This window comes from Blautia sp. Marseille-P2398 (assembly GCF_964240315.1).
Classification (GTDB): Bacteria; Bacillota; Clostridia; order Lachnospirales; family Lachnospiraceae; genus Blautia_A; species Blautia_A wexlerae.
The window spans coordinates 173,014-288,356 of sequence record NZ_CAXSTD010000001.1 but is presented as its reverse complement, the minus strand read 5'-3'; the positions used below and the strand labels follow the sequence as shown (position 1 = coordinate 288,356).

At 41.4% G+C, this 115,343-nt stretch carries 117 protein-coding genes and 5 pseudogenes (2 of these 122 only partly in view); 100 read left to right on the top strand and 22 right to left on the bottom strand.

Features of this window, described 5'->3' with window-relative positions; genetic code table 11:
- Window positions 1-257 carry the 5' end (the start) of a BlaR1 family beta-lactam sensor/signal transducer gene (locus ACESZG_RS01395; protein ID WP_373217400.1) on the bottom strand. 1,540 nt of this gene lie to the left of the window's left edge, so the window shows 257 of its 1,797 coding nt (coding positions 1-257); the start codon lies at window positions 255-257; its stop codon lies off the left edge, out of view.
- Between the two features lie 10 nt (window positions 258-267).
- Window positions 268-642 (bottom strand): BlaI/MecI/CopY family transcriptional regulator, encoded by a 375-nt coding sequence (locus tag ACESZG_RS01390; protein ID WP_092073165.1) that lies wholly within the window; start codon window positions 640-642, stop codon window positions 268-270.
- 118 nt (window positions 643-760) lie between these two features.
- Here ACESZG_RS01390 and ACESZG_RS01385 point away from each other — a divergent pair, with 118 nt between their 5' ends.
- Window positions 761-1,174 carry a response regulator transcription factor gene (locus ACESZG_RS01385; protein ID WP_005426519.1) on the top strand — a complete coding sequence of 138 codons (414 nt, stop codon included), beginning with the start codon at window positions 761-763 and terminating at the stop codon, window positions 1,172-1,174.
- A gap of 23 nt (window positions 1,175-1,197) precedes the next feature.
- On the opposite strand, the gene ACESZG_RS01380 is transcribed toward ACESZG_RS01385, so the two are convergent.
- On the bottom strand, window positions 1,198-1,677 hold the full coding sequence (locus ACESZG_RS01380) for a hypothetical protein (protein WP_226839781.1): 480 nt from the start codon (window positions 1,675-1,677) through the stop codon (window positions 1,198-1,200).
- Window positions 1,678-1,863: 186 nt separating this feature from the next.
- On the opposite strand from ACESZG_RS01380, the gene ACESZG_RS01375 reads away from it, so the two are divergent.
- From ACESZG_RS01375 to ACESZG_RS01295, 17 genes and pseudogenes are all read left to right on the top strand, one after another.
- Window positions 1,864-2,436 (top strand): hypothetical protein, encoded by a 573-nt coding sequence (locus ACESZG_RS01375; protein WP_173684671.1) that lies wholly within the window; start codon window positions 1,864-1,866, stop codon window positions 2,434-2,436.
- Window positions 2,437-2,546: 110 nt separating this feature from the next.
- Window positions 2,547-2,747, top strand: a pseudogene (locus ACESZG_RS01370) (hypothetical protein); the annotation flags it as partial.
- A 497-nt stretch (window positions 2,748-3,244) separates the two neighbouring features.
- Complete coding sequence (locus tag ACESZG_RS01365) at window positions 3,245-4,030, top strand: ParA family protein (protein WP_373217398.1); 786 nt, start codon at window positions 3,245-3,247, stop codon at window positions 4,028-4,030.
- 37 nt (window positions 4,031-4,067) lie between these two features.
- A pseudogene (locus ACESZG_RS01360) lies at window positions 4,068-5,969 on the top strand (LPD16 domain-containing protein); the annotation flags it as partial.
- Between the two features lie 299 nt (window positions 5,970-6,268).
- Entirely contained in the window at window positions 6,269-6,475 is a 207-nt protein-coding gene (locus ACESZG_RS01355) for a hypothetical protein (RefSeq protein ID WP_012744284.1), read from the top strand.
- Window positions 6,453-7,643 carry a CHAP domain-containing protein gene (locus tag ACESZG_RS01350; protein ID WP_008703824.1) on the top strand — a complete coding sequence of 397 codons (1,191 nt, stop codon included), beginning with the start codon at window positions 6,453-6,455 and terminating at the stop codon, window positions 7,641-7,643. Before ACESZG_RS01355 ends, ACESZG_RS01350 begins: the two co-directional genes overlap by 23 nt.
- A gap of 158 nt (window positions 7,644-7,801) precedes the next feature.
- A complete protein-coding gene (locus tag ACESZG_RS01345; protein ID WP_008703822.1) occupies window positions 7,802-8,014 on the top strand; it encodes a helix-turn-helix transcriptional regulator in 213 nt (70 codons plus the stop codon).
- A 5-nt stretch (window positions 8,015-8,019) separates the two neighbouring features.
- The gene (gene vanR, locus ACESZG_RS01340; protein ID WP_004853366.1) at window positions 8,020-8,721 is read left to right on the top strand and encodes a VanR-ABDEGLN family response regulator transcription factor; all 702 of its coding nucleotides are present in this window, start codon (window positions 8,020-8,022) and stop codon (window positions 8,719-8,721) included.
- Window positions 8,708-9,793, top strand: a complete 1,086-nt coding sequence (locus tag ACESZG_RS01335) for a cell wall metabolism sensor histidine kinase WalK (RefSeq protein WP_008703821.1) — start codon at window positions 8,708-8,710, stop codon at window positions 9,791-9,793. The genes vanR and ACESZG_RS01335 overlap by 14 nt, the downstream gene beginning before the upstream one ends.
- A 137-nt stretch (window positions 9,794-9,930) precedes the next feature.
- The gene (locus ACESZG_RS01330) at window positions 9,931-10,785 is read left to right on the top strand and encodes a hypothetical protein (protein ID WP_020994032.1); all 855 of its coding nucleotides are present in this window, start codon (window positions 9,931-9,933) and stop codon (window positions 10,783-10,785) included.
- A gap of 4 nt (window positions 10,786-10,789) precedes the next feature.
- A complete protein-coding gene (locus ACESZG_RS01325; RefSeq protein WP_004853372.1) occupies window positions 10,790-11,503 on the top strand; it encodes an ABC transporter ATP-binding protein in 714 nt (237 codons plus the stop codon).
- A complete protein-coding gene (locus ACESZG_RS01320; RefSeq protein WP_117456454.1) occupies window positions 11,493-12,677 on the top strand; it encodes an ABC transporter permease in 1,185 nt (394 codons plus the stop codon). Before ACESZG_RS01325 ends, ACESZG_RS01320 begins: the two co-directional genes overlap by 11 nt.
- 27 nt (window positions 12,678-12,704) lie before the next feature.
- Window positions 12,705-13,208: a hypothetical protein gene (locus ACESZG_RS01315; protein WP_008703815.1), complete on the top strand. Its 504-nt coding sequence runs from the start codon at window positions 12,705-12,707 to the stop codon at window positions 13,206-13,208.
- 43 nt (window positions 13,209-13,251) lie between these two features.
- The gene (locus ACESZG_RS01310) at window positions 13,252-14,292 is read left to right on the top strand and encodes a peptidase S11 (RefSeq protein ID WP_368253960.1); all 1,041 of its coding nucleotides are present in this window, start codon (window positions 13,252-13,254) and stop codon (window positions 14,290-14,292) included.
- Window positions 14,208-15,023 (top strand): recombinase family protein, encoded by an 816-nt coding sequence (locus tag ACESZG_RS01305; RefSeq protein ID WP_242832812.1) that lies wholly within the window; start codon window positions 14,208-14,210, stop codon window positions 15,021-15,023. The genes ACESZG_RS01310 and ACESZG_RS01305 overlap by 85 nt, the downstream gene beginning before the upstream one ends.
- A gap of 121 nt (window positions 15,024-15,144) precedes the next feature.
- Window positions 15,145-15,312 (top strand): annotated as a pseudogene (locus ACESZG_RS01300) (tyrosine-type recombinase/integrase); the annotation flags it as partial.
- 208 nt (window positions 15,313-15,520) lie between these two features.
- On the top strand, window positions 15,521-15,934 hold the full coding sequence (locus ACESZG_RS01295; RefSeq protein WP_025580539.1) for a response regulator transcription factor: 414 nt from the start codon (window positions 15,521-15,523) through the stop codon (window positions 15,932-15,934).
- Window positions 15,935-15,957: 23 nt separating this feature from the next.
- Here ACESZG_RS01295 and ACESZG_RS01290 read toward each other — a convergent pair whose 3' ends face one another.
- The 3 genes and pseudogenes from ACESZG_RS01290 to mobC form a co-directional block, all read right to left on the bottom strand.
- Window positions 15,958-16,854 carry a hypothetical protein gene (locus ACESZG_RS01290; protein WP_373217491.1) on the bottom strand — a complete coding sequence of 299 codons (897 nt, stop codon included), beginning with the start codon at window positions 16,852-16,854 and terminating at the stop codon, window positions 15,958-15,960.
- A gap of 42 nt (window positions 16,855-16,896) precedes the next feature.
- Window positions 16,897-17,337, bottom strand: a pseudogene (locus ACESZG_RS01285) (relaxase/mobilization nuclease domain-containing protein); the annotation flags it as partial.
- A complete protein-coding gene (gene mobC / locus ACESZG_RS01280; protein ID WP_008703806.1) occupies window positions 17,286-17,627 on the bottom strand; it encodes a plasmid mobilization relaxosome protein MobC in 342 nt (113 codons plus the stop codon). The gene mobC and the pseudogene ACESZG_RS01285, both read right to left, overlap by 52 nt.
- 400 nt (window positions 17,628-18,027) lie before the next feature.
- Between mobC and ACESZG_RS01275 the strand changes: the two genes are divergently transcribed.
- A complete protein-coding gene (locus tag ACESZG_RS01275; protein WP_373217396.1) occupies window positions 18,028-18,387 on the top strand; it encodes an MmcQ/YjbR family DNA-binding protein in 360 nt (119 codons plus the stop codon).
- A 53-nt stretch (window positions 18,388-18,440) separates the two neighbouring features.
- Here the strand turns inward: ACESZG_RS01275 and ACESZG_RS01270 are convergent, their stop codons facing one another.
- The 3 genes and pseudogenes from ACESZG_RS01270 to ACESZG_RS01260 form a co-directional block, all read right to left on the bottom strand.
- Window positions 18,441-18,779: a type II toxin-antitoxin system RelE/ParE family toxin gene (locus ACESZG_RS01270; RefSeq protein WP_055059021.1), complete on the bottom strand. Its 339-nt coding sequence runs from the start codon at window positions 18,777-18,779 to the stop codon at window positions 18,441-18,443.
- The gene (locus tag ACESZG_RS01265) at window positions 18,766-18,939 is read right to left on the bottom strand and encodes a hypothetical protein (RefSeq protein WP_005426514.1); all 174 of its coding nucleotides are present in this window, start codon (window positions 18,937-18,939) and stop codon (window positions 18,766-18,768) included. Before ACESZG_RS01265 ends, ACESZG_RS01270 begins: the two co-directional genes overlap by 14 nt.
- Before the next feature lie 421 nt (window positions 18,940-19,360).
- Window positions 19,361-19,693: pseudogene (locus ACESZG_RS01260) on the bottom strand (transposase); the annotation flags it as partial.
- Window positions 19,694-20,109: 416 nt separating this feature from the next.
- Between ACESZG_RS01260 and ACESZG_RS01255 the strand changes: the two are divergent.
- Window positions 20,110-21,438: an IS200/IS605 family accessory protein TnpB-related protein gene (locus tag ACESZG_RS01255; RefSeq protein ID WP_373217394.1), complete on the top strand. Its 1,329-nt coding sequence runs from the start codon at window positions 20,110-20,112 to the stop codon at window positions 21,436-21,438.
- 489 nt (window positions 21,439-21,927) lie between these two features.
- Here ACESZG_RS01255 and ACESZG_RS01250 read toward each other — a convergent pair whose 3' ends face one another.
- Entirely contained in the window at window positions 21,928-22,155 is a 228-nt protein-coding gene (locus ACESZG_RS01250; RefSeq protein ID WP_009266066.1) for a hypothetical protein, read from the bottom strand.
- Between the two features lie 118 nt (window positions 22,156-22,273).
- Between ACESZG_RS01250 and ACESZG_RS01245 the strand changes: the two genes are divergently transcribed.
- The 4 genes from ACESZG_RS01245 to ACESZG_RS01230 are packed head-to-tail and all read left to right on the top strand — an operon-like array spanning window position 22,274 to window position 24,599.
- Complete coding sequence (locus ACESZG_RS01245; RefSeq protein ID WP_368211188.1) at window positions 22,274-22,597, top strand: SymE family type I addiction module toxin; 324 nt, start codon at window positions 22,274-22,276, stop codon at window positions 22,595-22,597.
- 2 nt (window positions 22,598-22,599) lie between these two features.
- Window positions 22,600-23,385 (top strand): ParA family protein, encoded by a 786-nt coding sequence (locus ACESZG_RS01240; RefSeq protein ID WP_368211187.1) that lies wholly within the window; start codon window positions 22,600-22,602, stop codon window positions 23,383-23,385.
- A complete protein-coding gene (locus ACESZG_RS01235; protein WP_368211186.1) occupies window positions 23,375-24,346 on the top strand; it encodes a ParB N-terminal domain-containing protein in 972 nt (323 codons plus the stop codon). Before ACESZG_RS01240 ends, ACESZG_RS01235 begins: the two co-directional genes overlap by 11 nt.
- Window positions 24,324-24,599 (top strand): hypothetical protein, encoded by a 276-nt coding sequence (locus tag ACESZG_RS01230; RefSeq protein ID WP_368211185.1) that lies wholly within the window; start codon window positions 24,324-24,326, stop codon window positions 24,597-24,599. The genes ACESZG_RS01235 and ACESZG_RS01230 overlap by 23 nt, the downstream gene beginning before the upstream one ends.
- 58 nt (window positions 24,600-24,657) lie before the next feature.
- Here the strand turns inward: ACESZG_RS01230 and ACESZG_RS01225 are convergent, their stop codons facing one another.
- Complete coding sequence (locus ACESZG_RS01225) at window positions 24,658-25,260, bottom strand: hypothetical protein (protein ID WP_368211184.1); 603 nt, start codon at window positions 25,258-25,260, stop codon at window positions 24,658-24,660.
- A gap of 360 nt (window positions 25,261-25,620) precedes the next feature.
- Here ACESZG_RS01225 and ACESZG_RS01220 point away from each other — a divergent pair, with 360 nt between their 5' ends.
- Genes ACESZG_RS01220 through ACESZG_RS01175 form a run of 10 tightly spaced genes read left to right on the top strand, consistent with a single transcriptional unit; the run spans window position 25,621 to window position 39,364 of the window.
- Window positions 25,621-26,646 carry an ABC-three component system protein gene (locus tag ACESZG_RS01220; RefSeq protein WP_368211183.1) on the top strand — a complete coding sequence of 342 codons (1,026 nt, stop codon included), beginning with the start codon at window positions 25,621-25,623 and terminating at the stop codon, window positions 26,644-26,646.
- Window positions 26,627-27,064, top strand: a complete 438-nt coding sequence (locus tag ACESZG_RS01215) for an ABC-three component system middle component 2 (protein ID WP_368211182.1) — start codon at window positions 26,627-26,629, stop codon at window positions 27,062-27,064. The genes ACESZG_RS01220 and ACESZG_RS01215 overlap by 20 nt, the downstream gene beginning before the upstream one ends.
- Window positions 27,065-27,078: 14 nt before the next feature.
- Window positions 27,079-28,914: an AAA family ATPase gene (locus ACESZG_RS01210; RefSeq protein WP_368211181.1), complete on the top strand. Its 1,836-nt coding sequence runs from the start codon at window positions 27,079-27,081 to the stop codon at window positions 28,912-28,914.
- A gap of 31 nt (window positions 28,915-28,945) precedes the next feature.
- Entirely contained in the window at window positions 28,946-29,182 is a 237-nt protein-coding gene (locus tag ACESZG_RS01205; RefSeq protein ID WP_306529333.1) for a helix-turn-helix transcriptional regulator, read from the top strand.
- A gap of 54 nt (window positions 29,183-29,236) precedes the next feature.
- On the top strand, window positions 29,237-32,152 hold the full coding sequence (locus tag ACESZG_RS01200; protein WP_368211180.1) for an ATP-dependent helicase: 2,916 nt from the start codon (window positions 29,237-29,239) through the stop codon (window positions 32,150-32,152).
- A gap of 9 nt (window positions 32,153-32,161) precedes the next feature.
- A complete protein-coding gene (locus tag ACESZG_RS01195; RefSeq protein ID WP_368211179.1) occupies window positions 32,162-33,241 on the top strand; it encodes a hypothetical protein in 1,080 nt (359 codons plus the stop codon).
- Window positions 33,242-33,254: 13 nt separating this feature from the next.
- The gene (locus ACESZG_RS01190) at window positions 33,255-34,991 is read left to right on the top strand and encodes a site-specific DNA-methyltransferase (RefSeq protein ID WP_368211178.1); all 1,737 of its coding nucleotides are present in this window, start codon (window positions 33,255-33,257) and stop codon (window positions 34,989-34,991) included.
- Window positions 34,985-37,195, top strand: coding sequence for a DEAD/DEAH box helicase (locus ACESZG_RS01185; RefSeq protein WP_368211177.1), 2,211 nt, complete (start codon window positions 34,985-34,987; stop codon window positions 37,193-37,195). Before ACESZG_RS01190 ends, ACESZG_RS01185 begins: the two co-directional genes overlap by 7 nt.
- Before the next feature lie 42 nt (window positions 37,196-37,237).
- A complete protein-coding gene (locus tag ACESZG_RS01180; protein WP_055052388.1) occupies window positions 37,238-38,194 on the top strand; it encodes a bacteriophage abortive infection AbiH family protein in 957 nt (318 codons plus the stop codon).
- 6 nt (window positions 38,195-38,200) lie between these two features.
- A complete protein-coding gene (locus tag ACESZG_RS01175; RefSeq protein WP_368211176.1) occupies window positions 38,201-39,364 on the top strand; it encodes a helix-turn-helix domain-containing protein in 1,164 nt (387 codons plus the stop codon).
- Between the two features lie 41 nt (window positions 39,365-39,405).
- Here the strand turns inward: ACESZG_RS01175 and ACESZG_RS01170 are convergent, their stop codons facing one another.
- The 6 genes from ACESZG_RS01170 to ACESZG_RS01145 form a co-directional block, all read right to left on the bottom strand.
- Complete coding sequence (locus ACESZG_RS01170) at window positions 39,406-41,391, bottom strand: DNA polymerase (RefSeq protein ID WP_368211175.1); 1,986 nt, start codon at window positions 41,389-41,391, stop codon at window positions 39,406-39,408.
- 56 nt (window positions 41,392-41,447) lie between these two features.
- The gene (locus ACESZG_RS01165; protein ID WP_368211174.1) at window positions 41,448-41,645 is read right to left on the bottom strand and encodes a hypothetical protein; all 198 of its coding nucleotides are present in this window, start codon (window positions 41,643-41,645) and stop codon (window positions 41,448-41,450) included.
- A gap of 82 nt (window positions 41,646-41,727) precedes the next feature.
- Window positions 41,728-42,291 carry a DUF2815 family protein gene (locus tag ACESZG_RS01160; RefSeq protein ID WP_373217387.1) on the bottom strand — a complete coding sequence of 188 codons (564 nt, stop codon included), beginning with the start codon at window positions 42,289-42,291 and terminating at the stop codon, window positions 41,728-41,730.
- A gap of 190 nt (window positions 42,292-42,481) precedes the next feature.
- A complete protein-coding gene (locus ACESZG_RS01155; protein WP_368210695.1) occupies window positions 42,482-43,615 on the bottom strand; it encodes a DUF2800 domain-containing protein in 1,134 nt (377 codons plus the stop codon).
- The gene (locus ACESZG_RS01150; protein ID WP_368210697.1) at window positions 43,608-43,973 is read right to left on the bottom strand and encodes a DNA ligase; all 366 of its coding nucleotides are present in this window, start codon (window positions 43,971-43,973) and stop codon (window positions 43,608-43,610) included. Before ACESZG_RS01150 ends, ACESZG_RS01155 begins: the two co-directional genes overlap by 8 nt.
- Window positions 43,957-44,121 (bottom strand): hypothetical protein, encoded by a 165-nt coding sequence (locus ACESZG_RS01145; protein WP_368210699.1) that lies wholly within the window; start codon window positions 44,119-44,121, stop codon window positions 43,957-43,959. The genes ACESZG_RS01150 and ACESZG_RS01145 overlap by 17 nt, the downstream gene beginning before the upstream one ends.
- 264 nt (window positions 44,122-44,385) lie before the next feature.
- Here ACESZG_RS01145 and ACESZG_RS01140 point away from each other — a divergent pair, with 264 nt between their 5' ends.
- The 37 genes from ACESZG_RS01140 (at window position 44,386) to ACESZG_RS00960 (ending at window position 74,612) form a co-directional block, all read left to right on the top strand.
- Window positions 44,386-46,677: a phage/plasmid primase, P4 family gene (locus tag ACESZG_RS01140; protein ID WP_368210700.1), complete on the top strand. Its 2,292-nt coding sequence runs from the start codon at window positions 44,386-44,388 to the stop codon at window positions 46,675-46,677.
- 141 nt (window positions 46,678-46,818) lie between these two features.
- On the top strand, window positions 46,819-47,097 hold the full coding sequence (locus ACESZG_RS01135; protein WP_055052380.1) for a VRR-NUC domain-containing protein: 279 nt from the start codon (window positions 46,819-46,821) through the stop codon (window positions 47,095-47,097).
- Window positions 47,078-48,448, top strand: coding sequence for an SNF2-related protein (locus ACESZG_RS01130; RefSeq protein WP_368210703.1), 1,371 nt, complete (start codon window positions 47,078-47,080; stop codon window positions 48,446-48,448). The genes ACESZG_RS01135 and ACESZG_RS01130 overlap by 20 nt, the downstream gene beginning before the upstream one ends.
- Window positions 48,438-48,683 carry a hypothetical protein gene (locus tag ACESZG_RS01125; RefSeq protein ID WP_021738968.1) on the top strand — a complete coding sequence of 82 codons (246 nt, stop codon included), beginning with the start codon at window positions 48,438-48,440 and terminating at the stop codon, window positions 48,681-48,683. Before ACESZG_RS01130 ends, ACESZG_RS01125 begins: the two co-directional genes overlap by 11 nt.
- Before the next feature lie 32 nt (window positions 48,684-48,715).
- A complete protein-coding gene (locus ACESZG_RS01120) occupies window positions 48,716-49,132 on the top strand; it encodes a DUF1492 domain-containing protein (protein WP_288836823.1) in 417 nt (138 codons plus the stop codon).
- 44 nt (window positions 49,133-49,176) lie between these two features.
- Entirely contained in the window at window positions 49,177-49,620 is a 444-nt protein-coding gene (locus ACESZG_RS01115) for an HNH endonuclease (protein ID WP_330649878.1), read from the top strand.
- Between the two features lie 168 nt (window positions 49,621-49,788).
- On the top strand, window positions 49,789-50,229 hold the full coding sequence (locus ACESZG_RS01110; protein WP_288836822.1) for a hypothetical protein: 441 nt from the start codon (window positions 49,789-49,791) through the stop codon (window positions 50,227-50,229).
- 11 nt (window positions 50,230-50,240) lie between these two features.
- Window positions 50,241-51,269, top strand: coding sequence for a type II TA system antitoxin MqsA family protein (locus ACESZG_RS01105; RefSeq protein WP_288836821.1), 1,029 nt, complete (start codon window positions 50,241-50,243; stop codon window positions 51,267-51,269).
- 76 nt (window positions 51,270-51,345) lie between these two features.
- Window positions 51,346-51,822 (top strand): phage terminase small subunit P27 family, encoded by a 477-nt coding sequence (locus ACESZG_RS01100; RefSeq protein WP_288836819.1) that lies wholly within the window; start codon window positions 51,346-51,348, stop codon window positions 51,820-51,822.
- Window positions 51,822-53,447 (top strand): terminase large subunit, encoded by a 1,626-nt coding sequence (locus ACESZG_RS01095; protein WP_368210708.1) that lies wholly within the window; start codon window positions 51,822-51,824, stop codon window positions 53,445-53,447. The genes ACESZG_RS01100 and ACESZG_RS01095 overlap by 1 nt, the downstream gene beginning before the upstream one ends.
- Before the next feature lie 9 nt (window positions 53,448-53,456).
- Entirely contained in the window at window positions 53,457-54,791 is a 1,335-nt protein-coding gene (locus ACESZG_RS01090) for a phage portal protein (protein WP_368210711.1), read from the top strand.
- Window positions 54,730-55,551 carry a head maturation protease, ClpP-related gene (locus tag ACESZG_RS01085; RefSeq protein ID WP_368210713.1) on the top strand — a complete coding sequence of 274 codons (822 nt, stop codon included), beginning with the start codon at window positions 54,730-54,732 and terminating at the stop codon, window positions 55,549-55,551. The genes ACESZG_RS01090 and ACESZG_RS01085 overlap by 62 nt, the downstream gene beginning before the upstream one ends.
- A gap of 14 nt (window positions 55,552-55,565) precedes the next feature.
- Entirely contained in the window at window positions 55,566-56,738 is a 1,173-nt protein-coding gene (locus ACESZG_RS01080; protein ID WP_368210716.1) for a phage major capsid protein, read from the top strand.
- A 65-nt stretch (window positions 56,739-56,803) separates the two neighbouring features.
- Window positions 56,804-57,079: a head-tail connector protein gene (locus ACESZG_RS01075; RefSeq protein WP_368210717.1), complete on the top strand. Its 276-nt coding sequence runs from the start codon at window positions 56,804-56,806 to the stop codon at window positions 57,077-57,079.
- A gap of 1 nt (window position 57,080) precedes the next feature.
- Window positions 57,081-57,431, top strand: coding sequence for a phage head closure protein (locus ACESZG_RS01070; protein ID WP_368210719.1), 351 nt, complete (start codon window positions 57,081-57,083; stop codon window positions 57,429-57,431).
- Window positions 57,432-57,435: 4 nt separating this feature from the next.
- Window positions 57,436-57,816 carry an HK97 gp10 family phage protein gene (locus ACESZG_RS01065; RefSeq protein ID WP_368210721.1) on the top strand — a complete coding sequence of 127 codons (381 nt, stop codon included), beginning with the start codon at window positions 57,436-57,438 and terminating at the stop codon, window positions 57,814-57,816.
- A gap of 17 nt (window positions 57,817-57,833) precedes the next feature.
- Window positions 57,834-58,151: a hypothetical protein gene (locus tag ACESZG_RS01060; RefSeq protein ID WP_368210724.1), complete on the top strand. Its 318-nt coding sequence runs from the start codon at window positions 57,834-57,836 to the stop codon at window positions 58,149-58,151.
- Window positions 58,152-58,178: 27 nt separating this feature from the next.
- Window positions 58,179-58,820 (top strand): major tail protein, encoded by a 642-nt coding sequence (locus ACESZG_RS01055; RefSeq protein WP_368210726.1) that lies wholly within the window; start codon window positions 58,179-58,181, stop codon window positions 58,818-58,820.
- A gap of 13 nt (window positions 58,821-58,833) precedes the next feature.
- A complete protein-coding gene (locus ACESZG_RS01050; protein ID WP_368210728.1) occupies window positions 58,834-59,211 on the top strand; it encodes a hypothetical protein in 378 nt (125 codons plus the stop codon).
- Window positions 59,208-59,375, top strand: coding sequence for a hypothetical protein (locus tag ACESZG_RS01045; protein WP_368210730.1), 168 nt, complete (start codon window positions 59,208-59,210; stop codon window positions 59,373-59,375). Before ACESZG_RS01050 ends, ACESZG_RS01045 begins: the two co-directional genes overlap by 4 nt.
- Before the next feature lie 98 nt (window positions 59,376-59,473).
- On the top strand, window positions 59,474-62,311 hold the full coding sequence (locus ACESZG_RS01040; protein ID WP_368210732.1) for a phage tail tape measure protein: 2,838 nt from the start codon (window positions 59,474-59,476) through the stop codon (window positions 62,309-62,311).
- Between the two features lies 1 nt (window position 62,312).
- On the top strand, window positions 62,313-62,675 hold the full coding sequence (locus ACESZG_RS01035) for a hypothetical protein (protein WP_368210734.1): 363 nt from the start codon (window positions 62,313-62,315) through the stop codon (window positions 62,673-62,675).
- A 50-nt stretch (window positions 62,676-62,725) separates the two neighbouring features.
- Entirely contained in the window at window positions 62,726-62,944 is a 219-nt protein-coding gene (locus tag ACESZG_RS01030) for a hypothetical protein (protein ID WP_176921951.1), read from the top strand.
- Between the two features lie 280 nt (window positions 62,945-63,224).
- Window positions 63,225-63,428 (top strand): hypothetical protein, encoded by a 204-nt coding sequence (locus tag ACESZG_RS01025; protein ID WP_368210736.1) that lies wholly within the window; start codon window positions 63,225-63,227, stop codon window positions 63,426-63,428.
- A 51-nt stretch (window positions 63,429-63,479) separates the two neighbouring features.
- Window positions 63,480-63,818, top strand: coding sequence for a hypothetical protein (locus tag ACESZG_RS01020; protein ID WP_217212500.1), 339 nt, complete (start codon window positions 63,480-63,482; stop codon window positions 63,816-63,818).
- Window positions 63,819-63,997: 179 nt separating this feature from the next.
- Entirely contained in the window at window positions 63,998-64,216 is a 219-nt protein-coding gene (locus tag ACESZG_RS01015) for a hypothetical protein (protein WP_368210738.1), read from the top strand.
- Window positions 64,217-64,261: 45 nt separating this feature from the next.
- Window positions 64,262-64,549: a hypothetical protein gene (locus tag ACESZG_RS01010; RefSeq protein WP_368210740.1), complete on the top strand. Its 288-nt coding sequence runs from the start codon at window positions 64,262-64,264 to the stop codon at window positions 64,547-64,549.
- Window positions 64,506-66,503, top strand: a complete 1,998-nt coding sequence (locus ACESZG_RS01005; protein ID WP_368210742.1) for a hypothetical protein — start codon at window positions 64,506-64,508, stop codon at window positions 66,501-66,503. The genes ACESZG_RS01010 and ACESZG_RS01005 overlap by 44 nt, the downstream gene beginning before the upstream one ends.
- Window positions 66,503-67,903, top strand: coding sequence for a hypothetical protein (locus tag ACESZG_RS01000; protein ID WP_368210744.1), 1,401 nt, complete (start codon window positions 66,503-66,505; stop codon window positions 67,901-67,903). The genes ACESZG_RS01005 and ACESZG_RS01000 overlap by 1 nt, the downstream gene beginning before the upstream one ends.
- A gap of 92 nt (window positions 67,904-67,995) precedes the next feature.
- Entirely contained in the window at window positions 67,996-68,439 is a 444-nt protein-coding gene (locus ACESZG_RS00995) for a holin family protein (protein ID WP_368210745.1), read from the top strand.
- A 2-nt stretch (window positions 68,440-68,441) separates the two neighbouring features.
- Window positions 68,442-69,959, top strand: a complete 1,518-nt coding sequence (locus ACESZG_RS00990) for a glucosaminidase domain-containing protein (protein ID WP_368210746.1) — start codon at window positions 68,442-68,444, stop codon at window positions 69,957-69,959.
- Window positions 69,960-70,106: 147 nt separating this feature from the next.
- A complete protein-coding gene (locus ACESZG_RS00985) occupies window positions 70,107-70,628 on the top strand; it encodes a hypothetical protein (RefSeq protein WP_368210748.1) in 522 nt (173 codons plus the stop codon).
- Between the two features lie 20 nt (window positions 70,629-70,648).
- A complete protein-coding gene (locus ACESZG_RS00980; protein ID WP_368210750.1) occupies window positions 70,649-70,894 on the top strand; it encodes a hypothetical protein in 246 nt (81 codons plus the stop codon).
- A gap of 147 nt (window positions 70,895-71,041) precedes the next feature.
- Window positions 71,042-71,251: an excisionase gene (locus ACESZG_RS00975; RefSeq protein WP_009266091.1), complete on the top strand. Its 210-nt coding sequence runs from the start codon at window positions 71,042-71,044 to the stop codon at window positions 71,249-71,251.
- Between the two features lie 137 nt (window positions 71,252-71,388).
- Window positions 71,389-72,657, top strand: coding sequence for a tyrosine-type recombinase/integrase (locus ACESZG_RS00970; RefSeq protein WP_368210752.1), 1,269 nt, complete (start codon window positions 71,389-71,391; stop codon window positions 72,655-72,657).
- 351 nt (window positions 72,658-73,008) lie between these two features.
- The gene (locus ACESZG_RS00965; protein WP_055054002.1) at window positions 73,009-73,485 is read left to right on the top strand and encodes a low molecular weight protein-tyrosine-phosphatase; all 477 of its coding nucleotides are present in this window, start codon (window positions 73,009-73,011) and stop codon (window positions 73,483-73,485) included.
- A gap of 176 nt (window positions 73,486-73,661) precedes the next feature.
- Window positions 73,662-74,612 (top strand): DUF5688 family protein, encoded by a 951-nt coding sequence (locus ACESZG_RS00960; protein ID WP_055054001.1) that lies wholly within the window; start codon window positions 73,662-73,664, stop codon window positions 74,610-74,612.
- 74 nt (window positions 74,613-74,686) lie between these two features.
- Here ACESZG_RS00960 and ACESZG_RS00955 read toward each other — a convergent pair whose 3' ends face one another.
- The 3 genes from ACESZG_RS00955 to ACESZG_RS00945 all read right to left on the bottom strand — a co-directional run bounded on the left by ACESZG_RS00955 (window position 74,687) and on the right by ACESZG_RS00945 (window position 77,537).
- Window positions 74,687-75,481, bottom strand: a complete 795-nt coding sequence (locus ACESZG_RS00955) for an ABC transporter ATP-binding protein (protein ID WP_008703743.1) — start codon at window positions 75,479-75,481, stop codon at window positions 74,687-74,689.
- A gap of 2 nt (window positions 75,482-75,483) precedes the next feature.
- Window positions 75,484-76,401 (bottom strand): ABC transporter permease, encoded by a 918-nt coding sequence (locus tag ACESZG_RS00950; RefSeq protein ID WP_118617698.1) that lies wholly within the window; start codon window positions 76,399-76,401, stop codon window positions 75,484-75,486.
- Between the two features lie 149 nt (window positions 76,402-76,550).
- Entirely contained in the window at window positions 76,551-77,537 is a 987-nt protein-coding gene (locus ACESZG_RS00945) for an ABC transporter substrate-binding protein (protein ID WP_373217377.1), read from the bottom strand.
- Window positions 77,538-77,800: 263 nt separating this feature from the next.
- On the opposite strand from ACESZG_RS00945, the gene ACESZG_RS00940 reads away from it, so the two are divergent.
- Window positions 77,801-78,565 carry an N-acetylmuramoyl-L-alanine amidase gene (locus ACESZG_RS00940; RefSeq protein ID WP_008703740.1) on the top strand — a complete coding sequence of 255 codons (765 nt, stop codon included), beginning with the start codon at window positions 77,801-77,803 and terminating at the stop codon, window positions 78,563-78,565.
- Between the two features lie 267 nt (window positions 78,566-78,832).
- Window positions 78,833-79,435, top strand: a complete 603-nt coding sequence (locus tag ACESZG_RS00935; RefSeq protein ID WP_330366472.1) for a YdcF family protein — start codon at window positions 78,833-78,835, stop codon at window positions 79,433-79,435.
- 3 nt (window positions 79,436-79,438) lie between these two features.
- On the opposite strand, the gene ACESZG_RS00930 is transcribed toward ACESZG_RS00935, so the two are convergent.
- Window positions 79,439-80,722 (bottom strand): HlyC/CorC family transporter, encoded by a 1,284-nt coding sequence (locus tag ACESZG_RS00930; RefSeq protein ID WP_022380371.1) that lies wholly within the window; start codon window positions 80,720-80,722, stop codon window positions 79,439-79,441.
- A gap of 344 nt (window positions 80,723-81,066) precedes the next feature.
- Here ACESZG_RS00930 and ACESZG_RS00925 point away from each other — a divergent pair, with 344 nt between their 5' ends.
- From ACESZG_RS00925 to ACESZG_RS00860, 14 genes are all read left to right on the top strand, one after another.
- Window positions 81,067-82,572: a hypothetical protein gene (locus tag ACESZG_RS00925; RefSeq protein WP_368261935.1), complete on the top strand. Its 1,506-nt coding sequence runs from the start codon at window positions 81,067-81,069 to the stop codon at window positions 82,570-82,572.
- 49 nt (window positions 82,573-82,621) lie between these two features.
- Window positions 82,622-82,972 carry a TIGR04086 family membrane protein gene (locus tag ACESZG_RS00920; protein ID WP_368255626.1) on the top strand — a complete coding sequence of 117 codons (351 nt, stop codon included), beginning with the start codon at window positions 82,622-82,624 and terminating at the stop codon, window positions 82,970-82,972.
- 73 nt (window positions 82,973-83,045) lie between these two features.
- On the top strand, window positions 83,046-83,186 hold the full coding sequence (scfA, locus tag ACESZG_RS00915) for a six-cysteine ranthipeptide SCIFF (RefSeq protein ID WP_008703734.1): 141 nt from the start codon (window positions 83,046-83,048) through the stop codon (window positions 83,184-83,186).
- A gap of 80 nt (window positions 83,187-83,266) precedes the next feature.
- Entirely contained in the window at window positions 83,267-84,634 is a 1,368-nt protein-coding gene (scfB, locus tag ACESZG_RS00910) for a thioether cross-link-forming SCIFF peptide maturase (protein ID WP_008703733.1), read from the top strand.
- Window positions 84,635-84,745: 111 nt separating this feature from the next.
- The gene (locus tag ACESZG_RS00905; protein ID WP_008703732.1) at window positions 84,746-87,154 is read left to right on the top strand and encodes a protein translocase subunit SecDF; all 2,409 of its coding nucleotides are present in this window, start codon (window positions 84,746-84,748) and stop codon (window positions 87,152-87,154) included.
- Window positions 87,155-87,235: 81 nt separating this feature from the next.
- Window positions 87,236-88,948 (top strand): single-stranded-DNA-specific exonuclease RecJ, encoded by a 1,713-nt coding sequence (recJ, locus tag ACESZG_RS00900; RefSeq protein ID WP_008703731.1) that lies wholly within the window; start codon window positions 87,236-87,238, stop codon window positions 88,946-88,948.
- Between the two features lie 147 nt (window positions 88,949-89,095).
- Complete coding sequence (locus ACESZG_RS00895; RefSeq protein WP_008703730.1) at window positions 89,096-89,620, top strand: adenine phosphoribosyltransferase; 525 nt, start codon at window positions 89,096-89,098, stop codon at window positions 89,618-89,620.
- Between the two features lie 37 nt (window positions 89,621-89,657).
- Entirely contained in the window at window positions 89,658-91,988 is a 2,331-nt protein-coding gene (locus tag ACESZG_RS00890; protein WP_008703728.1) for a bifunctional (p)ppGpp synthetase/guanosine-3',5'-bis(diphosphate) 3'-pyrophosphohydrolase, read from the top strand.
- 64 nt (window positions 91,989-92,052) lie between these two features.
- Entirely contained in the window at window positions 92,053-92,682 is a 630-nt protein-coding gene (locus tag ACESZG_RS00885; RefSeq protein ID WP_022380375.1) for an MBL fold metallo-hydrolase, read from the top strand.
- Window positions 92,654-94,189 carry a coproporphyrinogen dehydrogenase HemZ gene (gene hemZ, locus ACESZG_RS00880; RefSeq protein ID WP_029676987.1) on the top strand — a complete coding sequence of 512 codons (1,536 nt, stop codon included), beginning with the start codon at window positions 92,654-92,656 and terminating at the stop codon, window positions 94,187-94,189. The genes ACESZG_RS00885 and hemZ overlap by 29 nt, the downstream gene beginning before the upstream one ends.
- A gap of 17 nt (window positions 94,190-94,206) precedes the next feature.
- Window positions 94,207-94,869, top strand: coding sequence for an HD-GYP domain-containing protein (locus tag ACESZG_RS00875; protein WP_022380377.1), 663 nt, complete (start codon window positions 94,207-94,209; stop codon window positions 94,867-94,869).
- Entirely contained in the window at window positions 94,802-96,058 is a 1,257-nt protein-coding gene (gene hisS / locus ACESZG_RS00870; protein ID WP_008703721.1) for a histidine--tRNA ligase, read from the top strand. The genes ACESZG_RS00875 and hisS overlap by 68 nt, the downstream gene beginning before the upstream one ends.
- 96 nt (window positions 96,059-96,154) lie before the next feature.
- Complete coding sequence (gene aspS, locus ACESZG_RS00865) at window positions 96,155-97,951, top strand: aspartate--tRNA ligase (RefSeq protein ID WP_022380379.1); 1,797 nt, start codon at window positions 96,155-96,157, stop codon at window positions 97,949-97,951.
- 2 nt (window positions 97,952-97,953) lie between these two features.
- On the top strand, window positions 97,954-98,712 hold the full coding sequence (locus ACESZG_RS00860; RefSeq protein ID WP_008703716.1) for a TSUP family transporter: 759 nt from the start codon (window positions 97,954-97,956) through the stop codon (window positions 98,710-98,712).
- A 167-nt stretch (window positions 98,713-98,879) separates the two neighbouring features.
- Here ACESZG_RS00860 and ACESZG_RS00855 read toward each other — a convergent pair whose 3' ends face one another.
- A complete protein-coding gene (locus tag ACESZG_RS00855) occupies window positions 98,880-100,091 on the bottom strand; it encodes a hypothetical protein (RefSeq protein WP_173704532.1) in 1,212 nt (403 codons plus the stop codon).
- Between the two features lie 283 nt (window positions 100,092-100,374).
- Between ACESZG_RS00855 and ACESZG_RS00850 the strand changes: the two genes are divergently transcribed.
- From ACESZG_RS00850 to ACESZG_RS00790, 13 genes are all read left to right on the top strand, one after another.
- Window positions 100,375-101,853 carry an efflux RND transporter periplasmic adaptor subunit gene (locus tag ACESZG_RS00850; protein WP_020994015.1) on the top strand — a complete coding sequence of 493 codons (1,479 nt, stop codon included), beginning with the start codon at window positions 100,375-100,377 and terminating at the stop codon, window positions 101,851-101,853.
- Window positions 101,850-102,521, top strand: a complete 672-nt coding sequence (locus ACESZG_RS00845; RefSeq protein ID WP_008703710.1) for an ABC transporter ATP-binding protein — start codon at window positions 101,850-101,852, stop codon at window positions 102,519-102,521. The genes ACESZG_RS00850 and ACESZG_RS00845 overlap by 4 nt, the downstream gene beginning before the upstream one ends.
- Window positions 102,522-102,526: 5 nt before the next feature.
- Window positions 102,527-104,548 carry a hypothetical protein gene (locus ACESZG_RS00840; protein ID WP_173704533.1) on the top strand — a complete coding sequence of 674 codons (2,022 nt, stop codon included), beginning with the start codon at window positions 102,527-102,529 and terminating at the stop codon, window positions 104,546-104,548.
- Window positions 104,549-104,567: 19 nt separating this feature from the next.
- Window positions 104,568-105,827 (top strand): ABC transporter permease, encoded by a 1,260-nt coding sequence (locus ACESZG_RS00835; protein WP_055053991.1) that lies wholly within the window; start codon window positions 104,568-104,570, stop codon window positions 105,825-105,827.
- A gap of 297 nt (window positions 105,828-106,124) precedes the next feature.
- Window positions 106,125-106,382 (top strand): HPr family phosphocarrier protein, encoded by a 258-nt coding sequence (locus ACESZG_RS00830; protein ID WP_008703704.1) that lies wholly within the window; start codon window positions 106,125-106,127, stop codon window positions 106,380-106,382.
- 54 nt (window positions 106,383-106,436) lie between these two features.
- Window positions 106,437-108,053 (top strand): phosphoenolpyruvate--protein phosphotransferase, encoded by a 1,617-nt coding sequence (gene ptsP / locus ACESZG_RS00825; protein WP_368261937.1) that lies wholly within the window; start codon window positions 106,437-106,439, stop codon window positions 108,051-108,053.
- 208 nt (window positions 108,054-108,261) lie between these two features.
- Window positions 108,262-109,134: a DegV family protein gene (locus ACESZG_RS00820; protein ID WP_055053989.1), complete on the top strand. Its 873-nt coding sequence runs from the start codon at window positions 108,262-108,264 to the stop codon at window positions 109,132-109,134.
- A gap of 24 nt (window positions 109,135-109,158) precedes the next feature.
- Window positions 109,159-110,925 (top strand): arginine--tRNA ligase, encoded by a 1,767-nt coding sequence (gene argS, locus ACESZG_RS00815; RefSeq protein ID WP_026648788.1) that lies wholly within the window; start codon window positions 109,159-109,161, stop codon window positions 110,923-110,925.
- A gap of 423 nt (window positions 110,926-111,348) precedes the next feature.
- Window positions 111,349-112,605: a serine/threonine protein kinase gene (locus tag ACESZG_RS00810; protein ID WP_368261938.1), complete on the top strand. Its 1,257-nt coding sequence runs from the start codon at window positions 111,349-111,351 to the stop codon at window positions 112,603-112,605.
- Window positions 112,589-113,617, top strand: a complete 1,029-nt coding sequence (locus ACESZG_RS00805) for a hypothetical protein (protein ID WP_173704538.1) — start codon at window positions 112,589-112,591, stop codon at window positions 113,615-113,617. Before ACESZG_RS00810 ends, ACESZG_RS00805 begins: the two co-directional genes overlap by 17 nt.
- A gap of 66 nt (window positions 113,618-113,683) precedes the next feature.
- Window positions 113,684-114,331 (top strand): HAD-IA family hydrolase, encoded by a 648-nt coding sequence (locus ACESZG_RS00800; protein WP_008703695.1) that lies wholly within the window; start codon window positions 113,684-113,686, stop codon window positions 114,329-114,331.
- 68 nt (window positions 114,332-114,399) lie between these two features.
- On the top strand, window positions 114,400-115,170 hold the full coding sequence (locus ACESZG_RS00795) for a lysostaphin resistance A-like protein (RefSeq protein WP_368261939.1): 771 nt from the start codon (window positions 114,400-114,402) through the stop codon (window positions 115,168-115,170).
- A gap of 45 nt (window positions 115,171-115,215) precedes the next feature.
- Window positions 115,216-115,343, top strand: the 5' portion of a protein-coding gene (locus ACESZG_RS00790; protein WP_118575549.1) for a pseudouridine synthase. The gene runs 640 nt beyond the window's last position; only the first 128 of its 768 coding nucleotides appear in the window; the start codon lies at window positions 115,216-115,218; its stop codon lies beyond the right edge, outside the window.

The following is a 115,343-nucleotide window of genomic DNA, read 5'->3' as shown; positions in this document are numbered from 1 at the left end:
AGTTCGGATAGCGTGTCGGTACCAGAGTTAAGTCCTGTGTCAGTTTGAAAAAAATGTAACCATGAAAAAAGTTGTGAGCCATGAATCTGTACAGGAAAAAATGGCACGGCAAGTAGTAAAAATAAAAGAAAACAGAGATGGTACTGTGTAGCCGCAGATAAATATTTTTTCAGAAGTTTTTTTGTTCCGATTATTACAAGTGTAAAAATACATATGAAGATATTACTGATTAAAAAGTGGATAATCCAGTTGCTCATTCAAAACCTCCTATTTCTGATGTTTTGATAATAAATGGCGTAAGTTATCAATTTCTGTTGAAGAGAGCTTATCGTCTTCAAGGTAAGAAGCCAGCATAGAAGAAAGATTTCCATTATAATATCGCTTTAAAAAAGAATTGCTTTCCTGGCGTATATATTCATCTTCTTGGACTAATGGAGTATAGACAAATACCCGGCTTTGTTTTTCGTAGGAAAGAGCTTTTTTGGAAACAAGTCTCTTGATAAGAGTTTGAATTGTTTTTGGACTCCAGCTGGTAGTTAGAGTAAGTTTTTCTGTAATTTCATTTGTATTGATGGGAGCATATTTCCATACAATTTTCATAACTTCAAATTCGGCTTCTGAAATTTGGGGTAGTGACATAATAAAATCCTCCTGCTAAATCCTACATATGTAATAAATATATTATATTACTTGTAGAAGAAAAAAGTCAAATGGCAGATGATATATAGAATATAAAATTAATAATGTAGAGGCAATAAAGGTGAAAAAGATAGAAATTATTGAGAGAATCACAGATGCTAATGGAAGCATAAGTGAAAACATATTGACTAGCTGGGAACATAAAAACCAATTCATACCGGAAATTATAAGGTTTGGAGAATTAAAAATATATCTACAGGAACGAATTGTTAAAAAGAATGATAGTGATGTTCATCTTTCAAAATATGAATATGATATTTTACTTCTTTTAGCGAAAAGTCCAGGTAGAATATTTGGAAAAGAAATGGTTTATGATCTGGTATGGAATGAACCTTATTCCGGTGATTATAATGTGGTTATGCGACATATCTGCAATATCAGAGAAAAAATAGAAGATGATCCTGGACAACCATTATATATACAAACAGTACGAGGTGTGGGATATCGGTTTAACGGGAATTTAGGCAGCGAGTGAAATCGCTGCCTATTATTATGGTTTTACAAAGAAGGGAGTTGGTTATGAGAAGATCTTTGTATTTCAGGAGCATCCTGTTTGAGATATTTGGACAGGTTTTGATGTATCAATTCCAACTCTTTTATTTCTTGCTTAAAAGAAACGTATTGAGTATTTAGTGATTCCTTTCTGGAAATAAGATCTGCAATTTGCTCTTGTAACTTATTGGAATTAAGATGCTTCAGATCCATGCCATTTTCCTGTAAAATATGTTCAGCACCCGCGAAAAGAATAATTTGAGATTCATATTTACGGAAATAACGATCTGGATCTTTGGAGCTTTTATAATGGTCGTCGTAAATTTTATTTTTCTGATATTGTTCGGCATATTTTAGCATTTCTCGAAGATGGCGTATCTGAGACTCGAGAGAAACAACAGAGGTATTTACCTCTTTTTGCTGCATATGTAACAAGGCTATGCGGTCTTCAAGTCCTGAAAAATTATGTAGATTATGTGTGAACATCTTGTTATATTCAGCAGAGACAATTTTTAAATTTTCCTTATTTGCCCATTTCTGAAGTCCAATGTTTCCTGCTATATTGGGAGTGTTGGTGTCTATTAACTTATTACGAACAGAAGGAACAGTATCTCTTTAGTGATTTTGGGATTTTTATACACATTTGCCTTAATTGCTTATGCAGGCGGTGAAGTGGACGCTATCGAATTTTCAACATATGAAAATATTTGGACTTTAATAAATGCTTTGCAAACCGTAGCTTACGCTGTTTTAATTTCTGTTATGTTTTCAACATTTATCATCAAAGAGTATGCTGGAAAACTTAATTTACTTTTGTTTACTTATCCTGTTGATAAATCTACCCTTTTGAAAGCGAAAGTATTATTAGTAGCTTTTAGTGGAATTGGTGGTATGCTTCTCGGAAGTGCTTTGATTTTTTTAATTTTCTTTATTACTGAACGCATATTCCCTCTAGTTCCCGATACTTTTTCTTTTGGAAATATCATTAAAATATGGAGTGAGTTATTATTATGTTCTGTGTACGCTTTATGCGTTGGCATAGTAGCTACAAAAATAGGATTTATAAAAATGTCTGTGCAGACAACGATTGTCAGTGCAATTATTATAGCTAGTTGTTCAGCAAATGTTATTTCTACTATGAGTTATACTAATTTTCCTTTTCTCTTTTTGTGGGGGATTATGGCTATAATTTCCATAATAAGTTATTGTAATATTGTACACAAAACAATTCGTATGGATATTTAATAAAAACAAAGTTTATTATGTCTTGAATAATGATTTTAGTAGCGTATTTGAATTTCAGTTTTAATACTGATGAATTTATAAATTTGCAATTATGATAAGAAAGGTTAAATATGATAAGTCTAAGAAAACGAGATATAAAAAAGGCATTAAAAGCTGGTGCAAAGGCTGGCGGTGTATCATTGGCTGATGTTCGGGCTGATATTGAAGCAACGATTGATGAAGCTATGGATAGTGCCGACCCAGAGGTGCAGACAAATTTCAAAAAGTATTTTGGAAATAAACGCCCTACACCAGAAGAATATATTTACAAGACAATGAGCGACGAAGTGTATCAAGCCTTTCAAAACATACTGAAACACCGCAGGAAACAGAAGAACCTTGTGATTGACGGATATAGTGTTTTTTTATTCATCAACCGCAATGGCAATCCACAAGTGGCAGTAAATTATGAAGCTGTATTCCGAAAACTTGTAGACAAGTACAACAGCAAGCATGAAGAACCGTTACCGAAGATTACACCTCATGGTCGAGTTATAATAAGGACAAGTTAGAAAACTCCAGTAAATACAAGGGGTTGCACTAATTTAGTCCTTATTTTTAATTTCCTGAAAAGGGAAAAATAAAGCAGCGCTGTCATTCCAGAATATGAATTATTACAGATTCAGACTGGAAATGGATTTGTGTAAGACAAGAGTAAAAACAACAGAATTATTGTAATTATAGGACTGAATTAGCTCGCACGGAATATAGATTCCGGATGTCTAATTCAGTCCTCTTTTTGATTGATGACGATGAAAGGTGATGAAAAATGGCTAGAATTATTTCTATTGTAAACCAAAAAGGGGAAACGGGAAAATCCGCATGTACAGCTAATTTAGCAGTAGGATTAGCACAAAAGAATATGAAAGTGTTGATTGTAGATGCCGATCCACAGTCTGATGTATCCGCAGGATTTGGATATCGTGATTGTGATGACAGTAATGAAACACTTACTGCTCTTATGGATGCTGTAATGAAAGATGAAGATATTCCTTCCGAATGTTTTATCAGACATCAGGCAGAGGGGATAGACATTATCTGTTCTAACATTGGACTGGCAGGTACGGAAGTACAGTTGGTAAATGCAATGAGTAGAGAATATGTATTGAAACAGATTTTATATGGTATCAAAGATCAATATGATGTAGTCATCATTGATTGTATGCCATCATTGGGAATGATTACGATTAATGCGCTGGCTGCATCAGATGAAGTCCTCATTCCAGTTGAAGCATCCTACCTGCCAATCAAAGGATTGCAGCAGTTGTTAAAAACAATCGGTAAGGTCCGTAAGCAGATTAATCCGAAGCTGCAAGTCGGAGGTATTTTGTTTACGATGGTCGATGCTCATACGAATGATGCCAGAAATAACATGGAACTTCTCAGAAATGTATATGGAAGTCAAATTCATATCTTTGATAATTATATTCCATTTTCTGTAAGAATGAAGGAAGCAGTCAGAGAAGGACAGAGTATTTTCTCTTATGATCCGAAAGGCAAAGCTACAGAAGCTTATCGGAGAGTGACGGAGGAGGTGCTGAAAGATGCCATCTAAAAAAAGAGCAACTCCCATTTCCTTACAGCCACTTGATGGTATGCAGATAAAAAAAGAAGATTATAAGCTGGTCTATGTTGGGGAATTATCGGGAAATATGTCACTGGATGATATTTTTGAAAGGTTCAACATTGATAGACCGGAAGATTTCCGTGGGCATTCCCTGTCTGTCAGTGATATCATAGTTCTGAATGACGGGGAAAAAGTAACCGCTCATTTTGTAGACAGTATCAGTTTTGAACAGCTGGATTCTTTCCTGAATCTGGAAGAACAGGTTCTTAGTGAACTGGCATATGAGGTAGGAGAACGTTACTTTGCTATTCAGAGAACAGAAGAAGGATATGATTATTCGTTTTACGATGAAGATTTTCGTCTGATGGATGGTGGCGTCTATGAAAATGATCAAATTTCTATTGAAGAAGCGGCAGAGGAACTTCTGGAAGACGAAGGCTGGACTGGAGAACGCATCCGTGGAGATTATGATCAGTTGATGGAAAAAGTAGAAGAAATGGATGAAGTTGTAATGGCAGAGATTCAGAAAAGCCAGGGCGAATATAAGCCTTTGGCAAAGGTGGAGGAACTGGAAGAGGCGAATTATAACATGATTGATAACGTCCTTAATAATATGCCACCGAAGAAAGAGCCTTATCTGGAATATTTCGCCACAGAATGTGATGAGTTCCATGATATGGGAGCTTATGAAAAAAGTACCGATGTTAATCAGATTGCTGCGGTCTATGAAAAATATAGGGAGAATCCTAAAACTGCGTATCTGGGATGCTCAATGGGAATTATTTATCGTGATCCGGAAGACAGTTACTATGATGAAGCCGAATTTGCGATCGTTAAAGGGAATACCGTATTCGGAAATCTGATGGATGATGTTCGATTTTATGGAGAACTTGCACTGGTACGGGAAGGGATCGAGAAAATTCATGAAGCATTGCCGGACTACAAGTATGTACCGATGAGGGATGTTCGAGAAGCAATGTATCCTGAGAAAATGACCACAGAACAGCTGGCAGAGGCACTGGATGAGATTGCAGAAGCTTTTGATCCGTATGAGTATCGAGATAATGTGGAGAGGGGAGAAAATACGGTGCAGGAAGTAATGCTGGATTTGAGAAGTGGAAATATTCATTCCTATATTTCATATCTGAAGGATATTGTAGACGAAGAATGCGATCTGTCTGTTCGTGCAGGAGTATTGATTGAAAGACTGAAAGCCTATGAACCTGAACTTCCAAAGGATATGGAACCAATGGTGTATGTAAACTATTGTGAAGAAAGTGATCTCATGAATCCAAGATGTCAGAAGCTGTCTGAGCTGGATGCAAAAACAGCAGAAATGGATAAAGAATGGTATGCAAAACGTGATCCGAAGACAGAGGAACCTACAAAAATTGCAAAGATATATGTGACTGTATATTATGCGGAAAAAGGTGAACAGATGCTGCATCATTTTAAGAAGTCAATGGATATTGGAAATGGACATGGCGGTATTGTGAGTCAGTTGAAGTATGATAATGAAATGAAGCTTACAGATGAGTATTGGATCAATTACCAGAAAGGCAAAGGAAGTGAAGAGTTCCAAAAGTATATGGAAGATCTGACAGACATGCAGAATCATGTGCTTCCGTATCTGCAGAGTTTTTGCAATCTGGAGGAAAAAGGTGTGAAGGAGAGACGAGAACAGCAGATAGCAGAAAGATATGAAGGAAGAGCAGATGAGAGGGTAACAAGTACCGAAGCGAATGAAGTTGTTAAGGATGTAGGAAAAACAGATAGAAAACCGGCACAGCAGAAGCAGGCGGTAGATGGAAAAGATAAGAAATTATCCATTCATGAACGGCTTGAGATCAATAAGAGGATTATTCAAGAAAAGCAGGGAAAAGATAAAACGGAGAGAGGAGTTGATTTGGGTGTAAGGACAGTGTAGAATAAGCAGAACGAGTCGGAGGTCGTGGATGATAACGTGGCTTCCGGCTTTATTGCGTATTGTCGGAAGAATTATAAATGGTATAATGAATGTAAATGCGATAAAAGAATGTCGCCTGTTATGCGACTTCCAAATGAGAAAAGTGTGTTATTCTGAGATCAAACAAGAGGCTAATAGAGTCAGGAGGGTGACATTATGAGTAAAAAAGGATATAGCAGACCAGGATTCTTTGGATCCATAAACCATTATGATGCAAACGGAAAAAAGTAGGCGAGAGCAGACCAGGATTCTTTGGTGGTATGAACGACTATGATGCAAATGGAAAGAAAATCGGACATAGTTCGCCTTCCTTTTTTGGTGGTATGAATCATTATGACAATAACGGGCATAAAGTAGGTGAGAGTCGACCAGGATTCTTTGGCGGTTTAAACCATTATGATGACAAGGGGCATAAGCGGGGGCATAGCAATCCAGGATTTTTAGGTGGATTCAATCATTACGGTTAAAACTGCACAGAGAGCAGCACAAGCGGCAAGGGCTGCGGCAAAAGCCGCCGTGGTTACGGTAAAGGCGATTGCCAAAGCGACCGCACTTGCCATTAAAGCGATTATTGCCGGAACGAAAGCCTTGATTGCCGCTATCGCCGCAGGCGGCTGGGTGGCGGTTTTGGTTATTATCGTGATTTGCCTGATTGGTATGATCCTCGGCTCAGTATTTGGCATTTTCTTCTCAGACGAAGATTCCGGCACTGGAATGAGTATGCAGACCGTTGTGCAGGAAATCAATACCGAATACGATACCAAGCTGCAAGAGGAAAAGAACTCGGTATCCTATGATGTTCTTGAAATGAGTGGCAGCAGAGCCGTTTGGAAAGAGGTGCTTGCCGTTTACTCTGTAAAAACGAATACGGATCAAGATAACCCCCAAGAGGTTGCCACAATGGACGATGGCAAAAAGCAACTCTTAAAAGACATCTTTTGGGAGATGAATCAAATATCTTCCCGAACAGAGAGCAAGACCGAAACAGTTATTACCGAAACCGATGACGGACACGGTAATATCGTGGAAACTGAAAGCACGGTCACACAAACCTATCTGTATATTACCGTCAGCCACAAGACTGCCGAGGAAATGGCGGCGCAATATGGTTTTAACGAAGAACAGAAAGGCTACCTCGCTGAACTGCTTGCAGATGAAAACAATTACCTTTGGTCACAGGTGCTTTACGGCATTACAGGCGGCGACGGACAGATCGTGACCGTTGCACTCTCTCTGGTTGGCAATGTGGGCGGTCAGCCGTATTGGTCGTGGTACGGTTTTAACTCCCGTGTAGAATGGTGTGCTTGCTTTGTATCTTGGTGTGCCAACGAGTGCGGCTATATCGACGCTGGAGTTATCCCAAAATATGCAGGCTGTGTCAACGGAGTACAATGGTTTAAGGATCGTGGACAATGGCTGGATGGCAGCGCCGAGCCTGCCCCCGGAATGATTATTTTCTTCGATTGGGCAGACGAAAGTGGTCAGGATGGATTATCCGACCATACGGGTATTGTTCAAAAGGTCGAAAACGGCAAGGTTTATACGGTCGAGGGCAACTCCGGCGACAGTTGCCGAGTCAATGAGTATTCTATCGGTTATTACGAGATTCTTGGCTACGGCGCACCTGCCTATTAAAATACACAAGCCGCCTGCATTTTGCAGGCGGTTGGATTACATATCAGAAAGATATTGTGCCGGTTTGAAAACTAAAAGTCTCAAAATACAGACTTAATAATTGCGATTTCACTCTCAAAGTGCTATAATACAAACTATATTTGGGTGGAGGTGCGGAAATGAAAGTACGGTACAACAAACTTTGGAAACTTCTGATTGACAAGGGAATGAAAAAGAGTCAATTACGAGAAGCGGTCGGGGCAAGCAAAAGTACATTTGCGAAACTCGGAAAAAATGAAAATGTTACCCTTCCCGTGCTGTTGAATATATGCGAATACTTAGAGTGTGATTTTGGCGACATAATGGAAGCCGTACCCGAAAATGAGGTGTAGGATCAATGAACAAGAAGATTTTAATTGTGGATGACGAAAAAGAAATCGTTGATCTGCTTGAAGTGTATTTGAGTAACGATGGTTATTCAGTATATAAATGTTATAATGGGTTAGAGGCGATGAAATGTATCAAACAGTCGCAGATTGATTTAGCGATACTTGATATTATGCTGCCGGATATTGATGGTTTTCGACTTTGCCAAAAAATTCGGGAAAAGTTTTACTTCCCTATTATTATGCTTACCGCCAAAATTGAGGATAGCGACAAGATTATGGGGCTTACGATTGGTGCGGATGATTATATAACGAAACCGTTTAATCCTTTAGAGGTTGTGGCAAGAGTAAAGACGCAATTAAGGCGTTATCAGAGCTATAACAGTCCTAATTTGAGCCAATCCGAAGAAAAAGACGAGTATGACATCAGAGGTCTACTGATAAACAGAGTCAGCCACAAGTGCTACTTGTATGGCAAAGAAATAGCCTTGACTCCGTTGGAGTTTTCTATTCTGTGGTATCTGTGCGAACATCAGGGTAAAGTTGTCGCCTCGGAGGAATTATTTGAAGCCGTGTGGAAAGAAAAGTATCTTCGCAACAGTAACAATACGGTAATGGCGCACATTGGGCGGCTTCGGGAAAAATTGAATGAACCTTCAAAAAATCCGAAGTTCATTAAAACTGTTTGGGGGGTAGGGTATGAAATTGAATAAAAAAGAAAAAAACTATCTGCTCTCTACCTTGTTCAAAGGGTATGTAATTCAATGTGCGATTTGCTCTGTGCTTATTTTTGGCGGTACTTTTCTTTTAGGAATTATGGCAGAGGAAATTCTCCGCAAGTATGTTTTGTATTATTACTTGTATTACAGAACAGTATATCTTTATATAGTGGCTGTAATCGTGTGGGGTGGCTGTATTATATACATGACATACCTACTTTTGAAAAAAGTAGTCGCCTATGTGTACGAGGTACAGGCTGCGACAGGAAAAATGTTCGATCAGAATGTCAGTTACATTGAAATGTCCCCGGAGTTGAGTGAAATCGCCGCTAACATCAATCAGTTAAAACAAGAGGCTGAAAGTAATGCAAGGCTTGCAAAAGAAAATGAGCAGCGAAAAAATGACCTGATTATGTATCTTGCACACGATTTGAAAACACCGCTTTCTTCTGTAATCGGGTATCTTACTTTACTGCGTGATGAGTCGCAAATCTCAAAGGAACTTCGAGAAAAGTACCTTTCAATCACTCTTGGTAAGGCAGAACGGTTAGAGGATCTGATTAACGAGTTTTTCGAGATAACACGATTCAATATATACGATATTACATTACAATACACGAAAATCAATTTAACTCGCCTGCTGGAGCAACTTGTATATGAATTTAAGCCTATGCTCAAATCAAAGAATTTGCAATGTAATCTTTGTGTTGATGATGATATAATGCTTCGATGTGACGCAGACAAAATTCAGCGTGTTTTTGATAACCTTTTGAGAAATGCGGTTATCTACAGTTTTGAAAATACGGATATCACGATCAGCGCACAATGTCAGGAAGATACGGTCAGCATTATTTTTTGTAACCACGGCGATACTCTGCCGGAAGAAAAGTTAAACAGGATTTTCGAGCAGTTTTATCGGCTTGACGCAGCGAGAAGTACAAGCAGTGGAGGAGCTGGATTAGGTTTGGCGATTGCAAAGCAGATTGTTGAACTACACAATGGTACAATCGTTGCAGAGAGCCAAGAGGATCAAAACAAGTTTTCAATTACTTTGCCGTTGGCGTAGGAAAATTGTAAGAATTTGCATAGAAAAAAAGAGGAATACCTTACGAGCAATCAAGAAAATACGGGCTTCTGTTTTGGTACAATAAAAGTATCAAGATAGAGGCTCGTATTTTTTGTGATACAGCATAAGGAGGAATGATGAAGTTGCTAAGAAAACAAATGCTGCTATGTTCTATTTTGTTTCTTGTATTTACGCTATCTGCCTGCTCTGCAATTGGGCAGACAGACGAAAACAATCTTACAGATAGCGCAACATCCGCAGAAAAAACGGTATCAGTTGTACGAGGGACAATTACTCCAACCGTTTCAACGCAAACGACTATTGTTCCGGCAGTACCGTTTATTATTTCCTCACCCGAAAATGGCATATTTAATACAGCGGTAGAATTAGAAGAAAAAATCACTGCCGGGCAAATTATTGGAACTGTGAACGGCAAAGAATTGAAATCTCCGGTGGATGGTACAATTACCTCTATTGCCCCATCCAATGAAAGCGTACCGAGTAATTATCCCGTAGCGATAGTGCATTATACAGGATTTGCCCTCAATGTAGAGGCAGATAATTTTTTGAGTACCTTACCGGAGTATGCAGAGTTGAAAGCAAAATTTCAAGTATATGATGGTGTAGGACCAACCGATATGATTGCCGTGGTGTCGCCTGCCGCAGATGAAAATGCGTTTACGGGAATCGTGCCGCAAGAGGGCATTCTGCAATGCTTGATCAGTCAAACAGTCGATGTGAAATCGGGGCAAAGTGCAACGGTAGTCATAACGGCGACAACGAGAAATGATGTCCTTATATTGCCGCTGTCGGTAATAGCGGGTAGACAAGGGACGGGATTGGTTACTGTAATTACTCCGAATGGAGAAAGAGTGGAAACAAAAGTGACATTGGGTGTGACAGACGGAGCCAATATAGAAATACTGTCCGGCTTAGAGGAGGGCGATGTAGTTTCTGCTACTCCGCCAAACCTTGATCCGAGGGGGATTTGATAAAATGAAAGGAATTTCCGAAAAGACTTTAATCAAAATAAAGGATTTGAAAGCAAGCGTCAAATTGAATAATGGCGATATGCTGACAACAGTAACCAACGCTAATATGGAATTGCAACGAGGGCGCAGTTATGCCATTGTCGGAAAGTCCGGCTCAGGCAAAACAAGCCTTATATCCATTATTGGCTTGTTAAATCGGGAATATGAGGGCGAGTACCTTTATGATGGTATATCTATTTCTGCTTTGAAAGACCGTGATCTGTCTATACTGCGAGCCAATAATATCGGATTTGTATTTCAGAACTACTCTCTGATTAAGCACTTGCGGGTATGGGAAAATATCGAATTACCCCTACTCTATGCCAAAAAGTCGTTTACCGCCAAACAGCGTCACGAGATAATTACAGGCTTGCTAAAAAGTGTCGGCTTAGAAAGCAAGGAAAATGATTACCCAATCAATTTGTCCGGCGGTGAACAACAAAGAGTTGCAATCGCAAGGGCGCTTGCAGTATCTCCGGAAGCCATTTTATGTGATGAGCCTACGGGAGCGTTGGATAAAAAGACGGGAACGCAGATTATGGAACTGTTGCACAGCGTCGTAAAAGAAAATGGAATTATGCTGCTGTTGGTTACGCACGATCCTGATATTGCAGATACCTGTGATACGATTTTTGAAATGGATGGAGGGAGGATAACTTGTGCTAAAAATGATACTTAAAGACCTTCGTCTGTCTCCACTTAGAAGTATTCTGACAAGTGTTTCAATGCTTGTAGGCATTATCGCAATGCTTGGATCGGTATTAGTTGGTACGCTTGGACGGGAGTATTTGATTTCCGTAAACGCACAGGTATATGGCTGGTCACCTACTTACTCATTCGTGATAACGGAATCCGATTTTCACGATAGAAATAAAATGGAACAATTATTCCAGAGATTTGAAGCCATTGATGATGTAGCCGCTGTTACTTTTTCTATGGGAGAAGATATTCGATTTGCACCAATGAAAGATTTAACGCCAATACCGCCGAATGATGTTTACCAAAACCTGATGGCTTTTGATTTAGTTTGCACCACGGAGGCATATAGTCAAGTCTATAATCTTCCAATGACATCCGGTAGATGGTTAGAGCCTTCGAGTGAGGGCGGATCGCTTGAAGTGGTCATAAACAAAGAAGCTAAAAACTATTTTAATGATTCGCCCTATGCTGCAGGAAATGTAAAAAGCACACTTTCGTTAACCCCATTCAATATTGTCGGAGTAGTAAACGATGGCAGGGATTTTCCGACTATCTATGCGGATTCTGCGGCGATCCTCAATTTCGCACCAGCAATGTGGCAAGTACAAAATGCAAATGTGTATTGGCATCCCACAACAGGACTGACAATCGAACAGATACATTCTGCCCTTGGCGACATTTTGACTGATACCATTGGCGGTTACTGGGAAAGTGCTGGGCGGAGTGATATTGGAGATACCTATGATTCGGTATTGTCCATACTGCAATTAGGGCTTTTGGTTACTTCGCTTTTGTTGCTGTTTGTTTCCGTATTAGGGCAGATCAATATCGGACTATCTTCATTGGAACAGCGCACACATGAGTTGCTGATCCGCAGAGCGATAGGTGCTTCACGAACAAATATTGTGGCATTGGTTTTAGGCTCACAGTTGATTTTATCAATATTCGTTTGCTTTGCAGCTATTTTGATTTCGCTGATTTTGGTGCATTGTATTGGAGCGTTGCTCCCTGTGGATTCCCCGGTGGGAACACCGAGTTATCCAATCAGCGTTGCTGTTGTTGCAGTTGCTGTGTCTGTGCTTACAGCATTATTGGGCGGATTATTACCAGCATTGAAAGCAGCAAAATTAGAGCCTGCATTGGCTCTTAGATAATAAAACTCAATTCAAGGAGGAAACAAAATGAAACGAACAATCTCAAAATCCGAAAGACCGTACAGACTGTTATTGTGTGTTATGATTTCTTTGCTGGTGATTATGCTGGCAGGCTGCTCCACTTCTTCGGACTCCGACACAAACACAAGAGGTTTCACGGACTTTGCTACCATTGAAGAAGAATACCTAACGACCATTGAGAGTTTGAATTGGCCGGAGGGCTTTACGCCGCCTGATGCTTTGGAAGGCGAAGATACGGGAGCGTCTTTTCAGATAGGATATGGCGATACAAGAGCATCTAACCTTTGGGAATATTCTTGGATGCAGGAATGGCTTGATACTTACAATACGAATTCGGAAAGGGCGGCAAAAGCCTTAGCTGAACTCGAAAAAGCCTTTGATATGCCTTATATGGGAACAGATCGCTGTGATGACGCCACACGCAAATATCTTCGTGATAATATTGATAAAGCTAAGTTGGGAGATCCGTCTGGATTTACAGAGTGTATTCAGGCAAATTATGCCGATTAAAAATGGCACATAGGAGTTTTGGTGTTGGGAGGTGAGCACATATATGCAGAGAAAACGCCGTAAGAAAAAACGATTTGGAGTATTTTTGTTTTTGCTTGTAGTTTGTATCGGCATAGGTATAATGTTTGTGCCGTGGGCAATGCAGCCGGAAAATTTCAGAGAGGTAAAGAATAAAATAAATGGTTTTCTCTACAAAGAAGATTTTCCTGACTCTTATAATGCAAAATCGCTGATTTTGGTGGATTGTTCTGATGATGAAATATTTGTTTCAAAAAACGAGAACGAGCCACAAATTCCTGCAAGTTTAGCCAAGCTGTTTGTTATTGAGTATGCGTCAACTTTAGCAGACCTTGATAGTATCGTTGTTGCAGACTATGGTGCTATTTCACTCACGAAACCTGGCTCGTCTGTTGCTCAAATCAAGGAAAAAGAATACTTTTTACACAATCTATTTGCGGCAATGTTAGTACCGTCAGGGAATGACGCAGCTTATGTGGTTGCTGATTATTGTGGAGGATTACTTTCGCCGCAAGCAGAAAGCTGTCAAGAGCGTGTGAGGATTTTCATGGAGAACTTAAACCTGCATTTGCAACAGCAGGGGTACTTAGACACAGTTTTATATGATCCGAGTGGTTTTGATATGGAGGCACTTACCACCACTTTAGATTTGAAAGAAGTAGTATATCGGTTGTTGGAATACTCGTGGTTTAGAGAAATTGTATCTCAAAACACTTATACGGCAACACTGCCTGATGGCAGTACACAAATATGGCAGAATACAAACGCCTTCCTTGATCCGACATCCGAATATTACAACGAAAATGTATGCGGAATTAAGACTAGCTCTCTGTCTGACGACTATAACTTGATTGTGCTTTATCAGCAGCACAGGCGATTGCTACTTGTGATGAGCAGAAATTATCAAGAGGGGATCAGGTGCAGTTCCAGAGGTTTGACACGATCAAAAAGAAACACTGGAGCCCTACGACAGTATCGGCAATCGTCCGGGATGAGATTTATATTGGAACCAGAATCTGGGGCAAAACACGTTGCAGTATGCATACGGGCCATAAAGCAGTTCTGAATGATGAAACAGAATGGGTTCGCCTGGAAAATCATCATACGGCAATTATAGACAGGGAATTGTTTGAAAAAGCAAATGAAATGCATCCGAAAAAGAAGAGAAGTGTTGCAGAATCACGCACCAATTTTACTCTGGAAAGACGTAAAAAACAGCCGGCCTTGCTGATATGTGCCAACTGTGGGCATTCTCTGTTAAAAGAAACAGAGCATCTGCTGAAATGTTCAGATGCCAGAACCAATGGTGATCCTGTGTGCCGAAGTCTGGTGATTCGTAGGGAACCGATGGAGGAGAATATCCTTGGGCTTGTCCGTCAGTATGCAGCGTCAATGTTGAAAAAAGGAAAGAAAGTATCTTCCAAAAGACAATGTGAATACAAAGAGATCAATACTACAGAATTGCAAAAACAGAGCCGACAGTTGACCTCGGAAAAGATGAAACTCTATGATGATTACAAAGATGGTCGTATAGATCGTGATTCGTATAAGCAGAGAGCTGAAAAGATAAGTGTACAGCTGGATGAAATAAAACGAAAGATAGAAGATGCGAAGAATAGTAAAAAGCTTCTTGAACAAAATGAACTTTCTGATAAAATAAAACTAAAAGATTTCTTGGGAATTCAGAAGTTCGATACAGAGAAGCTGCGTGAGGTTATCAAGGTGATCCGTGTTCATAGTCAGGATGAAATTGAAATCGAATGGAATTTTGACGATATTTTTTCAGAACAGAGATAACTTGAGCAGGACAAGAATGACTTATCAAAAGATAATAAAGGTGCTGGGACTACCTGATGGAAGCGTCAGATAGTCTTCGGCAGAAAAAAATAAAATTTTTTTTGTCCTATACTTGACACATCCACATGTCATGCGTCATACATTCTGCACAAGGTTAGCCAACGCAGGAATGAACCCAAAAGCACTGCAATATGTCATGGGACATTCCAATATCACAATCACATTGAACCTCTACACTCACGCTTCACTTGAAACGGTAAAATCAGAATTACAGCGATTTGTAGCTTAGTAGTAAAAGGCTGGATTACTACCGATTTACTACTTTTGAAAGCAGAATGAAGCGGAAATATGCGGAGTTAAGTATGGTATCGACCTATTGAAAAGTGAAAAAAAGTCCGTAAATACGGGATATTCCAGCATTCGCGGACTTATGGATAGATAAAGAAAAAAGATTTAGATAAATAGAATCTAAAATTAATAATGTAGAGGCAATAAAGGTGAAAAAGATAGAAATTATTGAGAGAATCACAGATGCTAATGGAAGCATAAGTGAAAACATATTGACTAGCTGGGAACATAAAAACCAATTCATACCGGAAATTATAAGGTTTGGAGAATTAAAAATATATCTACAGGAACAAATTGTTAAAAAGAATGATAGTGATGTTCATCTTTCAAAATATGAATATGATATTTTACTTCTTTTAGCGAAAAGTCCAGGTAGAATATTTGGAAAAGAAATGGTTTATGATCTGGTATGGAATGAACCTTATTCCGGTGATTATAATGTGGTTATGCGACATATCTGCAATATCAGAGAAAAAATAGAAGATGATCCTGGACAACCATTATATATACAAACAGTACGAGGTGTAGGATATCGGTTTAACGGGAATTTAGGCAGCAAGTGAAATCGCTGCCTATTATTATGGTTTTACAAAGAAGGGAGTTTGTTATGAGAAGATCTTTGTATTTCAGGAGCATCCTGTTTGAGATATTTGGACAGATTTTGATGTATCAATTCCAACTCTTTTATTTCTTGCTTAAAAGAAACATATTGAGTATTTAGTGATTTTTTTTGGGAAATAAGATCTGAAAGTTGCTCCTGTAACTTATTGGTATTAAGATGCTTCAGGTCCATGCCATTTTCCTGTAAAATATGTTCAGCACCAGCGAAAAGAATAATTTGAGATTCATATTTACGGAAATAACGATCCGGATCTTTGGAACTTTTATAATGGTCATCGTAAATTTTATTTTTCTGATATTGTTTGGCATATTTTAGCATTTCTCGAAGATGACGTATCTGAGACTCGAGAGAAACAACAGAGGTATTTACCTCTTTTTGCTGCATATGTAACAAGGCTATGCGGTCTTCAAGTTCTGAAAAATTATGTAGATTATGTGTGAGCATCTTGTTATATTCAGCAGAGACAATTTTTAAATTTTCCTTATTTGCCCATTTCTGAAGTCCAATGTTTCCTGCTATATTGGGAGTGTTGGTGTCTATTAACTTATTACGAACAGAAGGAACAGTAGTTCTGTGAAGCTTATTATTAATGCGTTCTTTGATACGTTCCTTAGTAAAGTTTTTTCCTAAAGATTTAGCACTTCCACGCACTGGACGGGACATATCGGGAGAACGAAAGGTAATGTATTTTCTGCTGTTTTCGCCAAATTCTGCGTTTTTTATTTCATATCCTTTAGCTTCCATAAATGTAAGAAATTCTGAATAAGTGGAAACGATTCGGATTGTCTGGTTTATATCTTTTCGCAGCTGCGTTTTTTTACTGGATTCAGATTTATTTGCAGCCCATTCATTGTATTTCATTCCCTTTTTACCATTTGGCATAATTGTGGACAGGTTATGTTCCTGGCATAAAGTGTCGCTGAGATTTCGTATTTTCCAGTAATTCTTTTTACAGTCATGGTAATGAGAAAAAGTGATGTTATCTGCAGAACAGAAAATTAAATGGTTATGTACATGACCTTTATCAGTGTGTGTTGTCAGAACATAGGAGTATTTTCCCTCCAGCAAGCGATCCGCAAGTTCTCTGCCGATTTGATGGGCTTCTTCATAGGAAACTTCACCAGGGGAAAATGCCTGAATCAGATGAAATGCCTTATTTGTATTGTGCGGATCTCTGCAGTCATGTGTATGATCCAAAGTGTATTTAAAGTCAAGAGCGGCTGTTTCGGGAGAGCAGGCAAAGGAAGAAATATATAGATTCTGGTCAGTTTTATCTGGATTGCAGATGTATTCTATTGCTTTATCAACGGTTGTTTTGATACCATGGATTTTTGTAACTGCCATATTTTTTCCATTAACTCCTTTATATCGTCCAGGTCCTTTTGGTAAACTGTATTGCTACTGTTTATACGATGGGTGATCTGATTCAAATTGCTGCTGATATTGCCCAGCAGGGTATTCATTTTTCGGATATGAGAGTAGTCTACTTCATATACAAATCCATATAAGATCATTTTCCGTAGAAAGGCAGATTTGCTTTTCATCCTGGAAAGACGATATTTTTCTTCTAAAATGTATTGTTCGTCATCATTCAAATAAAATTGTACGGGATGAATTCTGGTACGTTTGCTCATTGAAATCCTCCAATTCGTTTTTTTCTATAAAAAAGAGTACAAAAAAACTGTCTAACCAGTTCGGCTATGACAGTTATATTACTTGGCTGTATGATGTTTTGGACAGATGTGTCTACAGTTTATTTTAACAGGAGTAGGCAGAAGCGTCAAATTAAGAAATTATAAAATATGAGAGGGCCAGGGATACTCCCTGATACATTTTTACAAAATAAACCGAAGGGGAAATTTTGTAAAATGAGCCAGGTGTCATGACACTGGCAGTGCTTGCTTCTTTTGGGGTGTAGCCTGCAAAGCAGGCTATGCAAAAGCTATAAAACATAAATAGAACTGTGAGAAGTGGTTGAGAATATAATCCTGATAGCGTATAATCAGAGCAAGAAATCGTAAGTGAGGGATAAATTTGGAACGTGAAGAAATTTTTCAATATGTGAAAGAGCAATATGGAACGGAACCGGAATATTTATGGAAAAAAGATTCTGATTCTGCGGTGCTTCGACATAAAAATGGAAAATGGTATGCTATAATTATGGCAGTGGAAAAGAAAACACTGGGATTAGAAGAAGATGGAAAAATTAATATCCTAGATGTAAAATGTGATCCTGATCTGGTTGGGATGATTATTCAAACGTATGGATTTTTACCGGGGTATCATATGAATAAGCGGCACTGGATTACGATTCTTCTGGATGATTCTGTCAGTGAAGCTAAGACACTGGATTTTCTGGATATGAGTTATGATTTAATTGACAGTGGGAAGTAATTAAAATTAAAAAGGAAGCCTTTCAGAAAAATCTCTGATCGGCTCCCAGGTATTTATTCTGGATATGTATAAGTTGATCTTTGCAATAGGATATTTTCCCAATCTCGTTCATGGCGCAGCACTCGGAGAATATGAATCTCTTTTGTTTCTTCCATTATAATATAAAAAATAATAGATGGCGGAAAAGATCTTTTATGTATGGAATATCCTCTGTACAGAATTTGAGTTCGGGGAAAGGCAGTACTGAACTGACTTAAATTCTGCATTTGTTCTTTCAGATCAGATTGAAAACGGTCAGCACGTTGCTGGCCGAATTCTTCTTCAATATAATCTGCAATGTCTGTGACATCGTAAATTGCTTCCCAGGTTAAAATAATTTTATATTCTTGCATTTCTTCGTGCATCCCTTAATTCTGTGATTTTGCGAAAAGCATCTTCCAGTGGCAATTCACGACCAGCTTCCATATCATCAATTCCCCGGTCTAACATGCGGAGAAGATGATTGTTTTCCTGGTTTTTATCGGTTGTAGGGACTTTTTTTGTTAATTCCATAAAATCACTCCAATCATACGGTTTATAAATAGTGTATGTTGTTCGGAAGTATCTATCCATAGTTTAGCATATAATTGGAGGCAATACAATTAAATTATTTTGCAGGAGCGTCCGTCAGACCGAGAAGATATTCGCAGGATTGCCAGATCATTAAAATCATATCCTGCAAGTTGTAATTTGGCAGCGAGCGTTTTCTGAGTAAGATTATGAGCCTTTCGTAATTCTTTTACCCGTTGTCCTATTCTGTTTTTACTGTTCGTTTTTTTATCCCAATAAATAATCATTCTGATCCTCGAAAATTTCTAAAGATGAAGTATTATTATTGATTTTAAGGAAAAATATTGTTACTATACTTCTAAAGATGAAGTTTTGGAAAGTCTATTTGATTTTTGAATAATTGCGCGTCGCATTCTCGTTACTTTAGAGCGTAGCGGGCAATCTTGACAGAATCAGCTTTGTCGGACTTGATTTTGCGAAGAGAATCGTTATTAAAATCTTTGACCAACTTGGGATTAACAGCACTGACAAAGAGATCTGCTGCTGAAAGCTGGTGAGCAAGTGCTTCGTAGTAGCGGCCGGTATGTTCCATTACAACCCGGGATTCACCTTCGATAGAATGAATAAGTTTAATAAGTGAATGGATATCACTGGATGTGTGCTTAATCTCAAAAGGAGAGGATACAATCTCCCCAAATGGTCTCAGAATTGTAACCATACTTTTACCTTTTGAAACATCGATACCTACTGCGTTCATAAATTTATCACTCCTTAAAAAATATTACAATGGATAAATACCAGTTTTACTCATTACCTGTTCAAACTACTGTGTGTGACACGAATGCACCTAATGTGATTCAACCTGCATAAAACGAGCACTGTGAATGAGGAGCCGGTTATCAGTCTAAAGTACGGACGCGAGGTCCAAGTGATGAAGTCGATATACCATTGCATCCTACATTCTAACAGTTTAAGTAATGAGATGGATAAATCCTTACTGGAAGTAAGGGGATTACCCATAAATATATTGTAGTAGTGATGAGTTAGACGCGCAAATTTTTTACCCAAAGGAAAACATATGTTTATTTTTAGCGCTATATGTGCTAAAATATAGCTATGGGTAGTAGAAAAAACAACAGAATCTGAGAAAACAGTTATCAGGGAAAAATAAAAATGCAGATAATATCCAGTTATGGTGTAGAATTACGAAAACAGAATATCCCGATCCGACAGACACTGGAGATCTATCGTTCTGCTGTCAGCTATCTGATTGGGATTTATGTGCAGGTATGGGAAGAATTAGCAGAAATCCCGGATACAAAGAGGCGTTTTAATGCTGCAGAACATCTGGTACATACTACGAAGAAAAACCATGCCTGTTTTGATTTTGATATCCGGTTCCCAAAGATGCCTTCCTATCTGCGCAGATCTGCCATCCAGCATGCACTGGGGACAGTATCCTCTTATAAAACACGGCTGGATCTATGGGAAAAGACCGACGGAAAGAGCGGGAAACCAAAGCTTGTATATGAAAACCACGCCATGCCGGTCTTCTACCGTGATGTCATGTATCGTGAAGGCGCGGAAGGGAAAGACGAAGCATACCTGAAACTCTATGACGGTCATGACTGGAAATGGTCCTGCGTACGTCTGGATCATACGGATATGGAATATCTGAGAAAATGCTGGTCAGGGAAAAAGGCATCTGCCCCGATTCTGGAAAAGAGACACCAGAAGTATTTTTTGCGTTTTTCCTATAAAGAGGAAGTAACACTTACCAAAACACCTGTGAAAGAACAGATCATCTGCAGCGTGGACTTAGGGATCAATACCGATGCAGTCTGTACCATCATGCGGGCAGACGGAACTGTCCTGGGAAGAAGATTCATAGATCATCCCAGTGAAAAAGACCGGATGTACCGCACACTGGGACGGATCCGCAGATCCCAGAGGGAACATGGCTCTGCGCAGACACAGGGAAGATGGGCATATACGAAACGTCTGAACACAGAACTGGGTAAAAAGATTGCAGGTGCGATTGTAAGATATGCGGAAGAAAACCATGCAGATGTGATCGTGTTCGAGTATCTGGAGATGCAGGGGAAGATATCGGGAAAGAAAAAACAGAAACTGCACCTGTGGAGAAAAAGAGATATCCAGAAGTGTTGTGAACATCAGGCACACAGGAAAGGGATGCGGGTATCCAGGATCTGCGCATGGAATACCAGCAGATTGGCTTATGATGGTTCCGGGGCGGTAACACGTGACTGGAAAAACCACAGCCTCTGTACTTTCCAGACAGGAAAACGATATAATTGTGACCTGTCAGCATCCTATAATATAGGAGCGAGATATTTTATAAGGGAACTTTTAAAACCCCTTCCGGCAACGGAAAGGTCTTTACTGGAGGCAAAAGTCCCTCCTGTAAAGCGTAGAACCTCATGTGTTTATGCTGACTTAAGAGAACTTCATCTGCAAATGGAGATCTTAAAAGTAGCATAAACACAGGCAGATATACAGCGGATTACCTGTAATGTGGGAACCTGCCGTATCCGGCATGGAAAAAGCACATAACTGTGCAGACCTAAGTTACAGGCGTATCCGCCGATATTCAGTCTGACGCCTAAAGCGTCTGGAAGCACGTGACTTTAGCCATGTGAGGTTCACGATTATCGGAAAATACCTGTAAACAGCGTAAATACAGCATTTCAAGGAGTTTTAAGCAATGATAAGAGTGTTATTTGTCTGCCACGGCAATATACTGGCAACTCTCTAAAAAGTCTTGATTTATCGGGGAAAGGGAAGCTTCACAGTTCTGTTTTAGACCAGGTTTAGACCATTTGAAATGTGTAGAAAATAACGAAAAAAACATGCAGATGGGGAGCCTTGTTGCAAATATACTCATATAGAAAATTACACAACGGAGATAATTTTTGAGCGGAAAAATCATCCGGTGATGTGTGGAAATGTATCCATACGTCACCGGATGTTTTACGTTTCGGGATTTGATTCCTGATCGCGTTTCATGGCTTCATCGATTGCTCGATTGATAAAGGCAGTAGCACTTTCACCCATCTTTTCTGCGTGGTCTTTTATGATGGCACGCTTCTCTGGGGTGACACGAACCTTAATTTCAACGAAACGGTCATTATATTTTTTGTTCGCTCTTCTGCGAGCTTCGGTTAAGCCCTTATAGGAACCATTTTTCTCTTCACTCATGACAGCCTCCAGGATGTGTATTGGCAGATATGCCTGTAAAGAGTATAGCACAGATTGATACATAAGACTATGTAAGATTTTCAAAAAATAACATTTGATTGGAAAAGGAGACAAGCTTATGAAAAATCAGAAGATTAGAAGCATGAAGGTTCATGAACAGAGCGGATATAACTACAAGGCAACACCTACCATCATTCTTAAAGGGCAGTGGCTTAAGGAAATGGGATTTGAGATTGGTGATTACATCAGTGTCAGCTGTGAGGATGGGAAGCTGATTATTACTCCGGATGCAGAAAAGGCTGCAATGGCAAAGGCAGAAACGGAATTCATGGAGAAGGAAATGAAGAAGCTCCAGAAGCGTTTCCAGGCAGAGAAGGAACAGCTCCATGCTCAGTTTGTGGCTGAAAGTAGCACTGAATATAACGGAAGAGAGGTGCAGTAATTATGGGAAAGATTATTGTTATCGGTTCACAAAAAGGTGGCGTGGGTAAAACCACGACCACACTTAACCTGGCTTATTCTCTGAAGGAACTGGGCAAGAAGGTGCTGACGGTAGATTTTGATAGTCAGGCAAATCTGACTACCTGTTACGGAGTAGAGGATACCGGAGCCTTGGAATATACGATTGGCCATCTGATGATGGCTCAGATGGAAGAAGAGGTGCCAGAGAGCTTTGAGGATTATATCCAGAGTAGAGAGGGCGTAGACTATATTCCATCATCCATTTATCTGTCTGTGGTGGATGCAAAGCTTAGAACAGAAATGGGTGCAGAGAGGATGCTGGCAGAGGTCCTGGAAGCGTTGAAGAGCAGATATGATTACATACTGATTGATACCTGCCCATCCTTGGGAATGCTTACCATCAATGCATTGGCTGCGGCAGATGAGGTGATTATTACGGTAAATCCTCAGCTTCTTGCGATGATGGGATTGGAGGATTTCCTAAGAACTGTGGCAAAGATTAAAAAGCGAATCAATCCGAAGGTGGAGATTGCAGGCATTCTCTTAACTATGTGTGAGAGTAGAACCACTCTTTGTAAGGTTCTGACAGAGGAAGTGACCGGAAGCTTCCAGGGAAAAATCAAAGTATTTGATACAAGGATACCGACAACAGTCAAGGTGGGAGAGAGCATTTACTACAATATGCCGATTGCTCAGTATAGCAAAAAAGCATCTGCAGGAATCGCATATAGAAAATTTGCAAAGGAGATAATTGCATATGAAGGCTAATTCAAAGAGAAAAGTATTTGGTGATGCAGTAGATTTGCTGATGGGAGATATGGAAGAAGTAACAATGCCAAGAGGTGTTCAGATGTTACCAGTGAAGGGTATTCAGCCTTTTCACGATCATCCGTTTCATCTGTATGAGGGAGAACGCTTAGAAGATATGATTGCCAGTGTGAAGGAGCACGGAGTGCTCAATCCGGTTATTGTACAGAAGCTTGATAGCGGTTATGAAATGCTTTCCGGGCATAACCGTTGGAATGCAGCTAAGCTGGCAGGGCTTAAAGAAATACCAGCAATAGTGAAGACCGATTTATCTGAGGAAGAGGCCTATGTGTATGTAATCGAAACGAATCTGATGCAAAGGTCATTTTCGGATTTGGCAATATCGGAGAAGGCAGCGGTGTTGAAGGCAAGGTATGAGAAGGAAGCTTGTCAAGGAAAAAGAAATGATATTCTGGAAGAAATTGCTCGTCTAGAAGGCAAAGAAATTTCGATCACTCGTGGTCACGATGACCACAGGCTGAAAACCAGAGATATGATTGGCAAGGAATATGAGTTGTCCGGTAGCTCTGTGGGGAGATTACTTAAGCTGAATGACCTGATTAAACCCTTCAAGGATATGGTGGATAGAGGTGCCCTCTATACGAAGGTGGCATTACAGCTGGCTTTCCTTCCGGAGAATGAGCAGACGATGGTATATGAGATTATGAGGGAGAAGAAAACTAAAATTACCATAGAGATGGTTATGAAGATTAGAAGTCATTCTGGTGCTCTGACAGAGGCAATGGTAAAAAGATATTTAAGTACAGAACCTATCAAAAAGAAATGCTATAAGGTTCCAAGCAGAATTGTGGAGAAATATTTTAAGGGAATGGACCCGAACCAGGTGGATGCAATAGTGGAACAGGCATTGGAAGCCTGGTTTAGTAAGGAGGCTGCGAATGTTCGAACAGAAGAGCCTTGATAGGATTGATGGAGATTACTTCAATATCATAATTGCGGATAGTCAGGATGTGACGATACAGAGCAGGAATACCGGTCATTACTGGTACCTGCACTGTGCCGGATATCCTACAGAGGAAGCTTTGGTCATATTCCATAAGCATCGTTTTAAGGACGGGTATCATCAGCACGGACACGCAAGAAGTCTGAGACAGGCGATTAAGAGTATTGTGAGACACGATGATTACCAATTGAATGTAAGAAAATGCGTATAACATAAAAGACAGCGGTATCTTCGAAGTGAGGATACCGCTGTTTTCAAATTAAGGAAGCTTATTCACCGAAATAGAGTTTCTTTGCCAGAGCCTGTGCTGCTTTGATGTCAGTATATCCCTGAGATTTTCCAAGACCTAATTCATCAAGAATCTGTCCTTTGGTGTAATCCTCGCAGATAAGGTCGAGAATACGACCATACTTCGGATTGATTTCATGAATCTTTTTTAAGAGATCCTGAATAATCATACGGAGCATAACGGTTTCTTCAAGATTTTCCGGTGATGCAGGTTCAAAGCCTTTGCCATCTTCTGATGTGGCTTCGTCCATAAACTGGTTAAGAGAGAGAACATCATCTGATTTAAAAGATGCAAAGTGTGCTCTGACATCAGTATTGAACTGTTTAAGGGCAGCAGGCTTGTCCTCAATTTTTACAGGTGCAAATGCTACCAGAACCTTATTAGGTCCGATATGCCAGGTCTCAAGGTTGTCCTGGCACATATTGAAGTGTTTCACCATTTCCCAGTCCACACGGATTGGTACGAGGCATTCTCCCAGATGAAGTGGGAGATTGTTGTAACTGCGACGGTTGTCGTAGTTGTGGTTGTCATTGGTTGACTGCTGATTTTCAGTACTTGTCTGTACATTTACATTGATTTCCATATCGTGCGGCCTCCTGTGTCCGCTGAATGCGGAACGAAGGCTTCGATATGAAATTCAGATAAGCATCGATTGTCTTATTCATGGCACGTCTCCGTTCCGTAAAATAAGCAATCAGGCTTCTTAGCCCCTGATGCGGTTAATTGGGTTCATCACGCCACAACTCTAAGAAGATGCTGGCCAAGCAGTTGTTTTGTGATGTTCTTACAGAGAAAAGAAAATGTTCATGTACGTAAAGAAAATATCGATTTTTCTCCTAATGTGTGATATAATGAAATATCATGGTGAAATTCTCTTCTTTTCTCATTTGGAACACTTTTATTGTAGAAAAAAATAAGGGAAAAATCGTTTGGGACGAGTTGGTTGAAAGTTGAGGATGAGTTGCAAATTTGGGAGGTGAAAGCATTGTCAGAATTGGTTTTTGCAACCTATTTAAAAGAACTGAAAAATGCATGGGCAGAAGAAATAGCAGATCCGGATTTGATTAATCTACTATATGATGCTGTTTCTGAACCTATGGAGTTGGTGAACAAAGAAAATGGCACTATCACGACCGAAAAATCTGCAGCTAGTAAGATTGTGAATCGTCAAAAAGGTGGAAATGCGCTAAAAGTTATACGAACTAATGCCAATAAGGATAAAGTGCGCTCCTCCATTGAACAATATTTCGAGAAAAATGTGGTAAAGAGATTACACAGTGACTGTATAGATGATTTGATTTCTAATCTGAAGAAGATAATCGAGGGAGATTCGTCGATATCGGAAACAAAAAAGGAAGAATTATTAAAGAATGCTTCTAGGAATAAACTTGCAGCGTTTTTGGGATTTACTTATCTGTATTCGTTGACAAGAGATAATGTTTTGAAAGAAATAAGAATAAAAACAACACAGGAAATTGAAGATTATAAAAGACATCCATTAAGAGAAATACCTACTCCGCCAGAAGTAATAGAAGAAGAACGGAAATATGCAGATGCCTTGATGACTGTATATGGTCAGGCAGAGGGCATTCCGAATTTTGATGAGTCAATGCTTGCAGGATTTCCGAAGCATCAGCAGCATTTTTCAGACCAACGAGGTTACTATTTTGCGGCAGAAGCTGTAAGACGAGGAACGCGCGACATATACAGTGATGAAAGTCAGTTCGATGTATTGAAGAATGAGACTTATGAAGGTGTAAAGGAAGTTTGGGAAGAAGAATACAAAAGTGGATATGCACGATTGCGCAAAGTGATGTCGCAGGCATCTGCTACGAGAGTTGATAAGTGTTGGTTAAGCAGAGATACTGATTGGGTAGGAAATCCACAGAAGAAAGGTGTGTGCCATTTCCTTGTTAAAGAAGGGAAATTGGACGGATGGGTACGAGACGATGATGAACAGACTATTTAATACTGTGTTTGAAAACTCGCTAAGAATGCTTCTTCTTTTGAATTTATACGAGATGCCTCAAACATTGGATATGTTATATGCAGTTGATTTTATGACACAGTACGGAAAAACCTTTGGTATTACAAATGAAGAGTTGAATGGAAGCAATCCATTCAAATTCAGTGAGTTTACCGGTCGAAGAGATTTGGTGAAGGAGAGTCTACGGCAGTTAGTGTTAAAAGGATTAGTACAACCAGTCGAAACAAGTAAGGGAATGTCGTACGTGATTTCATCTGAGGGAGAAGAGTATTGTGCTATGTTGGATAGCGAGTTTGCAATGAAATATAAAGAATATGCAAGCAAAACAATTGCGATGATTGGAAATAAATCTGAAAGGCAAATTATAAGTCAGATAAATAAGTTGTCGACATCACTGTGAAAGGAGATTGGCTGATGAGCAGATTTTTTATAAAGCAAATATCCGTTACTGGAGAAAAGGTTTTATTTTCTGAAGTGTCATTCAATGATGGAGTGAATATTATTTACGGACCTTCAAATGCAGGTAAATCATATATAATCAATTGCATAAATTTTATGTTTGCTGGAGACCCACCTTTCACTAAGTCATCGACTGGGTATGATACGGTTACGATGACAATGGAGTCGGATGATGGATATGCAATATTTATGACCAGAAAGATTATCGATGGAAAAAACGGTGAAGTGGGTGAAAACTCCGTAGAAGTGATCAGTAATTATCCAAATGTAGAGAGCGGGCCATATAGCATTAGTAAAAATGAGTACAGTGATCTTTTATTGAAATTGATGGGAATTAATGAACATCACAAGATTATTTCAACAGAAGGATTTGATTCTCAAAGCTTAGGAATACGTACTTTGATACATTTCTTTTTTATAGATGAAGAACATATTTTTGGAAAAAGAACTGTTCTAGATTCACCAAGCTACAGCAAGATTAATGCATACCTGTGTGCATTGAATTTCTTGTTGACCGGTGATGATTCTATGCATTTGATGCCGGAAGAAACTAAGGAAGAACGTGAGCGGAGAATCACTGAGCGTACAGGAGTTATTGCCTATTTGAATCAGAAAATAGAAGAATTATCTCAAAGAAAAGCGGAGCTCGAGGCTAGGGAAGCAGTTGGGGAAACTGATGCAGAAGGAAGAATAGAAGAGTTACTTTCAGCGATTGAAGAGATAGAAAATGAAATAGGAACAGCTTCATCAGAAAATAGAGAATTAATGAGAGAGAGATACGAAATTAGTACGAAAATTGAGGAAGCATTGTTCCTTAAAGATAGGTATCGTGTATTAAAATCTCAATATGAAGCGGACATATTGCGCTTACAATTTATATGTGATGGAGAAAGAAAAGAAGATACTATTGATGAGGCAGTTGCGTGTCCATTTTGTAATCATGAAATAGAAAAAGGAACTGTAGCGCATGAATCATACATAGAGTCTGCAACAATAGAGATTCAAAGGATTCAGCTACAAATCAGTGATTTGATTTCTGCTGAATCAGATGTTTGCGAAGGCATTGATAAGTACGAAAGAAAATTGCAAGAGATAGATGATCAGATTGCTGAAATTACAAATTCGATTAATGGAGAATTAAAACCAAGGGCTGCAGAACTCAGGCAGTCTGTTGAAGCTTATAAAGAAATTTTAAGAGCTAAGCAAGAGATATATGCAATTGATGCTATGGCAACAGAGCTTAATACAGATGTATTTGAAAAAGAAAATGAAGAAGATGGTGAAAGTGCAAAGTTTAAAGGAAGAGAACTTATCAATAAAGATACCTGGAAGGTTTTGAGTGATAACCTAAATTCAATGATAAAAGAGTGTGGATATCCAAATTCACCGGAATCCAGATTGAATATAGATACATTAGATGTGGTAGTTGGTGGAAAATTTAAGAAGGATCAAGGAAAGGGATATAGAGCCTATCTGAATACAATTATGTTATTTAACCTTATGAAGTATTTGGAAGAAAACGCAATTTATGCACCACATCTTTTGATTTTAGATTCACCAATACTGTCCTTAAAGGAGAAAAAACACAAAATTACAGAGAAAGAAAAAGCCACGCCTGGAATGCGGGAATCCCTGTTCAAATATATTGTAAATCATTACGGAAAGAATCAGGTGATTATTGCGGAAAATGAGATTCCGGAAGGCGTAGATTACTCATTTGTTAATTTAATTGAATATACAACAGACGAAAGAGAAGGCACTTATGGGTTCCTTAAAAGCGTAAAAAATTAATAGTTGTTGAAGAACTAAGAGGAGAACTTATATGGCGAAGGTAATCAGTTATAATAAACTTTGGAAATTGTTAATTGATCGAGGACTAAAGCGCACGGACTTAAAGGATATGTGCAAAATTAGTTCAGCTTCGATTGCAAAGCTTGGAAAAAATGAAAACCTGACGACGGGAGTCCTGCAAAAGATATGCACGGGACTAGAATGCGATGTGTCGGATATTATGGAGATGATTGATGTCCCGGATGAATTAATCGAAGATGGACAATAACTAAGCTGAAATAGAATGACAATTCTAATAGACAATACTTGAGGAGGGGGACTAATGGCTTTTGATTTTGGAAACGCGAATGATCAACAGAAAGAAGCTATTCAGACAACAGAAGGCCCATTGCTAATAATAGCTGGTCCAGGAACCGGAAAAACATTTACTCTTGTTAAGCGTATAGTCTATCTAATAACTGAAAGAGGAATACAACCTGAAGAAATAATGGTTGCTACTTTTACAGAAAAGGCTGCAAAGGAGCTTATTACTCGTATTACTAATGAATTGTATAAGATGGGGGTTCAAGTGAACCTTAATGAGATGTATGTAGGAACATTTCATTCTATATGCCTTCGAGTAATAAAGGAGCATTTGGAATACACGAGAGTTAAGAAAAATTATCGAATGCTGGATCAGTTTGATCAGAAGTACATGATTTTTCAACATATAAACGATTTTAGGGCATTACCTCACTATGAGGATATATTTACAAAAAAAATTGGAACATGGAAGCAAGCTGGAGAAATTGCAAAATATGTAAGTAATCTATTAGAAGAGTTGGTGGATGTTAATGGAATGTTGAGAGATTCTAATCCAGCAACTGTTGGTATGGCTAATGTTTTGGCATTATATCAGAAGATAACTGAAGAAGAAAACTTGATTGATTTTTCATCTATTCAAACAGAAGCATATTCTCTTATGCTTAACCATCCGGGGATTTTGGCAGAAATAAGAGAAAAAATTAAATATGTAATGGTTGATGAATACCAAGACACAAATTATATTCAGGAATTAATCGTTTTCCTTATTGCAGGAGAGTCAGAGAATATATGTGTTGTTGGAGATGATGATCAAGGGTTATACCGATTCCGTGGAGCGACCATAAGAAACATTCTTGAATTCCCGGATCATTTTATTGATGGGAAGTGTAAGCGAGTTGATTTGACCATTAATTATCGATCAGAAAAAGAAATTATAGATTTTTATAATGATTGGATGACATCTACTGATGAAAAGTTTGTGTGGAAAAATTTTAGATTTCCCAAGAAGATTGTGCCTGGCAAGAAAGACTATTCTTCAGATACAAGAGTAGTAAAATGTTCTGGGAAGAACGGTGTAGAGGATTGGTATGATAGTGTATACGACTTTGTTATATCGTTGAAGCATCAAGGTGTAATAAAAGATTACAATCAGGTGGCTTTTCTGTGCAAATCGGTTAAGAATGACAAGGTAATTAATCTTATTCAGTATTTGGAAGCTATGAATATACCTGTATATTCGCCGAGATCAGAGATGTTTTTTACTAGGCCTGAAGTTAAAGAAATATTGGGATGTTTGATAATGTGTTTCCCTAATTATTTCTTAAGACTTAAAACAGAAAGTTTTACATATTCTTATCCAGTTCTTTATAGGTACTATCGTGAGGAATGTGTCGAAGCAGCGCAGAAACTTATTAAGGCACATAAAGATCTGAAAAAATGGTATGAAAATATATTGCGTAATCATAGTCAATTGAAAAGTAATACAGATTATGCATTTACTGGTATTATCTATCAATTGCTGGAATTTGAACCTTTTAGGGGATATGTTGGAATTGATATTGGCAGTGGTGTTACAGATGAGAGAGCCGCAAGAAATATATCTATTCTTTCAGCTGTTTTGGGCAAATACGAATATTTGCACAGAATAGAAGTATTTTCGGAGAAAAATATAATAAGTGCTCCGGAAATCTTCTTTAATATGTATATGCGCTTTTTATTTGAAGGTGGAATCACGGAATACGAGGATGATTCTGAGTATGCACCAAGTGGATGTGTCTCTTTTATGACAATTCACCAATCTAAAGGAATGGAATTTCCGGTTGTTATGGTTGATTCATTGTCTGCTGTTCCGAGAACACAATCAGATGGAGTTATTGAAGAGATAGAAAAGAAATATTTTCACAGACCTGCTTTTGAAGCGAAAGAAGATATTAAATTCTTTGACTTTTGGAGATTGTATTACACTGCGTTCTCTAGAGCTCAAAACTTACTAGTTCTTTCTTGCTATGAAAAGAATGGCATCGGAAGAACTCCAAGTAAGTATTTTGAATCTTGTTATAGCACATTACCATCATATAATGATGTAGATTTATCAGAAATGGAATTGGAAATGGTTAAGCCTGTAAATATTAAGAAGTCGTTTTCATTTACATCTCATATCGAATTATATGAGAATTGTTCACTACAGTATAAATTTTTCAAAGAGTTGGGTTTTACACAAATTAGAGTAGGTGCTACTTTGTTTGGAACTCTGGTTCATGAAACAATAGAGGATGTACATCGATCAGCAATGCGTCACGAAGAGAGTACTATTACGCCGGACAATGTGCGTGCATGGCTCGATACAAATTATTTGACTTTATCTAAGAGTGAACATTCTTATTTGGGTGTCAAGCAGGTTGATGCTGCTTATAGACAGGTGATTGCATATGTAGAACGGATGTCTAATGGTACAGGCTTGACAGGAGATGGAGTAGTGACAGGAGAATCTCTTTGGAGTCATATCCAAGATGCAGAAGTTGATGTGAGCCTTGTAAAGCCAGAATACATACTTAAGGGTACCGTTGATTTGATTCGTGGAGATGGAAATACAGTGGAAATTGTTGACTTTAAGTCGGAGAAAAGACCAGACTTAACTGAACGGTCAGAGGATTTTGAACGCTATAAGCGTCAATTGGAAGTATATGCACATCTTGTAGAGGAAAAAACAGGAAAGAATGTGAGTAGGATGCATCTTTATTACACTGGTGAGGAAGGGGCAAATCCTACTGTTACATTTGAGAAATCTCAGTACTCAATTGATAAGACGATTTCTGAATTTGATAAGGTTGTAGCTAAGATTCAAAACCATGAATTTTCTACAGAGGCAAAGAACAAGAAGTCATGTCTCAACTGCGATATGAGGTATTATTGCAAGAAAGTTAAGAAACAATAGGGAGGACATATGGAAATAAAAAGATTTAGCGATTTTATAATATGTCCTATTCCAGCTGTATCTGAACTAGATCAGGCTGAGATAGAACAAATCGTAACTCATACGCATAATACATGGCAACACGATCGTCCAATTCAAGAAATAAGGGAAAATACAATTCAGGGAAAAAGGGCGGAAATAGTAATAGAAAATATTCTAAGGGATAATAGTACTTCCAGATTTTTGGCATATGACAAGATGAGAAGAGATAATTTTAATAAGCATGCACCATTTGATGGAATTATTTATCGCAATGATATTACCACCAATATATTGCAGTCAGCAATTGATAGGATAAACAATGATGTGATTAGTATTGCGGGAGACTCTGGAACAATTACTGTTGAGACAAGAGAATATTTGGAAACAAGTGGCATTTATACCATTGAAATTAAATCTTCTTTACTTCAACATCCAAGAGATTATCGCTGTATTAATGGTGATATTGAAGTTACTAGATCTGATGATAATTATCTAAGATTATGTGAATATGTAAAAGGTTTTTATGATTATTTTGTGTATCCACATTTTTGTAGGGATAATAGGAATATAACTTCATTTTATGATTACACAAGGTACATTAGAGACATTAATAATTGGGGCTCAAGGAATAAGCAAGAATTTGTATATTCTTTAATGAAACAGGAATTTGATAATGCATGCAATATTTATACAAGAGTTTTTTTTGATTTGAGAAGAAATGAAATTTTGATTCCGGGATATATCGTAAAAACAAGATTTTTCGAAGAACCGCGTATTAGAAAAATGCCATCTCCAAAATCTCAGAATGCAATTTATTATATGTATCACATGCAACATGGTAAGAATATTTTAGAAATTGATAATGATGAGGATTTGCTAAGATGGAACAGAATTGCTGCTTATCAAAAATTATTCGGTGCAAATATTCCGTATTGTCCTTATTGTGGGAATAGGTTGAGAATGGTAGAGGTTACAGGACAAAATAGTAAATTCCTTTATGTATGTGATTCTTGCCCCAGAGAGCACAAATGGATGGAAATGACAGATATTTACAGAACCAATATGTAGGAAGGATTAGTACATGGAAAATTTATCAAAAAAGAGAAGGGATGAAATGATAGCCTTCTTAGAGCTGCTTAAGAAACAACATTCGGATGATGATTCGTTAATAGCGATTAATAGGATTGAAAAGGAATTGACCTCAAAGAAATATGGTTTGGTGTGGGAGGAACATCAGGAAGAAGTTGATAAGAAAATGGAAACGCATATTCCTGTATTTTCAGAGATTCCGGAATATGAATTGATTGAAGATGAATATAATACATCTTTTAACTTTCTTTTAGAAGGCGACAATTTACATTCTTTAAAATTATTAGAAAAAACTCACAAGGGGAAAGTGGATGTTATTTATATAGATCCTCCATACAATACAGGAAATAAAGATTTTATATATAATGATGAATTTGTGGGGCGAGAAGATTCGTTTAGACATTCGACATGGCTTTCTTTTCTTTCAGAAAGGTTGCGAATTGCCCATAAATTGCTTTCTCCAGATGGATTGATTTTTGTGTCTATTGATGATAATGAACAAGCACAATTAAAACTCTTGATGGATGAGATTTTTTCAGAAGATAACTTCATTATATGTATGCCAAGAATTACCAAAAAAAGTGGAAAGACAACGTCTGCATATGCGAAGAATCATGACTATATTTTGGTTTATACAAAAAGAGAACAAGACATCTTTGTTATGGAAGAGCATGTAGATGAGGCGTTTAAATATGAAGATGAGTATGTTAGGGAACGGGGAAAATACAAACTAAATCAAACTTTAGATTATGATAGTTTGTCATATAGTTCTTCGCTTGACTATCCACTGGAAATCGAGGGAGAAATATTCTATCCAGGCAGCAGTAAAGAATTGTGGGAAGAAAGACAGAAGGGAAACCATAGACGTGCTGATTGGGCATGGAGATGGAGCAAAAAACTCTTTCAATTTGGATATGATAATGGATTTGTTGTTATAAAGAGGAAAAAGGATGGCTCTGCAAGAATATACACAAAAACATATCTGAACGCAAAAATTGGAAAAGATAGCAATGGCAATTTTGTCATTGAATATAACAAAAGAGTTAAGGCGACCAGCTCATTAGAATATATTGATAATAAATACTCGAATGACAATGCAAAGAAAGATCTTTCCCTATTTGGATTAGGCGATAAATTTGATTATTCTAAACCGGTAGAGCTTATTAAAAAGCTGGTAAAAGCATATTATAAAAATGATGCATTGATATTAGATTTTTTCGCCGGATCGGGAACAACTGCACAAGCGGTGCTAGAACTAAATGAAGAAGATGGGGGCTCTCGCAGATTTATTGTCTGCACAAATAATGAAAATAATATTTGCCAGGAAGTTACTTATCAGAGAATAAAGACTGTTTTGACTGGAAGAATGGCATCTGGTTGCGAATACAAAAAAAGAGTAAAAGGTAATTTGAAGTACTATAGAACAGATTTTGTAGACAAAAATTCTGATGAATTGGTAGATGAATTGCTTGAACATATAGTAGAGATGATTCAGTTGGAATACGGAGTAAGTATTAATAATTCTCAGTATCTAATTGTCATGGATGATGACGAAATGGATGATTTAGAGACGAATTATAATTCTTATAAGAATTTGAAAGCAGTGTTCTTAAATCAAGATGTATTGCTGTCTACTTCACAGGAACGAATGCTCCAGAATGTTGATACATTTATAATTCCGGACTATTACTTTGATTTCGAACTAAGGGAGGCTGGAGAATTATGGTAAATGGAATAATGGATTTTGAATTCCAGGATAATTGCGTTGAGTTCCTGATTGACAAGACATTGGATCCTGCAAGTAAGCAGGTTATCACAGTCAAAGCACCTACGGGGGCTGGTAAAACTGTCATGCTCATTAAATATGTAGATGAGTATCTTAAGAATACAAGTGGAAATACCGCTTTTGTATGGCTATGCCCAGGTAAAGGTGATCTTGAACAACAGAGTATGGATAAGATGAATGAGCTTACTCCACAGAGAGATACTAGGAATCTCTTGTATTCTATGCTTATGGGCTTTGAAGGAGGTAGTGTTACTTTTATCAACTGGGAACTTGTTACTAAGAAGGGAAACACTGCACTTAAAGATGGTGAAAAAGCAAACTTGTTTGAAACGATTGCCGCTGCCCATAGGGATGGAATTCAATTTGTTGTTATTATCGATGAAGAACATCTCAATAATACGAAGAAGGCGGATGATATTATTAGAGCATTTGCTGCAAAGAATATTATTCGTGTGTCTGCAACAGCGCAGAAGGTAGCACATCATGAATACTATGAAATTCCGGAAGATGAGGTTATCAATGCAGGACTTATTACACGGGCAATCTATGTAAATGAAGGCGTTGATGAGAAAAAACAGATCACAAATGATTATGAGTACCTTCTTGAGTTGGCTGACGAAAAGAGAAAAGAAATTCAGGCTGGATATGATGCAATCAAAACAAAGATTAGGCCACTTGTGCTTATTCAGTTTCCGATGGGACAACCAGAAACGATTGCAGGTGTAGAAGCCAAGCTTGAAAGTATGGGATATACCTACGATAATGGCATGGTTTCAATTTGGATGAGTGATATAAAGAGAAATATTGATGATCTTACAGGAAATGATGGTTCACCAGCATTTCTTTTAATGAAACAGGCCATTTCTACCGGATGGGATTGCCCGAGAGCAAAGATTCTTGTAAAGCTTCGCGAGGGCGGTAGTGAAGATTTTCAGATTCAGACAATTGGTCGAATTAGACGTATGCCTGAAAAAAAGCACTATGGATTGAACACGCTTGATTATTGTTATATCTATACATTAGATAGCCATTACAAGATGGGGCTTATGTCATCAATGGATAAGGCTTACCAGGTTAGGAGATTATTTGTGCGTGATGAGGCAAAAGATTTTGTTCTAACCAAGGAACTTCGAAATCTTGACTTTGACGGACTTGGAGAGAGAGAAACGTTAGAAAAAGTATATGAGTATTTTAAAAAGAAGTATAGTCTTGGAAGTGATATGCGTATAAATCGGGAGAATCTTGAGGCTTGCGGATACAATTTTGATCATGAAATAGATAGTAAGATACTACAAGGTATATTCCGAACAACTGAAGAATTAGCTTCAGGAGTAGGAAAGAACAATGTAACAATCAAAACTGCAGTAAATACTCATTCTCATGGTATTTATTTGTTGCATTCCGTTGATGAGATTAAGAAGGTTACAGGCTTGCAATCGCAGAAGGTGAAGAATATTCTTCGTAGAATGTTCAGCAAAGGGAAGAAAACAAAGTACAAATTCGTTGCATTGGAAAATTCAGATTTCTATGCATTTATCATTAATAATGTTAAGCAGTTGAAGATTGACTTTAAAGGATGTACTGCTCAGATGGGCGGAAGACAGATGTCATTCGTTCTTGAGCCAAAGCAGGCGGAGTTTTCTATTCCAGAGATGGAAATATATAAGTATAGCGAAGTGAAGAAACGACAGCTTATGCGTTTGAATGCCTATCTGGAATATACCAATGAATTTATTACTGACAAGACTCGAAGTATGCCAGAGAGATTATTTGAAAGATATTGTGAAACAAGACCGGATAGAATTGAGTGGGTATATAAAAACGGTGATACAGGGCAGCAATATTTATCAATAGTATATCTGGACGGTTTCTTAAAGCAGTGGCTGTTTTATCCGGATTATATAGTTAAAACGAATGATGGTCAGGTTTGGTTGATAGAGACAAAAGGTGGAGAAGTAGCTGGGCATAGTAAGAATATTGATATTCAAGTAGAAAATAAATTCATTGCTTTCAAACAGTATGCCGAAAAGTACAAGCTTAATTTTGGTTTTGTGAGAGACATTAATGAGGATTTATTTATCAATAATACAGAATATCACGAGGATATGTCTCATGATAGTTGGAGGCCACTTAGTGATTTACTTTGATTTTCAATAAGGGGTGGAAATAATAAATTGGGGGTATGATTGTTGCAGACATTATATATATTCGGCAATGGTTTTGATATAGCACATGGAATAAGAACGCCATATGCAGCTTTTAGAGAATTTTTGAAAGAGAATCATGAGTCTTTTTTAACTACTTTCGAAAGTATGTATAATATTCAACCCTTAGATGATACGGAACCCTGGTATACGAAAGAGGCTCAAGAAAGATGGGATAAGTCGGTTATTAATGATTTGTGGTGGAGTTTTGAAGAAAAAATAGGGCATCCGGATGTTGAGGGAATGTATGATTCTGCTTATTCTATGGTAGATACAATGCCTATGGAGGGCATAATTGATACTATGAATGTATACTGGAGGGAACAATACGGATTTGTAGATAAACTCCAAAAGTACGTATTAGAATGGTTACAAACTATTGATACATCCCAAGCTATGTGTAAAAAAGATAGTCTCATTAATAACAGAAATGATCTGTTTATGAGTTTTAATTACACAGATACTCTTGAAAAGGTTTATGGCATAAAAGACGTACTTCATCTGCATGGAGGTATCCCATCATGTTGTGAAATAGCCCCTATAATGGGACATGGAAATAAGTACATAATTGATTTATATCGCAGGAAAGCAAAAGAGGCGCAGGAGGAATATGTTGAATGGTATGAAAGCATATGTAATGCAATTGCTGATTTTTGTGAGTCGTTGTATAAGGATACGGATGCGATAATAAGTGAGAATGATGATTTCTTTTCAGCTTTGAGGGATGTTAATCAAGTTGTATGTCTGGGATTGTCTTTTGGAGATGTTGATGTTCCATACCTTGATAGAATTGAATATGAAGTTCGTCCAGAAACAAAATGGTTGGTTTACTATCATAGTGATGAGGATCTTAAGCGCCTGAAAAGCGTTTTTGGAATTACGGGTATTTCAAGAAAGTTTGAAGTATACTTTCGTAAAAGTGATAACTTCTGGGACAGGTGAAAGTAGGTGACTTCTTTGGAATTAATAGATGAGATTGAAGAACTAATTATGATGCATCAGGAAGGTCCTTATTGGGATTTCAAGCGGGAGTGGTATGATGATAGTAAGGATGGAGATCTGCTTATTGATATAATTTGTATGGCTAATAATCTGGTGGATAGAGATGCGTATATTATTATTGGTGTCAACGAAGAATGTGATTATGCTATACAGGATGTGTCACAGGATGCAAATCGTAGAAATACTCAGATGCTTACGGATTTTATCAGAGGTAAGAAATTTGCAGGTGATTTTCGCCCGGTTGTTACTGTGGAGCAAGTACACTTGGATGGTGGACTGGTAGATGTTATTGTGGTTCATAATAGTATAAATACACCATATTACTTAAAAGAAAAGTATAAGGGAATATTTGCTAATAATATTTATGTAAGGCTTCAAGATAGTAATACACCCGTTGATAAATCTGCAGATTTTCATCATGCTGAGTATCTTTGGAAGAAAAGGTTTGGAATGCTGCTTTCACCAATTGAAAAAGTGAAGTTGTATTTGAAGCATCCTGAACATTGGGCAAATAGTCCATCAAGCGAAGATAAGAAATACTATAAGTATGCTCCGGAATTTACGATTGATCATACTTATGAGCCGGAGGATGACAGGACTGGTTATGAGTACTATTTGTTTGCACAGACCGATTCAAGACCGCATTGGAGTGAAATAAGAATATGTTATCACCAGACTGTTCTGGCAGAGCTTGGTGGTGTGATTCTTGATGGCGGGAGGTATTTTACAGCAACACCGGATAGAGATGGAATATCGCTTACAGAATATCATAACTGGGATGTGCCGTATCGTTATATGGTAAAAGGAAGGCTAAATCATTTGGTGCATGAATTTTATTATGTAGATGATGGTGATGAAGCGCGGCATTCACATAATGAGTATGAAGGGTGTATTTTAATATTTGAGGATGAAAAAGAGCATCAGCGATTCAGGATATATGTTAGAGAAAATTGGTATAGAAAAGATGCATTTGCAAATGATATATGGATTCCTCATATGGAACAACTACCAGGTTATAATATGGATGCATTTCGCGAAGAGTATCTGAACATGCAGATTCTTAGAAAGATGCTTGAAGAGTTTAGAAAAAATGATAATACAAAGAATTGATGTATTAAGCGGCCTCTGGCAAATACCGGAGACCGCTATCTTTAATCTTTTTTATAAAATTTGGTTTCATATCCATCGCCTCTAATCTGGATGTCAGGCATCCAGTCTGGGGATCTGCTCATGATACCGCAGATGGATTTGTAATCGACATTCTGACTACATTCGATGATAAGCTCATCATGGACATGACCACAAATAAAGCAGTGGGAGAGGTTACGCATAGCAAAACAGAGAAGATCTCTGGAGACTGCCTGCACAATGTTCTCAACGAATTTCGGACCGTAGCTTTCGATTCGTTCCCATTTCTTAGTGGAGCCGATACCTTCATAGGTTACGGATTCACCGCCGAATCGATTTTCTCCGATACGAGGCTTGACGTAGCTAAGAGTTCTACCAGAAGGAAGTTTGATGAAGAGTATCCCACTTCGACAGAGGAATTTGATTCCGTTTACCTCTGTAGGAATATTCATTTTTATAGTAGTCTTTACGGCATTATCCACATTCCACCAGAAAGCTGTAATATTTGGATTGGAAGCACGCCAGGAGTCAACCAGTGGCTGCAGTTCATCTTCCATTAATCCCATATCCAAGGCTCCCATGGAAATAAGGGCACCGATAGAACCACCATATCCTAAGGCGAGTTCAGCGATTTTACCCTTTTGTCTAAGGTGTGAGTTTACGCCATGCTTTTCTACAGGTACGCCAAACATCTGGCTTGCAGAAGCACAGTAGATATCTTTACCTTCTGCAAATACTTTGGAACGCCAGGACTCACCGGCAAGGTGTGCCAGGACTCTGGCCTCGATGGCAGAGTAGTCAGATACTACAAATTTGTATCCCGGTCTTGCAATGAAGGCGGTACGAATCAGCTGGCTTAGTGTATCAGGAATATCATCATAAAGTAATTCGAGAGTTTCATAATCACCGATACGGACAAGCTCACGAGCTTCAGCCAGGTCATTCATGTGATTTTGCGGAAGGTTCTGTAACTGGATTAAGCGTCCGGCCCATCTTCCTGAGCGGTTGGCTCCGTAGAACTGAAACATACCGTGAGCCCTGCCATCCTTGCAGACGGCATTCTGCATTGCCTGATATTTCTTTACAGAGGACTTAGCAAGCTGAAGCCTGAGTTTAAGTGCAGCAGCCACATCACCGTCGGTATCTTTTATCATAGCTGCCACATCTTTTTTACCAAGGGATTCAGCCTCAATGCCGTTATCAGAGAGCCACTGCTTCATCTGAACTACTGAGTTTGGATTATCAAGGTTAGTAATATTCTGCATAGCAATCATAAGCTCTGCTTTGGACTTTTCATCAAATGCAATAGCATTTTCTACCACATCCATATCCAGCATGATTCCGCGGTCATTGATTTCCTGGTCGAGATAGTATTCTTCCCATACGAAGTCAGGAACCGGGAATTTAGATAATCTCTGTTTAATCGCCATTTCTACGTCAACATCACGTTTGTTATAGGTTTTGAAGGTTTCCCATTTATCAGGGGCATGCTCTGGAAGGTTTCTGGTTCTGCCGCCATTTACCTTAGTCGGCTTGCAAGGGCAGCAGAAGTATTTGATGAGATCTTTGCCTTCCTTCATTTTCTGATCTTGTAGTTTAAGGACTGCACCGACACCTTCAAGGGAGAGCGGTAAGCCCATATAGGCTGACCATATCATGGTACACTTCCATGAGGCTGGATCCAGATATTTGGAAGCAGGATCTTCCGGAATACTGTAGCCTTTGAAATGCGCAGGGTGATGTTTTCTAAGCCAGTTGGATAAACAGATTCTTTCAAAATTGGCATTGAAAGCCCACTTTGTAACTGTATCATCAGATAATGCTGCAAGGATATCATCGGGAATGGTATCGCCACAGGCAAGGTCAAATACCTGTACTTCACCACCATCAATAGATACGCCAAATAGTAGTATTTCAAAATTATCAGACTCAGCGTATTTATAGGCGCCACATTTGGAGATATCAACATCGCTGTAGGTCTCTAAATCAATTGACATTTCTTTTATCATAATCTCATTCCTTTACAAAAAGGGCAGCAGCACCGGGGAGTACTGCCGCCTTGATATTAGTTTCCTTTTGGGTTCTGTTCTTTTAGCTGGAACCATTTTGCCTTTGGGAAAAGCCAGTGAAGGAAACGTTTTGCAACACCCAGGAACCACTTCCAGATTGCAGCAAGTCCCATTAACCAGAAACCGGCTAAGAAGCCTAAAAGGGATCCGCGGATAATAGCATCTAATATTTCATTAATAGAATCCATAGTCATAATATTTTACCTACTTTCTAAGATTGTCACAGGCGGCAGCAGTATTACCACCGCCTGCTTGGTTGTCATTGTTACATTTGAATTAATCAAGGAAATCGTCATCTTCATCGGAAGCGAAATCATCTTCAGCTCTGGACTTGCCACCAAGAGGCTCACCGTCTCTAATCTTCTGGAGATTATTAAGCCCGCAGGCGATACCTTTGTTACCATTGCTGTTGAAAGCATAGAGATTGATGGAAGCTCTGCCGTAAACACCGGAATATACTTCTGATCTCTCAAGGATAGGCTGACGGTCTGTGTCCACGATGCCAGGTGCAGAAGCACTGTTGGCGTTGATGAAATATGCATTTGCATAAGCAGGATCATCAGGTCGCTCTAAATCACCATCACGAAGAGGTGTCTTGAGAACAGATAGGGCAGGAACAGTCTTGCCATTACCCTTAAGTTTGCTCTGACCTTCCTCATAGGCTGCTTCGATAGCTGCCTTGATCTTGTTAACGGTTACGGTGTCGGACTTAGGAATGATGAGAGAGACACTGTACTTCGGTGCGCCTCCGTTGATGCTCTTTGCATCCCATACATTCGCGTAGCTCCAACGTGTATTTACTCCTGTGATAACCTTTGTAGGATTCTGAATTTTTGCCATGATATTGGCCCTCCTTTATTTGCCTTGTGGTATAAGTCCACGGAATCATTTCGTGCTTTGCACTTTCATGATTCCTACGTAAATTCGCAATCCGCCTTATCAGGCTACTTGCTCATTTCCGTTGTCGTCTCTAATGCTTAAACAGATATGTCTGCGAGCAGCCAATCTGTTTTAAGCATTGAGACTGGACTTATATGCTAAAATCATCTATTGCTGTATTCATTGCCGGTCTCTTATCGGATTCCGGTACCAATGCTGGTTTACCTGGTGGCTTATATACAAGCTCACCTAATAGCTCTTCAAATTTCTTCTTTCCGAGCAATGTGCTCATGGCAGTGATGCCAAGAAGCTTCTTCTCATACGGGTCGTAGCCCGCATCTTTTACTTTGAATGCCACAGCGGCTTCATCAGTAAATTTTCTATTGGATCTGCCTTCTACGATTTTCCAACCGTCAAAGTGAACACCAGACTGGGCCTGCTGTAAGGCATATTCTTTGATGTCATTTCCCCAGGAGATCATTTCATCCACCTTTGCTAGGATAGAGGCGATTTCTATGTCATCTAGGGTAGTTGGCATTTCAAAGTCATATTTTGCAAGCTCAAGATTGTATTCGGCGCGCTTTCTGCAGGTGGCTTTTACCTTACAGAACTGACAGTGGTCCCCGGATTTGAATTCGCCTTCGCCTACATATGCAAGCTGTGCGGTAGGTGCCAGAACTTCGTCAGCCCATTTCAGAAGCACATCTTTGGAAATGGTGTAAGTACTGACGTTGTCACGTCTTGGCTGGAAGATGGTCATCTGAATCTGATTGATGTCGTAGATATCACCGAAGGCTTCTAATGCGCCTAAGGCGTAGCACATCATCTGACTGTTTCCACCATGTTCCTCATCGCCGGCGCTTACCAGAACGCCGAGACCGTGCTTGTAATCGATAATCTGCAATACTTCATCTGCAACGATGACACAGTCACCGGTTCCAAAGCCATTTTCAACCCAGCGGGAGAAGTCCAGTCTCTGCTCAATCATGACCTGCGGATCTTTGCAGAATTCTTTGGCTGTTTCAATCTGCTCCAATACATAATTTCTGTATTCCTCTGCGCAGTTCCGCATCTCTGCATCATAGAAGGTAAGATTTTCTGTCGGATCTGTGACAGCTCTACCAAGTGCTTTTTCTACAAGGTAGGCACAGAGCTCATGACAATCGGTTCCCTGCTGGGCATATTCAGATGTTTGATCTGCAATATTGGCACAGAGCTTTGCGCTTGGCGGACAGGCTAACCATCTGTGACTGGCAGAAGCGGAAAGGTATGCATGTTTAGGCATTTCCAATCACCTCTGCTTCCTTAAGAATGGCTGCATAGTCATCAGGATTTACCTGCTTTAACTGCTGAGCGCCATATTTCTCAAGAAGCTTTTTGACTTCCTTCTTATATCCAGCGGCTGATTTGGAAGCGAGTACTGCACGAACATCTTCCTTGGTATAGGTAGGTTCTGGTGTTTCCTCTGCTTTAGCCGGTTCAGAAGCCTTTGTAGCTTTCTTGGTTGACTTGGGTTCTGTTTTTTCGGGTGCTTCTTCGGTAGAAGAGAAGATGTCTTTGATTGCGTTAGCAGCTTTGATCATTCCTTCGCCGCAGGAAATCATTTCATCAAGCACCTGAGATAATTCACTCATTTTGCTCATCTTGTTTTCCTCCATTTTCTGTATTCTGTTGTCTTAGATTGGCTGCCAGTCGTTTGGCTACAACACTGATTGCGATGAGAGTATCAATAAGCTCTTCATCAATGGACGGTGTAGCTTGCTGGTTTTTATCAATCGTTTCTGTCTGCATCTGCAGCACCTCACTTTCCGAATGGCTTTCGTGCCTTTCTATCTTCCTAAGCGCATCTGGAAATTGTTTTTCCGGTCGAGAGCATATTTTTTTGAAAAAATTTTGAAAACAGTCAGGGCATTTTTTGCCTTTATAAGGAAGAGATACCGCTCTGGCTGTTATTTTTTGGCAAATTTTGTCCTACGACCGGAAAAGTGTAGGTCAAACCCGCTTAGGAAATTAGGAGGATTTTGTTCCTTACTTTATAGAAAAGAGGTTTGAGATATGCAGGTAACGATTTTTACAGCAAACTGCATTGGTCAGGCCGCTAACTGTAGCTATCCCAATAAGGTGACAGTAGTCACGCCGGAGCAGCTTCGGGAGGCGGTGAAGGCAGATCATGTTTGCGCAGAGTACAAAGGAAACTATCGAGGTATTGGTAATTTCATTCGTTCAGATGTGATTGTCATGGATATTGATAATGACCATTCAGAGGAACCGGCAGAGTGGATTACAGTTGAGAAGCTGGAGGAAATATTCCCGGATATGGAATATATGCTTGCTTTCAGCAGACATCATCTGCTTCCAAAGGAGGGGAAGTCGGCCAGACCGAGATATCACATCTATTTTCCTATTTCAGAGATTACAGATGCAGAAGTGTACGGAAATCTAAAGAAGGCATTACAGAAGGAGTATCCCTTCTTTGATGGAAATGCTTTAGACGCAGCAAGATTTATCTTCGGTGCTGATTGTGAAGAAGTATTGGTACATGATGGCTGGATGACTATTGATGAAGAAATTGATGTCAGTCAGGTAGTTGAGGAAGAAGATTTTGATTCCGAGGATTCGGAGAGCGCATCTGGTGGGCAGATTCTGAAAGGTAGCAGAAATAATACTATGAGCCGTTTTGCCGGGCGTGTGCTGAAACGCTATGGAATTACGGAAAAAGCACACGAGGCATTCTTAGAACATGCAAAGAAATGTGATCCGCCGCTACCGGAGTCAGAGCTTAAGACTATCTGGAATAGTGCGGCGAAGTTCTTTAAGAAAAGTATTGTGAATCAGGAAGGGTATGTGCCGCCTGATGAATATAATGCAGATTTTGAAAGTGCTTCATTGAAGCCTGAAGATTATTCGGATATCGGACAGGCAAAGGTATTAGTTCGAGAGTATGGAAATGAACTCAAATATACGAGTGCTACAGACTTTTTAAGATTCGATGGTGAGTGTTGGCGAGAGGATAAGCAGATGGCGATTGGTGCTGTTGAGGAATTCTTGGATCTGCAGCTTCAGGATGCTATGGATGAAGTGGCAAGAGTTGAGAAGGCGTTGGAGGATGCAGGTGTACCGAAGGAATCTATCCAGGCTGGCCCGAAGGAGCTTTTAAAAGAGGTAGATGGAAAGCTTATTCCTTTGGTTTATATGCTGATGGGTGCTCAGACTTATCTGAAGTTTGTTCAGAAGAGACGTGATTACAAATACATCGTTTCTGCCGCAAATACTGCAAAGCCTATGATTGCTATTTCAGTATCTGATTTGGATAAGAACGAGAATCTGATTAACACACCTTATGCAACCTATGACCTTCGAAAAGGGCTTGCAGGGGAACTGCCGCATAATCCTGAAGATCTGATTACAAAGATTACTGCGTGTTCTCCGGGAGAGGATGGGAAACAGATATGGCTGGATGCTTTGAATCTTTTCTTCTGCAAGGATCAGAAACTGATTGATTATGTGCAGGAGACGGTTGGCATGGCTGCAATCGGTAAGGTTTATCAAGAGCACATGATTATTGCTTATGGTGGCGGTGCCAATGGTAAGAGTACCTTCTGGAATACCATTTTCAGAGTACTTGGAAATTATGCAGGAAAGCTTTCAGCGGAAGCCTTGACCATGAATTGCAAGCGGAATGTGAAGCCGGAGATGGCAGAGCTTAAGGGGAAACGTCTCATCATTTCTTCGGAAATGGAGGAAGGTATGAGATTGAATACCGCTGTGGTGAAGCAGCTTTGCTCTACGGATGAGATTCAGGCAGAGAAGAAGTATAAGGATCCGTTTTCCTTTGTACCGTCACATACATTGGTTCTCTATACAAACCATCTTCCAAAGGTAGGAGCCAATGATGATGGTATCTGGAGAAGGCTGGTGGTCATTCCCTTCAATGCAAAGATTACAGGTAAAAGTGACATCAAGAATTATGCGGATTATCTGTTTGAGCATGCGGGTCCTGCAATTATGAGCTGGATTATTGAAGGGGCGAAGAGAGCGATTGATAAGAATTTCCATACAACACTTCCAGATGTCGTAGAGGCCGCTATCCAGGCATATCGCGAGGACAATGACTGGCTGGGGCAGTTTCTGGAGGAATGCTGTGAGATTGATCCATCTTATAAGGAAAAATCGGGTGAACTGTATCAGGCTTACAGAGCGCATTGCATGCAGAACGGCGAATATATCCGTAGTACCACGGATTTCTATTCTTCGATGGACAAGGCTGGCTATAACCGTATTCGCAAGAATACCGGAGTGCAGGTCGTGGGATTGAAGCTTAAGGAAGGACAGGATTTTTTGGAGTAAGAAAAAGCCCTTTTGTGTAGGTCGTTAACCTCAGTACATAAAAGTCCCTTTAGGAAGAATTTGAATAAATATCTGCTTAAGAGAGTTTTACGGAACGAGGTACTCGACCTGCACACCTGTTAAGAATGATGGAGGCGTGCGATGCGTGAAAAATATATTGAACAGAAATTAGTGAGAGAAGTTAAAAAGCGTGGTGGCTTGTGTGAGAAGTGGAATTCCGGTTCATCGGGCTGGCCCGACCGACTTGTTTTATTACCTGATGGGAAATTTGGGTTGGTGGAAGTGAAGGCGTCAGGAAAGAAACCAAGAGTTTTACAGGAGCACAGGCATGACCAGCTAAGGTCTCTTGGATATAAAGTATTCGTCCTGGATGATGCAGGACAGATTGGAGGGATTCTTGATGGAATACAAACCGCATGATTATCAGCAGTTTGCAATCAATTATATATTAGAACACCCGATAGCAGCCGTGATACTTGGGATGGGACTTGGTAAGACCAGTATTATGTTGACAGCTATTGAACAGCTTATTTATGACAGCTTTGAAGTAAGTAAGGTTTTGGTGGTGGCGCCACTTCGAGTTGCAAGAAATACCTGGAGTGATGAGATTCATAAGTGGAATCATCTGAAACACCTGAGATATTCCATTGTTCTTGGTTCAGCAGCAGAGCGGAAAAAGGCTTTGGAGGCGTATGCAGATATTTACATTATTAACCGTGAAAATCTGCAGTGGTTGATTGAACAAAGTGGAGTGAATTTTTTCTGGGATATGGTAGTTCTGGATGAGCTATCCAGCTTTAAGAATTGGAACTGTAAACGCTTTAAGGCATTTATGAAGGTTCGGCCAAATGTGAAAAGGGTAATCGGGCTCACTGGTACACCTTCCAGCAATGGACTGATGGATTTGTTTGCAGAATTCAAATGTCTGGATATGGGAGAAAGACTTGGAAGATTTATCAGCCAGTATCGTGTGAATTATTTTGTGCCAGACAGGATGAATGGTCCGATTGTTTATTCTTATAAGCTAAGAAATGGAGCTGAGGAACAGATTTATGAGAAGATTTCCGATATCACGATTTCCATGAAAGCCTTGGATCATCTTCAGATGCCAGAGCTTATCAGTAATGAATATCCGGTTTATATGAATGATGAGGAAGCGAAGCTTTATGCGGATATGGAAGAGGATTTATTTATTCCTTTGAAAAAGGGAGAGATTACAGCAGCAAATGCAGCGGCTCTTTCCGGGAAGCTTCTTCAGATGGCAAATGGTGCTGTGTATTCCGATGATGGCGATGAGATTGTAATCCACGATCAGAAGCTGGATGCCCTTGAGGATATGATTGAAGCGGCAAATGGCAGACCTGTTATGGTGGCTTACTGGTTCAAACATGATTTATCAAGGATTATGCGAAGACTTACTGAGAAAAAGATTCCTTTTGAAAAATTGGATTCTGAGGAAAGCATCAGAAAATGGAATCGTGGGGAGCTGCAGGTGGCGTTAATACATCCAGCTTCTGCCGGGCATGGCTTGAATCTGCAATCAGGTGGAAATATGCTGATTTGGTTTGGACTTACCTGGAGTCTGGAACTATATCAACAGACGGTGGCAAGACTTTGGAGACAAGGACAGACTTCGGAGACGGTGGTGGTTCAGCATATTATTACTGCTGGAACAATAGATGAGGATGTTATGAAGGCTTTAGCAAGTAAGGATATGACACAAAATAGATTGATTGCTGCAGTAAAAGCGATGGTAACACATGGCAGGTAAGAACCAATTTGAAGACCCATATGAAAGACTTGCGAATGCGATTATCCTTAGTGCGGTTGCTGATTACAGAGCCGCACTCAAAAAGGTAAAGCGCAATCCAAAAAGCAAGGCGGCAATAGATGAAGCGTTACAGATTGAGAAGTTTTTCAGAAGTTCGTGGTATCAACAGCTGACTTCGGTTGCTGGAGAATTCTTAATCCGTAAGCTTCAGGACGAAATAAGACAATCAGAGTAAATCCGAGGGAAATAACTTTTCGGAGGTGGCTTATGACGGCTAAAGAGTATTTGAAACAGGCATATCTGTTGGATAAGCAGATACAGGTTGAAGTGAAGGAGCTAGAACAGCTTCGTGAAATGAGAGGTACGATTCAGGGATGTTCTTATGGAGAAAAGATTGGTACCAATCCGAATAGAAATCTGGAAGCACCATTTATTAAGACCATTGAAAAGATATGGGATTATGAGCAGAGAATTGATGCACAGATAAACAGATTGATAGACCTTCGTTCAGAAATTAATGCGGCGATTGAAAGTATGGAGAACCCAGAGGAAAGACTTCTTCTTAAATACCGCTATCTGAAAAATGAAAGCTGGGAAGATATTTCCTATGACCTGAATGTATCTTATCGTACCGTACACCGTATTCATGCATCGGCATTAAATAATTTTGTGGTGCCTGAGTAAGTTGGCATACTTTGTCCCAACATGGCATAAGCATATATGTTATTATGATAGTGTCGAAAGTGTACGACAGAGAAGAGCCTTGGAAGCCAAAAACTTCCGGGGCTTTTGTTATGAAAGAGGTGGATGCATTGCCATATAGAAGTAACATACCGTGTAAACATCCTGGCTGTGCGGCACTCATTCCGCACGGTCAGATGTATTGTGAGGAACATAAGCCTTTACATACAAAGGACAGAGCTCATGCAGCAGAGCGTGGCTATGGTGCCAAGTGGCAGCGTGAGAGAAGGAAGTTCTTAGAGAGCAATCCATTCTGTGTGAAGTGTTATGAGGAAGGTCATATCACTATGGCTACCGTCGTGGATCATATCGTTCCGCATCGTGGAGACCAGAAACTCTTCTGGGATCGTGGGAACTGGCAGCCTTTATGTGAGCATCATCATAATGTAAAGACAATGACGGAAGATAGATATGTGGAGTACAAGTTTTGAGAGTGAGGGTAGGGGGTATTTGAATCTCTACAGCCCTTAGGCTCCAAGACCGGCGCCCCCTCTTCTGTGCAAAATCGCGAAATGAAAGATGGGGGTATGAGGTTGACAAATTGACAAATTGGATGTATTATACAGGTATCAATTGATACCTTGACAGGAGGCGAGAAATTGGCTGAAGAAACAAAATCACGTATAGAGAGTGAAATCGAAGTAAAAGCATATATTCAGGATTTGAAATTTGCACTCAATAATGGGGCTAAGATAGATTTTCAAGCAAAGCGCCTCGTTGATGAAAAGCGCGATGAAAAATATACTAACCAATACACTGTTAATAAATTATTTTCTGATGAAAATCCTGTGGATGCCTTAAAACGCGAATTATTGACACTATCTGTGGAAGACTATATGCAGACAGTAAAAGACATTAGATTTCCCAAAAGAAGTGAAATGAGAGAATTTGGTAAGGTATATAACGGCACAGATGACGTATATATTAAAATAAGAGTGGAACTTTTAGGAATGTATGGAAACACAACAACTTTTGTTATGTCATTTCATTTTGCTGAGAAGGCATTTACACCAGAAATGTTTCCTTATAAGAAGAATTAGGGGGTGTTTTCATGGATATGAAGATCTTAAAAAGTGAAAAAAGACTTTGTACATGTTGCATGGAAGAACATGAAGTGAAAACAGTTCTTGTTATGGATAAGGCCACTTTTAAGAATACAGAAGTAGATTATGAAGCCTATTATTTGTATTGCGATTTGGCAGAAGAACTGTATATGGATGAAAAACAGATGCAGGATAATGATACTAGAATGAAGGATTCATATAGAGAAAAGAAAGGTCTTTTGACATCAACTCAGATAAGCGGAATAAGAGCAAAATATGGTATTAGCCAGAGCGATTTATGCGTATTGCTGGGGTGGGGCGGTAAAACCATTACCAGATATGAGAGCCATCAGGTTCAAGATAAAGCTCATGACACAATTTTAAAGAAAATTGATCAGGATCCAGAATGGTTCTTGTCTTTACTAAATGATGCAAAAGACAGCTTATCAGCTGAGTCTTATCAAAAATATATGGAGGCGGCAACTTCATTATTTGAAGAGGATCAAGATGCATATTTGAGAAAAGCTATTGAGGCAAGTTATGCAGGATTTCAGGGTAATAAGATGTTTCATGGAAATACTTCACTTTCACTTGATAAGGTTGTTGATGTGATAAGATATTTTGCTGTTTCTTCTAAAGTTACAAGTCTTTACAAAGTCAAGTTGATGAAGCTTATGTGGTATGCAGATGCGTTGGCTTATAAAAGAAGAGGACGTGCTATTACAGGATTGGTTTATCGGGCATTACCAATGGGAGCAGTTCCTGTAGGGCATAATTCAATCATTGACTTGAAGGATGTTCCTTGCGAGGAAGTTGATATGGGCGAAACAAATGCTTATCATTTCGCTTTAAGTGGAGAATGCAAGTTTTCAGCATTATCAAAAGATGACAAGGAAATACTGGATTTAGTCATAGATAAACTTGGTAAAATGAGTAAAAATGATATTATTGCATTTATGCATAAAGAGCAGGCATATGTTGAAACTGCCCCTAGGGATGTCATTCAGTTTAAATATGCAGAAAGCCTACAAATTTAATTAATGGAAATATTTTTTGAGGATCATGTAGAGATACATGGTCCTTTTATTATGCAAAAAATTAAGGGAGGAGGGTATGACCATGGCAGGAAGAAAGCCAAAGCCTACAGCTTTGAAAAAGCTGGAAGGTAATCCGGGAAAAAGAAAATTGAATACGAAGGAGCCAATTCCGGCAAAGGGAATGCCTAACTGTCCGGAATGGTTATTACCTGAGGCTAAGAAAGAGTGGGAACGTTTAGCTGATTTGATGAATCAGATGGGTGTTCTTACGGAAGTGGACATGGCGGCATTTGCTGCATACTGCCAGTCCTATGCCAGATGGAAGGAAGCGCAGGAGCATATAGATTCTGGGGGTTCGACCTTTGAAACGGATAAAGGATATCAGCAGCAGACACCTTGGGTTGGGATTGCAAATACCAATCAGAAGCTGATGCTGCAGGCGGCATCCGAGTTTGGACTTACGCCTTCATCCAGGTCACGTATTGTGGCTGGTAGTGCAAAGGGTAAGGAGTCGGAAGATGAGATGGAGGCATTGCTTGGGGGTGATTCCTAATGGCAAAGGAACCAAGACCAAAGGGATATCCGAAGCTTAAAAATTATAAACCTTCCCAGTTCATGCTTCCGACTTCACATTATGATAAGAAGAAAGCAGACAGGGCAGTGACCTTTATTGAGAATCTTTGTCACACCAAAGGTAAATGGGCAGGAACACCATTCTGGCTATTACCGTGGCAGGAGCAATTGATAAGAGATATATTCGGGATTGTAAAACCTGATGGGAACAGGCAGTTCCGCACTGCATTTGTGGAGATATGTAAGAAAGTGGGTAAGAGCGAATTAGCAGCAGCAGTCGCTCTTTATTTATTGTATGCGGACAATGAGCCTTCCGCAGAAGTGTATGGTGCAGCGGCTGACAGACAGCAGGCATCCATCGTATTTGATGTGGCAAAACAGATGATAGAGATGTCACCGGCTCTGATGAAAAGAAGCAAGCTGATGGGAGCCACCAAGCGTATTGTGAATTACAGTAATGCCGGTTATTATCAGGTGCTGTCAGCTGAGGTTGGCGGTAAACATGGATTTTCGGTAAGCGGTTTGGTATTTGATGAAATTCATACGCAGCCCAACAGGCAGCTGTATGATGTTCTTACCAAGGGCTCATCGGATGCAAGACAGAATCCGCTTCACTTTATTATAACGACTGCAGGTAATGATAGACATTCCATTGCTTATGAGCTTCATACTAAGGCGGTGGATATCTTAGAAGGCAGACGTGTGGATCCGACTTTTTATCCTGTGGTCTATGGACTTAAGGATGATGAGGACTGGGAAGATGAAGAAAACTGGTATAAGGTAAATCCTTCTCTTGGATATACCGTTGATATTGAAAGACTGAGAGATGCATACAGGGAAGCAAAGCAGAACCCGGCGGATGAGATTACTTTCAAATGGCTTCGATGCAATATGTGGGTGAGTTCAACCGTTGCATGGATTCCAGATGCGATATATATGAGAGGAAATGAATCAATTGAGGCGGCTTCACTTGAAGGAAGAGACTGTTATGCAGGACTTGACCTTTCAAGTACAGGGGATATTACAGCTTTAGTATTGATATTTCCGCCGAGAGATGAAAATGAAAAGTATGTGCTCTTGCCGTACTTCTGGATTCCTGAGGAAACCATACCTAGAAGAGTGAAAGCTAATTCAGTTCCCTATGATATTTGGGAAAAACAAGGCTATATCATGTCTACAGAGGGAAACGTGATTCATTACGATTTTATTGAAAAGTTCATCATCTACCTATCAGAGAAATATCACATTTTGGAAATAGCGGTGGATAGATGGAATGCGACTCAGATGATTCAAAATTTGGAGGGCGAAGGTTTTACCATTGTTCCTTTTGGTCAGGGATTTTCTTCAATGTTAGCTCCGACGAAAGAATTCTATCGCTTACTGATGGAGGGAAGAATTATTCACTGTGGGAATCCAGTGCTTAGATGGATGGCAGGTAACGTTGTTATTGACACAGATCCTGCTGGCAATATTAAAGTAACCAAAGCTAAATCTAAGGAGAAGATAGATGGCATTGTTGCCGCAATTATGGCGCTTGATAGATGTATACGTCAGGAAGGGCAGAGTGGCAGCGTTTACGATGAGAGAGGACTGTTGGTATTTTAAGGAGGGTGTATGGGATTTTTCAGTAATTTATTTCGGGGGAGGGATGCTCCTTCTAACAGCACAGCTGGAAGTGGATATGGATTTTTTATGGGGAGCACAGCTTCTGGGAAGAGAGTGAACGCACGGAGTGCCATGCAGATGACTGCTGTATATTCCTGTGTGAGGATTCTTTCTGAGGCGGTGGCGGGTTTGCCACTGCAGTTTTACAGGTATAACGATAACGGAGGTAAGGAGAAGGCGGTGGATCATCCGCTGTATTTTCTGCTGCATGATGAGCCGAATCCAGAGATGACTTCTTTTGTGTTCCGAGAGACTCTGATGACGCACTTGCTTTTGTGGGGGAATGCGTACAGTCAGATCATCAGGAACGGAAAGGGTGAAATTGTGGCTCTTTATCCGCTGATGCCCGACCGGATGACGGTGGACAGGGATGAGCATGGCAGGCTTTATTATGAGTACCTGGTTTATGACGGGGATGATGTGGATGGCAGAACCGGGACGGATCCGAAAGCGAATGGAAAGATCGTGCGTCTGCATCCGGCGGATGTGCTGCATATTCCGGGGCTTGGATTTGACGGGCTGGTCGGATATTCACCTATTGCCATGGCGAAGAATGCGATCGGGCTTGCCATTGCTGCGGAGGAGTATGGAAGCAAGTTTTATGCCAACGGTGCCGCTCCGTCAGGAGTGCTGGAGCATCCGGGGACTTTGAAGGATCCGGGCAGGGTGCGTGAGAGCTGGCAGTCCACTTTCGGGGGAAGCAGCAATGCCAATAAGGTTGCTGTCCTGGAAGAGGGAATGAAGTATACGCCGATTTCCATTGCACCGAATGAAGCCCAGTTCCTGGAAACCAGGAAGTTTCAGATTGATGAGATTGCCAGGATTTTCAGGGTGCCGCCTCATATGGTCGGGGATCTGGATAAGTCCAGTTTCAGCAACATTGAGCAGCAGTCTCTGGAGTTTGTGAAGTATACACTGGATCCCTGGGTGAGCCGGTGGGAACAGGCAATGGTCAGGGCTCTGCTGTCTGCGGAGGAAAAGAAGAAGTATTTCTTTAAGTTCAATGTGGATGGGCTGCTCAGGGGTGATTACCAGTCAAGGATGACCGGTTATGCCACGGCAAGACAGAATGGATGGATGAGTGCCAATGATATCCGGGAACTGGAAAATATGGACCGGATCCCGGAGGAGCTTGGCGGTGATCTGTATCTGATCAATGGAAATATGACGAAATTACAGGATGCCGGTATCTTTGCCGGATCTGGAAAGGGGAAGGATACTGGTGAAGAAGTTTTGGAACTGGAAAAAGAAAGCGATAAATTTGGAAAGCGGACAGGAAGCTGAGGAAAGAATCCTGTTCATGAACGGGGTTATCGCGGAGGAGAGCTGGTTTGACGATGATGTCACGCCGGCTCTTTTTAAGGATGAGCTGAATGCGGGAACAGGGGACATTACCCTGTGGATCAACAGTCCGGGCGGGGACTGCGTTGCGGCGGCACAGATCTTTAACATGCTGTCGGAATATCCGGGAAAGGTTACGGTGAAGATTGACGGGCTTGCGGCATCTGCTGCGTCTGTCATTGCAATGGCCGGAACTGAGGTGTGGATGAGTCCTGTGAGCATGATGATGATCCATAATCCGGCAACGGTTGCATGGGGCGACCATGCAGAGATGAAGAAGGCTATGGAACTTCTGGATGCCGTGAAGGAATCTATTATCAATGCTTATGTACGGAAAACGGGCCAGAGCAGGGCGAAGCTGTCACATCTGATGGATGCGGAAACGTGGATGGATGCGAATAAGGCTGTGGAGCTTGGGTTTGCAGATGACATTCTGTTCCAGAAAGAGGAACAGGGCAGTGAAGGCGAAAATGGAGATCCAGGTGCTGGCCGTACAGAAAACGGGACGTCTGATTCTGTAATGTTTTCCAGACGGGCAGTGAATAATGCGCTGATGAATAAGCTGGAGAGGCATTATGGAAAGACCGGAAAATCCGTGAAAGATCAGGCGGGAATTGCCGCACCAAAATTAAATAGTGTTGACACAGGGCGTTCTGCGGATGATCTGCGTGAACGCTTAAATTTTATCAAAAAATATATCTGAGGAGGATACGGATTATGACGATTCAGGAATTAATGGAGAAAAGAGCTAAGGTTTGGGAAGCTGCAAAGAATTTTGTGGATACCCATGAGAATGAAAATGGTGTTCTGTCTGCGGAGGACGGTGCAACTTATGAGAGAATGGAATCGGAGATTGAGGATCTGACAAAGGCGATTGACCGCCACCGCAAGGCAGAGGAAATGGAAAAGAACCTGAACCAGCCGGTAAACCAGCCGCTGACCGGGAAGCCTTATGCAGGCGGCCAGGGTGAGCCAAAGACAGGACGTGCTTCTGATGAATACCGCAGGGCAATGCTGAATGCACTGAGAAGCAACTTCCGCCAGGTTTCCAATACCCTTCAGGAGGGCGTGGATGCCGACGGCGGTTATCTGGTTCCGGAAGAGTATGACAGAAGACTGGTTGATGTTCTGAATGAAGAAAATATCATGCGCCGTCTTGCCACAAGAATCGTGACTTCCGGGGAGCATAAGATCAATATTGCGGCTACCAAGCCGGCGGCAAGCTGGATCGAGGAAGGCGGGGCGCTGACTTTCGGGGATGCGACTTTTGACCAGAAGATCCTGGATGCACATAAGCTTCATGTGGCAATCAAGGTAACAGAGGAACTGCTTTACGACAATGCTTTTAATCTGGAAAATTACATTATTGTTCAGTTTGGAAAGGCACTTGCCAATGCGGAAGAGGATGCCTTCCTGAACGGAAACGGAACAGGGAAACCGACCGGTATTTTTGACGGAACAGGCGGAGGGCATCTGCTGAATACACTGGCTGCAGCTTTGAAATCAGATGACATGCTGGATCTGGTGTATGGCCTGAAACGTCCGTACCGTAAAAATGCATCCTTTATCATGAATGATGCAACACTGCCTTCCCTTAGAAAGCTGAAGGACAATAACGGTGCTTATATCTGGCAGCCGGCTTATCAGGCAGGGGAACCGGACAGAATCCTGGGGTATAAGGTGGAGACTTCTGCCTATGCACCGAAGGACGGCATTGCTTTTGGGGATTACAGCTATTACAACATTGGTGACCGAGGAAACAGATCCTTTAAGCAGCTGAATGAACTGTTTGCAGGCAATGGAATGATCGGTTTTGTTGCAAAGGAACGTGTGGACGGAAAACTGGTTCTTCCGGAAGCCGTGCAGATTATGAAACTGAAGGCAGACTGATTTTTTGAATAAGGGGACCGGCAGGAGAAGTACAGGCCTGCCGGTTCTGTTTTGAGGTGATGCAGTTGGCAGTGACAGTGGATGAGATGAAGAATTACCTGCGTGTGGATTTTGAGGATGATGATGCGCTGATCGGGGATCTGATCAGGCAGGGGCAGCAGATCTGCATGGATGTGGCAAGGATTGTGGATGAGGATGAGTTTGAAGATCTGCAGGGGACGAAGATTGCCGTGCAGTATGCGGCTGCCTATCTGTATGAACACAGGGAGGAAGCGGATCACCATCAGCTGGTGATGGATCTGCGGAGCCTGCTGTTTGGAGTGAGAAAACCGGGATTCTGAGGTGGTTGGTTTGAATATTGCATTGATGAATGAAAAGGTGATTTTTCAGAAATGTTCTGTTGTAAAGGACGGGATCGGAAATCACAGGAATGAGTGGACAGAGGATTACTGCTGTTTTGCTACGATAGGCGGTGAGGGGCTTGCCAGTTCCAGGGAAGCGGAAACCGCAGGGACTGTGGTGGAAGATGTGGGAATGACTGTGACGGTGCGGTACTGTAAAAAGACTGCAGGTATCCGGTCTGTTACCCACAGGATCCTGTTTCGGGATCAGGTGTATGACATTGTGAGTGTGGATCATCTGAATTATAAGAAGAAGTGTCTGAAATTCACATGCAGGAAAGTCCGGAGGTGATCAGATGGCAGGGGACAGATGTACGGTCAGCCAGATGGCGGATGTGATTATGGAAGGCATGGAAGAGTATGCCAGACTTGCGGCGGATGATGTGAAAAAAGCAGTGAAGAAGGCAGGGACACAGGCAAGGAAGGATATCCAGGAGAATGCCCCTGTGAAGACCGGTGCCTATGCAAAGAGCTGGGCGGCGAAGACCACGAAGGAAACTGCCAATGCGATGGAAATCGTGGTGTATTCCAGGAACAGGTACCAGCTGGTCCATCTGCTGGAGTTCGGCCATGCGCTGAGAAAAGGCGGCAGGACAAGGGCGTTTCCCCATATTGCGCCTGCGGAGGAACGGGCTGCGCAGACTCTGGAACGGGAAGTGGAGAAGGCACTGAGGTGATCAGGAGGTGAAAGCATATGACACTGGAAGAACTGGCAGGGATGCTGGAAAAGGCTGGTTTTCCTTTTGCTTATGACCATTTTGCAGAAGGGGAAAGCCCGGATCCGCCGTTTATCTGCTATCTGCTTCCCGGCAGTGATAATTTTGCGGCAGACGGACGGGTATACTTCCGGATCAGTGAAGTAAGGATAGAGCTATACACGGACCGGAAGGATCCCGGGGCAGAAGCCCTGGTGGAAACAGTTCTGGATGATGCCGGGATTTTTTATAATAAGTCGGAGGTCTGGATCCAGAGCGAAAAGCTGTATGAGGTGCTGTACAGTATGGAACTGTAATGATTTGTTTAATGATGGAGGGATAATATGTCTGATAAGAATAACAAGGTGAAGTATAACCTGAAAAATGCGCATTACGCTTTACTGACGATCGGGGAGGACGGGGCGGTGTCCTATGCAGCACCAGTGCCGCTTCCGGGGTCCGTATCACTGTCCCTGGATGCCAACGGGGAGCCGGAGAATTTTTATGCAGATGGCATTGCGTATTATGTGATCAACAACAATATGGGCTATGACGGGGATCTGGAGCTTGCACTGATTCCGGAGAGTTTCCGGACGGATGTGCTGAGAGAGAAGCTGGATGCCAAGGGCGTTCTGATTGAAAACTCGGACGCAGAACTGGCACTGTTTGCCCTGCTTTTTGAGTTTGACGGGGATGTGCGCCATATCCGGCACGTGATGTATAACTGTTCGGCTTCCCGTCCGAAGATTGAGGGCAAGACCAACGAGGAGAAGAAGGAAGTGCAGACGGAAACGCTGACTATTAAGGCCACGCCATTGTCGGATGGAAAGGTGAAGGCAAAGACAGGGAATACTACGGATGCAACTGTTTATGCAGACTGGTATAAGTCGGTGTATCTGCCGGCTGCAGATCCGGCTTCTCTGCAGGCTGCCGATGGCGGAAAGTCTGTTGTGGATGCTGCAGGAAATGGAAAAGCACTGAGCTGAGGAGAATTCAGATATGAGCATGATGAAGAAGATTGAGATTGACGGGAAGGCGATTGCTTTTAAGGCTTCTGCCGCTATTCCGCGTATTTACAGGATTAAGTTCCAGAGGGATATCTACAAGGATTTATCTGTTTTGGAAAAGAGTATTGGGGACGGAGACCCGGAAAAGTCCTCACTGGATCTGTTTTCCCTTGAGATGTTTGAGAACATTGCGTACGTGATGGCGAAACATGCGGATCCGTCTATTCCGGATAATCCGGAGGAATGGCTGGATGAGTTTAACACATTCAGTATTTATCAGGTTCTGCCAAAGCTGATCGAGCTGTGGGGAATGAACATCAGGACGGATGTGGAGGCTAAAAAAAACTTTATGCAACAGACCGTGAAATGACAACTCCCCTGTTTCTTCTCCGGTGTGTGCAGCTGGGAATTTCCATCCGGGATCTGGATCTGCTGACTATCGGGATGGTGAATGATATGTTTGTGGAGAGCAGGAACGATGAGTATAAGGGATGGAGAAAGGTTGCCACACAGGAGGATTTCGACGTATTTTAACGATAATGAAAGCATTTGTCAGGCAGGTGCTTTTTTTGTGCCCGGAGTGATCCGGGTATTTTTGTGCTTTTTTTTATGGAATTTAGGGGGTGAGCCGTATGGCAGGGAACAGAATTAAGGGAATCACTGTCGAGATTGGCGGCGATACCACAAAATTGCAGACTGCCCTGAAAGGGGTTAATACAGAGATCAGGAATACGCAGAGCCAGCTGAAGGATGTGGAGAAGCTTCTGAAGCTGGATCCGGGGAATACGGAGCTGATCGCGCAGAAGCACAGGCTGCTGGCACAGGCGGTTTCTGAGACAAGGGAAAAGCTGGAGACTTTGAAGACTGCGCAGCGGCAGGCGGATGAGGCACTGCGGAACGGGACGATTTCCCAGCAGCAGTATGACGGGCTCCAGAGGGAGATCGTTGAGACGGAGCAGGAACTGCGGAGACTGGAACAGCAGGCAGAGCAGTCTGCAACTGCTTTGCAGAAAATCGGGGCAACCGGTGAGAAACTGCAGACGGTTGGAAACAAGATTTCTTCTGTGGGACAAAAACTGCTTCCGGTGACGGGAGTGGTGACAGGGCTTGGAACGGCGGCGGTGAAAACTGCCGCTGATTTTGACTCTGCGATGAGTAAGGTGGCGGCTGTGTCCGGGGCAACGGGATCTGATTTTGATAAGCTCAGGGACAAGGCCAGGGAGATGGGTGCCAAAACGAAGTTTTCTGCGACTGAGGCAGCGGATGCCATGAATTACATGGCGATGGCCGGATGGAAGACGGAGGATATGCTGTCAGGTATTGAAGGCGTTATGTATCTGGCTGCGGCATCCGGGGAAGACCTTGCAACGACTTCTGATATTGTGACGGATGCGCTGACGGCTTTTGGGCTGACTGCAGGGGATTCGGGACATTTTGCAGATGTGCTGGCGGCTGCTTCCAGCAATGCCAATACCAATGTGTCCATGATGGGTGAGACGTTTAAGTACTGTGCGCCGGTTGCAGGGGCTTTGGGATTTTCGGTTGAGGATACGGCAGAAGCTATCGGGCTGATGGGGAATGCGGGTATCAAGGCTTCCCAGGCTGGTACTTCCATGCGTTCCATTATGACCAACCTGACCGGGGATGTGAAGCTGTCGGGTGCGGCGATCGGGGATGTGACCATTGCTACCACGAATGCAGACGGATCCATGAGGAGCCTGTCTGCGATCCTGGCTGACTGCAGGGGAGCTTTTGCAGGAATGACGGAAGCTGAGAAGGCGAACAATGCGGAGGCGCTGGTCGGAAAGAATGCCATGTCAGGTTTCCTGGCACTGATGAATGCGGCACCAGAGGATATTGCAAAGGTGTCCGGGGCGGTGAATAACTGCAAGGATGCCGCAAAGAACATGGCGGACACCATGCAGGATAATCTGGAAGGACAGCTGACTATTTTGAAGTCACAGCTTCAGGAGCTGGCGATTTCTTTCGGGGATCTGCTGATGCCTGCGGTGCGGAGTATTGTTTCCGGTCTGCAGGGGATGGTGGATGTGCTGAATGCCATGCCGGACGGGGTGAAACGTGTGATCATGATCGTTGCACTTCTGGCTGCGGCTCTGGGTCCTGTGCTGATCATCATAGGCAAGACCCTTTCGGCCATTGGAACGATTATGACATGGGCACCGAAGCTTGCCGGTGCGATCAGCGCGGTGAAGGGTGCTTTTGCGGCGCTGAGTGCCACGATGATGGCAAATCCGATCGCTATTGTGATCGCTGCCATTGCAGCTTTAGTGGCGGCGTTTATTTATCTCTGGAATACGAATGAGGAGTTCCGGCAGTTCTGGATCAGGCTGTGGAATGAGATTAAGGAAGTCGCTGTCCGGGTATGGACGGCGGTTTCCCAGTTTCTGGTTTCCGCATGGAACGGGATCCGGAATACGGCGGTGGCTGTATGGAATGGCATCAGGGATTTCTTTTCCGGTCTGTGGGCTGGGATTAAGACACTGTTCACAACGGTTGTCACTGCAATTTCTACTTTCCTTGTGGGAGCGTGGAATGGGATCCGTGCAACGGTCATGGCGGTGTGGAATGCGATTTCAGCATTTCTTGGTTCTGTCTGGAATGGGATTAAGTCTGTCATTACGAATGTGGTGAATGGGATCCGGACATTTTTGCAGAGTGCATGGAACAGTATCCGCACAGTCATTACTACGGTGATGAATGCGATCCGGACGGTGATCTCTACGGTCTGGAATGGGATCCGGACAATTATTTCTACCGTGCTGAATGGAATCAGGGGTACTGTCAATTCCGTGTGGAACGGAATCAGGAACACGATTTCTTCTGTGGTGAACGGGATTAAGAATACGGTTTCCGGCGCTTTTAATGCCATGTGGTCCGGAATCCGGAGTACGATTTCCGGAATCTATAATACGATCAGGGACGGTCTGGGAAATGCGGTGAATTACATTACGGGTCTTGCGTCTGCCGGATGGCGGTGGGGCGCGGATATCATCAACGGCATTGTGAATGGTATCCGGAGCTGTATTGGTGCAGTTGCCAATGCAGTGACGGATGTGGCAAATACGATCCGTTCCCATCTGCATTTTTCTGTGCCGGATGAAGGACCTCTGACGGATTTCGAGAGCTGGATGCCGGATTTTATGAGTGGTCTGGCTGAGGGCATTGAGAAGAGCAGGGGAATGGTAAAGGCGGCTGTGAACAGTGTGGCTGCGGATATGGTGGTTTCGCCGCAGATGGCTGTGGCAGATGGCAGTGTGATGACCGGTATGGGACCGTCCGGCGGAGCGGATCTGACGGCTGGCATTGTGTCGGCGTTGAAGGATGTGCTGAGTGATCAGAAGGGACAGCAGGGGAATCTGGTGATTCCTGTTTATCTGGGAAACCAGCTGCTGGATGAGGTGATCGTGACGGCTCAGCAGAGAATGAGTCTGAGGAGCGGAGGTAGATAGGATGGCTTTTTTTCAGTATCTTGTATTTGACGGGGAGAACCTGCCGCTTCCGGATTCTTATGAGGTGGAGCTGGAGGATGTGGAGGCGGATTCCGGCGGTGAGACGGAGGCAGGGACGACACAGAGGGATGTGGTGCGGCATGGTGTTGTGCGGATCCCGGTGTCGTTTTCTGTTACGGCGAAGTGGCTTAAGAAGCTGGCAGGGTATGCGAAGCTGGATAAGATCAGCGTGCAGTATTTTGATGTGGAGACGGCGGAGCTGAAACTGTCTGAGATGTATGTGACTGGGTATAAGGCGAAGCTGAGGAAAGATACCAGTTATAAGGGGCTTTGGACGGTGAGTTTTACGTTGAAGGAGATGTAGCGAGATGGTATAATGGGAGAATCAAATCGGAATTTAAAGGAGAATAAAAAATGAAGAAATTGATATTTGGGTTGGCGTGGCAGATAATGGGCTTTTTGGGGGCGATTATAATTCTTTGTTCGGCGGCACCTCATCAATGGGATTATAACGGTATAACAGGCATTGTAGGCAGTTTGTTAGGATTAGAATTGATGATACCGCTTGTCGTTTGCATAGTCATCTTCATTATTGGCGGTGTGTTTTGTTACAAAGGAATACAAGAAAAGTGAACAAACAATTCTAATTGACCGAGGTGGAAAAATCATGGAAAAAGATAAAAAAGAGAAAATCAGGTGTATATGTTTTTTATTTGCTTCAATATGTTTCTTTATAGTGTCGATAGTGAATTTTATGGATAAAAACACTACACTAGCAGTAACATATTTATTATTAGGCATTTCATTTTTGCTTTTATCTACTACGAATTTGAGAAAAAATAAATAAATAAATAAATACAACTTCAAGCTTGTCGAGCTGGAAAATTTGAATTTAATGGGGAGGAGGCATGATATGAAAAAAACAAGCCTTGCTGCTGTAATACTTGTCGGGTTAGCTGCCGTTATCTGGACAATCAGGGCTGTACTTGAAATTGTTTTAAAAACCTATAATGAGTCAGTTTTCTTGTTTGTACTGAATGTCCTTTGTTCGGTTGTATGGATTGTGTCATTTATCGTGAATCTGAAAAGGTATCGTTCCAATAGAGAAAATAAATAAATAAATTCCAGTCTGTCGAGCTGGAAAATTGAATTTTTGGAGGTGCGTTATATGGGACGGTTGAAAAGAGCGTTGAGCGTTGCAATCCCGCTTGCTGTCGTTATCATCGGTATCAGTTATAATAGTTATGTTAAGATGCACACGTTTACTCTTTCAGGTAACGAGACAGTGAAGAGCGAACAGATACAGCCTGTTAATGGAAGCGTAAAAGTTACTGGGACTGCTGATACCGATGTCGTATTTACGGATATAGAAAGCGGAGAAACCTATGTAATAGGTTACATTACTCATGGAGCCGGCGATACAATTCAGCTTGAACGGGGAAAATGGTACAAGGTTGAAGGCGCTGGAGAACTTACAGTGAGGCCGGTTAATATTCGTATAGAATAATCCCCCCCCGGTTTGGGGGTAACACCATGAAAAAGCAGTAACAGATACTGAACACCATACTATGGAGTTTTTCTGGTGTTTTTATAGTAATCAGTGTGGTGATATTTTTCGTAATCGTGCAGATTATCAAAAAGAAAATGAAGTAGAAAAGCATGAATTTGGCAAAGGAGCGTGATTGTATGAAAAAAATGATATTGGGAATTGTGTGGCAACTAATGGGGTTTCTTGGTTCAATAATTATCCTATGCTCTGTGGCACCGCACGAGTGGGATTATAACGGAATTACTGGTATTTTAGGCAGTTTGTTGGGGTTAGGCTTAATAATCCCACTCATTGTTTGTATTATATTTTTTATTTGCGGTGTAGTGGTCTGTTTCAAGGCAATAGGTGAAAAGTAAATTTCCAGTTTGCAGGGCAGGTGGCTATCATGGAGATGAAGAAGAATGGATGAGAGGAAAGCGTATTGGTTTGAACAGCCATATATGCCGCGGATGAAAAATATTGCAGTGGCTCCTGTTATTCTGGAAGATGGAAGGCTGTCTTTCTGTGTTTCGGGGGATGGTGGTCCTCCGTGGTCAGGGGTGTGGAACCTGACGGGAAAGGCAGTTCTGGACGGGGATGATTATTTTTACGAAGGCATCAGTCAGTTGGCTGGTGCTTTTTTCGTGGGGAAATGGAGGTGGCGGGATGTATCCTGTGTCGGATGCTTTTCTGAGGGCAGTCAGGAGTAATACAAGAAAATATTTCTGGACGGGTACGATCGTTACCAAAGGCAGAATGACGTATGAGTTCGGGGCTAAGGAGATTGTGAAGGGGTCCGGGTATATTTCCAGGCAGTGCTGCGGGAGTACGGAGATTGAACTGGGGACGGTGTATGCGGCGGAGATGGGGATTACTCTTCTGAGTGACATTGACAGGTATACACTGGAGGATGCACTGGTGACGATTGTGTTTCATCTGGTGCTGGCGGATGGTTCGGTGGAAGATGTGCCGATGGGAGTTTTTGAGGTCAGTGAGGCGAACCGGCTGGCAAAGTGCCTGGAACTGAAAGCATATGATTTTATGCTGCGGTTTGATAAGAGTTTCAACGGGTTTGAGACTGTGGGGACTGCTTATGATTTTATTGCCCTGTGCTGTAAGAGATGCAAAGTGGAGTTTGCGAATAAGAGGGCGGAGATTGATGCCATGCCGAATGGCGGGGTGACGATTTCTGTTTATACTGAAAATGATATTGAGACCTGCCGGGACGTGCTGTTTTATGTGGCACAGGTTCTGGGAGGTTTCTTTATTATCAACAGGGAGGGGAAACTGGAACTGAGAAAGTACGGGAAGGATCCTGTGATGAAGGTGGAGCAGAGACACCGGTTTTCTTCCAGTTTTTCGGATTTTATCACCAGGTACACGGCAGTGAGTTCCACGAATAAGCAGACGCAGATTGCAGAGTATTATGCTCTGGATCCGGATAACGGGCTGACCATGAATCTGGGGGTGAATCCGCTTCTGCAGTTTGGGTTAAAGGAGACCAGGGAGATGCTGTGCAGGAATATCCTGGCAGATCTGTCTGTGATCCGGTATGTGCCGTTTGATTCGGATACTATTGGGAATCCTGCACTGGATCCGGGGGATGTGCTGACGTTTGCAGGAGGACAGGCGGATGAGGGACAGATCACCTGTATCACTTCCATCAGACAGAAGATCGGGGGAAAGCAGACCCTGAAATGTGTGGGAAAGAATCCGAGGCTGGCTCAGGCAAAGTCAAGGAATGATAAGAATATTTCGGGGCTGCTGAACCAGATTGAAGACAATGCGAAGACGGGGAAGATCGGGATCCACACGTTTACCAATGCTTCCGCACATGAGATCGGGCAGACAAAGGTGAAGCTGATCAGTATCCAGTTTGCTTCTTCTGAGGAAAACCATATGCAGTTTTTTGCACAGGTTGTTGTGGATGTGGCTGCGGATCCGGTGGAACGGTCTGCGGAGGCTTCCGGGACTGTGGTGATTCCGTTTTCAGGTGGAAGTAGCAGTGGAACTGGAAGTGGTACGGGTGGTTCTGATGGAACCGGGGTGGCATCGGATGCAGGAAATTCTGAAAATGATGCGGCAGGGAATGAAGTTGGAAATACTTCCGGGAATGAGAATACAGGGAGTACGGATGATGTCTCTGGTGGATCAGATTCCGGATCCGGATCAGGGGGTGGTTCGGAGGTTTCTGTGGATGTGTGTCTGCCGGTGAAGTGGCAGGAGGATGGACAGGCGTTCTGTCATGTGGTCTTTGAATTTAATAATGAGGAGATTGTGGAGCATTGTCCGGTGGAGACCTGGCATTCCGGGAAACATATTTTGTCACTGTATTATCCCATTGAGAAGATCGTTGCCAATTATACGAATACGTTCAATGTGTATCTCTGGATGGAGAATGGCAGTGGGACGGTTGATGTGGGAGACTGCATTGCTTCTGTCAGCGGACAGGCTATGGCTGCAGGGGAAGCCTGGGACGGAAAGCTTGAGGTAGAAGATTATACCACGAGATTTGCCATTGGCGGAGGCCTGAATGTGAATGGCTTCCGGGATTCGCTGTCCATGCAGATGAAGGAGACGGTGAACAGAGGCTTTGAGGTGTATTTTGCTGAGAGAGCGGGAATCAGCGGTTTCTGCAGGCCTGTAGAAATGGAGGGTGTGTGATGAAGTTAAAAGGTGAAATGGTCATTGAACTGACCGATACGAATACGGGTGCGGTGGAAACTGTGCAGGAGACGAACATGATCACGGAGGCAGTGAATAATATTCTGGGGCTGAATCCCATGGGGATTTATCTGAAAGCCAGTGGGGAGTATGACAATTCTGTTCTGTGGAACGGGACGCTGCTTCCCATCTGCCCGAACATGATCGGAGGGATTCTGCTGTTTCCGGCAGTGCTGGAAGAAAAGGCGGACCATATTTACGAGCAGGGGAAGAACCTGCCTGTGGCTTATGCTTCCAACAATGTAAATTCCGGTTCCAATGTGGCGAGGGGAAGTCTGAACCAGACGGAGAGCAAGAAGCTGGACAATGGATATAAGTTTGTGTGGGAGTTTACTCCCAGCCAGGGGAATGGAAATATTGCGGCGGTGGCACTGACCAGTGCCCTGGGCGGGCAGAATGCTTTTGGCAGTGCGGCAGGGGATGCTAGCACGTTCCTGCTTCTGAAAAAGGTGGATATCGGGGATATCCCGAAGGCGAAGCAGATGACACTGTTTGAGGCAGTGGAGCTGGATTTTGAAAAGAACCTGCTGTATTCCATCACCTTTGGGACTTCCAGTGTGACCATTACGAAGATCCGGATCCCGGTGTTTAACATCGGGCTGAATGAGAAGCTGGATGATACCACTTATACTGTACTGGAAGAGCAGACACTGACAACGGAAAGCTTCACGTTCCTGGGGGATTATACAAAGTACGGGGAATTTATGGACGGGCATGACGGGTACTGGTATGGATTTTCCAATGAGCCGAATTCTTCCGGGGATGCGAAGATGGTGTGGATCCGGATCTCCAAAAAGGATTATTCCTTTACAGAAGGAAGCTGGACACTGTCCAAGGCGAAGCTTTCGGAAGTGGGCACAAGGGCAAAGGACGGTTCCTATCCGGAACGGAATGTAAAATGCTGTGTGAGGAAGGGGTATCTGTATGTGCCTTCTTACGATAAGAAGGGAGTTTATAAGATCAATACTGCAAATTCAGCGGATGTGACACTGATCCCGCTGGGCTTTACTTCCAAGCTGAAATCTTTAGGCGAGGCTGGTTCTTGTGAGGTGTACATGACGCTTCTCGGGGATATGATTGTGGCAGGGGATTTCCAGATTACGGCGGATGACAGGGTGATCAAGACACAGGGGAGCGCAAGGTTTGAAGCTATGGCAACGCCTTTGTTCCAGTATAAGAATTTTGTATTTATGTGGGGTGGCAGTTACGGGAAGGAACACAGGTGTGCTTATCTTCTGACACCTTATCTGGCAAGTATCAATAATCTTTCGTCAGCGGTGGTGAAGAATACGGACAAGACCATGAAGATCACGTATACGCTGACGGAGAAAACAATGTAGGTCTTTCTGCCGCAGGGCATGGAGATAGAAAACTTATTTACGGCAGTTCTCAGAAATGGGAGCTGCTTTTTTCATGGGAGGAGGATTCTGGCATGAAGGAATTTTGGAACTTTATTCAGATGGTTTTTATGGCTGTAGGCGGATGGCTGGGCTGGTTTATGGGAGGCTGTGACGGGCTTCTGTATGCATTGATCGCTTTTGTGGTGATCGATTATCTGACCGGGGTGATGTGTGCTTTTGCGGACCATACGCTTTCCAGCGAGGTGGGATTCCGGGGGATCTGCAGGAAGGTGCTGATTTTTCTGTTGGTGGGAATGGCGAATATTCTGGATGTGGCTGTGATCGGGAACGGATCTGTGCTGAGGACAGCAGTGATCTTTTTCTATATTTCCAATGAGGGTGTGAGTTTGTTGGAGAATGCAGGGCATCTGGGGCTGCCGATCCCGCAGAAGATGAAAGATGTGCTGGAACAGCTGCATGATAAAAGTGAAGGAGACTCCGATGATGCATCAGAGAATGAGGTAGGAGGTGAGTGATTATGGGATACAGTAATAGTTCTTTGGTGGCGTACACGTTGCTCAGTCCGAATCATTCCGGACTGAGAACGGAGCAGATTGACAGAATATCGCCGCACTGTGTAGTAGGTCAGTGTACAGCAGAAGGTCTGGGGGACTGGTTTCATAAATCTTCTACCCAGGCTTCTTCGAATTATGGAATCGATAGGAATGGCCGGGTCGGATTGTATGTGGAAGAGAAGAATCGTTCCTGGTGTACTTCCAGTAATGCGAATGATCAGAGGGCAGTGACGATTGAATGTGCTTCTGACAAGGCGGAACCGTATGCTATGCATCAGGTGGTTTATGACCGTCTGGTTGATCTGTGTGAGGATATCTGCAGAAGAAATGGAAAGAAAAAACTGCTCTGGTTTGGTGATAAAAATAAGTCTCTGAATTATCAGCCGAAGGCGGATGAAATGCTTATTACCGTACACCGGTGGTTTGCGAATAAGAGCTGTCCTGGAGACTGGCTATATGCGAGGCTGGGCGATCTGGCTGCGAAGGTTACTTCAAGACTTGGCAGCGGAAATGTGGAAGTGATTCCATCAGGGATGCAGGCAGGGGAATTTCAGGGGCTGACAGAAGAACAGGTGCTTGCGAAGGTTGGCCCACTGTTTACCGCAGATCAGAAAAAATCAGGGATTCTTGCTTCAGTGTCTATGGCCCAGTTTATTCTGGAGAGCGGTTATGGAAAGAGTGAGCTTGCGTTGGGAGCCAATAACTGTTTTGGAATGAAGAAGTCACTTTCCGGTAATACCTGGAGTGGTTCAGTCTGGGATGGTGTGAGCATTTATAAAAAGAAGACACAGGAGCAGGAGGAAGATGGAAGCTATGTGACAGTCACAGCAGAATTCAGAAAATATCTGAATGTGGATGATTCCATTGCGGATCACAGTGCTTATCTGCTTGGCGCTAAGAATGGAGAGAAGTTCCGATATGACGGGCTGAAAGGATGCTCAGCTTATAAGAAGGCAGTGCAGATCATTAAGGATGGTGGTTATGCTACGAGTCTTACTTATGTGGAGAAACTTTGTGGCATTATTGAGAAGTGGAATTTGACTAAATGGAATGTAAAGCCTTCGAGCTCTTCTGATATTGTGGTGAAGTATTACAGGGTAAGGAAGAATTGGAAGGATGCTGCTTCTCAGCTTGGTGCTTATACTGTGCTTGACAATGCTAAGGCGATGGCGGAGAAGCATGAAGGTTATACGGTATATGACTGGAATGCCAATGCTGTGTATGGTGCTGAGGTTGATGTTGAATGTGATTCTGATATAGAGTTTTCTAATGTGGATTGCCCATTCATGGTAAAGGTTGACATTGATGATCTGAATATCAGGAAGAGTGCTGGAACGAATACTGCGAAGACTGGAAAGTATACCGGGAAGGGTGTATTTACCATCATAGAAGTGAAGAGCGGAAAGGGTTCTGATAAAGGGTGGGGAAGGTTGAAGTCTGGAGCAGGATGGATTAGTCTGGATTATTGTCAGAAAATATAGAGAATGTTATTTTTACGATTATTTGCGGATTATTATATAGAAAGAATTTTAAAAACGGATATCCAAAAATGCTTGACAAATATAGGATATCCAATTAATATATAATTATTGGATATCCATAAAATAATAGAAGGTAGGTGATTTTATATGGCAGGGAGACCTCCAAAGGAAGACAGCAGGGATAAGCAGTATCGAGTACGCTTAAATGATGCGGAAGATGAGATGCTAAGTTTTTGCAGTGAAGAGACTGGTGAAGCCAAATCAGAAATATTTAGGAAAGCTCTTAAAGCGTATTACGAGAATACAAAGTATTTCAAAAATATTCTGAAGGATAGAGAGGGATATTCTAAAATTGATTATACAGATGACATGGAATACGACGAATACGAGGATTATGGAATGGATCATATATCTTTGAAGAGAGCTATAGCATGTCCTTATTGTGGCGCCGAGAATAATATGGATTTTGAAGAAGACTGCGAGAGTTTTGATGAAGAAAGGCAAATGGGACCTCAAATAACGTATACTTTTGATTGGCCTGATTGTGAATGTGAAGAATGTGGAAAACGTTTTAGAGTGAGCGGTAGTATATGGGAATATCCCATGGGAGCATACAATTACGAGGATATTGACGTTGAAATATATGATGACGAGATTGAAGATGAATAATATGAAGGGACAGTGAGCTGATGGAGAAGAAATTGACAGCAGAATTAAAGGCGCTAAAGGAAGAATTTGATTTTATCCATAAAAAGATTGGAGATTTAGAATGGGAACGTGCAATTAGATTCTATGGAAAGAAAGCTGTTTTAGGCTCTGATATTGATAAGATAGATATGCAGATTGAAAACTATAGAGACAATATGGTTATACTTATCGAGAAGATAGAAAAAGCGGTGTCAGAGGCAAATAAAATAGAAGGAGAAATCAAATAGCGAAAACTTAGACAGATGGCCTGTAGATAGAGATATCTGCAGGTCTTATTTTTTTGTCTTTTTTGCGTCATTCACCGGAATTATCTCGGCAAAAGGCGCTTAGGAAGATAGAAGAGAAGAACCTTACTATCTTATGGAGGTGTCGATATGACCGAGAAGAGAGAACTGCCTTGGTGGCAGAAATACACATTAACACTGAATGAAGCATCGGAGTACTTCGGTATCGGATACAAGAAATTGAAACTCTTTGTTCAGGAACATTCAGATGCTGACTTTGTTCTCTGGAACGGCAACAGAGCGCTGATTAAGCGTGAGCAGTTTGAGAAGTATATGGACAGTCAGATGAATGTGATTTAGTTCAAAAAAGTTTTTAAATTTCTTGTGGAAAAAGAGCTTTGTCTGTGGTACACTATCAATACATAGTCGGATACATACTATGTGCTATATGAATTAAGCAGCAAGGCTCTCCCGATTTTGAAAGGAGACGATGTTCAATGAGCGAAAAACGACGCGATAGTAAAAATCGCATTCTTCGCACAGGAGAGAGCCAAGAAGCGGATGGACGATACAAGTTCCGATATATAGATGGCAATGGAAAGCGTAAGACGGTTTACAGCTGGAGATTGGTAGCTACGGATAGTATCCCAGCCGGAAAAAGAGATAATGCACCTTTACGAGAGCAGGAGAAAGCAATCAACAGAGATTTGAATGATATGATTACTCCTGATGGCGCAGGCTTGACAGTTCTTGACTTGGTGAAGAAATACATTGCAACCAAGACAGGCGTTAAGCATACAACCAGAGCTGGTTATGGTACTGTAATCAATTTGCTGTATAAAGATCCTTTTGGCGCAAGACGAATTGATAAAATCAGATTGTCGGATGCAAAGGAGTGGTTAATCAGATTGCAGCAGGTGGATAAGAAAAGCTATTCGGCAATTCATTCCATCAGAGGGGTAGTTAGACCGGCATTTCAGATGGCAGTGGATGATGATATATTAAGAAAGAATCCATTTGAATTTCAACTGGCAACTGTGGTGGTAAATGATGCGGTCACTCGTGAGGCCATTACAAGAAAACAGGAAAGAACTTTCCTTGATTTCATCAAAAATGATACGCACTATAGCAAGTATTATGACGGTATGTACATTCTGTTTAAGACAGGGATGCGTATTTCGGAATTTACAGGGTTGACGGTTAAGGATTTGGATATGGAGAACAGAACCATCAATATTGACCACCAACTGCAGAAGACTGGAACGTTGGTCTATATTGATACAACAAAGACCTACGCCGGTACAAGAGTAATTCCGATGCAGGATGATGTATACGAATGCTTTCAGTGTATATTGAAAAATCGCAGACCACCGAAGGTAGAACCTATGATTGATGGTTATTCCGGTTTCCTTTGCTTTGATAAGGACGGTAAACCTATGGTGGCAATGCATTGGGAGAAATATTTCCAGCATGCGGTTGACAAATACAACAGCATCTATCGTGTACAGCTTCCTAAAATTACACCTCATGTATGCAGACACACATACTGCTCTAATATGGCTAAGTCCGGAATGAATCCAAAGGTACTCCAGTATCTGATGGGCCATTCGGACATCAGTGTTACTCTCAATACCTATACACATCTTAAGCTGGACGATGCGAGGGAAGAAGTGGAGAAGCTTGCTAGGAAGCAGGCAGAAGCTGAAAATGAGTTTCGGCAGTTAGGTATGAAGGAGGACAAGGTCAAATTCAAGAAGATGGGGTAAATGGTCTAATTTAGACCATTTCGTAAAATGGCTAGAAAGTCAGTAAATTCAAGGCTTTGAAGATGGTCGTGGTCTAAAACAGATTGAAAAAGGGAAAAATTTTTAGACCAAATTTTTTCGGAAAATCAAAGATTTCAGACATAGGAGAACGGCAAATGTCGGCTGGTCTAAATTTGAAATCTGAGGCCATTTTAGACCATATTTTAGACCATTTGAAGGAAGAAACATACCGAGATAAGCCGAAATAAGCCGAGAAATGGGAAAAATCTTGATAGACTGAAAAAGTGCGCAAATGCTTGAAAAATAAGGAAAAACCGAGATAATCCGAGATAAAAAAGGAGTTAAAAATAGATGATTAGAGTACTATTCGTCTGCCACGGCAATATCTGCCGCTCACCAATGGCAGAATTCATTTTTAAAGACATGGTTTCCAAGCAAGGTCTTTCAGACCGGTTTTATATCGCATCTGCTGCAACCAGCACTGAGGAGATATGGAATGGAATCGGGAATCCGGTATATCCTCCGGCGCGAGAGGAGCTTGCTAAGCATGGGATTGATTGTAAGGGTAAGCGCGCAGTTCAACTAACGAAGGCAGATTATGATAAATATGATTATATTCTCGGTATGGACCACTGGAATCTGAAGAATATGTTAAGAATATTGAAATCGGATCCAGAGGACAAGGTTAAGCTTCTTCTGGATTATAGTGATGATCCGAGGGATATCGCAGATCCATGGTATACAGGTGGATTTGATGTCACATATTCGGATGTGGTGGAGGGCTGTGAGGCTTTTCTGGAATATCTGAAAGATAAAAAGAAACTGTAATAAATATTGTCGATGAAATTTACTTTACAAATAGCTGTGGCTATTTTATACTATGTCTACAGCGACTCTTAAGGGGGCTTTCGCTCCCTTATTTTCTTTTTTCCGAAAACGGAAAGTCAACATTCAAATCAGGGCATCCTGCCCGTATTATTTTCAAAGCAAGAAAGGAACTGAATATGCAGAAAGACTATGAAACATTCGTAGAGAAACTGGAGATTGGTATTTACGAGGCTACAGGGATTCCGAGGGAAAATATTTCTTTTGAGAAAGAAGGCGGGAGGTTTGCGCCTGTAGGAGACAGACTGCTGGTGAAGTTTGCAGAGCATGATGATGCCTGGGAGGTCTGTGGACTTTATACACAGGAACTTTTTAAATCTTATCAGAATGGCAGTCCGTTTGAGGAAATTATAAAAGAAATCACAGATGATCTGAATCGGATAAAAAAGGCGGATATTTATGAGAAAACAAGAGTGATCAGGGATTATGAGAAGACAAAACCCCGCCTGTTTATAAGATTGCTGAATGCAGATAAATATTCCGCGGATCTTCAGGATGCGGTGTATAAAACTCTTGGTGATATTGCACTTGTGCTTTATATGAAAGTTACGGAATATGAAGGATGTGTGACAAGTACAAAAATCCGGCAGGGAATGCTGGAGCAGTGGGGAAAAGAATGTGATGAGGTGTTTCAGGAGGCGATTCTCAATACGTATTTTATGAGTCCGCCCAGAATTTACAGATGGGAACAGATGATTTTTAATCCGGAATATGAAGGTGAAAGTTTTATGAATCTGGGTGATAAGTGTGAATTGAAGAAAGATGCAATGGGAAATTGTCTCAGTACAACGAAGAAAACAAATGGTGCAGTTGCAGTGTTCCTGCCGGGAGTGGCAGAACAATTGGCATATATGCTGGATTCCGATTTCTATATGGTGTTTACCAGTGTACATGAGGTAATGATCCATAATGATAAATTTGTAGAACCTGAAGATTTGCAGTGTGTTTTGCGGGATACGATCAGGGAGGCTACACCGAAAGAGGACTATCTGACGTCGAGAATCTATCAGTACAATAGGGAAACACATAAATTTATCTGTGTAACTCCGCTGGAAAAAGATGAGAAATAAAAATATGAGAGTACTCCATAAAAAAGTACTCTCATATAAAGGATATTTAGAAACGTTATGAGTAATTTATACGGTTATCCGAGCAGTGCAGAGTCATTGCTGAACTCTTCTCCGCTTGCTTTTTCAAACTGGTCCAGAAGGTTTTTAACTGTCAGTTTTTTCTTTTCTTCTCCCTGGATATCCAGAATGATTTTTCCTTCCATCATCATGATCAGACGATTGCCATGTGCAATAGCGTCCTTCATGTTGTGAGTGATCATCAATGTCGTAAGGTGATCGCGGTTTACGATCATATCTGTAATTTCCAGAACTTTGGCAGCTGTTTTTGGATCAAGAGCTGCGGTATGTTCGTCCAGAAGCAGAAGCTTTGGTTTCTGAAGCGTTGCCATCAGAAGAGTAAGAGCCTGTCTCTGACCACCCGAGAGAAGTCCTACTTTAGAAGTCAGTCTGTCTTCCAGACCAAGACCAAGAATTTTCAGGAGCTCTTTGTATTCTTCGCGCTCAGCTTTAGTGATTCCGGAGCGGAGAAGACGGGATTTTCCGCGGCGTTTTGCAAGTGCAAGGTTTTCCTCGATACCCATTGTTGCAGCGGTTCCTGTCATTGGATCCTGAAACACACGTCCAAGGTATGTAGCACGTTTATGTTCAGAAAGTTTTGTAACATCAATATTGTCGATAAGGATCTGTCCTTCATCAACCGGCCAGGTTCCTGCAACAGCATTTAGCATAGTAGATTTGCCGGCGCCGTTTCCTCCGATAACAGTTACAAAATCGCCTTCGTTCAGCTTCAGGTTCAGACCATTTAATGCACGTTTCTCATTAATGGTTCCGGGATTAAAGGTTTTATAGATATTTTTAAGTTCAAGCATTTTTATTTACCTCCCCTTTTGGCTGGTTTATTAAAGTATTTGCCTTTCCAGTATGGGAATGCAAGGAAGAGAGCAACTACGATTGCGGACAGCATCTTCAGCAGGTCAGTGTCGATACCCATCCAGATAACAATCTGAAGTACCAGATAATACAGAATGGAACCGAAGATAACTGCTAACAGGCGAAGGGCAAAGTTGCGGAAAATACGTCCAAAGATTGCCTCACCAATAATAACTGCTGCCAGACCGATAACGATGGAACCACGTCCCATGTTGACATCTGCAAATCCCTGATACTGTGTAAGGAGTGCACTGGAAAGTCCTACCAGACCGTTGGAAATCATAAGTCCGAGAACTTTATTCCTGTTTGTGTTGATACCCTGGGCGCGTGACATATTTGGGTTACATCCGGTTGCGCGAAGGGAACAGCCAAGCTCTGTTCCAAAGAACCAGTAGAGAATGGCAATCAGGAGAATACACATAACTGCTACAATAAAAATTGTGTTTTTGGAAAGAGATGCATTTTTTATATGTCGCAGGGAAACCAGAAGATTATATTTATCAACGTTGATTGCCTGATTTGCTTTTCCCATGATCTTCAGGTTTACGGAATACAGAGATAACTGTGTCAGGATTCCGGCAAGGATTGCGGGAATTCCCATAAAGGTGTGAAAAATTCCGGTCGCAAGGCCTGCCAGCATTCCGGCGAGAGTAGCGGCCAACATAGAAATCCAGACATTATGACCGGAAAGCATCATCATAATACACACTGCACCACCGGTGCACATAGTGCCATCAACTGTAAGGTCTGCAATATCAAGAATACGGAAAGTGATATAAACACCGATTGCCATAATTCCCCAGATCAGACCCTGGGCTACTGCACCCGGAAGTGCAGTGATTAATGTTAAAATTTGCATTTGTAATTTCCTCCTGTTGAGATGCGAAAAGCGAGAGAGGCGTCAAACCTTTCCCGCTGATCGCATATAAATTGAATTTTTATAACTGTTTGATAAGCTGTTATTTAAAATCCTGTTGGTGTGAGTATTTTTCAACTGTCTGACCGGATTTATTTGGCAGTGTCTTCAGCAGCCTCACCGATTGCAACATAATCGTCCGGAACTTCGATGCCCAGCTCTTCGCAGATATCTTTGTTATATTCTTTTGTGAAGTTTGGTGCATATTCGATCGGCATTGTGGAAATATCTTCACCGTCCTTTAAAATCTTAACAGCCATCTTACCGGTTGTAACACCAAGGTCATAATAGCTGATGGAAAGTGTCGCAACACCGCATCCGCTGCAGATACCTTCTTCGCCTGTGATTACCGGAACTTTTGCCGGAAGGCAGATGTTGTTGATGATCTCTGTGTTGGAAGCAACTGTATTATCTGTCGGTACATAAATTACATCACTTGCGTCAGTTGCTGTTGTAGCAACAGAAGAGAGATCATTAGAGTCAGAGAATGCATAATATTCACATGTATATCCGAGTTTTTCAAGTTCAGCTTTTACTGTATCTACCTGATACTGAGAGTTTGCTTCGGCAGAACAGTAGAGAAGACCTACATTTTTTGCATCCGGGAAAAGTTCATTGAGCATTGCTGCCTGTTGATCAAGGGGAGCAAGGTCTGCAGTTCCGGAAATATTTCCGCCCACAGTCCCGTTGAAATCATCCAGTCCAAGTGCAACACCGTATTCAGTAACAGAAGTACCAAGAATCGGAATATCGCTTGTCCCTGCTGCAGCTGCCTGAAGAGCAGGAGTTGCATTTGCAAGAATCAGGTCAACATTATTGGAAACGAAGCTGTTAATGATTGTAGAACAGGTGTTGGAATCTCCCTGTGCGTTCTGCTCGTCAAAGGTAACTGCATCTTCTCCCAGTTCTTTGGTGACTTCATCCTTGAATCCCTGTGTCGCAGCGTCGAGAGCTTCGTGCTGCACAAGCTGACAGATACCGATTGTATATTTGTCTCCGTCAGCAGCACTTGCTGTTACTGCGCAGGTTCCCATAGCCATGGCTGCTGCAAGAGTGATTGCTAATGCTTTTCTTTTCATAATGATATATCCTCCTAATATAATGTTTAAATTAAGTCAGGTAAGAATTGCGTTTATTATTTGATAATATAAAACTTACCTGAATCCGAATGATTTTCTGTAGGGAAAGCAGTACTGGTAAATGATTCGGATAATGTCATCGAGTTATTCGACTGTGACGTTTTAAAGTATAACGCTTTAGTGTAAAAAAGTCAAGCGACCTGCACAATTATATTTTTAATTCATATAGTATAAAGAGTATATGAAGAAAGCAGAGTGTCGTCATGGCATATTCGATCATGCTGGATGCCGGACATGGAGGTCAGGATCCGGGAGCCGTATATAAGGGAAGACAGGAAAAGAATGACAATCTTAAACTTGCTCTTGCGGTAGGTGAGATTTTAAAAAATAAAGGGATTGACATCTCTTATACCCGTACCGGTGATGTCTATCAGACACCTTTTGAGAAGGCACAGCTTGCAAATCAGGCAGGAGTAGATTACTTTATTTCATTTCATCGAAACAGCAGCCCAAAGGAAAATCAGTATAATGGAGCGGAAGTTTTGATTTATGATAAAAGCGGGATTAAATATCAGATGGCTGAGAATATTCTGGGAGCTCTGGGAGAAGTGGGATTCCGCGAAATCGGTGTAAAAGAGCGGCCGGGACTTGTGGTCCTCAGACGAACCAGGATGCCGGCTCTTTTAATAGAAACCGGATTTATCAATTCCGAAGAAGATAATAAACTGTTTGATAACAAGTTTAGCGATATAGCTCAGGGAATTGCAGATGCGATTCTTGGAAGCCTGGATGAGGAAACAGTGCAGGAACCGCTTTATTACAGAGTGCAGACTGGAGCGTTCAGAAAAAAAGAGAATGCGGACCGTATGTTATATCAGTTACTGGAAAAAGGTTATCCCTCTTTTATGTTACATGAAAACGGATTGTATAAAGTTCAGACAGGTGCCTATCAGCAGATTGGTAATGCAGTAAATATGGAGCAGAGACTGAGGGATGATGGTTACAGTACGGTTATTGTGACAAAATAGCCTTCTGGAAATATTGGAAGTCTGTGCATCGCGAAGCGTGTTGCTGTGAACAGAGTGAACAGTAACATAAGCAGTGGGGGACATAGTTTTAAGAATTAACTTGGTTGTACGTTAATAGAAAAAATATGGTACACTGTATCTATCTATAGAAATCTTCGTAAATAATGCATATTGTTCCGGTTCATCAGAGCGTGAATTTTTGTTGGACTGTTACAAACGCATTATTTGAGAGGTGCTGTAGAAAAAACAGATAACGAGGAGTTAGTAATGATGAATGACGTATATGAAAAATTTTTAAAAAGTTCAGAAGAGTTTATTTTTGCAGAAAACAAGCCGGAAAAATCTGATATTATTTTTGTCCCTGGAAATGGTTATCCGCAGATGGCGGAAAAAGCAGCAGAATTGTTTAAGAAAGGGATGGCGGACTGGATTCTGCCCAGTGGAAAATACAGTGTAGTAAATGGAAAGTTTTCAGGCGTTCTTGAAAAAAGCAATGTATATGATAAGGAATATGGAACAGAATGGGAATTTCTCAGGGATGTTCTTATAAAAAACGGAGTTCCGGATCAGAAAATCCTGAAAGAAGACCAGGCAACCTTTACTTATGAGAACGCAATTTATTCCAGACAGGTGACAGATCATGCAGAACTGGAAATAGAAAGAGCGATTTTGTGCTGCAAATCTTACCATGCAAGAAGATGTCTGATGTATTATCAGCTCTTGTATCCGAAAACAGAATTTTATGTGGTGCCTGTGAATGCAGATGGAATTACCAGAGAAAACTGGAAAAAGAACGAAGAAGGAATTGATGCGGTTACAGGAGAACTCTCCAGAATCGTGAAACAATTTTCACTGATGCTGGAGAGATGACAGTTACGGCTGTTCTTCTGTTTCAGTTTTCTTCTCGGGAAGCCAGATGTGGACAAGTTCGATTCTGTTTTTGTCCAGACGGTCAACAACCAGGCGGATGCCACTTTCAAGTGTGACAGACTGACCCTCTTTGGGAAGGCAGTCAAGCTGTTCAATAATATATCCGCCAATAGAATCATAATCTTCAGATTCCAGATTAATATGGAGGGCTTCGTTGATATCATCCAGCTTGGCAGAACCCTGAACAACATATTCTCTTTCAGGCTGGATTTCTTTAATATCTTCGACTTCATCCTCATCGTATTCGTCGCGAATCTCACCTACGATCTCTTCCAACAGGTCTTCCAATGTGACCAGACCCGCTGTGGCACCGTATTCGTCCAGAACGATTGCCAGATTGACGGATGCTTTACGCATTTCAATCATCAGGTCTGCTGTAGCTTTGTATTCATAGGTAAAATAAGGCTCACGCAGGATGTTGCGGATTGAAAAAGGTTTGTCCTTTGGATAAACAAGAAGATCTTTCATATTGATAATACCGATTACGTTATCAGTGTTGTCCTCATAAACCGGAAAACGGGTATGCATATCTTCACTGAAGACCGCCATAAGTTCATCATAGGAAAAATTGATATCTATAAAGGTCATGTCGATTCTGGGAATCATGACATCTTTTGCAGTTGAATCGCCAAAATCAAACACATTGTAGATCATCTGTTTTTCTTCGTTTTCAATGACGCCGTCTTTTTCACCTACATTGACGAGGGTACGCAGTTCATGTTCAGTCATGGCATTTGCCTTTTCGTCCGGGTTAACATGCAGAATGACCAGTACACCTTCTGTTATTTTATTTACAATGAAAACAACGGGAGTAAGGAGAATCATAAGCCCGTATATTATTCTTGAATAGGCCAGGGACAATTTTTCAGCATGAATTGTTGCCAGGTTTTTGGGGGTTATCTCACCGAAAATGAGAATCAGCAGAGTCAGGATGCCGGTTGTGATTCCTACATATGCGTTTCCCAGAATCTTTATGGTGAGTGTAGTCATGAGAGAAGAAACAGACATATTTACAATGTTGTTTCCGATTAATACGGTACTGAGCATCTTTGGGGAATTGGAAATTATTTTTTCCAGAATAACAGCACGTTTGTTGCCCTGCTCGGCAAGAGACTGTATCCGAATCTTATTTACGGTTGTCATAGCGGTTTCCGCAGAAGAAAAAAATGAAGAAAGTGCGATCAGTATCAGAATCGCCACCGCCTGAAAGGCAATACTTGAATCCAAGATTTATTCACTCCTTTTGATTATCTTTATTGATTGAATCATATCATAAAACATTTAAGCAAAATATACATGATTTCATATAAAAAATCAAGAAAAAGCTTTTGGTTCAAAGATAGTATAAAAAAATTTAAAAGAGGACTGTCGAAAAAGTAAGATTTGTGTTATAATTCACTCGATTAAAATGAAAAAAAACATTACAGAATATTTACAAAATGATAAAAGTTTGATAATATACAGATATGTAATATTATTGTATTACGTAAAAAGAGAACTGATATTTGGCTGAAAGTAAAAAAATGATTATCAGGAAACATAAGAATCGAATATAAATATAGAGGTGCGATATGTCCAATAATATAAGAATAAGAAAAAATAAATTAAAAGGAACGGGTATTTTGGCGGCAGCGGCTTTAACAGCGGCTTTGATTGCAGGAAATAATATACCGGGTGTAACAAGACAGGTCAGTGCGGCTGAGTCACAGGAGAATACTGTGTCTTCTCTGATCCCGGACAACATCACGCTTGATAAGCCTGTAGAACTTGCGGATGTAGAACTTCCGGCAACGGAATATGGAACTTTTGAATGGGCAGATGGAAGTTTCGTTCCTGCACAGCGTGTACAGAGCTGTGAGGTACTTCTTATACCGGCAGAAGGGCAGGATTTAAGCCATGTGGATGGATGGGATCCGGAGAGCGGCGCGGTTGTCGGTTACATCAATGTAATAGTGAATAGTATTACGGATGGTGATAATGTTGATAAGACAGAAGGCTCAGGTAAAACAGATCCAACAGAAAATGCAGATTCAACAGAAACGCCTGAAACTTCGTCAGAAAAACCTGCCGCAGATGAAAACGCTGATACAGACAATAAAGAAGATAAGGAAAGTAAATCAGATCAGGATAATAAAACTGATACAGACAATGAAGAGAATAAGATTGAAGAAGATAAAACAGATAATAAAAACAACAAAGATAATAACAGCAATGCAGATAAGACGGATAAAGATACAGAAACTACCGGTAAGCTGGAACCTGCAGATGATATGACACAGGATAAAGAAGATACGAAGAAAGATGATGAAGATGGCGCAGATGATAATATCTTTGATAATCCTGTTCTGCCGGACGATAAGGATGACCGTCCTACAGATGCAGAGGATTCTCTTTCTGATGAAGAAAAAGAAGAGAGGGCCGCACTTAATCATACCTGCGACGGTATTACAGTAAGCGGAGTTAATCTTCCATGGTATGTACAGTTCAGAGTTTCAAGCGGTGACAGCTATCAGTTTACCAATGAATCAGATGCAATGATTTTCCAGTCTTATGAATTTGAACTCTGGGATCTTAAGAATAATACAGAATATGAGATCCCTAATGGAGATTATATCAGTGTCACTGTGCCGGTAAAATCCGGATATCAGTATACTATCGAACATCTCCTGGATAACGGGGCAACTGAGACGATTATTCCGAGTGTAGAGAATGGTATTATGGTATTCAGCACACATTCTTTCAGTCCATTTGGAATTGCAGGAAGCAGACAATTAGTAGGACCTGATGCGGGGAATGATACGGACGATACAGATGCGGTAACTCCTGCACCGGCTTCCTCCGACAGTCAGAGCTCTGATTCCGGAAAGAACAATACAGTATCTATGAATGACAGTTCTGACAGCAATAATGGTTCTTCTTCTGATCAGAATGATAATTCAACGGAAAATAAAGCTGTGAAAAATAACAATACAGTAAATACCGGAGATACAACATCAATTATGCCGTTTGTGATACTGTTTGTGGCAGCTGCAGTGATCGCCGGTGTGGCTGTATTTATAAAAAAGAGAAAGAAATAAAAGAATAACACTGATTCCTCCCCCATATAGTTTAACAGGAGGGGAAACAATGAAAGTCAGAGCAATTTTGAAATCACTATTATTTGCATATGCATTAACAGGAGTGGCATTACTGCTTTTGGCCCTGGTACTGTTTGCTTTTGATCTGGGAGAAACAGCTGTAGATGCGGGGATTATTATAATTTATGTACTTGCATGTTTCATGGGAGGCTTTATGGCCGGCAAAATTGTGTGTAAAGACAAATATCTGTGGGGTGTTATCACAGGCCTGGCTTACTATGTATTACTGTTGACTGTCTCTGTTATGGCAAAAGGCGGCTGGGATATGAGTGCAGCTCATGCAGTTACAACATTTTTTATGTGCACAGGCGGTGGAACACTGGGTGGAATGCTGTCGTAAAAAAAAGCTTTTAAAATGAAAAGATATATGATATACTATGCCAAGAATATAATTACATAAGGAGGATAGAGTTATGGAACATATCAAAACCCTGAATACAAAGAATTTACAGAACACTGTAAAAAAAGGTGGATGTGGCGAGTGCCAGACTTCCTGCCAGTCCGCATGTAAAACTTCCTGTACAGTAGGAAACCAGAGCTGCGAGCAGAAATAAGATCAGCTATGGAGAAATGAGATAAGCAGCGGAACTTTTATTCCGCTGCTTATCTTACGCTTAGAAAGGATTTTAGTAAAATGAGTCTGATTCACCGTTATAAAAGCAATGGCTTTAATATTGTACTGGATATCAACAGTGGATGCATCCATCTGGTAGATGAGGTTACATATGAGGTTCTTCCATATCTGGAAGAGGGCCTTGGCACAGAAGCTATTGCAGAGAAACTGGAAAACAAATATAACAGAGAAGATATTGAGACATCTGTAAGAGAATGTAATAAGCTGAAAGAAGATGGAATGCTTTTTACAAAAGATGTTTATGAGAATGTAATTGAAGAATTTTCAAATAACCGGCAGACCGTTGTAAAAGCATTGTGCCTGCACATTGCTCATGACTGCAATCTGGCCTGCCGTTATTGTTTTGCCGAAGAAGGCGAATATCATGGCAGAAGAGCTCTTATGTCCTATGAAGTCGGCAAAAAAGCTCTTGATTTCCTGATCGCGAACTCCGGTTCCAGAAAAAACCTGGAAGTAGATTTCTTTGGCGGCGAGCCGCTGATGAACTGGCAGGTTGTAAAAGATCTGGTAAAATATGGCAGAGAGCAGGAAAAGCTTCACAATAAGAAATTCCGTTTCACTTTAACAACAAACGGAGTTCTTCTGAATGATGAAGTAATGGAATTCTGCAATAAAGAGATGGGCAACGTTGTACTCAGTGTGGACGGACGTAAGGAAGTACATGACTACATGCGTCCATTCAGAAAAGGTGCAGGAAGCTATGACCTGATCATGCCGAAGTTCCAGAAGTTTGCAGAATCCAGAAATCAGGACAAGTATTATGTAAGAGGTACTTTTACTCACCATAATCTTGATTTCTCCAAGGATGTGCTTCATCTGGCAGATCTTGGATTCAAACAGATTTCTGTAGAGCCTGTAGTTGCGGCTGATACGGAGGAATATGCGATCCGCGAGGAGGATATCCCCCAGATCATGGAAGAGTATGATACTCTTGCAAAAGAAATGATTAAAAGAGAGAAAGAGGGAAAAGGATTTAACTTCTTCCATTTTATGATCGACCTTACAGGTGGCCCTTGCGTATACAAGAGACTGTCAGGCTGCGGTTCAGGAACAGAGTACCTGGCTGTAACACCCTGGGGTGATTTTTACCCATGTCACCAGTTTGTTGGTGAAGAACAGTATCTCATGGGAAATGTAGACGAAGGCATCACAAAGCCGGAAATCCAGAAGGAATTCGGCGGATGCAACGTTTACACAAAGAAAGACTGCAAAGACTGCTTCGCACGTTTCTACTGTAGTGGCGGATGTGCGGCAAATGCATTCCATTTCCAGGGAGATATCAAAGGCAATTATGAAATCGGATGCGAACTCCAGAGAAAACGTGTGGAGTGCGCCATCATGATAAAAGCCGCACTGGCATGTGATTAGTGGGCAGTAATCTGTCTGACTGATACCGCCGTCGGCTGTTATCATAACAGAAAATGGCTGGCAGGCGGATGAACATGACCGCGGACAAAAAATCAAGAAGGGAAAAGAACTATGAAGAAAAGTAAAGGAATCGTAGTGCTGCTTCTGACACTGATCCTGACTGTGTTCTTTTGCTTTACTGCAGCCGTAGGTATCGGTCCTACCGGAACCGGTGCAGCAAAACATATCAACACGGGTCTTGATCTTGCCGGTGGTGTCAGCATTACCTACCAGGCTAAGGAGAGCAATCCGACAAGCGAAGAGATGTCAGATACGATCTACAAGCTTCAGAAGCGTGTAGAGCAGTACAGTACTGAGGCTCAGGTATACCAGGAAGGATCAGACCGTATTACAGTTGAAATTCCTGGTGTTACAGATGCAGATACTATTTTGAATGATCTGGGTAAACCAGGTTCCCTGTATTTCATCACAAAAGAAGATGCTGACGGAAACCAGAACTTTACTACAGGACAGGATGGATATGTTCTCTCCAGAACTATGGATGAGATCAAGGAATCCGGAAGTGTTGTTCTGGAAGGTTCTGATGTAGCAGATGCCCAGGGTGGTGCGATCCAGAATCAGAACACAAGTGCAAAGGAATATGTGGTAAGTCTTACTCTTACTTCTGATGGAGAAAACAGTGGTAAAACAAAATTTGCAGAAGCTACAAAGAATAATGTAGGCAAGCAGATCGCTATCGTCTATGACAATAACATTATCAGTGCTCCGAATGTAAATGAAGAGATTTCCGGCGGAAAAGCACAGATCAGCGGAATGTCTGACCTGGAAGAAGCACAGAACCTTGCTTCTTATATCCGTATCGGTTCTCTGGGACTGGAACTGGAAGAACTTCGTTCCAGTGTTGTAGCTGCACAGCTTGGTGAAGAAGCAATCTCTACAAGTGTTCTTGCAGGTGCGATCGGTCTGATCATCGTTATTATCTTTATGATCATTGCATACCGCGTACCTGGTGTAGTTGCAGGTATCGCACTGATTCTTTATACATCATTAATGCTGATCACGCTGAATGCCTTTGATATTACTCTTACTCTTCCGGGTATTGCGGGTATTATTCTTGGTATCGGTATGGCGGTGGATGCCAATGTTATTATTTATGCCCGAATCAGAGAGGAAATTGGTGCAGGAGTTTCAGTAAGGAATTCTATTAAGTCCGGTTTCAGCAAAGCTTTCTCTGCAATCTTTGATGGAAATATTACAACACTGATCGCAGCCTTTGTGCTGATGTGGCTTGGTTCAGGTACTGTTAAGGGATTTGCTTATACACTTGCCCTTGGTATCGTGATCTCCATGTTTACAGCACTGGTTGTATCCAGACTGATTGTAAATGCACTTTATGCAGTTGGTGTACGTGATCCGAAATTCTACGGATCTGCAAAAGAACGTAAGGCAGTTGATTTCCTTGGAAAGAAGAAAGTATTTTTTGCTATTTCCATTATCCTGATCCTCTGCGGTCCGGCAGCGATGTTTGCTAATTCGCATGCAGGAAACAAAGCGTTAAATTACAGCCTTGAGTTCTCAGGCGGTACTTCTACGACTGTTACATTTAATGAAGATATGGATATTAAGACCATTGATTCTGAAGTAACTCCTGTTGTAGAAGAGGTGACAGGAGATAAAAATGTTCAGCCTACAAAGGTAGTCGGAACAAATCAGGTTGTGATCAAGACACGTTCTCTGAATCAGAGCGAACGTGAAGCTCTGCAGAGTGCACTGGTTGAGAAATTTGGTGTAGATGACAGCACGATTTCCACAGAAAGTATTTCTTCTACAGTAAGTAGTGAAATGCGTCGTGATGCGATCGTAGCCGTTATAGTAGCTACAATCTGTATGCTTCTTTATATCTGGTTCAGATTTAAAGACATCCGTTTTGCAAGCAGTGCGGTATTGGCGCTTCTGCATGATGTTCTGGTTGTACTTGCATTCTATGCTATTGCCAGAGTATCTGTCGGTAATACATTTATTGCCTGCATGCTTACAATCGTAGGTTATTCTATCAATGCTACAATCGTTATTTTTGACCGTATACGTGAGAACCTTCACAGTGGTTCCAGAGAAAAACTGGCAGAAATTGTAAACACAAGTATCACTCAGACTCTTACAAGAAGTATTTATACCTCTTTTACAACTTTTGTTATGGTAGCTGTTCTTTATATCATGGGTGTTTCTTCTATCCGTGAATTTGCAGCACCTCTGATGGTTGGTGTTCTTGTCGGTGCATATTCTTCTGTATGTATTACAGGTGCGTTGTGGTATGTGATGAAAAAGAAATTTGCAGGAAAAGGACAGCCGGCAATTGCTGCAGCTTCCGCATCTGCAAAGTCCTCTTCAAAGCCGAAGAAAGCACGTGATGTATCACAGAAAGATCCGACTCAGCCAAAGAAGAAAAACAGAAAAAGAGTAGCTGAACGTCTGGCTGCCGAAGAAGCAGCTAAAAAACAGCAGAATGATGATGCTGAATAAAACAATAATTGTCTGAAAAACAGGCAGACAGAAATATCCCGGGGTAAAACTCCGGGATATTTTTATGAGGAGAGAAAATATATGGAGAAATGGGTAATAGCAGCAAAAAGAGCAGATTTTAACCAGATCGGTCAACAGTTTCATATTGATCCGGTGATTGCGAGACTGATCAGGAACAGAGATGTGATCGGAGAAGATAAGATAAGAGAGTATCTGTCAGGAACAGTACAAGAGCTTCCTTCTCCCTGGCTGATGAAGGATATGGAAAAAGCTGTAGATATCCTGGAGAAAAAAATATCGCAGAAAGCAAAAGTCCGTATTATTGGTGATTATGATATTGATGGTGTGACCTCTACATACATTTTAATGAAAGGCCTTGCGAGGATCGGAGCAGATGTGGATACTTATATTCCGGACAGAGTTGCAGACGGATATGGGATTCATGCACATCTTATAGAAAGAGCGGAAACGGACCGGATCGATACGATCGTGACCTGTGATAATGGAATTGCTGCGGCTGCTGAAATCCAGATGGCAAAGGATAAGGGAATGACAGTGATTATTACAGATCATCATGAGGTTCCTTACAGGGAGGAAAAGGGAGAACGCCAGATGGTGCTTCCGCCGGCAGATGCGATTTTGAATCCGAAACAATATGATTGTCCATACCCGAATAAAAACCTGTGTGGGGCAGTGGTGGCCTTTAAATATATTGCAGCACTTTACGAGAGATTTGGTGTTCCGGCAGAGGAGCTGGAAGATTATTATGAACTGGCGGCTATTGCAACAGTAGGAGATGTTATGGATCTTCAGGGAGAGAACAGGATTCTGGTAAAAGAAGGGCTGTGCCGTCTGAAAAATACCAAAAATCAAGGATTGCAGGAACTGATCCGAGCAAATTCTCTGGAAGATGCTAAAATCACAGCTTATCATATCGGATTTGTGCTGGGACCATGTATCAATGCCAGTGGCAGACTGGATACAGCTGCCCGTTCTCTTGCACTTCTCAATGCAAAAACAAAGGAAGAAGCAGCAAGGCTTGCCGGAGATCTTACAGCTCTTAATCAGAGCCGAAAAGCTCTCACTGAGAAAGGAAAAGAAGAGGCAATCCGGATTATAGAGACTACAGAGCTGAAAAATGACAGAGTACTGGTAGTTTATCTTCCGGATTGTCATGAAAGTCTTGCCGGTATTATAGCAGGCAGGATCAGGGAAAAATATCACAGGCCGGCCTTTGTATTGACGGGCGGTGAGACAAGTGCAAAAGGAAGCGGAAGATCAATAGAAAGTTACTCTATGTATGAAGAACTGGTAAAATGTGCAGACCTGATGATACAGTTTGGAGGTCATCCGATGGCAGCAGGTCTGTCTATAGAAGAAAAAAATATAGAAGAATTCCGGAGACGCCTCAATGTCAACTGTACGTTGACGGACGAAGAATTGCGTCCTAAGATCGTGATTGATGTGCCGATGCCTGTGTCTTATATTACAAAAGAACTGGTAGAACAGATTTCGCTTCTGGAACCCTTTGGAAAAGGGAATACAAAACCGGTCTTTGCGCAGAAAAATCTCAGAGTGCTTGATCACAGTATTATCGGGAAAAATAAAAATGTAGTAAAACTAAAACTTCTCGATCCGCAGGGGATTTCAGTGGAAGGCATTTATTTCGGAGAAGCAGAGGATTTTGTGAACTTTATCAGGGAAAAAGACAGTATTTCTGTTACTTATTATCCGGAGATCAACAGATTCAGGGGACGAGAGAGTCTTCAGATTATTATTCAGAATTACTGTTAATATTACCGCTTGGTTTGTAACCGCCGGTAAGCCTGGAAATACAAATGTCAGGGCTTAACAGTAACTTGATTCTGAAATAAAAAGGTGATATACTATAAAATATTTATGAGCGAACAGCAATATAACACACACTGGAGGAGAAATAAAATGAAGAAAATTGAAGATTATGTATTAAGTATACCGGATTTTCCTGAACCGGGGATTATTTTCAGAGATATTACAAGTGTTCTGCAGGACGCGGATGGCCTGCAGTTGGCAATCGACTCCATGCAGGACTGTCTTAAGGATATAGATGTGGACGTGATTGCAGGAACAGAGTCCAGAGGCTTTATCTTTGGTGTACCGATCGCATATAATCTTCATAAACCATTTGTACCGATTCGTAAAAAAGGTAAACTTCCCCGCGAAACAGTATCTGTAAGCTATGATCTGGAATATGGCAGTGCAGAGATTGAAATGCATAAAGATTCCATAAAACCAGGTCAGAAAGTGGTTATCGTTGATGATCTGATCGCAACAGGCGGTACGATCGAAGCAGCGATCAAGCTGGTGGAACAGCTTGGCGGTGAGGTTGTCAAGGTTGTATTTCTCATGGAACTTGCAGGTTTAAAGGGACGCGAAAGACTGAATGGGTATGATGTAGCGTCTGTAATTTGTTATGATGGTAAATAAGCACAGCTGATTGTGCAGGACAGGCAGGTGGGAGCATATGACAGAGATAACAAAAAGTACAGAAGCAAAAAAAGATGAAATGCAGGTTGAAAAAGAGAAGCTGGAATCTGTAAAGAGAGCAGATGCGGCAGTAAAGACCATGCATGATTTTACAAGTCCGGAGGTGCTTTATAAAGAACTGATAAACAGTGTTCTGAAGTATCATCCATCAACAGATATTTCCATGATAGAGAAGGCATATAAGGTTGCAAGTGAAGCTCATGAAGGACAGAAGAGAAAGTCTGGAGAGCCATATATCATTCATCCTTTGTGTGTTGCCATCATTCTGGCAGATCTGGAACTTGACAAAGAAACGATAGTTGCAGGTCTTCTTCATGATGCAGTTGAAGATACCTGGATGACCTATGAGGAAGTTGAGAAGGAATTTGGTTCAGAGGTTGCACTTCTTGTGGATGGTGTTACCAAGCTGGGACAGTTATCTTATTCTGCGGATAAAGTAGAAGTTCAGGCAGAGAACCTCAGAAAGATGTTTCTTGCCATGGCTAAGGATATCAGAGTTATTCTGATCAAGCTTGCAGACCGTCTTCATAATATGCGTACCTTACAGTATATGCGTCCTGAAAAGCAGCAGGAAAAGGCCAGAGAGACCATGGATATTTATGCTCCTATTGCCATGCGTCTGGGTATTTCCAAGATAAAGGTAGAGCTGGATGACCTGTCGCTGAAATACCTTAAGCCGGATGTATATTATGACCTGGTGCATAAGGTTGCCCTGCGTAAAAGCGAGAGAGAACAGTTTGTAGGTGCGATTGTAAAAGAAGTTAAGAAACATATGGATGATGCCAATATTAAGGCGCAGGTGGACGGACGTGTAAAACACTTTTTCAGCATCTACAAGAAGATGGTAAATCAGGATAAGACTATTGATCAGATTTATGATTTATTTGCTGTCCGTATTCTTGTAGATACAGTGAAGGATTGTTATGCTGCCCTTGGTGTGATCCATGAGATGTATAAGCCAATTCCGGGACGGTTTAAAGATTATATTGCCATGCCGAAACCCAATATGTATCAGTCATTGCATACCACATTGATCGGACCCAACGGACAGCCCTTTGAAATCCAGATCCGTACTTATGAAATGCACAGAACTGCAGAATATGGTATCGCTGCACACTGGAAATATAAGGAGTCGTCTGACGGAAAGGCTCCTGTAGGTAAGAGTGAGGAAGAGAAACTGAACTGGCTGCGTCAGATTCTGGAATGGCAGAGAGACATGTCTGATAACAAAGAATTCATGAGTCTTCTGAAGAATGACCTGGATCTTTTTGCGGACAGTGTTTACTGTTTCACTCCACAGGGAGATGTTAAAACACTTCCAAGCGGTTCTACACCGGTGGATTTTGCGTACAGTGTTCACAGTGCAGTCGGAAATAAGATGGTAGGTGCCAGAGTTAACGGTAAGCTGGTTCCGATTGAATATGAGATCAAAAACGGCGACCGTATTGAAATCATTACTTCACAGAATTCTCAGGGACCAAGCCGCGACTGGTTGAAACTGGTTAAGAGTACTCAGGCAAAGAACAAGATTAACCAGTGGTTCAAGAAGGAATTAAAAGAAGATAATATCCTTAAGGGCAAGGAGATGCTTGCGCAGTATGCGCGTGCAAAGGGATTTAAGATCGCAAATTATACAAAAACCCAGTATCTGGAGGCTGTTTTGCGTAAATATGGTTTCAGGGACTGGGATTCAGTACTTGCTGCAATTGGTCATGGCGGATTGAAAGAAGGTCAGGTTTTCAATAAGCTGGTAGAGGCTTATGATAAGGAAAATAAGAAGAATCTGACAGATGAGCAGGTTCTTGAGGCTGCTTCTGAGACACAGGAGAAGCTTCACATTGCCAAGAGCAAGAGTGGAATTGTGGTAAAAGGAATCCATGATGTGGCAGTCCGTTTTTCCAAGTGCTGTAATCCGATCCCGGGTGACGAGATTGTAGGCTTTGTTACAAGAGGACGTGGAATCACAATCCATCGTACAGATTGCGTCAATGTGCTGAATATGTCTGAGACGGACAGGACACGATTGATCGAGGCGGAATGGCAGCAGCCTGATACCAAGGAAAAAGAGAAGTATATGGCTGAGATTCAGGTTTATGCAAATAACCGTACAGGGCTTCTTGTGGATCTTTCTAAAATATTTACAGAACGTAAGATCGACCTGCGAAGTATCAACAGCCGTACAAGCAAGCAGGAGAAGGCAACTATTTCCATGAGTTTTGAGATTGGAAGCAAAGAGGAACTGCGTTCCCTGATCGAGAAGATCCGTCAGGTAGAGAGTGTCATTGACGTAGAGAGAACTACAGGCTGATCATGGAAAAATCTGCTGGAACATTATTTTATGGAACTGCTGCAGATTGACAGAAAGGAATAACATGAAGAATTTAGAATTACAGAAATGTATATTAGGACCTGTATATACAAATTGCTATCTCCTTAAGAATAAAGAAACCGGAGAACTGATCATTGTTGATCCCGCAGATTGTCCGGAGAAGATTGAAATGAAGATTTCCCGGATGAATGGAAAACCGGTGGCGATTCTTCTTACCCATGGACATTTTGACCACATTCTGGCTGCACAGGCAGTAAAGGAGAAATATAATATTCCGATTTATGCCTGTCGTCAGGAAGAGGAGATGCTCCGCGAACCTTCGATCAATATGACTGTACATTATGGACAGGGATGTTCTATTGTGCCGGATGTATTTCTGGAGGATCTGGATGTTATCAGACTGGCGGGATTTTCCGTTCAGATGATCCATACACCGGGACATACCAAAGGAAGCTGCTGTTATTATCTGAAAGATGAAGGTGTATTGTTCAGCGGTGATACAGTGTTCTATGGCTCTGTTGGAAGAACGGATTTTCCGGGTGGAAGTACAGCAGAAATTGTGAGAAGTCTCCATAAACTGGTAGATTCGCTTCCTGAAGAGACCGAGGTTTTCCCCGGACATGATGCATCTACCACTATTGGTTATGAAAAGAGGTATAATCCATTTGTGTAAAATAGGCATTCTGTTTAAGAACAGAGATTTTGAACATGATGTTTATGAACTGATCAAAGCGTTTTATCCCGAAGCGGAGATACATACTCTTTATGAAAATGGTGAAGCAGAGTATGACCTCCGCTTCAGTGTGGAACGGGATAATGACAGTTATATCATAAAATACGAAAGGACAGAGAATCTGTCGAAACAGGAAACAGAGCAAAAAGGGGTAATTTCCGCAGACATACTTTCTAAAGAGAATGCAGGCTGTGGAATACAGGATGCTCATGCTCTGAGAAAAGAGAATAAAGATAATATCAAATATGCTCTGTATCAGTTGTTGGTAAAACTGACGGGCAGAACTCTTCCATGGGGAAATCTGACAGGAATACGTCCTGCCAAACTGGCAATGGGAATGATCGAATCCGGAATGAAAAATACGGAAGCAGCCCGGGAGATGCGTGAGAGATATCTGGTGAGTCCGCAGAAAACAGCGCTTGCCATCACTATTGCAAACAGGGAAAGAGAGATTCTGAAGGATATTGACTATGAAAATGGATACAGCCTTTATATTGGAATCCCGTTTTGCCCAAGTATCTGTCTGTATTGTTCCTTCAGCTCCTATCCGCTGAAAGTGTGGGAGAAGAGAACAGATGAATATGTGGAAGCTCTCTGCCGTGAGGTAAGAGAGACTGCTCTTATGATGAAGGGAAGAAAACTGGACACCATCTATATTGGCGGCGGTACCCCGACTACACTGCTTCCACATCAGATCCGTAAGCTCCTGGATACAGTGGGAGAAGCTTTTGGCTATGAAGGACTGGCAGAGTTTACTGTGGAAGCCGGCAGACCGGACAGTATTACACGTGAAAAGCTGATGGCGATCAGGGAGTATCCGGTAACAAGAATTTCCGTAAATCCACAGACTATGAATCAGGAAACCCTGGATATTATCGGCCGCAGACATACTGTGGAGCAGACAAAAGAAGCGTTTCATCTGGCACGAGAGCTGGGATACGATAACATTAACATGGATCTGATCGTAGGACTCCCGGGTGAGGATATTCACATGGTAGAGCGGACTCTTGAACAGGTTCGTGAACTGGCACCGGACAGTATTACCGTACATTCACTGGCAGTGAAACGTGCAGCAAGGCTGAATATTTTTAAAGAGAAATATCAGGAAATGTCTTTTGAGAATAATCAGGAGATTATGGATCTGACCATGAAAACCGCATATGAAATGGGAATGGGCCCTTATTATCTGTATAGACAGAAGAATATGAAGGGAAATTTTGAAAATGTTGGCTATGCAAAGGTTGACAAAGCGGGAATTTACAATATACTGATTATGGAGGAAAAACAGCCTATCATCGCACTGGGGGCAGGCGGTTCTTCCAAGCTGGTCTTTGACCATGGACAGAGAATTGAGCGTGTGGAGAATGTAAAAGACGTTTCTAATTATATTTCCCGCATTGATGAGATGATCGAGAGAAAACGGACAGCAATAGCTACCTGGCTGTAGGATGTGGAGGTAACATTTTGGACACAGTACAAAAGACAGCAGCAGGTTCACAGCAGAGGATTCTGGAATTTGACCTTGCTTCTGAACTGCATCATGGAATGCTGGTAAGTAATCTGGCTTATGCGGTTGCAGAGGAGATGGGACTGCCGCATGAACAGTGCTATGAGCTTGCAATAGCAGGAATGCTCCATGATATAGGAAAGCTGAAGCTGACAAGTTATATTAACGGACAGGAGCAGGATCCTCTGGTGATAGAGGAACTGAAGTATGTCCGGATGCATTCTACATTGGGATATGAGGAACTTAAAGGGCAGGGATATTCGGATTTTGTATTGGAGAGTATCCTGTACCATCATGAGAATTATGATGGCAGTGGATATCCGTCCAATAAAGCAGGTGATGACATACCCATAGGTGCCCGGATACTCAGAGTCTGCGATGTATATGCAGCATTGATCTCTGACAGACCATACAGAAGAGGATTTGATATTTCTTCAGTTATGGAGTTGATGATCGATGAAGTAAAAAATTTTGATATGCAGGTTTTTCTTGCGTTTCAGAGAGTGGTTCATAATGGAGACGGGCAGAATTTTTATAAAAGAGGAGGACAACATGGCATTAAAGAAGAAACCGGTAACCGGTATGAAGGACATTTTACCAAAAGAGATGGAAATCCGTAATTATGTGATGAACATGATTCGTGAAACATACGGAACATTTGGCTTTTCATCTATAGAGACACCATGTGTGGAACATATTGAAAATCTTTCCAGTAAACAGGGCGGAGAGAATGAGAAACTTATTTTCAAGATCCTGAAACGTGGGGAGAAACTGAAACTTGCGGAAGCAGAGAAAGAAAGTGATCTGGTTGACTCCGGACTTCGCTACGATCTGACTGTGCCGCTTTCCAGATATTATTCCAACAACGCAAATGAGCTTCCGGCTCCTTTTAAGGCACTTCAGATGGGTAATGTGTGGAGAGCAGACAGACCGCAGAGAGGACGTTTCCGTCAGTTTATGCAGTGTGATATTGATATTCTGGGTGAGCCTACTTATCTGGCTGAGATCGAACTGGTTCTTGCTACCACAACGTTACTCGGAAAGCTGGATTTCCACAACTTTACGATTCGCATCAATGACAGAAAAATCTTAAAAGCGATGGCGCAGTACAGTGGATTCCCACAGGAAAGCTTTGACACTGTGTTTATCATTCTGGACAAGATGGACAAGATTGGTCTGGAAGGTGTTGCAGAAGAACTGGAGAAGGAAGGATTTGCAAAAGAGAGCATTGATACCTACCTTGGACTTTTCAAAGAGATCACTTCTGACATTGAGGGTGTTCGTTACTGCAAAGAGAAATTAAAAGATGTTCTGGATCCAAAGGTTGCTGAGGACCTTGAAACAATCATTTCTACTGTAGATTCTGTTAAGACAGCAGATTTTAAGATGTCTTTCGATCCGACTTTGGTACGTGGAATGTCTTATTATACAGGACCGATTTTTGAAATCTCTATGGATGAGTTTGGCGGCAGCGTAGGCGGCGGTGGACGCTATGATGAGATGATCGGTAAATTTACAGGAAACAATACATCTGCCTGCGGATTTTCAATTGGATTCGAGAGAATCGTAATGCTTCTTCTTGAGAGAAATTATGAAATCCCGACAAAGAATGGTAAGAAAGCATATCTTATCGAGAAGAATATGCCGGCAGACAAGATGCTGACGATTCTGAAACAGGCTCAGGAAGAGCGTAATGCCGGAACACAGATCAATATTTCTATTATGAAGAAGAATAAGAAATTCCAGAAAGATCAGATGACAGCAGAGGGCTATACAGAGTTTGTAGAATTCTTTAAAGACAGAATGTAATAATTCGTAACTGTTCAGCAACATTGCGAGATAGCAGACTGCCGGATAGTTACAACAATTCTTATAATATAGAAAGCATGAAAAGAGGAAAGAAACATGGCTGAAAGTATGCAGGGACTGCACAGAACATGCCGATGTGCAGAAGTAACAAAGGAAATGATCGGCAAAGAAGTTGTCCTTATGGGATGGGTTCAGAAAGCCCGCGATAAAGGCGGAATTATTTTCGTAGATTTAAGAGACCGTTCCGGTATCATGCAGCTGATTTTTGAGAATGGCAGCATTGATGAAGAAGGTTTTGCAAAAGCAGGTAAGCTGAGAAGTGAATTCGTAATCGCTGTTACCGGTGTGGTAGAAGAAAGAGGCGGCGCTGTTAACAAGAATCTTGCAACAGGTGAAATTGAGCTTCGCGTAAAATCCCTTCGTGTTCTGTCTGAAGCAGAGGTACCTCCGTTCCCAATTGAAGAGAACAGCAAGACAAAAGATGAAATCCGTCTGAAATATCGTTATCTTGACTTAAGAAGACCTGACCTTCAGAAGAATATTATGCTTAAGAGCAAAGTCATGATGCTTACAAGACAGTTCTTCGCAAAAGAAGGATTCCTTGAAATTGAAACTCCGATGCTTGGTAAGAGTACACCGGAAGGTGCAAGAGATTATCTGGTACCGTCTCGTGTTCATCCGGGACATTTCTATGGTCTGCCACAGTCTCCGCAGCTGTACAAACAGCTTCTGATGTGCTCTGGTTATGACCGTTATATCCAGATTGCAAGATGTTTCCGTGACGAAGACCTTCGTGCGGACAGACAGCCGGAATTTACCCAGATCGATATGGAACTCTCTTTTGTAGATGTTGATGACGTAATTGATGTAAATGAGAGATTCCTTGCTTATCTGTTCAAGGAAGTACTTGATATTGATGTAAAACTTCCAATCCAGCGTATCACATGGCAGGAAGCTATGGACAGATTTGGTTCTGATAAACCGGATATGCGTTTCGGAATGGAACTTCATGATGTAAGTGATGTAGTTAAAAACTGTGGATTCAGCGTGTTTACTTCTGCGTTGGAAAATGGCGGCAGTGTTCGTGGTATCAATGCAGAAGGACAGGGCGCTATGCCACGTAAGAAAATTGACAAACTGGTTGAGTTTGCCAAAGGTTACGGTGCAAAAGGCCTTGCATACATTGCAATCGCTGAAGATGGCACAAGAAAATCTTCTTTTGCTAAATTCATGACAGATGAAGAGATGGATGCTCTGGTAGCAGCTATGGATGGTAAAGCAGGAGACTTACTTCTGTTTGCAGCAGATAAGAAGAAACTGGTTTATGATGTACTTGGCGCACTTCGTCTGGAACTTGCAAAGCAGATGGATCTTCTTGATAAGAATGAGTATCGTTTCGTATGGGTAACAGAGTTCCCGCTTCTTGAATGGAGTGAAGAAGAGAATCGTTTCACAGCAATGCATCATCCATTTACCATGCTTATGGAAGAGGACCTTCCACTTCTGGATACAGATCCTGGAAAAGTTCGTGCAAAAGCATATGATATCGTATTAAACGGTAATGAAATTGGTGGAGGAAGTGTCAGAATCCATCAGGATGATATTCAGGAGAGAATGTTTGAAGCACTTGGATTCACAAAAGAAGCTGCTCACGAGCAGTTCGGATTCCTTCTGGACGCATTCAAATATGGAGTTCCGCCTCACGCCGGACTGGCATACGGACTTGACCGTCTGGTAATGCTTATGGCGAAAGTTGACAGCATCCGTGACGTAATCGCATTCCCGAAGGTTAAAGATGCTTCCTGTCTGATGACTCAGTCTCCGAGCCGCGTAAGCGAGGAGCAGTTAAAAGAACTGGAACTGGAAGTAAGACCGGAGGAAGTAACTGAATAAGGATGGAGCTTACAATTCAGACGTTTTTGATTGTATGCCCGTTGGTATTCCTTGCAGGATTAGTTGATTCTATCGCAGGCGGGGGTGGTTTGATCTCCCTGCCTGCGTATCTGCTTGCAGGGGTTCCGATGCACAATGCGATAGCAACGAATAAATTATCCTCGGCAACTGGGACAGCGATTTCAACAGCACGTTTATGTAAGAATAAATTTGTAGACTGGGGAGTTGCACTGCCATGTATTTCCATGGCTCTTGTTGGTTCTTTTGCAGGCGCTCATATTGCGCTTCTTGCCAGTGATAAGATATTAAAATGGATGCTGATTCCAGTACTTCCTATTGTTGCGTTTTATGTAATGAAGAAGAAAAATCTGGATGATAACAGCAATGTAGAGATTTCCCGAAAGAAACAGTGGATTTTGTGTGCGGTGTGTTCTCTGGCTGTTGGCTGCTACGATGGCTTTTATGGGCCGGGAACTGGTACGTTTCTGCTTATTTTATATACAGGAGTAGCAAAACTTCCCGTAGCGAAAGCTTCCGGAACTATGAAACTTGCAAATCTTTCTTCTAATATAATGGCATTAGTTGTTTTTTTATTTAGTGGAAAGATTGTCATATATCTTGGACTTGCAGCTTCTGTTTTTTCCATTGCAGGGCATTATGTAGGATCTGGAATGGTAATGAAAAATGGAAATAAAATCGTAAGACCGATTATTCTGATCGTTCTGGTTTTACTGTTTATCAAAATTATAACGGGGATGTAAAAAGAATAAGACAAAGATTAAAAAGACCACCATATCATAGAATGATTCGGGAAAGGAACATTTCTGTGATATGGTGGCCTTTTTAGTTGTTTAACCAAACTGCGAAGCAGTTATTTGGTTATGAGCAAGTAGCGGAAGCGGATTGCGAATATCCGATTGACTAATCGTTAATTGGAACTGCTTTCAGTAGAAGTATTATCATCTGTCTGCTTATCTGTATCGGCAGAAATATTTTCATCCTCAGAATCAGAAGTCTCGAGAGGAGAATCTGTCAAAGTACCGAAAATAGCATTTCCCAAAGTATTTCCCTCATCCTGAAGCTTCCAGGATACCCCATCATTGATTAGAACAAAATCTACATCATTGACGGTAGTAACGATATTATCATTGATGCTGTTCAGAAGAATTTCGAAAGATTTCTCGTATCGTTTCTGGGAGCCATCGATAACTGCGTCAGCAGAAGCCAGATATTTATCAAGCTTTTCCTGATAATCAGCCAGGATCGAATCACTGTCAAAGGTTGTAATTTCAGTTGTAACAGTGGCATTGTATCCATTTTCACTGCTGGATTTAATGACATAATTAAAATTTTTATGAATCTGTTCAGCAAGTGCTGAGGCAATGGAATTTTTTGCAGTATCGGATGTATTCATGATATTTACTACACCCAGATAAGATGTCATTTCTTTCAAATCCAGTTTCTGTAGAGTGTCAAGATAGACAGTCAGGGTATCTTCCGGTGAAAGAATATCCGGATCAGCCAGATCAGCTATAAGACCGCCGACAAGGTCATCTTCCAGAGAATTGGTACGCTGGATCTTCCATTTTTCCTTTTTATCATTGCCTGTATTGACAAGCTGTATGTTACAGTCTGTCTCAGCTGTATCATAGTCATTTGTGTTTAAAAGATGATTCAGGATCAGATAATGAGCCTCAAGAGATCTGGAAGAATCTTTGATATTTCCTTTTTGCGCCTGGGCTGACTCTGTGATCTGTGTCCGGAGAAGTTCTGCTTTAAAATCTCTGGCAAGAACTTTGGAATCGATTGTGGTCAGTTTGACAGAAACAGTGGCAGAATGATTAGCTGTGCCGACGATGACATCCGAAATTTTGTAATTAAATTTCCGGAAAAAGAGAGAAAAGGTTTCATTGATTTCATCAGTTAAATCAGTATTCTCTGTGGCATCGGGGAACAGCTCTGTATAGGGTATGTATTTTTGCGTAGTTTCTGAATCGAGATTTTTTAACTGATCCAGTTCATTTCTGACTACACTCTTTACATCTGACTCATTTTTGCGGAAACAGCCGCTGCTTACAGATACAGCAAAAAGAAAAAATAAGACAGAGAAAAGAAGAATCAGGTGTTTGTTTATATTCATACGTGTTCTTTCCTTTCACAGTGCTTTCTGTGCAACTGTTTGACAGTTACTATTCTGTTTATTTTAACAGATTTTGTACTGACTGTCAAAAAAGTGAAAAAGATGAACGAAATTCATAAAAAAAACGTGAAAAAATTGTGAAAAATGTTGCCATTTAGTTACAAAGCTTTTATTTTAAGACGGAATCTGATATGATAGGAAAATGAATAATAATAATATAAAGAAGCAGTAGTGTATAATAGATGTTAGCCCGAACAAGGTGACAATATCAAGGAGGCAATTTATGAAGAAACGTATTATTATCGTTTTGGGAATCCTGATCGCAGCAGGCGGTATCGGAACCGGAGTCTGGTATCACTTTAAAGGAAACGGTCAGAGTGGAACCGGTGATTCTATTGTGTATGTGTCAAAAGTAAGTGTGATCACCGGATCTGAAACAACAGCGGTAAATCGGTTTGCCGGTGTGGTAGAACCGCAGAAAACTGTAAACGTAAAAATAGAAAGTGGACGAAAAGTAAAAGAAGTGGAAGTTAAGACCGGAGAAGAGGTAAAGGCCGGACAGCTTCTTTTTGAATATGATCTCAGCAGTATTGAGGATGATCTGAAGCAGGCGCAACTGGATCTGGACAGATTAAAAAATGAACAGATCAGCCTGACAGAACAGATAGCTACGCTGGAAGCGGAGAAGAAAAAAGCAAAGGCCGAAGATCAGTTGTCCTATACCATTGAAATCGAGACTAACAAAATGAATCTCAAGAAGAATGAATATAGTCAGAAGAGTAAACAGTCTGAAATTGATAAACTTCAGAGCGCAACACAGAATACAGAGGTTCGAAGTGAAATAGATGGTGTGATACAGAAAATTGACACTTCCAAAATGACAAGTGACGACGGTGATTCTGTGGATGACAGCAGTGCAATGGACAGTAGCATGTCGTCAGGTGACGGAAGTTCGGACAGTTCTGCATTTATTACAATTCTCAGTACAGGTGCTTACAGAGTAAAAGGTAAAGTTAATGAACAGAACAGGGATTCTATTGTACCCGGAGAGGCAGTGATCATCCGTTCCAGAGTAGACAGCAGTAAAACATGGAAAGGAACGATGGGATCCGTAGATGTGAATAATGGAACTTCAGATGACAGCAGTAATGATATGTATATGGGTATGGCAAGTACCAGTTCCGATGATCAGACAACGTCTACTTCTTATCCTTTTTATGTGGAATTGGATTCCTCTGAGAATCTGATGCTTGGACAGCATGTGTACATAGAACGTGACATCGGACAGGATGAGAAAAAAGACGGTCTGTGGCTCAGTGATTACTATATTCTGGACACAGATACCAATGAACCGTATGTATGGGCAGCCAGCGATAAGAACAGACTGGAGAAGCGTTATGTAACACTTGGAGAACATGATGATGATCTTGGAGAATATAAGATTGTTGAGGGCCTTACAAAGAAAGATGCGATTGCATTCCCGACAGCGGCTCTGGAAGAAGGCGAAAAAACAGAGATCGGAGATCTGGCTCAGACAATGAGCGGAGGCGCGGACGGGATTACAGATATGGATGCTGATCATGGAAATATGGATGATGAACAGCCAGATTCCGCAGATGGGGAAGCCTATACAGATCCAGATATGGAAGAGGGTTCTGAAGATGACAGTTCGGATGACTCGATTGATCCAAATGAGGAACTTGTACCAATCGATGAGGCACCTGGTATGAGCGCAGGTGAAGACGTGGAGGGGATCGAATGATACTGGAATTAAAGGGTATATATAAAGAATATCAGCAGGGTAAAATGAAAGTTCCGGTATTAAAAGACGTGAATTTCTCCATGGAAGAAGGAGAATACGTGGCAATTATGGGACCATCCGGTTCGGGAAAAACTACTCTGATGAACATTATCGGATGTCTGGACAAGCAGACAGAGGGGACTTTTTTTCTGGATGGAGTGGATATTAAGGCGTGTTCGGAGAATGAAATGTCAGATATCCGGCTGAATAAGATAGGGTTTGTTTTTCAGAGTTTTCATCTTCTCCCTAAGCAGAGTGCTCTGGCAAATGTTGAGATGCCATTAAATTATGCGAGAGTACCTAAGAAGGAGAGAAGAGAACGCGCTCTGAAGGCACTTGACAGAGTGGGCCTGGCGGACAGAGTGGATTTTAAGCCAAATCAGCTTTCAGGAGGTCAGATGCAGAGGGTTGCCATTGCCAGGGCGATCGTCAATAACCCGAAACTTCTTCTTGCAGATGAACCTACAGGTGCTCTTGACAGTAAATCAGGTGCGCAGGTTATGGAACTTTTCCAGAGACTGAATGATGAGGGGGTATCTGTATTGATGATCACCCATGATGCGGATATTGCCGCACATGCGAAGAGGGTGGTTACGATCAAAGATGGTATCCTTCAGGAAAAGAGGTGATCTTCATGGGCAAAGTAAAGAAAATCCTCGCAGGAGTGCTTGTGGTGGTAATCGCAGGAAGCGGAATTACAGCGGGATTGATGCAGCTGAAGAAAAACAGCCAGAAAACAGTGGCGGTTACTCCTGTGAGCGGATTACTGCAGGAATTTTATACACCTTCCACCACGCTTGACGGAACCATTACATCCAGTGCAACACAGACAGTAAACGGTGATAAAGACCTGATTATTGATCAGATTTATGTGACAAAGGGAGATGCCGTAAAAAAAGGGGATCCTCTGGTTTCTTTTGATACTACTCTGGTGGAAATGGAACTGAATATAGCAAAGCTGAAAAAACAGAAACTGGAGCAGGATTTAAATAAAGCAGTGAACAGACTGAACAGCCTTCAGAATGGTGGACCTGTAGAGGAAACAGATGCGGGTACAGATGCCGATAACCTGAATTCAAAAACAGGAAGCACTAATAATGATACAGGCGATGATGATATGACGCCGGATAATACGTTATCATCCACAGCAGATATGTCCGGTAATTATCTGGCAGCAGCCATGCATCCGTTTTTGTTATCTGCTTTTACAGATGGAGATGCAGTGGATAATGCGGGCTCAGACAATTCTTCATCCAAGGCAGATTTACCGGGAGATGATGCTTCAACAGATACCGGAAATACAGGCGGTTCATCAGACGGAACATCTGCGGATAATGATACTCCGGTATATTCGGATCCCTCAGCGAATGGATTCAGTGACGGAGAGAAGGATGATTTTAATTCAGGAAAAAATGATACACCGGAATTATCACCAACGCCAACGCCAACACTGGATGATCGTACCACATATTTTGATCCTTATTACCGAAAAGGTGATCCGAATATCACAGATGGTGACGAGCCATTTTATCAAAAACTGGATGCAGATTCCGTTCCGTTTACAGGAAGTGGCACAGAGGACGATCCATATGTATATCTGTGTAGCAGTGCAAAAGAAAAAGTAACAGTAATGGGTTCATTCTTTAATAAACTTGCAGGATACAGTCCTGATGGAACCAAAGTTGTTAATCAGGGTGGTTACTGGTACCGTCTGGAATTTCATCAGAATGATACAATAGCGGACTATGATGATCTGAAAACCTCCTGCACAGGTTATTATCTGGTAAACGGAAGTTTTCTGGAGAAACCGGTATATGAATTTGCAGAGGTGGAATTTACACTGGCAGATGCAGATAAATATGATGAGAATCCAGATGATGGAGGAGATGATAATCCTGGTGGGAATGATGAACCTACCGGAACCCCTGTTTCCAGGACAGATGCTATTAAGTATCAGAAGAGTAAGATTGCCAGTCTGAAGCTGGATCTCCAGGAAAGCGATATCAAGATATCACAGCTGGAAAAGAAAGCTAATAAAAAGCTTATCACTGCAAAACTGGATGGTACGGTTACTTATGTGGGGGATTCCGGAAGTGGTGAGACAACTGACGGTAAGGCTCTGATCAAGATAAAAAGCAGTGATGGATTTTATGTGGTAGGTTCTGTGAGTGAACTGATGCTCGATGATTTTAAAGAAGGCACAAAGCTTAATTGTACAAGTTATACCAGCGGATCTTTTGAGGCAGATGTTATGGATGTTTCGGAATATCCTGTAACCGGTAACAGTTCTTATGGAGGCAGCAATCCCAATGTATCTTATTATGCATTTACAGCAGTGGTGACTGATAAAACTCTTCAACTGGAGGATCAGGACTGGGTTACTGTTAATTATGAAGCATCTGCTGCAGAGAACATTATGGTCATCCAGAAAGCTTTTGTCAGAAATGACAATAATAAAAACTATGTATATAAAGATGATAAAGGAGTCCTGAAGAAACAGGAGATTTCTGTGGGTGCAGCTGTAGACAGCGGTTACAGTGTGATTGTCAAAGGTGGGCTCAGTGAAGATGATCTGATTGCATTTCCTTATGGAAAAGATGTGAAAGAGGGCGCAAAGACAAAAGAAGTTACTCTGGATCAGATGTATGGATATTAATTGAGAAAGGAGACATTTTATGCTTGAAAATATACGCCTGGCTTTTCAGGGAATATGGTCACATATGATGAGATCCTTCCTGACTATGCTGGGTATCATTATTGGTATTGCGTCTATCATTGCAATTGTTTCTACCATCAAAGGAACCAGTGAGCAGATTAAGGAAGACCTGATAGGTGCAGGTTCCAATACAGTAAATATTTATCTGTATGATGGAGATAATCAATATGATGCGGAATATGGAAATTCTTCAAAAGCACCGATTCTGACAGATGATGTAAAAGAAGAAGTGAAAGATCTGGACCATGTTGAGAATGCAACTTTTTATTATAACAGTACCAGCGCATCTATTTATAATAACAATAACAGTCTGGAAGGCGGAAGTGTTTACGGGATTGATGTGAACTATCTGGCTACCTGCGGATATGTGATTCAGTCAGGACGAGGATTTGTAAAGGATGACTACAAAAATTACAATAAAGTTGCGCTGATCGATGATAATGCGGCACAGAATCTGTTCCCGTCACAGAACCCGGTAGGGCAGACTGTGGAGATCAATCAGGAACCATATACGATTGTGGGAGTGATCCGGCAGGATGAGAATTATCAGCCGACGATCAACAGTATTGACGAATATTACACTTATTATCAGTCAATCGTTGGAAGTGTGATGATTCCGGACAGCTGCTGGCCGATTTCCTTTAAATTTGATGTTCCTCAGAATGTAATTGTGAAAGCAGACAGCACAGATACTATGAGTACGGTGGGAAATGCAGCAGCAGATGCGCTGAATAATTTAATTGCAGCCCTGAATACAGGTGGAAATACAACCATGAAATACAAAGCTGAAGATATCATGGAGCAGGTTAAGAATATGCAGAAGCTCAGTGAGAGTACAAATAATCAGCTGATCTGGATTGCAAGTATTTCTCTCCTTGTGGGTGGTATTGGTGTCATGAATATCATGTTGGTTTCTGTTACGGAGCGTACCAAAGAGATTGGTCTGAAAAAGGCTATCGGGGCACGTAAGAAGACTATTCTGGGACAGTTTCTGACAGAGGCTTCCGTACTTACCAGTATTGGCGGTATTATCGGAGTAATAACAGGAATCGGGCTGTCGAAAGTGGTGGGAAAGGTTACCGGTTCGCCTACTGCGATCAGTGTGCCATCAATTGTGATCGCAGTATTGTTTTCTACAGTGATAGGCGTGGTATTTGGACTGCTTCCCTCTGTGAAAGCAGCAAATTTAAATCCTATTGATGCGTTGAGAAGTGAATAAACACTGCATAGATAAAACAGACTTGATGTACAATACCTTTGTATATTGAGTCTGTTTTTCTGTAACATTTTTAGTTACTGTTTACTGGTAATATCCTGCAAAGCGTGTTATTGAAAACGAAGTGAACAATAACCATTTTTCTGTGGATTTTAAACAGAAAAACAATCAAATTTGTATAGATGTCAAGGAATGTGCTAAAATTTGTACAAAAAATAAAAAAATATGGAAGTACAAAGACAGGTTGTGCTATAATGGAGTATCTCAAAAAGAATTATTTATACAGGAGAAAGTTCGCGGATGGTATCATTTACCTATATCATCAAAGATAAATTTGGAATACATGCAAGGCCCGGACTGCTTCTTGTGCAGGAAGCTGGAAAGCTTACGAGCAATATCACTATTTTTAAAGGAACAGACAGTGGTGATGCGAAGCGGATGTTCTGTGTTATGAATCTTGCAGTAAAACAGGGAGATCAGATAACAGTACATGTGGAAGGCGAGAATGAAGAGGCAGATGCCGAAGTAATGAGAGAGTTTTTGAAAAATAATCTGTAACTGTGAAGATGTCAGACAGTTATGCCATAATCTTTAATAAGGAGAATTGGAGTAATGAAAGTATTAGAAGGTAAGTCCGTATTTTCAGGAATTGCAATTGGAAAGATTTCTATTTTGCAGAAAGCAGACACAAGTGTAAAGCGTACGAAGGTAGAAAATCCGGAGGCAGAGATCACACGTGTGCAGGAAGCAAAAGAGAAAGCAGTTGAACAGCTTCAGAAACTGTATGATAAGGCACTCCGGGAAGTTGGAGAATCAGGTGCTGCTATTTTTGAAGTGCATCAGATGATGCTGGATGATGAGGACTATCTGGATTCTATTGATAACATTATCCGTACGGAGAATGTAAATGCAGAGTATGCAGTAGCAACAACAGGCGATAATTTTGCAGACATGTTTGCGCAGATGGATGATGACTACATGAAAGCAAGAGCGGCAGATATAAAGGATATTTCAGATCGTCTGGTACGTGTATTATCAGGACACGATGAGGGAGATATGGATGCTGCAGAACCATCTATTATCGTTGCTGAGGATCTGGCTCCAAGTGAAACTGTACAGATGGACAAGAGCAAAGTTCTTGCATTTGTTACAAGGAAAGGTTCTTCCAATTCCCATACAGCAATCCTTGCAAGAACTATGAATATCCCGGCGCTGATCAATATTGAATATGATGACAGCATGGATGGGAAAATGGCAGTTGTAGACGGTAAGACCGGTTCTCTTATTGTGGAACCGGATGCAGATACCCTGAAGAAATATCAGGATCAGAAAGACGAGGAGTTGCGCCAGAGAGCAATGCTCAAAGAATTAAAAGGCAAAACTACAGAGACAAAGAGTGGACATAAGATTCATCTGTACGCAAACATCGGAAGCACAGGCGATGTAGCCAGTGTACTGGCTAATGATGCAGAAGGTATTGGTCTATTCAGAAGTGAATTCATTTATCTGGAAAAAGATAATTATCCGACAGAGGAAGAGCAGTTCCAGATTTATAAAGCAGTAGCACAGAATATGGCAGGAAAGAAAGTAATCATCCGTACACTGGATATCGGCGCAGACAAGCAGATTGATTACTTTGATATGGCACACGAAGAGAATCCGGCAATGGGTTATCGTGCAATCCGTATCTGCCTGGACAGACCGGAAGTATTTAAGACACAGCTTCGTGCACTGTTCAGAGCAAGTATGTTCGGAAATATCTCCATTATGTATCCGATGATCATCTCTGTAACAGAAGTAAAACAGATCAAGGCTATTGTTGCAGAGGTTAAGAAAGAGCTGACAGAGCAGGGCATTCCGTTTAATGATGACGTAGAGCAGGGTGTAATGATCGAGACACCGGCTGCAGTTATGATCAGTGATCTTCTTGCAAAAGAAGTTGATTTCTTCAGCATCGGAACTAACGATTTAACACAGTATACACTGGCAATCGACCGTCAGAATGCAAAACTGGATAATATTTATGATTCTCATCATGAAGCTGTACTTCGTATGATCCAGATGGTCATTGATAATGCACATAAAGAGGGAATCTGGGCAGGAATCTGCGGAGAGCTCGGAGCAGATACTACATTGACAGAACGCTTTATACAGATGGGGATTGATGAATTATCTGTATCACCTACATTTGTTCTGCCGGTACGTAAGATCGTAAGGGAACTGGACTAATTCTGGCATAAATATCGCAAAAGAATAGAAACAGGCAGTCAAAATTCCGCATGGGTCAATCTATGCGGAATTTTTTTGCAATAAATTAGCGGTTCCTGATTGTGATACATAAAAAAATATGATAAACTGAACATAGTCTGTAATTTTATGAAAAGATAATTGATACATAAAAAATCTGAAGTGGATCAGAAGCAAAGGAGATATGAATATGGGAAAAATTGCCATTGTCACAGACAGTAACAGCGGCATAACACAGGACCAGGCAAGAGAACTTGGAATCAGCGTAATTCCAATGCCTTTTTATATTAACGAGAAGCTTTATCTTGAAGGAATCACTCTTTCACAGGAAGAGTTTTATGAGAGACTTAAGAATGATGAGGCTATTTCTACTTCACAGCCGGGGCCGGCAGATGTATGCGGACTCTGGAATACATTACTGGAAAAGTATGATGAAGTAGTGCACATTCCAATGTCAAGCGGACTGAGTGCATCCTGCGATACAGCAATGGGACTGGCTCAGGAATATGACGGAAGAGTACATGTAGTAGACAATCAGAGAATTTCTGTTACGCAGAGACAATCTGTACTGGATGCCCTCACATTAAGAGATGCGGGCAGAAATGCGACACAGATCAAACAGGTTCTGGAAGAGCAGAAGCTGGATTCCAGTATCTATATTACTCTGGAAACTCTGAAATACCTTAAGAAAGGCGGAAGGATTACTCCTGCAGCAGCAGCAATCGGAACAGTTCTGAACCTGAAACCTGTGCTTCAGATCCAGGGTGAGAAGCTGGATGCATATTCCAAAACAAGAGGCAAGAAGCAGGCAAAACGTGTCATGCTCAAGGCTATACAGAATGACTGGGAGAACCGCTTCACAGAATACGTAAAACGTGGCGAAATGTGCCTGCAGTCTGCTTATACAGGAAATCAGGAGGAAGCAGAGGAATTTAAGAAAGAAATTGCCGAAGTATTCCCCGGAATTGAGATTGTGCAGAATCCGTTATCATTAAGTGTTGCATGCCATATCGGACATGGTGCTATTGCAGTTGCATGTTCAAGAAAAGTGGTAGTAGAATAAAACAATCTGAGGAGTTAGGAAAGAATGAAGAAACTTATGGAACAGATGGCGGAAGAACTTTCCGCAGCATTTGAAAAATCCGGATACGACCCATCCTACGGAAAAGTAACCGTATCCAACAGACCGGATCTTTGCGAATTTCAGTGCAACGGTGCTATGGCAGGAGCCAAAGCATACAAGAAGGCACCGTTTATGATCGCTGATGATGTAGTAGCATACTTAAAAGACAGCCAGGTTTTCTCCATGGCAGAAGTCGTAAAACCGGGATTTATCAATTTAAAAGTAAAAGGTGAATTCCTTGCAGATTACTTAAAGGAAATGGCAGCAGACGAGAAACTTTCCGTATCTGCAGCAAAAGAGCCGAAGACGATCATCATCGACTACGGTGGACCAAACGTTGCAAAACCTCTTCATGTAGGACACCTTCGTTCTGCAATCATCGGAGAAAGTATTAAGAGAATCGGTCGCTTTGTAGGACATAAAGTAATCGGTGATGTTCATCTGGGAGACTGGGGTCTTCAGATGGGGCTGATCATTACAGAACTGAAACACAGAAAACCGGAGCTGGTTTATTTTGATGATTCTTACACAGGAGAGTATCCGGAGGAAGCACCATTTACGATCAGCGAGCTGGAAGAAATCTATCCATGTGCAAGCGGCAAGTCCAAAGAGGATGAAGCGTACAGAAACGAAGCTCTGGAAGCAACTCATCTTCTTCAGCAGGGCAAACCGGGATACATGGCTCTCTGGAACCATATTATGAACGTATCCGTTACAGACCTGAAGCGCAACTATGACAAATTAAATGTGTCTTTTGATCTCTGGAAAAAGGAATCCGATGCACAGCCATATATTCCTGGAATGGTTGAGGAGATGAAAGAAAAAGGATTCGCTTATGTAGACCAGGGTGCACTTGTAGTAGATGTAAAAGAAGAGAACGACACAAAAGAGATTCCTCCATGTATGCTTCTGAAATCAGACGGAGCTTCTCTTTATACAACTACAGACCTTGCAACAATCGTAGAGCGAATGAAATTATTTAACCCGGATGAGATCTTGTATGTGGTAGACAAACGTCAGGAACTTCACTTTATCCAGGTATTCCGCTGTGCAAGAAAGACCGGGCTTGTAAAAGATGATACAAAGCTTTCTTTCCTTGGATTCGGAACCATGAACGGAAAAGACGGAAAACCGTTCAAGACAAGAGAGGGCGGCGTTATGCGTCTGGAAACTCTCATTAAAGACATCAACGAAGAGATGTTTACCAAGATTGTTGAGAATCGCAGCGTGAAAGATAAAGATGCGAAAGAAACTGCAGAGATCGTAGGGCTTTCCGCAATCAAATACGGTGACCTTTCCAATCAGGCTACCAAGGATTACATTTTTGATATTGACAGATTTACATCATTTGAAGGTAATACAGGTCCGTATATCCTTTATACGATCGTTCGTATCAAATCTATTCTGAACCGTTTTGCAGAAGAGGGCGGCAACCTTGAAGCAGGTACAATCCTTGATCCTGTAAACGACAGCCAGAAGAACCTGATGCTTCAGCTGACAGGTTTTGGTGCAACCGTAGAGAACGCCTTTGAAGAAAAAGCACCGCATAAGATCTGTGCATATATTTACGAAGTATCCAATGCATTCAACAGCTTCTATCATGAGACAAAGATCCTCAGCGAAGAGAACGAAGCACAGAAAGCTTCCTTCATCCAGTTGCTGAAACTCACTAAGAAAGTTCTGGAGACATGTATCGATCTTCTTGGATTTTCTGCACCGGACAGAATGTAAAAATAAGATTCATCAATAAATCAACTTGTTGGTATACTAGTTACTGTTCACACACCACTATCCTGCGAGGTGTTTGGGCATGAATATGCCAAAATCCCGAGACATACAAGCCAAAATTTCATTGCCGCAGGCAATCTGGAATGAATTTTGGCTACGTTACTGAGAACGGAGTGAACAGTAACGTATACTAAGCCCTGTTTACATATATTGTAAATGGGGCTTTTCAAAAAGAACGAAATGTGCTATCATGTATTTATCTAATCTATACGTGATGAAATTCTTTCATCACATTTTCCATTTTTATTTTAAACGAATTGTGAATATCTGCTTGGCTCAGATAAACTGCGGAGCAGTTATTCGGTTATGAGCAAGTAGCGAATCTGATGATTTTATCTGTTTGACAATTGAACAGGAGGTGAACCAGTGAATTTATCTGGAACTGTATTAAAAGGGCGTTACTGTATTCTGGATCCTGTTGGAAAAGGCGGCGGAGGGAAAGTTTACCTTGCCAGAGACCTGGAACTGGGCGTTTTGTGGGCGGTAAAAGAAATACCGGTATCCGACAAAAGTGAAGCCCGTATGCTTTTGAAACTTTCGCATCCGTCTTTGCCAAAGATGATAGATTACATAGAAGATAACCGAAAATGTTACCTTGTTATGGAATATGTCAGGGGAAAATCTCTGGGTGAGTATTTAAGAGGCGGAAAACATTTTTCCATAAATGAAATCGTTAAATATGGAATGGAGATTTCAGATGTATTCTCCTATTTTCATGGTCGGAAACCACCGGTTTATTATGGAGATCTGAAGCCTGACAATCTGATGCTGGGTGAGAATGGAAGATTATATCTGATCGATCTGGGCGGTGCTGTAAACGGATATAAATATCACCATAAAGTATGTACAGGCACTGCCGGTTTTGCTGCGCCGGAACAATATGAGGGAAAGATAAATGCAGCAACAGATATTTATACATTTGGAAAAACATTATCTGCCTTATGTGGAAAAACAGATTGTCTGTTATTCATCCGAAACATGTCATTATTCTGGCTTATTTTCAGATGCTGCATGAAGAAACCGGAAATGCGTTATCAAAATATGAAGACTGTACAGAAAAAACTAAGCAGAATCCAGAAGAGACAAAATCAGAGTAAAATTAAAAACATGTTGGTTTTGGCAGGGAGCAGTATTGTTTTTGCAGTAATAACTGTTTTTCTTCTGTTTAGTTCTGATCTGGTATCCGGCTCCAAAACATTTGATTTTTATGAAGAGCTAACTGATATTACAGACCTTTATTATCAGGAAGAATTTCAAAACGGCAGTAAAGCGGACAGGGAAAAAATTTGTGAACAGGCAGATACCGGACTGCGGAAATTACAAAAACAATGCACTGAAAAAGAGGAGTCAAGAAAGATATTACAGATTCTGGCAGTAAACAGTGAGTACCAGGAAAATTATGAAAATGCAGGATTCTACTATGAGCAAATGCTTCTTTATGATGAAACTTACAGAGCCGGATACGGTGAATATGGAATGTTCCTGTTCCGTACCTGGCAAAAGGAAGCCGGTCAGGCACTATGGACAGAATATAAGTCGAAAGAAACAATGTTAGACGATACAGTCAGCAGAAATCTGAGATTGTGGGAAAAGGAGATGACTAAGAGTGAAGAAAAATCATAACAGACTCTGGATTGTGACATTTGTATGTTTATGCCTGTGCCTGACTTCGACTATCTCTGCCATGCAGATGGGAGGTTTTGATATTGATGTAGGAAATGGAGAAAACAGCAGCTGGCAATGGCATGAGGAACAGCAGTGGAATCAGAGCAGTTGGGAGAATACATGGGAAAATAACCGGCAGACTGGAGACAACACATCAGAAACTCCTGCACAGAACGATCAGACGCAGGACAATGGATATCAGTATGATTTTGATACAGGAAACGGAACACAGGATAATATACAGCAATGGAATGGTGTACAGCAGAATAACACTGACTGGAATAACAGCAGTCAATGGAACAATAATTCTCAGTGGGATAATAATTCTCAGAATAATAATGTCCAGAATAATAATGCCCAGAATAATAACGTTCAGAGTAATAATGCCCGGAATAATAATTCTGCATGGAACGCTCAACCTCAGACAGATAACAATATGCAGATAACATCCCGGACGGATAATGAATCCGCTGTTAAGATATCAGAAAAACCCACCCCAACATCAATACCTGTACCAACACCTAAACCTGCGAAAAATCCGAAGCCGACAAAAACACCCAAATCAACTCAGCCCCCAACTCCTAAGCCGTCAAAAAAGAAAAATAAGAAGAAACAAAATAAAGCAAAGAAAACAGAAAAAGAAAACAAGAATACAGGTAATTCCAAAGTGTTTCAGAATAAAGAAAACCAGGGGGATACTGTTGAATACACGCATGTAAAAGATGAAGCTGTTAAGTTTCATTGCACACAAAATACAGATAGTTTCCATACCCCGCGAATTCAGATAATATCCCGGGGCTCTGTTCAGATTCTTTCTTTTCGGCTTAACAAAACAGAATGTCCCTGGCATTGGGAAGGAGACTGGATCATACCGGATACGGAAGATGAAAATGTAAAAGAAATAGAATTGTTGGTTATCTCTCAAGGCGGAAAGCTGATAAAAATGAATCCCCGGATTTTTTCCTCATAGACGCTTCAGGAAAACAATGCTATAATTTATCATATTATATCAATTTTTCTGAGACAGGAGGAACCTATGTACAAAGTAATTTTGTTTGATTTAGATGGAACATTAACAGAATCCGGAGAGGGTATCACGAAATCTGTTCAGTATGCACTGGAGAGAATTGGAAAGCCTGAACCGGACCTTGAGAAACTGAAGGTTTTCATAGGACCGCCGCTTATGGAGATGTTTATGCAATATGCACAGATTGATGAGGCAACCGCAAAACAGGCGGTGGAAATTTACAGAGAACGCTATTCTGTGACAGGAATCTTTGAAAATGCCGTATATCCGGGAATTGAGAACATGCTGGCACAGTTGGAGAAGAAAGGATATATTCTCGCAGTAGCATCCTCTAAACCGGAAGTATATGTGAGACAGATCCTGGATCATTTTGGACTTACCCGGTACTTCACAGAAATCGGCGGAAGCGAATTGAATGGTCGAAGAACAAACAAGACAGAAGTGATCGAAGATGTTCTGAAACGTCTGAATATGGACAAACACAGAGATCAGGTTATTATGGTTGGAGATAAAGAACATGATGTATACGGAGCACGCAAAGCTGGCCTGGAATGTATTGCAGTTTCTTTCGGATATGGAACTGAAGAAGAGCTTAAACAGGCAAAACCTCTGAAAATCGTTGATTCTGCAGAAGGAATCGTAGATTTTTTCGCCTGAGCCCTCTGCGAAAACAAAATATTGTTTCTAAAATCTGGAGGGCAGGATATCCGGCAGGAATCCATTTTGTGATTTCGCAGATCGTTGCAGGGACTGCGTTGGCAGTATTTGCAAGAACAGCAGAAAATTCGGCAGAGACATACTATAATTACACGATTTTTCTCACAGGCTTAACAGGAATCCTGGCTATGATCCCGGCATTGTATTTTTATCGAAGAGATAAAGTTAGAAGAATTGCCAGCGGCCTGATCCCGGCGCAGAAAAAAGTACCGCTTTCTATATCGGAAACAGTTCTTTTACTTCTGGCAGGAGCCGGATTTGCACAATATGGAAACTTCCTGATGGCAATACTTCAGTCATTTATCAACAGCACCACCTATCAGGAGAGCATGACCAGAATTACAGAAGGAAAATCACTTCTTATGATGATTTTCTGGATGGGAATTATTGCACCTGCGGCGGAGGAAATGATCTTCCGCTGGTTAATCTATCTGCGTCTGCGTGACTGGCTGAAGATGCCGGTGGCAGCAGTGATTTCCGGGTTGATATTTGGTATCTATCACGGAAATATCGTACAGGGAATTTACGCAAGCATCCTCGGAACTGCATTTGCATGGATACTGGAAATGAGTGGAAATATTTACAGCAGTATGCTGCTCCATATGGGAGCAAACATCTGGTCACTGCTTATCTCAGAATATGCACTGGATCTGTTTTCCATGAAATACGGTGTGCAGATTTTGATATTGATCTATCTGATTCTGCTGGCCGGCGTAGTGTGCTGCCTTACTCATTTCGAAAAAGTGTACAGTGTAAGAAAAAAGAAGAGAATGATATAAAAAAATCTGCCATAGAAAGCAGATGATAATCAACAGGAGAATGTGATGGGAAAAGCAGTTCGTCTTGATAAGTTTCTGGCAGATGCAGGAGCAGGGACCAGAAGTGAGGTAAAAAAATATATTCAAAAAGGAAAAGTCCGGATCAACGGTGTGCCTGCAAAGAAACCGGAGAT

What these genes read in the sequence shown, in the direction of transcription:
- argS (WP_026648788.1), top strand. Translation starts at nt 109,159, where the DNA reads ATGAAGAAACTTATGGAACAGATGGCGGAAGAACTTTCCGCAGCATTT.
- ACESZG_RS00905 (WP_008703732.1), top strand. Translation starts at nt 84,746, where the DNA reads ATGAAGAAAAGTAAAGGAATCGTAGTGCTGCTTCTGACACTGATCCTG.
- ACESZG_RS01160 (WP_373217387.1), bottom strand. Translation starts at nt 42,291, where the DNA reads ATGGCAAAAATTCAGAATCCTACAAAGGTTATCACAGGAGTAAATACA.
- ACESZG_RS01030 (WP_176921951.1), top strand. Translation starts at nt 62,726, where the DNA reads ATGAAGAAATTGATATTTGGGTTGGCGTGGCAGATAATGGGCTTTTTG.
- ACESZG_RS01055 (WP_368210726.1), top strand. Translation starts at nt 58,179, where the DNA reads ATGTCTGATAAGAATAACAAGGTGAAGTATAACCTGAAAAATGCGCAT.
- ACESZG_RS01170 (WP_368211175.1), bottom strand. Translation starts at nt 41,391, where the DNA reads ATGATAAAAGAAATGTCAATTGATTTAGAGACCTACAGCGATGTTGAT.
- ACESZG_RS01255 (WP_373217394.1), top strand. Translation starts at nt 20,110, where the DNA reads ATGCAGATAATATCCAGTTATGGTGTAGAATTACGAAAACAGAATATC.
- ACESZG_RS00890 (WP_008703728.1), top strand. Translation starts at nt 89,658, where the DNA reads ATGACAGAGATAACAAAAAGTACAGAAGCAAAAAAAGATGAAATGCAG.
- ACESZG_RS01090 (WP_368210711.1), top strand. Translation starts at nt 53,457, where the DNA reads ATGGGATTTTTCAGTAATTTATTTCGGGGGAGGGATGCTCCTTCTAAC.
- ACESZG_RS01270 (WP_055059021.1), bottom strand. Translation starts at nt 18,779, where the DNA reads ATGCAAGAATATAAAATTATTTTAACCTGGGAAGCAATTTACGATGTC.
- ACESZG_RS01100 (WP_288836819.1), top strand. Translation starts at nt 51,346, where the DNA reads ATGACCATGGCAGGAAGAAAGCCAAAGCCTACAGCTTTGAAAAAGCTG.
- ACESZG_RS01290 (WP_373217491.1), bottom strand. Translation starts at nt 16,854, where the DNA reads ATGAAATACAATGAATGGGCTGCAAATAAATCTGAATCCAGTAAAAAA.
- ACESZG_RS01020 (WP_217212500.1), top strand. Translation starts at nt 63,480, where the DNA reads ATGGGACGGTTGAAAAGAGCGTTGAGCGTTGCAATCCCGCTTGCTGTC.
- vanR (WP_004853366.1), top strand. Translation starts at nt 8,020, where the DNA reads ATGAACAAGAAGATTTTAATTGTGGATGACGAAAAAGAAATCGTTGAT.
- aspS (WP_022380379.1), top strand. Translation starts at nt 96,155, where the DNA reads ATGGCTGAAAGTATGCAGGGACTGCACAGAACATGCCGATGTGCAGAA.
- ACESZG_RS00995 (WP_368210745.1), top strand. Translation starts at nt 67,996, where the DNA reads ATGAAGGAATTTTGGAACTTTATTCAGATGGTTTTTATGGCTGTAGGC.
- ACESZG_RS01230 (WP_368211185.1), top strand. Translation starts at nt 24,324, where the DNA reads ATGTTCGAACAGAAGAGCCTTGATAGGATTGATGGAGATTACTTCAAT.
- ACESZG_RS00955 (WP_008703743.1), bottom strand. Translation starts at nt 75,481, where the DNA reads ATGCTTGAACTTAAAAATATCTATAAAACCTTTAATCCCGGAACCATT.
- ACESZG_RS00820 (WP_055053989.1), top strand. Translation starts at nt 108,262, where the DNA reads ATGGGAAAAATTGCCATTGTCACAGACAGTAACAGCGGCATAACACAG.
- ACESZG_RS01115 (WP_330649878.1), top strand. Translation starts at nt 49,177, where the DNA reads ATGATAGTGTCGAAAGTGTACGACAGAGAAGAGCCTTGGAAGCCAAAA.
- ACESZG_RS01210 (WP_368211181.1), top strand. Translation starts at nt 27,079, where the DNA reads ATGAGCAGATTTTTTATAAAGCAAATATCCGTTACTGGAGAAAAGGTT.
- ACESZG_RS01065 (WP_368210721.1), top strand. Translation starts at nt 57,436, where the DNA reads ATGGCAGGGGACAGATGTACGGTCAGCCAGATGGCGGATGTGATTATG.
- ACESZG_RS01140 (WP_368210700.1), top strand. Translation starts at nt 44,386, where the DNA reads ATGCAGGTAACGATTTTTACAGCAAACTGCATTGGTCAGGCCGCTAAC.
- ACESZG_RS01080 (WP_368210716.1), top strand. Translation starts at nt 55,566, where the DNA reads ATGACGATTCAGGAATTAATGGAGAAAAGAGCTAAGGTTTGGGAAGCT.
- ACESZG_RS01050 (WP_368210728.1), top strand. Translation starts at nt 58,834, where the DNA reads ATGAGCATGATGAAGAAGATTGAGATTGACGGGAAGGCGATTGCTTTT.
- ACESZG_RS00840 (WP_173704533.1), top strand. Translation starts at nt 102,527, where the DNA reads ATGGGCAAAGTAAAGAAAATCCTCGCAGGAGTGCTTGTGGTGGTAATC.
- hemZ (WP_029676987.1), top strand. Translation starts at nt 92,654, where the DNA reads ATGAAAAGAGGTATAATCCATTTGTGTAAAATAGGCATTCTGTTTAAG.
- ACESZG_RS01190 (WP_368211178.1), top strand. Translation starts at nt 33,255, where the DNA reads ATGGAAAATTTATCAAAAAAGAGAAGGGATGAAATGATAGCCTTCTTA.
- ACESZG_RS01195 (WP_368211179.1), top strand. Translation starts at nt 32,162, where the DNA reads ATGGAAATAAAAAGATTTAGCGATTTTATAATATGTCCTATTCCAGCT.
- ACESZG_RS01035 (WP_368210734.1), top strand. Translation starts at nt 62,313, where the DNA reads ATGGCTTTTTTTCAGTATCTTGTATTTGACGGGGAGAACCTGCCGCTT.
- ACESZG_RS00830 (WP_008703704.1), top strand. Translation starts at nt 106,125, where the DNA reads ATGGTATCATTTACCTATATCATCAAAGATAAATTTGGAATACATGCA.
- ACESZG_RS01060 (WP_368210724.1), top strand. Translation starts at nt 57,834, where the DNA reads ATGACACTGGAAGAACTGGCAGGGATGCTGGAAAAGGCTGGTTTTCCT.
- ACESZG_RS01380 (WP_226839781.1), bottom strand. Translation starts at nt 1,677, where the DNA reads ATGTTCACACATAATCTACATAATTTTTCAGGACTTGAAGACCGCATA.
- ACESZG_RS00980 (WP_368210750.1), top strand. Translation starts at nt 70,649, where the DNA reads ATGGAGAAGAAATTGACAGCAGAATTAAAGGCGCTAAAGGAAGAATTT.
- ACESZG_RS01165 (WP_368211174.1), bottom strand. Translation starts at nt 41,645, where the DNA reads ATGACTATGGATTCTATTAATGAAATATTAGATGCTATTATCCGCGGA.
- ACESZG_RS00925 (WP_368261935.1), top strand. Translation starts at nt 81,067, where the DNA reads ATGTCCAATAATATAAGAATAAGAAAAAATAAATTAAAAGGAACGGGT.
- ACESZG_RS01240 (WP_368211187.1), top strand. Translation starts at nt 22,600, where the DNA reads ATGGGAAAGATTATTGTTATCGGTTCACAAAAAGGTGGCGTGGGTAAA.
- ACESZG_RS01330 (WP_020994032.1), top strand. Translation starts at nt 9,931, where the DNA reads ATGAAGTTGCTAAGAAAACAAATGCTGCTATGTTCTATTTTGTTTCTT.
- ACESZG_RS00855 (WP_173704532.1), bottom strand. Translation starts at nt 100,091, where the DNA reads ATGAATATAAACAAACACCTGATTCTTCTTTTCTCTGTCTTATTTTTT.
- ACESZG_RS00845 (WP_008703710.1), top strand. Translation starts at nt 101,850, where the DNA reads ATGATACTGGAATTAAAGGGTATATATAAAGAATATCAGCAGGGTAAA.
- ACESZG_RS01040 (WP_368210732.1), top strand. Translation starts at nt 59,474, where the DNA reads ATGGCAGGGAACAGAATTAAGGGAATCACTGTCGAGATTGGCGGCGAT.
- ACESZG_RS01015 (WP_368210738.1), top strand. Translation starts at nt 63,998, where the DNA reads ATGAAAAAAATGATATTGGGAATTGTGTGGCAACTAATGGGGTTTCTT.
- ACESZG_RS00965 (WP_055054002.1), top strand. Translation starts at nt 73,009, where the DNA reads ATGATTAGAGTACTATTCGTCTGCCACGGCAATATCTGCCGCTCACCA.
- ACESZG_RS00835 (WP_055053991.1), top strand. Translation starts at nt 104,568, where the DNA reads ATGCTTGAAAATATACGCCTGGCTTTTCAGGGAATATGGTCACATATG.
- ACESZG_RS00970 (WP_368210752.1), top strand. Translation starts at nt 71,389, where the DNA reads ATGAGCGAAAAACGACGCGATAGTAAAAATCGCATTCTTCGCACAGGA.
- ACESZG_RS01095 (WP_368210708.1), top strand. Translation starts at nt 51,822, where the DNA reads ATGGCAAAGGAACCAAGACCAAAGGGATATCCGAAGCTTAAAAATTAT.
- ACESZG_RS00885 (WP_022380375.1), top strand. Translation starts at nt 92,053, where the DNA reads ATGAAGAATTTAGAATTACAGAAATGTATATTAGGACCTGTATATACA.
- ACESZG_RS00990 (WP_368210746.1), top strand. Translation starts at nt 68,442, where the DNA reads ATGGGATACAGTAATAGTTCTTTGGTGGCGTACACGTTGCTCAGTCCG.
- ACESZG_RS01155 (WP_368210695.1), bottom strand. Translation starts at nt 43,615, where the DNA reads ATGCCTAAACATGCATACCTTTCCGCTTCTGCCAGTCACAGATGGTTA.
- mobC (WP_008703806.1), bottom strand. Translation starts at nt 17,627, where the DNA reads ATGAGCAAACGTACCAGAATTCATCCCGTACAATTTTATTTGAATGAT.
- ACESZG_RS00800 (WP_008703695.1), top strand. Translation starts at nt 113,684, where the DNA reads ATGTACAAAGTAATTTTGTTTGATTTAGATGGAACATTAACAGAATCC.
- recJ (WP_008703731.1), top strand. Translation starts at nt 87,236, where the DNA reads ATGGAGAAATGGGTAATAGCAGCAAAAAGAGCAGATTTTAACCAGATC.
- ACESZG_RS00960 (WP_055054001.1), top strand. Translation starts at nt 73,662, where the DNA reads ATGCAGAAAGACTATGAAACATTCGTAGAGAAACTGGAGATTGGTATT.
- hisS (WP_008703721.1), top strand. Translation starts at nt 94,802, where the DNA reads ATGGCATTAAAGAAGAAACCGGTAACCGGTATGAAGGACATTTTACCA.
- ACESZG_RS01315 (WP_008703815.1), top strand. Translation starts at nt 12,705, where the DNA reads ATGAAACGAACAATCTCAAAATCCGAAAGACCGTACAGACTGTTATTG.
- ACESZG_RS01000 (WP_368210744.1), top strand. Translation starts at nt 66,503, where the DNA reads ATGAAGTTAAAAGGTGAAATGGTCATTGAACTGACCGATACGAATACG.
- ACESZG_RS01005 (WP_368210742.1), top strand. Translation starts at nt 64,506, where the DNA reads ATGTATCCTGTGTCGGATGCTTTTCTGAGGGCAGTCAGGAGTAATACA.
- ACESZG_RS01345 (WP_008703822.1), top strand. Translation starts at nt 7,802, where the DNA reads ATGAAAGTACGGTACAACAAACTTTGGAAACTTCTGATTGACAAGGGA.
- ACESZG_RS01355 (WP_012744284.1), top strand. Translation starts at nt 6,269, where the DNA reads ATGAACGACTATGATGCAAATGGAAAGAAAATCGGACATAGTTCGCCT.
- ACESZG_RS01120 (WP_288836823.1), top strand. Translation starts at nt 48,716, where the DNA reads ATGACGGCTAAAGAGTATTTGAAACAGGCATATCTGTTGGATAAGCAG.
- ACESZG_RS00860 (WP_008703716.1), top strand. Translation starts at nt 97,954, where the DNA reads ATGGAGCTTACAATTCAGACGTTTTTGATTGTATGCCCGTTGGTATTC.
- ptsP (WP_368261937.1), top strand. Translation starts at nt 106,437, where the DNA reads ATGAAAGTATTAGAAGGTAAGTCCGTATTTTCAGGAATTGCAATTGGA.
- ACESZG_RS01310 (WP_368253960.1), top strand. Translation starts at nt 13,252, where the DNA reads ATGCAGAGAAAACGCCGTAAGAAAAAACGATTTGGAGTATTTTTGTTT.
- ACESZG_RS00850 (WP_020994015.1), top strand. Translation starts at nt 100,375, where the DNA reads ATGAAGAAACGTATTATTATCGTTTTGGGAATCCTGATCGCAGCAGGC.
- ACESZG_RS01235 (WP_368211186.1), top strand. Translation starts at nt 23,375, where the DNA reads ATGAAGGCTAATTCAAAGAGAAAAGTATTTGGTGATGCAGTAGATTTG.
- ACESZG_RS01250 (WP_009266066.1), bottom strand. Translation starts at nt 22,155, where the DNA reads ATGAGTGAAGAGAAAAATGGTTCCTATAAGGGCTTAACCGAAGCTCGC.
- ACESZG_RS00945 (WP_373217377.1), bottom strand. Translation starts at nt 77,537, where the DNA reads ATGAAAAGAAAAGCATTAGCAATCACTCTTGCAGCAGCCATGGCTATG.
- ACESZG_RS01135 (WP_055052380.1), top strand. Translation starts at nt 46,819, where the DNA reads ATGCGTGAAAAATATATTGAACAGAAATTAGTGAGAGAAGTTAAAAAG.
- ACESZG_RS01145 (WP_368210699.1), bottom strand. Translation starts at nt 44,121, where the DNA reads ATGCAGACAGAAACGATTGATAAAAACCAGCAAGCTACACCGTCCATT.
- ACESZG_RS00950 (WP_118617698.1), bottom strand. Translation starts at nt 76,401, where the DNA reads ATGCAAATTTTAACATTAATCACTGCACTTCCGGGTGCAGTAGCCCAG.
- ACESZG_RS01010 (WP_368210740.1), top strand. Translation starts at nt 64,262, where the DNA reads ATGGATGAGAGGAAAGCGTATTGGTTTGAACAGCCATATATGCCGCGG.
- ACESZG_RS01185 (WP_368211177.1), top strand. Translation starts at nt 34,985, where the DNA reads ATGGTAAATGGAATAATGGATTTTGAATTCCAGGATAATTGCGTTGAG.
- scfA (WP_008703734.1), top strand. Translation starts at nt 83,046, where the DNA reads ATGGAACATATCAAAACCCTGAATACAAAGAATTTACAGAACACTGTA.
- ACESZG_RS01045 (WP_368210730.1), top strand. Translation starts at nt 59,208, where the DNA reads ATGACAACTCCCCTGTTTCTTCTCCGGTGTGTGCAGCTGGGAATTTCC.
- ACESZG_RS01150 (WP_368210697.1), bottom strand. Translation starts at nt 43,973, where the DNA reads ATGAGCAAAATGAGTGAATTATCTCAGGTGCTTGATGAAATGATTTCC.
- ACESZG_RS01325 (WP_004853372.1), top strand. Translation starts at nt 10,790, where the DNA reads ATGAAAGGAATTTCCGAAAAGACTTTAATCAAAATAAAGGATTTGAAA.
- ACESZG_RS01130 (WP_368210703.1), top strand. Translation starts at nt 47,078, where the DNA reads ATGGAATACAAACCGCATGATTATCAGCAGTTTGCAATCAATTATATA.
- ACESZG_RS00985 (WP_368210748.1), top strand. Translation starts at nt 70,107, where the DNA reads ATGGCAGGGAGACCTCCAAAGGAAGACAGCAGGGATAAGCAGTATCGA.
- ACESZG_RS01225 (WP_368211184.1), bottom strand. Translation starts at nt 25,260, where the DNA reads ATGGAAATCAATGTAAATGTACAGACAAGTACTGAAAATCAGCAGTCA.
- ACESZG_RS01245 (WP_368211188.1), top strand. Translation starts at nt 22,274, where the DNA reads ATGAAAAATCAGAAGATTAGAAGCATGAAGGTTCATGAACAGAGCGGA.
- ACESZG_RS01125 (WP_021738968.1), top strand. Translation starts at nt 48,438, where the DNA reads ATGGCAGGTAAGAACCAATTTGAAGACCCATATGAAAGACTTGCGAAT.
- ACESZG_RS00975 (WP_009266091.1), top strand. Translation starts at nt 71,042, where the DNA reads ATGACCGAGAAGAGAGAACTGCCTTGGTGGCAGAAATACACATTAACA.
- ACESZG_RS01335 (WP_008703821.1), top strand. Translation starts at nt 8,708, where the DNA reads ATGAAATTGAATAAAAAAGAAAAAAACTATCTGCTCTCTACCTTGTTC.
- ACESZG_RS01025 (WP_368210736.1), top strand. Translation starts at nt 63,225, where the DNA reads ATGAAAAAAACAAGCCTTGCTGCTGTAATACTTGTCGGGTTAGCTGCC.
- ACESZG_RS00920 (WP_368255626.1), top strand. Translation starts at nt 82,622, where the DNA reads ATGAAAGTCAGAGCAATTTTGAAATCACTATTATTTGCATATGCATTA.
- ACESZG_RS01215 (WP_368211182.1), top strand. Translation starts at nt 26,627, where the DNA reads ATGATGAACAGACTATTTAATACTGTGTTTGAAAACTCGCTAAGAATG.
- ACESZG_RS01200 (WP_368211180.1), top strand. Translation starts at nt 29,237, where the DNA reads ATGGCTTTTGATTTTGGAAACGCGAATGATCAACAGAAAGAAGCTATT.
- ACESZG_RS01320 (WP_117456454.1), top strand. Translation starts at nt 11,493, where the DNA reads ATGATACTTAAAGACCTTCGTCTGTCTCCACTTAGAAGTATTCTGACA.
- ACESZG_RS01265 (WP_005426514.1), bottom strand. Translation starts at nt 18,939, where the DNA reads ATGGAATTAACAAAAAAAGTCCCTACAACCGATAAAAACCAGGAAAAC.
- ACESZG_RS01205 (WP_306529333.1), top strand. Translation starts at nt 28,946, where the DNA reads ATGGCGAAGGTAATCAGTTATAATAAACTTTGGAAATTGTTAATTGAT.
- ACESZG_RS01105 (WP_288836821.1), top strand. Translation starts at nt 50,241, where the DNA reads ATGGATATGAAGATCTTAAAAAGTGAAAAAAGACTTTGTACATGTTGC.
- scfB (WP_008703733.1), top strand. Translation starts at nt 83,267, where the DNA reads ATGAGTCTGATTCACCGTTATAAAAGCAATGGCTTTAATATTGTACTG.
- ACESZG_RS01365 (WP_373217398.1), top strand. Translation starts at nt 3,245, where the DNA reads ATGGCTAGAATTATTTCTATTGTAAACCAAAAAGGGGAAACGGGAAAA.
- ACESZG_RS00895 (WP_008703730.1), top strand. Translation starts at nt 89,096, where the DNA reads ATGAAGAAAATTGAAGATTATGTATTAAGTATACCGGATTTTCCTGAA.
- ACESZG_RS00935 (WP_330366472.1), top strand. Translation starts at nt 78,833, where the DNA reads ATGATGAATGACGTATATGAAAAATTTTTAAAAAGTTCAGAAGAGTTT.
- ACESZG_RS00940 (WP_008703740.1), top strand. Translation starts at nt 77,801, where the DNA reads ATGGCATATTCGATCATGCTGGATGCCGGACATGGAGGTCAGGATCCG.